Origin of the sequence: Paraburkholderia hiiakae (assembly GCF_904848665.1) — a bacterium.
Lineage (GTDB): Bacteria > Pseudomonadota > Gammaproteobacteria > Burkholderiales > Burkholderiaceae > Paraburkholderia > Paraburkholderia hiiakae.
Window position 1 is genome coordinate 115,343 of sequence record NZ_CAJHCQ010000008.1, and the last position, 114,650, is coordinate 229,992.

Sequence of the window (114,650 nt, forward strand, 5' to 3'; positions counted from 1 at the left end):
GCTGGACGCCGCACCGGACGTCGTCAACACCGGCGTTAGCGAGACGCGGACGATGCTGAAGGCGAGCGCGAGCCTCAGCAGCGCGGTGCAGGCCAGCGGCAATGCCGCCTCGCCGTCCAACGCGTCGGAAATGCGCCCGCTTGTCGCGTCGCCGGTCGGGCTTGCGGCTACGGATGCGAGCGCTGTCCACTACGACTCGGACGCGCACGGCCAGATCACCCTCGGCAGCGCAAGCGGCGGCAACGTCAAGCTCACCGGCCTGCAAGATGCAGCCCTCACGGCCGGCAGCACCGATGCGGCCACGGGTGGCCAACTCTATGTCACAAATCAGCAGGTCGCGAGCCTGAACGCGGCCGTGCAGAACATCAGCACGAGCGGTTCGACGGGCGTGGCGATCAACTCGACGAACGGCATCGCGACCGCTACTGGCGTCCAATCGATCGCCGTGGGCGCTGGCGCGGTAGCCTCGGGCGCGAACTCGACCGCCATCGGCGATTCGTCGAACGCGAAGGCTAACAACTCGGTCGCGCTCGGCGCGAATTCCGTTGCCGATCGCGACAGGAGCGTGTCGGTCGGCGCAGTGGGTTCGGAACGCCAGATCGTCAACGTCGCGGCAGGCACACAGGGCACCGATGCGGTCAACCTGAACCAGTTGAACAATGCGATGACGCAGCAATCGAACGCGGTCAACCAGCAGATCGGCAATCTGCAGAACTCGATCAATACCGTTTCGAAGAACGCCTATTCGGGCGTCGCTGCGGCAATGGCCATGCCTAACCTCACGCCTTCGGGACCGGGTCGCACAGTGGTCGCGGCCGGTGGCGGCTACTACATGGGCGGCAGCGCGGCCGCGGTTGGCGTGACGTATCGCTCGGCCAATATGCACTGGCTCGTCAACGGCGGCGTGTCGCTTACGAGTACCGGCAACATGGCTGCGCGCACACAGGTCGGCTACGAGTTCTAACTCACGTTGGGCTGTCACCGCGCTCACGCGCAGCGCCACATACGAAAAAGCCACGGCCGAGGCCGTGGCTTTCTTTCGTTTACGATCTGCGATGCATCCGAACGTCACCGCATCGCGGCGTCCATCGCCTCATGCGTCAACCACAGTGACTCCGCCAAATCCTGCTCATTGAGATTGAGCCCATCACCGCCACGATCGACGACGATGAAATCGCTTACTTCGTCCAACGCGATCAGCGGATGATGCCAGACGCCCTTCGCATAATTCACGCCTTGCCAGCCACGTGAAACGAAAGCGCGAATCTGCGCGACGTCCAGATCGCCGGCGGGCGCGACCACCACGAGATACGGCTTGTCATTGAGCGGCACGAACGCCTGGCTGCCCAGCGGATGCCGTTCGAGCATCTTCACTTCGAACGGCAACTCGCGCGGCTGCCCGCGAAAGAGATTTACGAGCGTGCGGCCGCCTTCGTCGGTCACGTCCACTTCCGCAAGATCGTGATAGCGGATCGTGGTACCGAGATTAATCGGTATCTGCTTTGCGCCTGCGAGCTCGATCACGTCGCCGAACGGCGCGAACGCCTCGCGCGTGAGCGGCTCGATGGTCAGCGTCGTCCTTGTTTCACTCATGATGGCCTCGTTAGCGAATCACGCGAGCGTGCCCCACAGGCGCACGCGCGAAACGCCGCCATCGGGGAAGATGTTGAAGCGCACGTGCGTAACCGGGCCGAGCGCCGCGAGTTCGCTCTCAAAGTAGTGCTGCTTGTCCATTTGCAGCTTCTGCTCGCCGACCAGCACCGGCCAGAACATGGCCTGGGTCACGAGCGAGCTGTCCGTGCCGCCTACCACGCGCGCGGCCTGGAACGAACAACGGTCGGGGTAGTTGCCCTTGAAATGCGCCGTATCGACTTCGATCTTCTTGATGATGCCAGGCTGCGCAAGCGCGATGATCGCCCAGTCGTTGCCCGGTTCACGGCGGCGGCGCGTTTCCCAGCCGTCGCCCATGTTCACGCCGCGACCCGGCATGAGCAGCGTGGAGGCCGTGCCAAAGTGCTGGTTGTTCGCGCCAACGAGGTACGCGCCGTTTTCCATCGCGGCCAGATCGAACAGTTCGGTGCGGCTCGCGCCCGCCCAGTCCACCTGCGGCTGGCCATACACGCGCAGACGCGCAATGCCGCCATCGGGATAGATATTCACGCGCAGGTGTGTATACGGCCTGTCGCTCGATACTTCCGCGTAGTGGTGGCTATTGCCGTTCAACGAGGTCGAGGGGACGATTTCCGTCCATTGCGTCGCGGCAGTGGGTGCGCCATCGGCCACATACGCGCCCTCCACCGATGCCGCCGGCGGATAGTTGCCAGTGAAATGGCTCGTGTCGATATCGAGGCCCTTGATGACGCCGGGGCGCGCGAGCTTCACGATGCACCAGTCATAGCCCGTCGTGCGCTTGCGGCGCGTTTCCCAGCCGTCCATCCACTTGCCGTGTTCGTCGTACTTGCCTGGAATGAAGACGGCCGGCTCCGGATTGAGCATGCGATCCTTCGGCGCGAAGAAGTCGTCGCTCGCCTCGAGCGCCTGCGCGCCCAGGCGCGGGTCCGCTAGATTCACGAAGCGGCGCGTGAAATCAGGGGCGTTGGGGTCGAGAGTCGGGAGTGCCATCGTTGTCTTCCTTCGTATCTTTTCTGTAGATCAAAACAGCGCTGCGCCCTCTCGCGAAAAGCCAAGGGGCGCATCGCCACGTTACGCGTCGATCAGTTCATCCAACCTGAAGCGCGCAATGCGGTAAATCTGATCGAGGCTCGCGCGCATTTCGTCGGCGCGGCTGTTGTTCACGCGCGCCTCGAAGTTCGCGATGATGCCGTGGCGGTCATAGCCGCGCACAGCAAGAATGAATGGGAATCCGAACTTCTCGCGATACGCGCCGTTGAGCGCGAGGAGCCTCTCGAACTCTTCCTGCGTGCACTGATTCAGGCCCGCGCCGCTTTGCTCGCGCGTGGATTCGGCAGTTAGCTCGCCGCGTACGGCGGCCTTGCCCGCAAGCTCCGGGTGGGCGTTAATCAGCGCAAGCTGCCTGGCCTCGCCCGAGGTTTCCACTGCCTGGGACATGGTGCGATGCAGCGCGTCGATGCTTGCAAACGGGCGCTGCCGCGCGGCCGCTTCGGCCACCCAGGGCGAGTGCTCGAAGATGCCCGAAAGCGCCGCCACGAAGGCGTCGGCCGAGGCTTGATTCAGCTGATCGAGGGTGTAGTGCATTGCCTTCATGCGGCGGCCCCGCGGTGGTCGTTCTGTTGCGGTTGATAGGGATGATGCTCGCGCCAATGGCGCGCGATGTCCACGCGGCGCGTGACCCACACGCGCTCATGCTTTTCGATGTGATCGAGAAAGTGCTGCAGCGCGCGAAAACGCCCAGGGCGCCCGAGCAGGCGGCAGTGCATGCCGATCGAGAGCATCTTCGGCGCTTCGTCGCCCTCTTCGTAGAGCACGTCGAATGCGTCTCGCAAGTAGGTGAAGAAGTGGTCCGCCGTGTTGAAGCCCTGAGGCGACGCGAAACGCATGTCGTTCGTGTCGAGCGTGTAAGGCACGATCAGTTGCGGCACTGTCTTGCCGCCCGTGACTGCCACGTCCATCCAGAAAGGCAGGTCGTCGCCGTAGTAGTCGGAGTCGTAGAGGAAGCCGCCATACTCAGCCACCAGGCGATGCGTGTTCGGGCTGTCGCGGCCCGTGTACCAGCCCAGCGGACGCACGCCCGTCACGCGCTCGATCGCTTCCATACCGAGCTTCATGTGCTCGGCCTCCTTGGCGGGCGACGCGTCCTGGTAATGAATCCAGCGATAGCCGTGGCACGCGATCTCGTGACCCAGCTCGACGAACGCGCGCGCGACTTCGGGATGACGCTCGATCGCCATGCCCACGCCGAACACGGTGAGCGGCAGGCCGCGTTTTTCGAATTCGCGCAGGATGCGCCACACGCCCGCGCGCGAGCCATATTCGTAGATCGACTCCATGCTCATGTGGCGCGCGGGATACGCTGCGGCGCCCACGATTTCGGAGAGGAACTGCTCAGAGCCGGGGTCGCCGTGCAGCACGCAGTTTTCGCCGCCCTCTTCGTAGTTGAGCACGAACTGCACCGCGACGCGCGCTTGGCCGGGCCAGTTGGCCTGCACCGGATGCCGGCCATAACCGATCAGATCGCGGGGATATTGGGGATCGAGTGGCATGCTGGTCGAATCAATCGAATAGAGAGGATGAAACGAAATACCCGCGCAACGGCGAGGCGCCGTGAAGCGGCAGCCGGCGCTGCTTGGCAAGACCTGGCGGACGGTCCGCGCAACCTGCTTACAGGACCGGTTCAGTGTAGCGAAATCACCCGTACGCGCCCATATGCACGCTCAGATAGTACGGGTCAAGCGAGGTGTATGTGGCCGCCTGATCTGCCGGACAGATGGGCGGCCACATCGGCTCGCACGCGTTACGCGTTTACCCGTAGCGCAACGGCCGCACGGGCGGCGGCGTTTCCGTGACGGGAGTGGGATTGCTCGGGCTGAAACGCGCGAAATCGCCGTCGTAACGCTTGGCGAGCGGCCGCGCGAAGTCGCCCCGCTTGGCGGTCGTCAGGCGCAACGCGACGAGCGCCTCCACCCATTTCACGGCGGCCGTCACGCCGTCGATAACGGGTACGCCCAGCGCGTCCTCGACCTGCGCGCACAGACTTGTCATGCCTGCGCAGCCCAGCACGATGGTGTCCGCGCCATCTTCTTCGAGCGCGCGGCGGCACTCTTCGACGATCGCACGGCGCGCGGCCGATCCCGGCTCATCGAGCTCGAGCACGGCCACGTCGATTGCACGTACGTTGCGGCAAAAACGCGTCATGCCATAGCGCTCCGCGAGATGCCAGGCCATTGCGCGAGTGCGCGAAAGCGTCGTCACCACCGAGAAGCCAGGCGCGAGCACGCTCGCCGCATGCATCGCGGCTTCCGCGATGCCCACGACAGGCCCGCGAGCCAGCTCGCGGGCCGCGTAAAGGCCCGGGTCGCCAAAGCATGCGATCACGTAGCCGTCGAAGCCTTCGCGCTCGCCCGCCTCCACTTCGGCGAGCAGGCCAGGTGTGGCGAGCGCCTCGTCGTAATAGCCTTCGATCGACGGCGGCCCCATCGTCGGGCTCACCGCCACGACCTCCGTGCCCGGTGCGATCACGGCACGCGCGCACTGCTCCATCGCGGCGGTCATCCGCTGCGTGGTGTTCGGATTGATCAATTTGATGCGCATTTCAATTCCTTCGTCGATGCCTGGTTTTGCATGCCGCTCATGCCTTTGCGCGAGCGCGTTCGCCCATCGTGAGCGCGCGATAGAACAACGCGCTGAGCGCGGCGCCAATGAACCACGAGAAGTTCGCGGCACCGCTGAGCGTCGGCACCATCACGCAGAGCACCGCGATCACCGCCGCAGGCAGCAAGGCCGACACCGCACGCCAGTTCACGCCGTTGCGATACCAGTACGCTCCCTTCGGCGACACTGTGTAGAGATCATCCACGGCAAGACGTCCACGCTTCACGAGATAGAAGTCGATGATCAGGACACCATACAAAGGTCCGATGAAGGCGCCGAGTACGTCGAGCGTGTAGTGAATCACGGCCGGGTTGTTGAACAGATTCCACGGCGTGATGAAAATCGAGGCCACGGCGGCGAGCATGCCACCCGCACGCCAGCTGATGAGCCGCGGCGCTACATTGGAAAAGTCGAACGCGGGCGAAACGAAGTTCGCAACGATGTTGATGCCGATGGTCGCAATCGTGAACGTGAGTGCGCCGAGAATCACAGCGGTTGGGTGATCGATGCGGCCGACCGTTTCGACGGGATCGGTAATCAGTTCTCCGAACACAGGAAGCGTTGCCGACGTCGTGATGACCGTGACGAGCGAGAATGCGAGGAAGTTGACCGGCAGACCCCAGAAGTTGCCCTTGTGAACGCTCTTGAGCGACTTGCCATAGCGCGAGAAGTCACCGAAATTGAGCATCGGCCCCGAGAAATACGACACCACGAGCGAGATTGCCGTGATCATCACGGGAATCACTTCGGCACCGTGATACTTCACGCCGCCGAGATTCAGGCCGATGTTGTGCCAGCCCGCGCGATACACCATGTAGCCCGCGAGCGCGAACATCACGACATAAACCGCCGGCCCCGCGAAGTCGATGAACTTCTTGATGGTCTCCATGCCGTTCCAGAACACGAGGGCCTGGAGCACCCAGAGCGTCATGAAGCCGGCCCAGCCGATTGCGGAAAGCCCGAGCATGCCGTGCTTGTGCACGTCGGCATAAGGCATGAGTTGTGGAACGAACTTGAGCACGACGATCACGAGCGCGCTCGAAGCGAGATAGGTCTGGATGCCGTACCACGCCACGGCGATGAGGCCGCGAATCACAGCCGGAATATTGGCGCCGAGCACGCCGAAGGTGCCACGACAGGCCACCGGGTACGGCACGCCGTGACGCTGGCTGGGCCGTGCGATCAGGTTGCAGAGCACGTTGACGATGGAGATGCCGACGATCAGCGCTACGAGCACTTGCCAGCTCGTGAGGCCAAGCGCGAAGAGGCTCCCCGCGAACACATAGCCGCCGACGCTATGCACGTCGGACATCCAGAAAGCGAAGATGTTGTACGCGCCCCAGGTCTGCTCCTTGAGCGGCGCGAGGTCATGGTTGTAGAGCCGCTCGCTGTAGCCGGCCGGCAAGCGCAGGTTTTCTGCGGACTCGCTGCTTTCACCGGATTCGAAGTTGGGCACTGCCGGACTGCCAGGTGACGCGCTGAACTGAGCCATGATCCGCTCCTTGGATGGATATGCCGACGGAAAAAAGACGCCTGAACGCCTCGAAACGCGTGCGTACCGCCGCTGGACGCGGCCGCCGCGATATCCCCGAATGGTCGGGCCCGCGCAGGCACTGCACCGGTCGCCGCTTGCGGGCGCCCTGTAACGCTGTGCCTGTATGAGCCGTACGCATGCACTGCATGCGCCCCACTCCATCCTTTTCAGCCGCGGCGGCCACCGTTCGTCGTGAGCCGCCGCGCTTTACTGCAATCCATTACTGCAATCCGTTTCAGTGCCGCCTCAGAAGCGGGTCAACGTGCGAGCGAAGTCGCCTCGCGAGCGCTGAACACTTCCTGCAAATCGACCGAAGCGCCCGCCGGCCGGTCGAGCATCCTCAGCTCGACACCCTGCAAATGGCGCACCATGAGGTCGACTGCTTCTTTCTCGTTTCCGGCCTCGAGCGCCACGAGAATCGCCTCGTGGTCGTCGAACGAACACGGGCTGCGTCCCGGCGATTCGTAGAGCGCTGAGATCAATGTCGAACGCGCCACGAGTCCGTTGAGGCAATCGCACAGCACCGTATTGCCGGTGAGCGTGGCGAGCGACGTATGAAACTCGCCCGAAAGCCTGATCCACGTCGGGAAGTCGCGCCCTTCAAAAGCCTTGCGCTCGCGCCGGATCGTCTCGCCGATGCTTTTCAGTCGACGGTTGCCGTGCTGCGCGCTGCAGATTCGCCCCACCACTGCCAACTCGATGATCCGTCGCATTTCAAACACCTCGTGCACTTCCTGCAGCGTCGGGCTTGCGACGAACGCACCACGATTGGGCTCCAGATCCACGAGATGGTCCTTCGCGAGCTGCGCAAGCGCCTGACGGATCGGGCCGCGCTTCACGCCGAATACTTCGCACAACTGTGCTTCAGTCAACTTCGCGCCTGGCGGCAGCCGGTGCTCGAGAATCGCCGCGCGGATTCGGGCGGCGATTGCTTCGGGCTTCATGCCGGTTGCTTCGGCGTCGATATCGGTCTTTCGCATGGCTTAGGTCTCTATGTTGGGTATCCTAGGTTGGACATAAATATTGTCAACAATTTTTTGGGAGAACCTGGGGAAGATCCCCACGAGTGCGCTAGCGCTCACATGCCTCTTCTCGGTGAAATGCGCTTTATTTCGGGGAATTCAGCACCTGCATGGTGATTCTCCGCCCCAATTCGGTCACATTTTTTGTCAACAATCCAGAGAGGAAGCGGTGAAGTGAACATGGTCTGGCGCTGCCCGGACTTGGCCGTTAGTTGCATAAGACTCCATAAAAAAAGCGCCCGAGAGCGCTTCTGTGTTAGTGCGGAATCAACCCAGATACGGGTAGCCGCTCACGGTCAGCTCGAATCCATGTGCGGTGGTGTTCAGTTGCGCCGGCGCGCCCATCGGCAACGTGACCATATCCGGAATATGGCCGAACGGCAGGCCCGTCACCACCGGAATGCCAACCACGGAGCGCACCTGCTCAACCATTTCACGCAGATCGTAGCCGTTGTCGTAATCGAACTGCTTGTGGCCCGTGAAGTCGCCCAGCACCAGTGCTTGCTGGCGCGCAAGAATGCCAGTCAGGTGCAACTGATAAATCATGCGCTCGATGCGGAACGGCTGCTCGTTCACGTCTTCGACGAACAGGATGCCACCCTCGACAGGCGGCAGATAAGGCGTGCCGATCAACGAAGTGAGCACCGCCAGATTGCCGCCCCAGAGCGTGCCCGAAACATTCGTCGATTGCGCCTGTTGCGCGTTCACCTTGAGCGTGTAGCTCGGTTTTGAAAGCGTGTCCCAGAAGTGATGCATCGTGAAGCTGCTAAGACTTTCGGCGCCGAAGTCGCTGCAGAGCATCGGGCCGCCGAACGTCGTGAGCCCGGCGCGTGCGAGCAGCGCGAGCTGAATGGCGGTGAAATCGCTATGCCCCACGAACGCAATGGGTTGGTCCTTCAAGCGCCGCTGCAGTCCGTCGTAATCGAGACCGTGCAGGATGCGCACCGCGCCGTAGCCCCCGCGCACGGCGAGCACGATGTCCGGCAAGTCGCGCGACGGATCGGCGAGGCGGTTCAGTTCGGCCGCGCGCTGGCCATCCGTGCCGGCAAAGCGCTGATAGCGCCGCTCGGTCGCCTGCAGGCCGTCGACGTGATGGCCCTGCGCCCGCAACCGCGCAAGCGCACGGTGCACCGCTTCCGGATCGTGCGGATAACCAGACGGTGCGATCAGTTCGATGGTGCGATGAATGGTCATGTCGAATTCGATTCAACCGTGAGATTCAGCTCGCGGGTTCGTTCGGACCGGCTACGCCGGTTTCTCCCTGCGCTTGCTCGGCCTGTGCCCGGGCCGCACGGCGCGCTTCCCGGCTTGCGCGGCGCCGGTCGGCGAAGAACGCGCGCAACGCCTCGCCGCACTCGTCGGCCAGCACACCGCCGGACACGCTTGTATGGTGATTCAACTGCTCGTTGGCAAAGGCATCGACCACGCTGCCACATGCGCCGGTTTTCGGATCATGCGCGCCGAACACCACACGTGCGATACGCGCGTGCATGATCGCGCCGGCGCACATCAGGCACGGTTCAAGGGTCACATAGAGTTCGCAGCCGGGCAAGCGGTAGTTACCCAGCGCGTGCGCGCCCGCGCGCAACGCCGCCATTTCCGCGTGCGCGGAGGGATCGTGCGCGCCGATCGGGTGATTGAAGCCCGAGGCAATCACTTCGTCACCGCGCACGAGCACCGCGCCCACGGGCACTTCGCCGGCGGCGCGTGCCTCTTCGGCCGCGGCCTGCGCGAGACGCATGAAATGCTGATCGCGCTCGGAGACGGGATTGGGTTGGGAAGCCGGCTGTGAAGCGGGCTGTGAAGCGGTTTGTGAATCGGCCGCGGACGCCGTCATGAGCGGATCGGCGGGAGCCGATCCGGCATCCAGACTGGCAGCCGGGTGCGACTCTTCGCGTTCGCCGCCAGGGGCGTGTGGCTGGACGGGAGAGCCCGTCACGCCGCCCCCGCCGAGAGCGCCGGGTGGCCGGGCTCGCCGGCTGCACGCTCGGACAGACGCTCCGCAATGCGGCGGCGATATTCGTGCGGCACGACCATCGGGCCGCCTCGCAAGGATTCGAGCGCCATGTCGAGCGCAAGCATGCGCGCGCGCAGACGGCATTGCGCGGCCTTGTCGCCCACGGTGGCGAGGTCGTCATCGAGGTCGCGCAAGGCTCGCAGCTGTTCGACTGCGGGCGGCACAAACCCCGCGTTCTTCAGGATGCGGTGGGCTATGCGCACTTCTTCGGGCACGAGCAAGTCGTCGTCAAGCGCCTGTGGCGCACCGGCGCCGGGCAGGTCGTCGAGGTCACCGCGCGCGGCTGCGGCGGCAATCCGTTGTTCGACGAGGGCATCAAGCAATTTCATCAGCAATCCACTACGTTGCGGCCCACGCATTCTATCAGGGTAAGACCTGGAAGACCGGGTGCGGCTGGCAAGTGTGTCATCGACTCCTTACAGCTTGACAGACCGGGGGTTTGATGCGGAATGAATAGGCGCGGACGACGAAACCTGGAATCGTCTGATGGCGGGCTGCGACGACCGAGGCGTATGGTTAAGCGCTTAGCCCCGCCATGACGTCCTTTTAGCCGCCCTCCTTTTCGCCCTCGATGATGAAACAACACGTCCGCCCCAAACGACCCGCCATGCGCCGACTTCGCCTCACCGCCCTCTGCCTCCTGGTCACCGCCAGCCTTTCAGGCTGCGGCGTGTTCTGCGGGGCGGCAGGCGGCAGCGGCGGCGGCATGGCCGGTGGATGCGGCACCGGCATGCGATTCTGACGCTCAGATGCGAAAACGCCGCTGGAGCGCCCGGCTTGTACCGGCACCCCAGCGGCGTTAAAAGGATTTCCGGGCGATCTGCCCTGCCCTCAGTCCTTCATCACCTTGCCGACCGCGTCGACCACAACGCTCACGTTCTTCTCGTTCAGGCCGGCCACGCACATGCGGCCCGAGCGCAGGATATACACGCCGAGTTCTTCCTTCAGGCGCTCGACCTGCTTCTCGCTCAAGCCCGTGTACGTGAACATGCCGCGCTGCTTCACGTAGCGCGTAAGCGCCGCTTCGCTCGCGTGCGCACGCAGGCCGTCGTGAATCGCCACGCGCATGCGCGCAATGCGTTCGCACATCGCCGCCAGCTCCTGCTCCCACGACGCCTTCAGTTCCGGCGTACTCAGCACGCGCGTGACGATCTTCGCGCCGTGAGTCGGCGGATTGCTGTAGTTCGCGCGCACCGAACCCGTGAGCTGACCGAGCACACGGTCGGCGGCCGCCGCGTCTTCGCAGATCACGTGCAGGCCGCCGCAACGCTCACCGTAGAGCGAAAAGTTCTTCGAGAACGAATTCGCCACCAGCGCCGGCACACCGCGGCGCGAGAGTTCGCGCACCGCGAACGCGTCGTCCTCGAGGCCCGCGCCGAAGCCCTGATACGCCATATCGACGAACGGCAGCAGGTCGCGTTTTTGCAGCACGTCGATCAGTCGCTCCCACTGCGCGCGATCCAGATCGACGCCCGTTGGGTTATGGCAGCACGCGTGCAGCAGCACGACGCTCTTCGCCGGCAGCGCGTCGATGGCCGAGAGCATCGCCTCGAACTTCAGGCCACCCGTCACCTCGTCGTAGTACGGGTACGTGTTCACCGTGAACCCCGCACGCTCGAAGATAAAGCGGTGGTTCTCCCAAGTCGGGTCGCTCACCCACACCTGGCTGGTCGCAAAGTAGCGCTTGATGAAATCGGCGCCGACCTTGAGCGCGCCCGAGCCGCCCAGCGTCTGCACGGTCGCGATGCGGCCGGCCGCACGCGACGGGCACTCAGCGCCGAACACCAGTGCCTGCACGGCGTCACGATACTGCGCGAAACCCGCCATCGGCAGATACGGCTTCGGACCCGGCTCCTCGAGAATTGCCGCCTCGGCCGCGTGAACGGCCTTCATGACAGGCAGACGGCCTTCGTCGTCGAAGTAGATGCCAATGCTCAGATTGACCTTGTTCTGACGCGGGTCCTTTTGGAAGTTCTCGTTGAGCGAGAGGATCGGGTCGCCGGGGTAGGCATCGATGTGTTCGAACATGCTGTTTAACTCTCTGGACGAAATTCGGGACGAATATCAGCGCTTACGGAGCCGGCACGCCACGTTGCAGCGCCGGCGCCGACTTGCGGCACCACAGGCGGTAGGCGAGCCCAAGCACGCCCAGCCAGACCGGAATGAGGTACACGGAAATCCGCAGATCCGGAATCAGATACATTACAACGAGAATACCGCCGAGGAACGCGAGACACACGTAATTCGTGAGCGGATAGCCGAGGCTGCGGAACGTGGTTGTCTGGCCGGCACGCGCCTTCTCGCGGCGGAATTTCAGGTGAATCAGGCTGATCATCGCCCAGTTGATGATCAGCGCGGACACCACGAGGCCCATCAGCAGTTCGAACGCCTTGCCCGGCATGAAGTAGTTGATGATCACACAAGCAGCCGTAACGAACGCCGATACGCCGAGCGCCGCCAGCGGAATGCCGCGCCGGCTGACCTTGAGCAGCGCCTTCGGCGCATTGCCCTGCTGCGCGAGGCCGAACAGCATGCGGCTGTTGCAGTACACGCCGCTGTTGTAGACGGAGAGTGCGGCGGTCAGCACGACGACGTTGAGCACGTTGGCCACGAGGTCGCTGTTCATCGCGTGGAAGATCAGCACGAAGGGGCTGCCGCCAGCCACGACCTTCTGCCACGGATAGAGCGAAAGCAGCACGCCGAGCGCGCCGATGTAGAAAATCAGGATGCGGTAGATCACCTGATTCGTCGCGCGCGGAATGCTATGCGAGGGATCATCGGCCTCTGCTGCGGTGATACCGACAAGCTCCAGTCCGCCGAACGAGAACATCACGACGGCCATGGCCATGACGAGACCCGAAACCCCGTGCGGGAAGAAACCGCCATTGCGCCAGAGGTTCGAGACGCTTGCCTCAGGACCCGCCGAGCCCGAAAACAGCAGCCAGCCGCCGAAGGCGATCATGCCGACGATCGCGAGCACCTTGATGATCGCGAACCAGAATTCGAGTTCGCCGTACGACTTGACGCTCGTGAGGTTGATGCCGTTGATCACGACGAAGAACACGAGCGCCGAGAGCCATGTTGGCAGCGTCGGCCACCAATAGTGCATGTAGATGCCGACCGCCGAAAGCTCGGCCATGCTCACGAGCACGTAGAGCACCCAGTAGTTCCAGCCGGAGAGAAAGCCGGCGAACGGGCCGAAATACTTGTCGGCGAAATAGCTGAACGAACCAGCGACGGGCTCGTCCACGACCATCTCACCCAATTGCCGCATGATGAAGAACGCAATGATCCCGGCAATGCCGTAGCCGAGCAGCACCGAAGGGCCGGCGGTCTGAATCGTCTGCGCAATGCCGAGGAACAGGCCCGTGCCGATCGCCCCGCCCAGCGCAATGAGCTGGATGTGGCGATTCTTGAGGCCGCGTTTTAGCTGGCCGCTATTTTCACGCATGTCGTTTGAAACCATGTCTCTTTCTGTCTCCGGCTTATCTGCGCGGGGCCCGGACATCTGGGTAGGATGCCGGCTCCGCTCCACGAAATAAAATTGCGCGCGCAACCTTCTGCGTTGGCGCGCTGCCAGGCGCGGCGGTATTGGCCGCCAGCCCGATCGGGTGCGCCCAGTGTATAGTTGGCGCGGAAAAATATGATTTCATCTCGTACGCAGGCAAACCCTGATTGATACAATTCCCTCTCGCGTCAAACCCATCTCACGCAAGATAAATGCAAAATCTCGCGCTCGACACGATTGACATGCGGCTGCTTGCCGCACTGCAGGAACACGGCCGCGCCTCGAACCTCGAACTCGCGGCCGCGATCAAGCTCTCGCCCGCGCAGACGCTGCGCCGTCACCGGCGGCTCGAGGAACTCGGCGTGATCCGGCGTTACGAGACGCGCCTCGACGCGCAGGCGCTGGGCTTCGGCGTGGTCGCCTTCATTCAGGTGACGATGGAACGCGGGCACATGCGTGAGCTCGTGAAGTTCAAGGAGCTCGTCGCGACGTTGCCGCAGGTGCAGGAGTGCTACTCCGTGACGGGCGATATCGACTACGTGCTGAAGGTGGTGGCGCGCGATCTCAAGGCGCTATCCGAATTCCTGCTCGATACGCTGATGCGCGCGCCCGGCGTGAACAGCGTGCAGTCGATCGTCTGTCTCGATGAACTCAAGGGGACAAGTGCGATGCCGCTGGAAGCCTGAGACAAACGCGCGGCAGGTCCGTCTGGCGGGGTCTTTCGGCGAAAACGCAATTTTATCTCATCACCGCTATTTTGGCGGCGGCGCAGGACCGGCTGATGAAATAGTCTTGCTAAAAGCCCCATCGTGCTCTAAAAAACAGGCTAGTTAGCATGTCTCCCGGCCGCCCTGGACACTGCAGCGGACGGCTTCACAAGCGCGAGCGCGACAGTCCATGAGTCTTCTTGAGCTCAGAGGCGTTTCCAGGCACTTCGGCGCCATTCAAGCGCTGACCGACATGACGCTGAGCCTGGAACCGGGCCAGGTGATCGGACTGATGGGTGACAACGGGGCTGGAAAATCGACGCTGGTGAAGGTCATCGCCGGCAACTTCCCGCCCTCCCATGGCGAAGTTCTCATCGACGGCAAGCCCGTTCATTTCAGCCGGCCTGTGGACGCCCGCGCAAAGGGCATCGAGGTCGTGTATCAGGATCTCGCCCTCTGTGACAACCTCACGGCGGCGGCCAATGTCTTTCTCGGACGCGAGCCGCGCATCGGCATATGGCCCTTTCGCGTGCTCGATCACGCGGCCATGTATCGGCGCGCCGCCGAGCTTTTCAAGGAACTGAAGTCCGAAACGCGCCCGCGCGATCTCGTCCGGCAGATGTCGGGCGGCCAGCGGCAGGCCGTGGCGATTGCACGCACGCGTCTTTCTGAGGCGCGGCTCGTGATCATGGACGAACCCACCGCTGCGATCAGCGTGCGTCAGGTGGCGCAGGTGCTCGACCTCATCAAACGCCTGTCTGAGCACGGCATTGCCGTCATTCTCATCAGTCACCGCATGCCAGACGTTTTCGAGGTCGCCCAGCGCGTAGTTGTCATGCGGCGCGGGCGCAAGGTGGCGGACAAGCAGATCGCCGCGTCTTCGCCGGAGGAAGTCACCGGCCTTATCACCGGAGCCATCGCCGCCGCCTGAAGCCGACTCGCGCGACTGCGTTGCATGGGGCCGCACTAAGCGCTAAAGCGCTAAGTGCGGCCGACAGGAGACCCGAAATTGAACGATGCGCCGCAAAGGCCAAACCCGATGCCGACACTGCTTGACGATCCCCAGTCCGCGAAGACCCACACCCGCTGGAGTGGACTGCTCGCGAGCCAGGTGTTCTGGGTCGTGCTCGCGACGCTCGTTGCCTGCGTCCTGCTTTCGTTCGTCACATCGACGTTCGCCACGCAGCAGAATCTCTTCAACGTTACGCGCAACTTCGCCTTCGTCGCGATCGTCGCGCTGGGGATGATGGCCATTATCGTCACGGGCGGCATCGACATTTCGGTCGGCTCGACGATTGCGTTAAGCGGCATCGTGCTTGCCGTCACCATGAACGCGGGCTACCCGATCTGGGCCGGCATTGGCCTCGGGCTGCTCACCGCGGGGCTGGTCGGCCTCGTGAACGGCCTGCTCATCGCGTATCTCGACATGCAGCCTTTCGTCGTGACGCTAGGGATGCTGAGCGTGGGCCGCAGCCTCGCGCTCGTGATCTCCGGCAGCCGGACCATCTTCGAATTCGGACCCGACGGACACAAGCTCCTCGTGCTCGGCGGCGGCAAGACGCTCGGCGTGGCCAATCCCGTCTGGTTCCTGATCGTCCTCGGCGTCCTGTTCTGGTTCGCCTTCGCCTTCACGCGCTGGGGCCGCTACGTGTTCGCGGTCGGCGGCAACCGTCATGCGGCGAATCTCACCGGCGTGCCGGTGCGGCGCGTGATCTGTTCGGTCTACGTGTTAGGCGGCCTGATGGCCGGCATCGCGGCCATTCTGGAAGTGGGCTGGCTCGGCGCGGTGACCACAGGGCTTGGCACCGGCGACGAACTGCGTGTGATTGCCGCCACGGTGATCGGCGGTACCAATCTCGCGGGCGGCGTGGGCAGCGCCTTCGGCACGATAGTCGGCGCCGCGCTCATCGAAGTGATCCGCAACAGCCTGATCCTGCTCGGCGTCGACTCGTTCTGGCAAGGAACGGTCGTGGGCGGCTTCATCATCATCGCCGTGTTGTTCAACCGGCTCGGCGGCGAGCGGCAAGGAGACTGAACGGATTCAGGGAGGCGCGGCCGGACTGCACGCGGAACCGCCGGACGCCAGCCATAACGAGAAACGCGACGAGAAATGCGACAAGCAACGCAAGGTTCCGCAGGAAGCCCAAAGCACGGGCGCGGGCTTTCCTTCCGATGACGAAGACTGTACGAGACACGCGCGCCGTACAACCGGCGCCGAACAGGAGGAAACCATGAAGAAGGCGTGGAAGTATCTTGCTGCGATCGGAGGGCTCGCCATGCTGGCCTCTTCCGCCTACGCAGCCGACAAGACCCTCGCGCTGGTCGTGAAGGGCCTCGACAATCCGTACTTCGACCTCATGCACCAGGGCTGCGACCGGGCGAACAAGGAGCTCAGCAAACAGGGTTACACCTGCTACTACACCGGGCCCGCGACAGCCGCGGACGAAAGCGCCGAAGTGCAGATCGTCGACGACCTGCTGACCAAGGGCGTCGCGGCGATCGCGATCTCACCGTCGAACGCGCCGGCCATTGCCGAAGTGATCCGCCGCCGCAACGCGAAGATCCCGATCATCACCGCAGACGCCGATCTGCTGCCGAAGGACCAGTCGCTGCGCAAGGCGTATGTGGGCACCGACAACTACGAGCTGGGCGTGAAGCTCGGCGAGCAGTTGAAAACGCTGATGCCCAAGGGCGGCAACATCTGCCTCGTGATGGGCAACCCCGCGGCCGAGAACATCAACCAGCGTGCCCAGGGCACGCGCGACGTGCTCTCGGGCAAGAAAGGCATCAAGAAGCTGGCCGGCGAAAACAATTGGCATGAAATCAGCGCCTGCCCACTCTACGTGAACGACGACGCCGCGAAAGCGAACCAGATGATGCAGGACACCCTAACCGCGAACGCCAACACGCTCCAGGCGTTCGTGTTCGAGGGCGGCTGGCCGCTCTTCGCACCCGAGGCGTATTCGCAGGTCGTCGCGCCGATCATGGACAGGATCAACAGCGGCCAGTTCGTGATCGTTTCAGCCGATACGCTCGGGCCTGAGCTGCAGGCCCTCAAGGACCACAAGGTCAACGCGCTGGTTGGACAACGGCCTGAGGAAATGGGCTATCAGGCGGCGATGGTGATGCGCGACCTGGCGGAAGGGAAGACGGTGAAGCCTATCGTTCACACGGGCCTCGACGTTTGCACGTGGAAGAACGCGGATACGTGTCTCAAGCACTGAGTGCGTAATCCTGTGCAAGCCGAGGCTCGGATACCTCGGCTTGCGTTGCGTGGGTTCGCCTGGCCTTGCGCAGCCGCGAGCCTGGACCTTGTACGGCACGCGAATGCCGGGAGGCCTCCGTGTTGCATGACATCAGCGGCAGAGAACCAGCCGCCAATTGACGCCTCGTCGGCACCGACAGTCCTCACCAAAAGCAAAAAACCCGCGCCGGCTCAAAGTGCCGAACGCGGGTTTTTGGATCGCCAGCAGGCTAGCGGGAGACTGTCACTCCCACTCGATCGTCGCAGGCGGTTTCCCCGAAATGTCATACACGACACGGTTGATGCCGCGCACCTCATTGATGATGCGGTTCGACACATGACCCAGCAGTTCGTGCGGCAGGTGCGCCCAGTGCGCCGTCATGAAGTCGAGTGTCTGCACCGCGCGCAGCGCGACGACGTACTCGTAGGTTCGGCCATCGCCCATCACGCCCACGCTCTTCACCGGCAGGAACACAGCGAACGCCTGGCTCGTGAGCTCGTACCACGACTTGCCGGTTTCCTTGTCGATCGTGTCACGCAGCGTCTCTATGAAGATCGCATCTGCACGGCGCAGCAGATCCGCAAAATCGCGCTTCACTTCGCCGAGAATGCGCACACCGAGGCCCGGGCCCGGGAACGGATGGCGATACACCATTTCGTGCGGCAGGCCGAGCTTCACGCCCAGTTCGCGCACTTCGTCCTTGAAGAGTTCACGCAGCGGTTCGAGCAGCTTGAGGTTGAGCGTTTCCGGCAGACCGCCCACGTTGTGGTGGCTCTTGATCGTGTGCGCGGCCTTCTTGCCCTTGCCAGCCGACTCGATGACGTCCGGATAGATCGTGCCTTGCGCGAGCCACTTGGCGTCGGTGAGCTTGCCCGCCTCGGTCTGGAACACTTCGACGAACTCCGCGCCGATGATCTTGCGCTTCGCTTCCGGGTCGGTCACGCCTGCGAGCTTCGACATGAACGCTCCGCTCGCGTCGACATGGATCACCTTCACCCCGAGGTTGTCGGCGAACATCGACATCACCTGCTCGGCTTCGTTCAGGCGCAGGAGGCCGTGATCGACGAACACGCAGGTCAGCTGGTCGCCAATCGCGCGGTGCAGCAGCGCTGCCGCCACCGACGAATCCACGCCGCCCGAGAGGCCGAGAATCACGTGTTCGTTGCCCACCTGCTTGCGGATCGTTTCGACGGCTTCGTCGATGTAGTGGCCCATCTCCCAGTCGGCCTTGGCGCCGCAGATGCCGAGCACGAAGCGCTCGAGCATCGCGCGGCCCTGCACCGTGTGCGTGACTTCCGGGTGCCATTGCAGGCCGTAGAAGTGGCGCGCTTCGTCGGCCATTGCCGCGATCGGGCACGATTCCGTCGAGGCCATCAGCTGGAAGCCCTGCGGCATTTCCGTGACCTTGTCGCCGTGGCTCATCCACACCTTGAGCATGCCGTGGCCTTCGCTCGTGCGGAAGTCTTCGATGCCTTCGAGGAAGCTCGTGTGGTTACGCGCGCGCACTTCGGCGTAGCCGAATTCGCGCAGGTGGCCGCCGTCGACCTTGCCGCCGAGCTGCTCGGCCATGGTCTGCATGCCGTAGCAGATGCCGAGCACCGGCACGCCCAGTTCGAACACGGCTTGAGGCGCGCGCGGCGTGTCGGTGTCGGTGACCGAGTTGGGGCCGCCCGAGAGGATGATGCCCTTCGGTGCGAATTCGCGCACGAACGCGTCGTCCACATCGTACGGATGGATTTCCGAATAAACATGGGCTTCGCGCACGCGGCGCGCGATGAGCTGGGTGACTTGCGAGCCGAAGTCGAGAATCAGGATTTTGTCGTGCATGGCTGCGGACGAGACCTAAAAAAAGAACGGATACGGAAAGCCGCGCGACATTGCAAACGCGCGCAGCGTGAATTCATCGGGACCAAGGCAGCGCACTACGGCGGAACCGGGTAGCACAAATTCGGGTGTGCTTCGGGCGCTGCTTTGGACGCATTGAGTCTGGTGTTTCGGAGGCCGGATCTGAGCGCGGCCTCAGCCACGCAGCGGCGGCCTCGGTGCGTCGGCCGCTTCGTCGCGAGCCGTCTGGCGAGCCTCTTGAGCTTGCGCCGTGCTGGCGGGCGGCGGCATGACCGTCGATGGACGAGGCGTAACTGGCGGAACGGCTGCGGGCGTCACGGTCGGGACTTCCACGACGGGTTCGACCGGCGCTGCCGGCCGTTTCGCCTCACGCGCACCGCCCCACGCCATCGTTCTCAGAAAGCCCGGCTTCGCGTACGTCACCGGCTCGTCGCGACGTTCGGGCCGCGCCCTCTCCGCCTTACGCTGCTGCGCGGAGCTGCCGCTCGCCTGCCCTTTCTGGCGCTTGCGCACCGCGCCCGCGAGCCGGGCACCACCAAGACCGAGGATGATCAGCCACACGCCAACCGCACCGGCCACCAATTGGCCAAAACCTGTGAGCCGTGGTGCATGCAGCCCGATCAGCCAGACCAGCATCAGCACGCCTGCAATCCAGTTGACGTGCCCCACGGTGCGGCCCACGGGCACGGTCATTTCCCCGTGGAAGGCCGCGCGCAGAGCTAGCCACGCGAAGCCCAACAGCACCACACCAAACGCCTGCCCAACGAGTGCCGGCTGCGTTTGCACCAGTTGCAACGCGTCGTAGACCAGGGTCCAGGGCGTGAGAACGAACAGCACGCCGAACCCTAGCAACGTCAACGCATCGACAATCAGCAGCACGCGCAGCAGCGGCTTCATCGGGATTTAGTCCACGTGATAGTTGGGCGCTTCCTTCGTGATCTGCACGTCGTGCACGTGCGATTCGTTCAGGCCGGCGCCAGTAATCTGCACAAACTCCGCCTTCGCATGCAAGTCGTCGATCGTACGGCAACCGCAGTAGCCCATCGAGGCGCGCACGCCACCGATCAGCTGGAACAGGATTGCGTTGATTGGACCCTTGTAGGCAACGCGGCCTTCGATGCCTTCCGGCACGAGCTTGTCGATATTGGCCGAGTTGTCCTGGAAGTAGCGGTCCGCGGCGCCGTCCTTCATCGCGCCGACCGAGCCCATGCCGCGGTACGACTTGTACTGGCGGCCCTGATACAGGAACACGTCGCCCGGCGACTCTTCGGTACCCGCGAACATGCTGCCCATCATCACAGCGTTCGCGCCGGCTGCCAGCGCCTTCGAAACGTCACCCGAGTAGCGCACGCCGCCGTCGGCGATGCACGGCACGCCCGTACCCTTGAGCGCTTCCGAGACATTGGAAATCGCGCTGATCTGCGGCACGCCCACGCCTGCCACGATACGCGTCGTGCAGATCGAGCCTGGGCCGATACCGACCTTCACGCCGTCCGCACCGTACTCGACGAGCGCACGTGCCGCGTCGGCCGTGGCGATATTGCCGCCGATCACTTCGACGTGCGGGAAATTCTTCTTGACCCAGCGAACGCGCTCGAGCACGCCCTTGCTGTGGCCGTGCGCCGTATCGACCACGATCACGTCGACACCAGCCTGCACCAGCAGCTCGACGCGCTCTTCGTTGTCCGGACCCACGCCGACGGCCGCGCCTGCGCGCAGCTTGCCGTGCTCGTCCTTACAGGCGGCCGGGTGCTCGGTCTGCTTGGTGATGTCCTTGACGGTCATGAGACCACGCAGTTCGAACGAATCGTTCACGACCAGCACGCGCTCGAGGCGGTGGCTGTGCATGAGCTCCTTGGCTTCGTTGAGCGGCGTGCCTTCCTTGACGGTCACGAGGCGTTCGCGCGGCGTCATGATCGAGCGCACCGGCTCGTCCAGACGCGTTTCGAAACGCAGGTCGCGGTTCGTGACGATACCGACGAGTTGCGCGCCTTCGACGACCGGGAAGCCCGAAATGCCATGCTGCTGCGAGAGCGCGATGACGTCGGCGACCTTCATTTGCGGCGGAATCGTGATCGGATCGCGTACCACGCCCGACTCGAAGCGCTTCACCTTCGCGACCTCGCGCGCCTGCTCGGCCGGCGTGAGGTTCTTGTGGACGATCCCCACACCGCCCTGCTGCGCCATGGCGATTGCCAGACGGCCTTCCGTGACGGTATCCATAGCGGCCGACACGAGCGGAATGTTCAGGGAGATATTGCGGGTCAGCCGGGTCTTCAGGCTGGTGTCGCGCGGGAGAACGTCGGAGAAGGCGGGGACGAGGAGCACGTCATCGAACGTGAGTGCTTTCTGGATCAGACGCATGGCAAATCCTATAGGCGCAAAAGCAGATTATACGCGATAGCGCCCTGGAAATCATCAGCGCTAACAGTAGCTTAGCGCCGTTTTCGGGAATATTTCCACGCTCCGGCTCCGCCGATGCACGCGGTGCGGGCGCGCCACGCCTCCGACCCGAATATCGGGCACACGGTGCAGGATTGAACAAGACGGCCACGCACGCCTCCAGTTAAGCTTCGGGCCATTCTGTTAAAGCGGCCCGATTGGGTCACCCGAAGTTTCTGGAGGCAATACAAATGCAGCGTGGTGTGTTGTACGGCGTGCTCGCCGGCGCGTTATGGGGAACGGTGTTCGTCGTACCCCGGCAACTGGCGGAATTTTCGCCACTGCTCCTGAGCGCAGGCCGCTACGTCATGTATGGGCTTGTCTCGCTCGCCGCGCTCCTGCCCATGCTGCGCCGAGTCTGGCCGCGCATAACGCGCGCCGATCTCGTCGCGCTCGTGAAGCTCGCGCTCGTAGGCAACGTGCTTTACTACCTCTTTCTCGCGAGCGCGATTCATTTGGTGGGCATCGCGCCGGCCTCGCTGATCGTCGGCGTGCTGCCCGTCACGGTCACGCTCCTCGGCCGCCGCGACCATGGCGCCGTCCCGCTTTCACGTCTCGCATGGCCGCTCGCAATGATCGCGGCCGGCATCGTCTGCATCAACGTGGACGTGTTCACCGCCGCTGGCGACGCGGGCGGTGCAAGCATCCTCACGCGCGTTGCCGGCATCGGCTGCGCCGTCGGCGCGCTCGTGTGCTGGACCTGGTTCGCGGTCGAGAACGCCCGGTATCTGCAGCGCAACGCGCACTTCAGCGGCAACGAGTGGTCCGTACTGTGGGGCGTGGTCACGGGCGCGCTCGGCGCGCTGCTCTGGCTCGGCATTCTCATCGTGCCGTCGCATTGGGTGCAGGAAACCGTCGCCGCCGGCCGCTGGACTACGTTCTGGCAGCTGAATCTGGTGCTCGCGATCGGCGCCTCGTGGCTCGGCAACGGTCTGTGGAACGCCGCCGCCAAGCGCCTGCCGCTCACGCTCTCGGGTCAGATGATCGCATTCGAAACGCTGTTCGCCCTGCTCTACGGCTTTATCTATGATCACCGGCTGCCGCGCGGACTGGAAGTCGCGGCCGTCGTGCTGCTGGTGGCGGGCGTGAGCTGGTCGGTACGCCAGCACTCGGGCGGCCCCGAAGATACCGCGCATGGTGACGGCATCGTGCCGGACGGGGATCTGCCAGGAATCGGCAACGAAAGCCGCCTCGCGCACTCCAATGCCGACGCGAAGCGAAGCGGTCGCACTACCACCGCCTGAGCGCGATGCCCCAAAAGGCCGAATGGGCGAGACAGCGCTAGCTGTCTCGCCCATTGCATTTGTGCGGCAACCCCGTGGCGAGCGGCTCGAACCCTAGCGAGAATCCTTGGGCAGCCACTTGCGCCCTTCGATCGAGCCTTCCTTGCGGGTCTTGTCGACGCGGCGCTGACGCGCCATCTTCGGGTCGACGATCAGCGGCCGATAGATCTCCACGCGGTCATGGTCGGCGAGCACGGTGTCGAGCGGCTTGAGCTTGCCGTACACGCCCACCTTGAGCTTCGCCAGATCGATCTCGGGATGACGCGCGAGGATGTCGCTCGCGTCTATGGCCTGCTGTACGGTCGCGCCAGGCGGCAGCTCAATGCTGATGAGCGTCTGCGCATCCGGCAGCGCGTAGCAAACGTCGATGGAAAGATTCGCGCTCATGGCTTGCCGTAGCGCTGATCGGCGCGCTTTACAAAGGAGTCGACGAAGGTGTTCGCGATGTGATGGAACACCGGCCCGATGAGTTTTTCGAGAATGATGTTTGAAAACTCGTAATGCAGCGCAAACTCGATCTTGCAGGCGTCGGCGCGCAGCGGCGTAAAGCGCCAGTAGCCCGTGAACTTGCGGAACGGGCCGTCGGCGAATTCCATGTCGATGCGCTCGGGCCGCTTTTGCGAGTTGCGCGTGGCAAAGTGTTGCTTGATGCCCTTGAAGTTGATGTCGATCTTCGCCTCCATGCCGTTTTCGTCCTGACGGCGAATCTCGATGCCGCCGCACCACGGCAGGAAATTGGGGTAGTCGGCGACGTCAGTGACGAGGTCGAACATCTGCTCCGCCGAATGGCGAATCAGCACGGTTTTCTGGACATCCGCCATAAATTGCGCAATGCGTGGCTAGGGTGAAAGCGCCACGGGCTTTCGGCAGCCCGCTTTGCTAAAATCGCAATTTTAAACGAGTTGGGCCAATCCCATTTTCCTATGAGCATCATCGACAACAGAAAAGCGTTCTTCGATTACTTCATCGAAGAGCGTCACGAGGCCGGGCTCGTGCTGGAAGGATGGGAAGTCAAGGCCATGCGCGCCGGGCGAGCCAACATCAAGGAAAGCTACGTCATGATCAAGGATGGCGAGTTGTACCTGATCGGCACGCACATCAGCCCGCTGCCCGAGGCCTCGACGCACATCCAGCCCGATCCCACCCGCATCCGCAAGCTGCTGCTGAAACGCGAAGAAATCGACAAACTGATCGGCAAGGTCGAGCAGCGCGGCTTCACGCTCGTGCCGCTTAACTTCCATTACAAGGGCGGCCGCGTGAAGTGCGAGATCGGCCTCGCCAAGGGCAAGAAGCTGCACGACAAGCGCGAAACCGAGAAGAAGCGCGACTGGGAGCGAGAAAAGGCGCGCTTGATGCGCTCGCCCACCTGATTCTTCCGGAATCGTTCAGATGGAGAACGGGCCGCTCACGCGGCCCGTTGTCATTTTCGGCGGCCTGGGCGCTTATGCACCCTTCGCCCCGGCGCCACTGATCTGCCCCTCTCGCAACCCCGACCGGTTCACGATCGTGAGCGCCGAAGCGATCATCGTGCTCAGATCGCTCATATTGCCCGGCACGATCAGCGTATTGCCCTGCTTCGCGAGATTGGCGAAAGCATTCACGTACTGTTCGGCCACCTTCAGGTTGACGGCATCCATACCGCCCTGCGCCTGGATCGAGTTGCCGACCTTCTGAATGGCCTGCGCGTTCGCCTCGGCCACGGCGAGAATGGCGGCCGCCTGACCCTGCGCCTGGTTGATGGCCGCCTGGCGCTCGCCTTCCGACTTCTGGATCGCCGCCTCGCGCGCCCCTGCCGCCAGGTTGATCTGCTCCTGCTTGCGGCCTTCCGAGGCCGCGATGAGCGCGCGCTTTTCCCGCTCGGCAGTGATCTGCGCCTGCATGGCGTGCAAGATTTCCTTCGGCGGCGTCAGGTCCTTGATCTCGTAGCGCAACACTTTCACGCCCCAGTTCGAGGCGGCTTCGTCGAGCGACGAAACGACGCTATGGTTGATGAAGTCGCGTTCCTCGAAGGTCTTGTCGAGTTCGAGCTTGCCGATGACGGAGCGCAGCGTGGTCTGCGAAAGCTGTGTAATTGCGAACACGAAATTGCTCGACCCGTACGATGCCTTCATCGGATCGGTCACCTGGAAGTACAGCACGCCATCCACCTGAAGCTGTGTGTTGTCGCGCGTGATGCAAACCTGGCTCGGCACCTCGAGCGGAATCTCCTTGAGCACGTGCTTGTAGGCCACGCGATCCACGAACGGCAGCACGATCGTCAACCCAGGCGTGAGCGTGGCATGGTAGCGCCCAAGCCGTTCGAGCACCCAGGCATGCTGCTGCGGCACGATCTTGATGGTCTGCGCGATCAGCACGATGACGATCACGAGCAGAATCAGGCCGACGACTGGGACTTGCATACGGGACCTCCGTTCGCTTCTGTGTGGTTTGTTGGTGTGGTGATTGAATGCGGCCAGTCACGCGTGGCGCGCGCTGTCGCGAGCGCTGCCGGGGGCAGTCGATTCGCGCCGCTCGCGCTTCGCCGCGACAACCAGGCAACTCCCGCGCACCGCCGTGATTTCATAGAGCGGCGCATCTTCGGGCTCACCAGGTGCGAGTTCGACGTCCCACTCGGCGCCGCGATACATCGTGCGCGCGCGGCCGTCGCGCCACGCGGCGACGGCGAGTGTTGCGCCAATATCGAGGTTCACGCCCGGATCGGTCGAAGCGTCGGTCATGCGCCGACGGCGGCCGAAGCGCGAGCGCCGCAGCGTGACGACGCCCGCGAGCCCAACCACCGCCGCGACAATCAGCTGCACGTCGAGCTGCGCGCCAAGCTCATAGCTGAGCGCACCGGCGAGAAAGCCGAGCGCGATCATCAAGAGGTAGAAGGTGCCCGTCATCAGCTCCGCGACGATGAGCACGCCGGCAGCAATCCACCAGAACAAACCATGCGGACCCACGACGACCTCCCAAAGTAAAACACCCCGGATAGACCGGGGTGTTATAGCACGAAGCTGACACTTTTTTCCGAAGCGTGTAACGCCGCTCGGGAAGCCGCCTCAAGCTGCACATACGCCGAGGATTCACACCCTCGGCACCACGCTTACTTCGACTGCGACTTCGCCAGCTGCTGCCACGTCTCGATAACCGAGTCCGGGTTCAGCGAGATCGAAGCGATACCTTCTTCCGCGAGCCACTGGGCGAAGTCCGGATGGTCGGACGGGCCCTGACCGCAGATGCCGACGTACTTGTTCAGACGGCGGCAGGTTTCGATCGCGCGCTTGAGCATGAACTTCACGGCCGGATCGCGCTCGTCGAAGTCGACGGCAAGCAGTTCCATGCCCGAGTCCCGGTCGAGGCCGAGCGTAAGCTGCGTGAGGTCGTTCGAGCCGATCGAGAAGCCGTCGAAGTACTGCAGGAACTCTTCAGCAAGAATCGCGTTCGACGGCACTTCGCACATCATGATGAGCTTGAGATCGTTCACGCCGCGCTTGAGGCCGAACTTCTCGAGCAGACCCACCACGCGCTCAGCTTGCTTGAGCGTGCGCACGAACGGCACCATGATCTCGACGTTCGCGAGACCCATCTCTTCACGCACGCGCTTGAGCGCCACGCACTCCATTTCGAACGCCTGCGCGAAGTCCTCGGCGATGTAACGCGACGCGCCGCGGAAGCCCAGCATCGGGTTTTCTTCGTCCGGCTCGTAGCGCGAACCACCGATCAACTTCTTGTACTCGTTCGACTTGAAGTCGGACAGACGCACGATGACGGGCTTCGGATAGAACGCCGCCGCGATCGTGGCGATGCCTTCCGTCAGCTTGTCGACGTAGAACGCGCGCGGCGATGCATGGCCGCGTGCAACGCTTTCCACGGCCTTCTTCAGGTCCGCGTCGACATTCGGGTACTCGAGAATCGCCTTCGGGTGCACACCGATGTTGTTGTTGATGATGAACTCGAGACGCGCGAGGCCAACACCTGCATTCGGCAGTTGCGAGAAGTCGAACGCGAGCTGCGGATTGCCGACGTTCATCATGATCTTGACCGGAATGGCCGGCAGCTCGCCACGCTGGACTTCGCTGACTTCGGTTTCGAGCAGACCGTCGTAGATGCGGCCTTCGTCGCCTTCCGCGCACGAAACCGTCACGAGCGCGCCGTCCTTCAGCACGTCGGTTGCGTCGCCGCAGCCCACGACTGCCGGCACGCCCAGCTCACGCGCGATGATCGCCGCGTGGCAGGTACGGCCGCCACGGTTCGTGACGATGGCCGAAGCGCGCTTCATCACCGGCTCCCAGTTCGGGTCGGTCATGTCGGCGACCAGCACGTCGCCCGGCTGCACGCGTTCCATTTCGGACGGATCGTGAATCACCTTCACGCGGCCCGCGCCGATCTTCTGGCCGATTGCGCGGCCCGTTGCGAGAACCTGCGACTGGCCCTTGAGCTTGAAGCGCTGCTCGACCTTACCCGCGGCCTGGCTCTTCACCGTCTCCGGACGCGCCTGGAGAATGAAGATCTTGCCGTCGAGGCCGTCCTTGCCCCACTCGATGTCCATCGGACGCTGGTAATGCTTTTCGATGATGACGGCGTACTTGGCCAGCTCGATCACGTCTTCGTCGGTGATCGAGAAGCGGTTGCGCTGCTCGTGCGAGACGTCGACCGTCTTCACGCGGCCCGGCTCGCCCGGCTGCGTGAATTCCATCTTGATGAGCTTCGAGCCGATCGAGCGGCGGATGATCGGAGCCTTGCCCTGAGCGAGCGTGGTCTTGAAGACGTAGAACTCGTCCGGATTCACGGCGCCCTGCACGACCGTTTCACCGAGGCCGTAGCTCGACGTGATGAACACGGCGTCCTTGAAGCCCGATTCCGTGTCCAGCGTGAACATCACGCCCGCGGCGCCGCGGTCCGAACGAACCATGCGCTGCACGCCGGCCGAAAGTGCGACTTCGGCGTGGGTGAAACCCTTGTGGACACGATAGGAAATAGCGCGGTCGTTGTAGAGCGACGCGAACACGTGCTTGAGGCGATCGAGCACGTCTTCGATGCCCACCACGTTGAGGTAGCTTTCCTGCTGACCGGCAAACGATGCGTCGGGCAAGTCTTCCGCCGTTGCCGACGAACGCACGGCGAACGACAGCTCAGACGGCGAACCGTTCTGGAGCGTCACAAAACCGGCGCGGATGTCCGCTTCGAGCTTCGGCTGCAGCGGCGCGTCGATGATCCATTGACGGATCTCCTTGCCAGCTTCGGCCAGCGCCTTCACGTCGTCGACGTCGAACGTCTCCAGACGAGCAGCGATCCGTTCGGTCAGGTTGTTATGGTTCAGGAAGTCGCGGAAGGCGAGCGCGGTCGTCGCGAAGCCCGTGGGGACACGCACGCCTGCTTCAGCCAACTGGCTGATCATTTCGCCGAGCGAGGCGTTCTTGCCGCCCACGATCTCGACATCGGTCATCCGCAACTGCTCGAAAGGCACTACATACGCCTGATCCTTGGCAACGGTGTTAGTCATACAAGCCCCTAAGTGTGAAAAAAATTCACGATTGCGCAAGTGGGCTCGAACGCGGTCCGCCCATTGGAAGCGGATTCGCGTCTTGCGCAACCTGTTGGAGAAGCAATCGCTCACGTGACACGAGCGAAGTTCCATTTAATGGAAAAGCACGAAGATGCGCGCGATTACATGGAGTTAGACGGAATCGCTGCAAATTGACACCAGAATGCGCCGTGATAGGCGACCGTTTGGCGCGGTTGCACTGCAATTGCTTATCCAACAGGTTGCCGCTATTCTACCGTGCCGACTTCCGAATTTGTGCCAGTCGGCGAGAATTGCCCCTCGGTCCAGCCGGACGGGGCTTTCCGGGCGCCCAAGCCTGTCCCGAGCGGCCCTGCAGCTCACGTACCCAGCCTCAACCGATGCCGCCTACCGTATTCATCGTCTCCGACGGTACCGGGATCACTGCCGAAACTTTCGCGCATTCGATCCTGTCGCAGTTCGATCAGAAATTCCGCCTCGTGCGCGTGCCCTTTGTCGATTCGTCCGAGAAGGCCTACTCGACCGCCGAGAAGATCAACGAAGCCGCCGTGCAGGAAGGCCGCCGCCCGATCGTGTTCACGACGCTCGTGGACAGCAACTCGAACGAGATCGTCAAACGCGCAAATGCGCTCGTGATGGACATGTTCCAGACCTTCGTGGAGCCGCTCGAGCAGGAGCTTGAGCTCAAGTCGAGCCACGCGATGGGTCGCGGCCACCAGAACGCCGACACCGACGAATACAAGAACCGTATCGAGGCGATCAACTTCTCGCTCGCCCACGACGACGGCCAGTCCGACCGCAATCTCGCCGACGCCGACGTAATCCTCGTAGGCGTGTCGCGCAGCGGCAAGACGCCTACGAGCCTTTATCTCGCGATGCAGTACGGCGTGAAGGCCGCGAACTATCCGCTCATTCCCGACGACTTCGAGCGCGGCAAGCTGCCGAATGCGTTGCTTTCGCATCGTACGAAGATCTTCGGTCTCTCGATCGATCCTCAGCGTCTCACCGAGATCCGCAACGAGCGGCGCCCGGGCAGCAAATACGCCGCGCTGGAAAACTGCCGCTATGAAGTGAACGAAGCCGAGGCGATGATGCGCCGCGAAGGCATCAAGTGGCTCTCGTCGACGCACAAGTCGATCGAGGAAATCGCCACCACGATCCTGCAGGAAATCCGCATCGACAAGCCGTCGTATTGAAACAACGGCCTGCCCGAAACTAAAAAGCCCGCGTCACGACGCGGGCTTTTTTATTGCTAGCTGCTCCGAGCGTCAACGCGCGTGCCGCTGCTGCCGGCATTGCTCGAACACACACACAGCCGCCGCCGCTGCGACGTTGAGCGATTCCATTCCGCCCGGCTGCGGAATCGTCACGCGCAGCGCCGCCGCGTCGCGCCATACCTGCGAAACGCCCGCCCCTTCGTTGCCGAACACCCATGCGACCTGGCCCGTGAGATCGGCCTCGTCGATCGCCTGCGCTCCGTGCGAATCGGTGATGACGACCGGCACGCCCAGCATCTCGACGAGCGCTTCGGCATCCACGTTCTCGAACACCTGCAGGACGAAGTGCGCACCCATTGCCGAGCGCAGCACCTTCGACGACCACGCGTAGGCCGTGCCCGGCGTGCAAAAGACTCGGTCGATGCCAGCGGCTGCCGCGCTGCGAAGAATAGAGCCGACGTTGCCGGCGTCCTGCAATCCGTCGAGCACGAGGCAAGTCGATCCGACACGCTCGGGCAACTGGGCTTCCGGCATATCGACGAGCAACAGCAGCCCCACGCCATGCACGACGTTCGAAAGTTGCCCGAAGAGCGCGTCGGGCAGGGAGATCACGCGGCGCTCGTCCACGCGGGCGACGATGGCCTGTGCCTCTTCATGCGTGAGCGCGCCTTCGGTCACCACGCAGTATTCGGGCTGCGAGCCGCCATCGAGCCACGCGCTCGCGAGGTGGAAACCTTCAAGCAAAGCCTGATGACTGCGCCGCTGTTGATGCGTCGAGCCGGCCAGCGCCTTCAGACGCTTGTAGAGCGGATTGTCGCGCGAGGTAATGGCTTTCACGGGCGGGCCTGGCGTGTCAAATGAGGATCGAGAGAAAGAAAAACGGCGGCGCCTGTACTACGCGAAACGGTGCCGGCTCGCGTGCGACGCCGTCAGCGGCGGCTCAAGGCAGTGGCGCGAAGGCGTCGCCTGCTTCGAGGCCGGCGGCGGCGACCGCCGTTGCTGCACCGGCCACGACGATCCCGTGCAACGCGTACGCGTCACGCACGGGCGCGAACGAGCGCCGGTGATGCTCGCACGGACCATGCACGCGCAACGCTTCGAGATGCTGCGGCGTGCCGTAGCCCGCGTGGGCGTCGAAACCGTAATGCGGATGGACCTGGTGCAGATCGACGAGCATGCGGTCGCGCGTGACCTTCGCGATGATCGACGCCGCCGAAATGCTCGGCACGAGCGCGTCGCCGCCAATCACCGCTTCGCTGCGCACTGGCATCACCGGGCAGCGATTGCCATCGATCTTCGCAAGTGTCGGCACGATGCTCAAGCCTTCGACGGCGCGCCGCATCGCCAGCATCGTTGCGTGCAGGATGTTGAGCGTATCGATTTCCTCGACACTCGCCGAGGCGACGCACCACGCGAGCGAGCGTTCGACTATGCGCTCATAGAGCGCTTCGCGCGCTTGCGCCATCAACACCTTCGAATCGTCGAGCCCTCGAATCGGCCGCGCCGGATCGAGAATCACGGCCGCCGCGACCACAGGCCCGGCGAGCGGCCCGCGCCCCGCCTCGTCCACGCCGCAAATCACATCGTCTGGCGACTCGAACAGCAGCCCGGCTTGCCGCGCTGCCTTGCGGCGCGCGGCGAGCTTGAGTGCCGCCTGCGACGGCGGCTTTTTCACGGCCGGCGCTTTCGCGCGCTTGATCGCACCCTCGCTCATGCCCGCCCCTTGCGGCGTTCGACGATGCTCGCGACCACTTCGGCCGCGCGCTCCGCGGTGTTCTGGCGCAGGGTCAGATGCATCTGCGTGAACACCTCGGTCAGCGTGCGCCGGTTTGCCTCGTCCTGCAACTGCGTGAGCGTCGCGTCGGCAAGCGCCTCCGGCGTCGCGAAGTGTTGCAGGATTTCCGGCACGACGAAGCGGCCCGCGAGAATGTTCGGCAGGCCCACGTAAGGCAGATAGGCCTGGCGGCGCATGATCTGCCCCGTGAGCCAGGGCACCTTGTACGAGATGACCATCGGCTTCTTGAGGAGCGCCGCTTCGAGCGTGACGGTGCCGCTTTTCACGAGGATCGCGTCGGCGGCCGTCATGGCGAGCTGCGACTGCCCATCGATGATCGTGAGCGCGAGGCCCTGGTGCGCGTTCGCGAGTTCCTGCAACTGTGCGTGGATAGCGGGCGTCGCCGCCGGCATCACGAAGCGCAGCGCCGGCTCGCGCCGCTGCATGATCTGCATCGCGTCGAAGAAGGTCGGCCCGATCAGGTTGATTTCCGAGCGGCGGCTGCCCGGCAGCACCGCAATCACCGGGCCGCCTTCCGGCAGGCCAAGCGTGCGACGCGCGCCGGTCATGTCCGGTTCGAGCGGAATCTCGTCGGCGAGCGGATGGCCCACATACGAAGCCGCCACCCCAGCCTTCTCAAGGAGCGCCGTTTCGAACGGAAACACGCACAGCATGTGATCCACAGCCTTCTGGATCTTCTTGATGCGACCGCCACGCCACGCCCAGATCGACGGGCAGACGAAATGGATCGTCGGGATGCCCGCGTCGCGCAGCGCGTGCTCCAGACCGAAGTTGAAGTCGGGCGCATCCACGCCGATGAAGGCGTCAGGCGGTTCGGCCAGCAACTGATGCTTGAGCTCGTTGCGGATGCGCAGAATCTCGGGAATGTGCCGCAGCGCCTCGACGTAGCCGCGCACCGAGAGCTTTTCCATCGGCCAGTGCGCATCGAAGCCGGCGGCCATCATGCGCGGGCCGCCAATTCCGTAGTACTGCGTAGTGTCGGGCAAGCGGGCCTTGAGACCCGCAAGGAGCGATGCCGCGAGCAGGTCGCCGGACGGCTCGCCGGCGACCATCGCGAGGCGCAGCGGACGCGTTTGCAGCGCCATCGATCAGCGAATGATGCCGCGTTGCGACTGCTCGACGAAGTCGAGCAGCGCCTTCACGTGCACGTCGCCATCGCCGCCCGCCTGCGCGAGATCGGCGAGCTGCACCTTCGCCTCTTCGAGCGAGAGCCCGTTCTTGTAGAGCGTGCGATACGCCGAGCGCAGCGCGGAAATCGCGTCGGGCGAGAAGCCGCGGCGGCGCAGACCTTCGACGTTGATGCCGTGCGGCACCGCCTTGTTCCCGGCGGCAATCACGAACGGCGGCACGTCCTGCACGAGCGCCGACGCGCCGCCGACCATCGAATGCGTGCCAATGCGCACGAACTGGTGCACGCCGGTCATGCCGCCGACGATCGCGTGGTCGTCGACGATCACGTGGCCCGCGAGCTGCGCGTTGCTCGACATGATGACGTTGTTGCCCAGACGGCAGTCGTGACCCACGTGCACATAGGCCATGATCCAGTTGTCGTCGCCGATGATCGTGACGCCGGTGTCCTGCACCGTGCCCGTATGCAGCGTCGTGAACTCGCGGATGGTGTTGCGGTTGCCGATCACGAGCCTCGTGGGTTCGCCCCTGTACTTCATATCCTGCGGACGGCCGCCGATCGACGCGTAGTGGCCGATCGTGTTGTCCTCGCCAATCGACGTGTGGCCTTCCAGCACGCTATGCGAGCCGACCTGCGTGCGCGCACCGATGGTGACGTTCGCACCGATGACCGCGAACGGCCCGATTTCGACCGATTCGTCGATCTGCGCGCCCGACTCGACGACCGCGGTGGGATGGATCCTGCTCATTCGTCCTCGCTCTCCGATTCTGTTTCCGTGCGGCGGCGCCTCGAGGTCAAGGCGCGCCGCGGCGGCGCTTCTTATTGCGCCGCGTCCATTTTCTTGACGGTGCACATGAGTTCCGCCTCGCAGGCCACGGAGCCTTCCACTTCGGCTACCGCCTTGAACTTCCAGATGCCGCGCATGTAGCGCTCGAACGTCACGTTGAGGATGAGCTGGTCGCCCGGTTCGACCACGCGCTTGAAGCGCGCGCCGTCGATGCCTACGAAGTAGTACAGCGTATTCTCGAAGTCCTGCTCCTCCTCCGAGAACGTGAGCAGCGCGGCGGTTTGCGCCAGCGCTTCGAGAATCATCACGCCGGGCATTACCGGACGCTGCGGGAAGTGCCCCGTGAAAAAGGGCTCGTTGACCGTCACGTTCTTCAACGCCTTGATACTCTTGTGCGGCTCCAGCTCGATGACCCGGTCCACCATCAGGAACGGATAGCGGTGCGGCAACAGCGTGAGAATCTTGTGGATGTCGAAGTTGAGTTTTTCGATGTTCATGGTGGTTCTGCTCACGCAGGAATTGCGCGTGTGACTTTCGATTTCGATATTCGAGGCGCTTGACCAAACACGCCCGCGCTGACGCGAAGTATGCGCCACGCCCGAGCTCCCGTGCATGGGTATTGCCCCGGGCGGGTAGCCCCGGGCGGGTTGCCCCAGGTGGGTACCTTCGGTCATCTGCGACGCAAAACGGCGCGCCGCTCCCGCGACACGCCGCCCGCTACCTCGATACTGCTTTCTTATTCGCCCTGCGGCTTCTGGGCAACCGCCGCCTCGAGCGCCTTGATACGGTCGCGCAGCTTGTCGATGTTACGCAACAGCGCGGCGCTCTTGTTCCAGTCGGCGTGATCGACCGCCGGGAAAGCGCTCGTGTAGATGCCAGCCTTCGGCAACGACTTCGAGACGCCCGACTTTGCCGTGACGATCACGTAGTCGCCCAGCGTGACGTGCCCCGCAATGCCCACCGCGCCGCCGATCATGCAATGGCGCCCGATCGTCGTGCTGCCCGCAATGCCGGCGCAGCCCGCGATGACCGTGTACGCGCCGATCTTGCAGTTGTGGCCGATCTGCACGAGGTTATCGATCTTCACGCATTCTTCGATGATCGTATCGGCCATCGCCCCGCGGTCGATCGTGGTGTTCGCGCCGATCTCGACGTCGGGCCCGATGGCCACGCCGCCCACCTGCGGAATCTTGACCCAGCTCCCCGTGCGCGCGTCACCCTCGCCCGTGAAATCGGGGGCGAAACCAAAGCCGTCCGAGCCGATCACGGCGCCGGCATGCACAATGGCGCGTACGCCAAGTTTGCAGCTGTGGTAGACGGTCACGCCCGGATACAGGTGCGAGCCCTCGCCCACCTGGGTGCCGCGGCCGATGAAGACGTTCGCATCGAGCCGCACGTTTTCGCCGATCACGGCGCCCGCTTCGATCGTGACGTTCGGGCCGATCACCGCGCTCGCGGCGACCTGCGCCTTCGCGTCGACGTGGGCGCTGGCGTGGATGCCCGGCTGCGCCTTCGGCGCGGCGAGGTCGATATACGCCTGCGCGACACGCGCGAAGTAAGCATACGGATTCGGTGTGACGATGAAGTTGCGCCCCTCGCGCGATGCGAGCTTTTCGAGGTCGCCTGGGCTGATGAGCACAGCGCCCGCGCGGGTCGTCTCGACCTGCGCGAGATATTTCGGATTGGCGAGGAACGCGAGCTGTTGCGGACCCGCCTGGTCGAGCGGCGCCAGCGAACTGACGCGTTGCGTCGCATCGCCCACCACCTCGCCGCCGAACCGCCCGACAATGTCCTCAAGCGTAAATGCCATGCGCGTGCTGCTCCTGCCTTAGTTGCTTTTAGTTGCCTTAGTTGCTGCTGCTACCACTACCAGTGCTGTTCGCTGCGAGCGCCTTCAGCACCTGGTCGGTGATGTCGATGCGTGGGCTCACGTACACCGCTTCCTGGACGATCAGGTCGTAATGCTGCTGCTCGGCGATCTGCTTGATCACCTTGTTCGCGCGGTCGAGCACCGCCGCCAGTTCTTCATTGCGGCGCTGGTTCAGGTCTTCGCGGAATTCGCGCTGCTTGCGCTGGAAGTCGCTGTCGAGCGCGGAAAGGTCGCGCTGCTTCTGTGCGCGATCGGTCGGCGACATTGACGGGCCGTTCTTGTCGAGCGAATCGGACATCGACTTCAGGCGTTGCGCCATGTCCTGCAGATCCTTGTCGCGCTTGGCGAACTCAGCTTCGAGCTTGGTCTGCGCGGCTTTTGCGGGAGCGGATTCGCGCAGGATGCGATCGGAATTTACCGCCGCGATCCTTGCTTCCTGCGCCTGCGCCACACCCATGCCAAAACCGAGGAGCGCCAGCGACACGGTAATCGCCCCGATCGTCCGTCTGGAAAACATACCCGTTAGCAAAGTCATCCTCTCGTTTCCTGGATTCCGGCGCTGCGCGCAGCGCGCGCAACAAACGCCGGGCAAAACATACGTCAGAATGCCGTCCCGATCTGGAACTGGAACTTCTGGTACTGGTCGCCTTCGTGTTTGACGAGCGGGAAGCCAAGGCTCAGCTTGAGCGGGCCGATCGGCGAAATCCACGCGAGACCGAAACCGTAGCTGTAACGCAGGCCGTTCGCGCCAATGCTGGTATTACCTTCCTCGCCCCAGACGTTACCACCATCAACGAACGTGAATACACGCAGCGTGCGGTCATAGCCCGTGCCCGGCAGCGGGAATGTCAGCTCGATATTGCCGACGAGCATCTTCGAACCACCAATCGGGTCGTTCGTGGTCTTGTCGCGCGGACCGAGCGAACTCGGCTCGTAGCCACGCACCGAACCGATACCGCCCGCGTAGTAATTCTTGAAGATCGGGTACGGCTTGCCGCCGAGGCCGTTGCCATAGCCGCCCTGGAAGTTCAGACCGAGCACGAAGCCTCGCGCGAACGAGTAATAGTACTGGGCCTGGATATCGGCCTTGTAGTACTGCGTGGCGCCCGCCGGCGTGCCGTATTCGGCGTTCGCCTGCGTGAAGTAGCCCTTGCTCGGCACGAGCGCGCTGTCACGCGCGTCGCGCGACCAGCCAACCGTGAGCGGCACGTTGTTCGACACGCGTCCGAACTCGTTCACGTAGTCGATGTAGCTCTGCGGCGTGGCCGAGTCGACGTCGAGCGTGTCCTGCTCGAAGCCCGCGCCGAAGTAGACCGTGTCGACTTCCGAGAACGGAATGCCGAACTTCAGGTCGCCGCCCATGGTGATGATGCGGAAGCTGGAATCGGTCGAGTAGTACAGCGGCTGGTACGTACGGTAGTAGACGTCGGTAATGCGCTTGATACCGTCCACCGTGAAGTACGGGTCCACCTGCGTGAGGGCCAGCGTGCGGTACGTCTTCGCGGTGTTCACGTTCAGCGAGAGCGACGTGCCCGAACCGAACACGTTGTCCTGCGACACGCCCGCCGACAGCACCACCTTGTCCGTGGACGAGAAGCCCGCACCCAGCGTAATCGCGCCGGTCGGCTTTTCGGCAACCTTCACGTTCACGTCGACCTGGTCGGCCGTGCCTTCCACGGGCACTGTCGTCACGTCGACGTCGGTGAAGTAGCCCAGACGGTTGATGCGGTCCTTCGAAAGCGCGAGGCGGTTCGAATCGAACCACGAGCTTTCGAGCTGGCGCATTTCGCGGCGCACGACTTCGTCGCGGGTGCGCGTGTTGCCCACCACATTGATGCGGCGCACGTACACACGGCGGCTCGGATCGACCTGCAGCGTGAGGTTGACCGTGTGATTCGCCTGATCGATCTGCGGCAGCGCGTTGACGGTCGCGAATGCGTAGCCGTATTCGCCGAGCTTGTCGACGATGGCCTTGGTCGTGGCCTGCAGCTTCTCGGCCGAGAAGGTATCGCCCGGCTTGATCTTGATGAGTTTCTTGAGCTCGGCCTCGCGGTCGAGCAGGTTGCCCGACAGCTGGATGCCCGACACCTTGTACGGCTCACCTTCGTGAATGCCGATGGTGAGGTACATGTCCTTCTTGTCGGGCGAGATCGAGACCTGCGTCGAGTCAATGTTGAACTCGAGGTAGCCGTGATTCAGGTAGTACGACCGCACGTTCTCGAGGTCGCCCGTGAGCTTTTCCTTCGAGTAGAGGTCGTTCTTCGTGTACCACGAGAACCAGTTCGGCGTGGACAGCTGCATCTCCGCGAGGAGCGTGCCGCTGCTGTACGTCTTGTTGCCGATGAAGTTGATCTGGCGGATCTTCGCGCTCGGACCTTCGACCACCGAGAACAGCAGGCCAACGCGATTACGGTCGATCGGCGTGACCGTGGTCGTGACCTCGGCGGCGTAGAAGCCGCGCGTGAGGTACTGGCGCTTGAGCTCCTGCTCGGCCTTGTCGACGAGCGCCTTGTCGTAGTAGCGGCCTTGCGATAGGCCAACCGCACGCAGCGCCTTGGTGAGGTTGTCCTTGTCGAATTCCTTGATGCCCGCGAAGTCGATCGTGCCGATGGCCGGACGCTCCTGCACCTGCACCACCACTACGCCGCCTTCGGTGGCGATCTTCACGTCGTTGAAGAAGCCCGTCGCATAGAGTGCGCGGATGGCCTCGGACGCCTTGTCGTCGGTGAACGTGTCGCCCTGCTTGATCGGCAAGTAGGCGAACACCGTGCCCGGCTCGACGCGTTGCAGCCCTTCGATGCGGATGTCCTGAACCACGAAAGGCGTCGTTGCTGCGTGGGCAACGAGTCCATGTGCGGCGATTGCCGCGGCCGCAACCGTTTTTGGAACCAAGCGATGAGGTCTAAACAACGTGCTTCCCCAATTATGTATAGCTGCATCAGATCAGGCGGCCCGCCCACGGACGCCGCCAGACATCTTTAAAAATGGATTAACCGAGCCAGATCGTTGAACAACGCGATCGCCGACAGTGCGACGATGCAGGCAAGTCCCGCGCGCTGCAGTACGAGCTGCCAGCGGTCCGAGACGGCTTTGCCCGTTACGGCTTCAACCGCATAATATAACAGATGCCCCCCGTCCAATACCGGAATTGGGAGCAGATTCAATACACCGAGGCTGATGCTCACGAGGGCGAGGAACGACAGGAACGCGGAAGGACCCAGTCTTGCGCTCTTGCCGGCATAGTCAGCAATCGTCACCGGGCCTGACAGATTTTTCAGCGAAGCTTCGCCCGTGATCATGCGGCCGAACATCCGCAGCGAATACACCGCGATATCCCACGTGCGATACGCACCGAGCCGCACGCTCTCGATCGGTCCGTAGCGCACGTCCACGGAAGGCGCCTGTGCCGAGAGCGCAGCGCCGATTCGCCCCGCTTGCTCACCCGTTTGCGCGTCGCGCTGCAGCGTCGGCGTGACGGTGAGCGTGAGCGTCTGCTGCGTGTTCTGGGCAGCGTCGCCGCGCGCGAGCGTGAGCCGCACGGGCTTGCCCGCATGCGCCTTCACATAGGCGATGAAAGTGCTTGCGCTGTCCACGGGCCGGCCGTCGACGGCGCGCAATTGATCTCCCGCTTGCAGCCCGGCATGTTGCGCCGCACTCCCCGCCTCCACGGCCGCCACCTTGAGCGTGTTGCCGCCCGCCTCGAGTCCGAGCTTCGACATGAAGTCGTCGTCGAGATCCTTGCTGGTCAGTTGGGAGAGATCGAGCGGGAAATCGTAGGTGCCCTCGCCGTCACGCGCGGCAAGGACGACATGACCCTGATCGAACGCCGTGCCGAGCAGTTTCCAGCGCAGGTCCGACCACGAACGCACGGGCTCGGTGCGGCTGCCATTTGCATCGCTCACCGAAAGAATTGTTTCGCCGCCCTGGAAGCCCGCCCGAGCCGCCGCCGACTGCGCGGGCGGCGCCGCGACTATGGCCTTCTGCTCGGTCACGCCGCTCGCGTATACCACCGCGAAGAGCACGACAGCCAGCACAAAATTGGCGATCGGCCCAGCAGCGACGATTGCAATGCGCTTGCCGACCGACTGGCGGTTGAACGCGTGTGGCAAATCGCTCGCGGGAATCTGCTCGGGCGACTCGCGCTCGTCGAGCATCTTCACGTAGCCGCCGAGCGGCAGCGCCGCGATGGTCCACTCGGTGCCGCTCTTCTTGCTGACCCACTGGACGAGCGGCCGGCCAAAGCCGATCGAGAAACGCAGGACCTTCACGCCGCACAGGCGCGCAACGCTGTAGTGACCGTATTCGTGCACGACGACCAGCACGCCGATCGCCACGACGAATGCGACCAGTTCGGTAAGCAGGTTCATGAGCGCCTCCTGGGCGGGAAGCAGCGCACCGGTGCGGCAGCGGCCCCGAGGTCAGGCTCGCGTGCCTGAGGGGCCGCAAGGGCCCTTCCGCAAGCCCCTCGCTGACCTGTCAGGCTGGCACCGGCAAGCTGTCGATGATGGTGTGAGCCGCACGGCGGGCTGCCGCGTCGGCTTCGAGCACGACTTCGAGACTCGACGCGGTGCGGTTCTCGAGCGCGTTGAGCACGGCATCCACCGTCTGGGCGATGGCCATGAAGCCGATGCGTCGGTTCAAAAATGCTTCCACGGCGACTTCGTTCGCCGCGTTGAGCGCCGTGCTCGCCACGCCGCCGGCGGACAATGCCTGCATGGCGAGCGCAAGACACGGAAAGCGCTCGTAGTCGGGCTTTTCGAACGTGAGCGTCGCGATTTGCGCGAGATCCAGTTGTGCAACGCCGGAATCGACACGCTCCGGGTACGCGAGTGCATGTGCGATCGGCGTGCGCATGTCGGGGTTGCCTAGTTGCGCGAGCACCGAACCGTCGGCGTACGAGACCATCGAATGAATCACGCTCTGCGGGTGGATCAGCACGTCAATGCGCTCGCCCGGCAGGTCGAACAGGTAATGTGCCTCGATCACTTCGAGGCCCTTGTTCATCATCGTGGCCGAGTCGACGGAAATCTTGCGGCCCATGGACCAGTTCGGATGCTTGCAGGCCTCGTCGGGCGTCACGTTCACGAGCGTCGAGGGCTCGCGCGTGCGGAACGGGCCGCCCGAGGCGGTCAGGATGATCTTCGTGACGCCGTCGCGCTGCGCGTTTTCGCGCGGAAAGCACTGGAACACGGCATTGTGCTCGCTGTCGAGCGGCAGCAGCACGGCGCCGCTGTCGCACACGGCGTCGATGAAGATGTCACCCGACATCACGAGCGCTTCCTTGTTGGCGAGCAGGATCTGCTTGCCAGCCTTCGCCGCTGCGAGCGTAGGCGCAAGACCTGCCGCGCCGACGATGGCAGCGACCACCGTGTCGCAGCCGTCGCTCTTCGAGACTTCGACGAGCGCCTGCGGCCCGTAGGTGACGACGGTCTTCGAGCCGGCCTCGCGCAGCTTGCGCTCGACCTGTGCGGCGGTATCGGCGTCGCCGACCACGGCCACTTCGGGCGTGAAGCGCAGACATTGTTCGACGAGTTTCTCGCCGTTGCGATGCGCGGTGAGCGCATAGACCGAGAAGCGTTGCGGATGACGCGCGACGACGTCGAGCGTGCTATCTCCAATCGAGCCAGTGGAACCGAGCAGTGTGAGTCGTTTTTGCATATTCAAATCTCTAGCCGGGCGCCATTAGCCGAGCAGCAGCATGGCAAGCGGCAGCACGGGCAGCAGCGCGTCGATGCGGTCGAGGACTCCGCCGTGGCCCGGCAGAAGGCCACTCGAATCCTTCACGCCAGCCTGGCGCTTCATCATCGACTCGAACAGATCGCCGATCACGCTGAACGCGACCAGCACGGTAAGTACGAAAAGCGCACGTCCAAGCCCGATCTGGGCGGCGAGCGCGGAATACAGCGTGGGTTCGAACGCGTGCAGCGCGATCGCCGCGCCGGACACGACCATCACAGCGGCCCAGCCGCCCACGGCGCCCTCCCAGGTCTTGCCGGGGCTGATCGAAGGCGCGAGCTTATGCTTTCCGAATGCCTTACCTGCAAAGTATGCGCCGATATCGGCCAGCCAGACCACGAGCAGCAGGGACAGAACGAACGCCACGCCCGCCATGCGCGCCGCAACGAGGGCGTGCCAGCAGGCCGCGAAAACGACGAGCCCCGCGGCGAGCAGGAAAGCGCGCCACGCGCCCGCGGCGAGCACCGGCTTGCGCAGCAGCACGTAAGGGCCGGCGATGATCCAGAACACGCCCGCCGCCTGAAAGAGCGGCCGGGGCGCCGGCAGGCGCGTGCTGAGCGCCACGACGGCCGCCGCGATCACGGCATAGACGATCGAGCCGGCCACGCCTGCCTTCAGGAGGCGCGCCCACTCCCACGCGGCAAACACGACCACGACGCCGATCAGCGCGCCGAACGCCGCCACAGGCGCGAACAGCGTGATCGGCAGGAAGACTGCCAGCAGGACGAGCGCCGTAATGACGCGGGTCTTTAGCATGAAAGCGAATCGGCGTTCTGGGCGACGACCTGCGCGCTCGTGCGGCCGAAGCGGCGCTCGCGCTCGGCATACGACGCAATGGCGCGGCTGAGCGCTTCGGCGTCGAAATCTGGCCAGAACGTGTCGGTGAAATAGAACTCGGCGTAGGCGAGTTGCCACAGCAGGAAGTTGCTCACCCGCTGCTCCCCGCCCGTGCGGATGAAGAGGTCCGGTTCGGGCGCGTAAGCCATCGCCAGATGCTGGGACAGCGCGTCTTCGGTGACGGGGACCGGCTGGCCCGTGGCCGCGGCCTCCTCAACCAGCTTGCGCGTGGCCTGGAGGATGTCCCAGCGGCCGCCGTAGTTCGCGGCGATCGTGAGCGTGAGACGGGTGTTGCGTGCGGTCTTGGTTTCCGCACGGCGAATCAGGTCCTGAATGCGCTCGTTGAACATCGACAGGTCGCCGACCACGCGCAGGCGTATGCCATTCGCGTGCAGGCGCGCCACTTCGCGCTCGAGCGCGGTGACGAAAAGACGCATAAGGAACGAGACTTCGTCGGTCGGCCGGCGCCAGTTCTCGGAACTGAAGGCGAAGAGCGTGACGTATTCGACGCCGCGCTCCACGCACGATTCGACGACCGAACGCACGGCATCGACGCCGCGCGTGTGGCCTGCTACGCGCGGCAGACGACGCTGCGTTGCCCAACGGCCATTGCCGTCCATGATGATCGCGATGTGGCGCGGCACGGCCGCCACGTCGGGCACGCGAACGGTTGAGCTGGTATAGGTCATGGCCGTCGGACTATAACTGCGATGAAAAAGGGAAACCGCCGGAAATCTGGCGAATCTGGGAGCTCTAAGGCCTCAGACCGTCATGATCTCGGCTTCCTTCGTCTGCACGAGCTTGTCGATCTCGGCCACGAAGCGGTCAGTCAGCTTCTGGACTTCGTCGCTGCCACGGCGCTCGTCGTCTTCGGAAATTTCCTTGTCCTTTACGAGCTTCTTGAGCTGTTCGTTGGCGTCGCGACGCAGGTTACGCACGGCTACCTTCGCCGTTTCACCTTCGTTCTTGACGACCTTCGTGAGCTCCCTGCGGCGCTCTTCGGTGAGCGCGGGCATCGGCACGCGAATCAGGTCGCCGTGCGTGGCCGGGTTCAGGCCGAGATCCGACTCGCGGATCGCCTTTTCGATCACCGGCACCATTTTCTTTTCCCACGCCTGAACGCCGATCGTGCGTGCGTCGACGAGCGTGAGGTTGGCGACTTGCGAGATAGGCACGGGCGAGCCGTAGTAGTCGACCTGGATGTGGTCGAGCAGACCGGTATGGGCACGGCCCGTGCGGATTTTCGCCAGATCGCTCTTGAACGAGTCGATCGAGCGCTGCATTTTCTGCTCGGCGCCCTTCTTGATGTCAGCCACAGCCATTTTGATACCTCCGAACCTTCATAACGGAACAGGCCCGCCGGCGCGCTGATGGGCGGCGCGGCCCGTGTTCGAACCTCTCGTGAGACGAGAGTTTACACGTGGACGAGCGTCCCTTCGTCTTCACCCAGAACGATGCGCTTGAGTGCACCCGGCTTGACGATGGAAAAAACCCGGATCGGCAGCTTCTGGTCGCGGCACAGCGCGAACGCGGTGGCGTCCATCACCTGCAGGTTGCGGCCAATTGCCTCATCGAAGCTGATCGTCGAGTAGCGCGTGGCGGTGGGGTCCTTCTTCGGGTCGGCCGAGTAGACGCCGTCGACCTTGGTGGCCTTCAGCACGACTTCGGCACCGACTTCCGAGCCGCGCAGCGCAGCAGCCGTGTCGGTGGTGAAGAACGGGTTGCCCGTGCCCGCGGCGAAGATCACGACCTTGCCTTCTTCGAGCTGGCGGATCGCGCGGGGGCGGATGTACGGTTCGACGACCTGGTCCATGCGCAATGCCGACTGCACGCGCGCCTCGATACCCGCATGACGCATGGCGTCCTGCAGCGCGAGCGCGTTCATCATCGTGGCGAGCATGCCCATGTAGTCGGCCGTTGCGCGGTCCATACCGGCTGCACCGCCCGCGACGCCGCGGAAAATGTTGCCGCCGCCGATCACGACTGCGAGCTGGGTGCCGAGACGCACGACCTCGGCCACGTCCGCCACCATACGTTCGATCGTGGCGCGATTGATGCCGAAGGCATCATCGCCCATCAGGGCTTCGCCGGAAAGTTTGAGCAGGACGCGTTTATAGGCGGGTGTGGGCATGGAGGTATCCAGGATCGCGCGCAAAGGGCAATAACTTGAAACTGTAGGGGTGAAATACGGCTTCGGGCAAGCGCCGCCAGAAATAGCGAAGATTTCCGACGCCGCGCACGGCGGGGGACTACCATGCGCGTGGTCGCTACGCTGCCCGCCACGACGGATTGCTCCGCCACGGCTTACAACTCAACAAACTGCGATGCTGCAATAACTGCGGTGCCGCCCGCCGCGTAACACGCGGCGGGCGGCCTTACTGTCCTTATTGCTGCTTTGCAGCAGCAACTTGCGCGGCCACTTCGGCAGCGAAATCGTCCTGGCGCTTCTCGATGCCTTCGCCCACCACGAAGAGTGCGAACTTTTGCACCGTCGTGCCAGCAGCCTTGAGCATCTGCTCGATCGTCTGCTTGTCGTTCTTAACGAACGGCTGGTTCAGGAGCGAGACTTCCTTCAGGTACTTCTGGACCGAACCTTCGACCATCTTCGCGACGATCTCAGCCGGCTTGCCCGACTCGGCAGCCTTCTGCTCGGCGATGCTGCGCTCCTTGGCGATCAGGTCGGCCGGAACGTCGTCCGACGACAGCGAGACCGGCTTCATCGCGGCGATGTGCATCGCGACGTCCTTGCCCACTTGCTCGTCTGCGCCCGTGTACTCGACCAGCACGCCGATACGCGTACCGTGCAGGTATGCAGCCAGCTTGTTGGCGGTTTCGAAACGCGCGAAACGGCGGATCGAGAGGTTTTCGCCGATCTTGCCGACCAGCGCGAGGCGCACTGCGTCGACCGTCGAGCCGTCCAGCGGCAGCGCCGAGAGAGCCGCAACGTCAGCCGGGTTTTGCGTGGCGACCAGTTCGGCGATCTTCTTCGAGAAGCCGATGAAGTCGTCGTTCTTCGAGACGAAGTCGGTTTCGCAGTTCAGTTCGACGATCGCACCGTCGTTGCCGCCGATGAACGAAGCGATCACGCCTTCAGCCGTCACGCGCGAAGCGGCCTTGCTGGCCTTGTTGCCGAGCTTCACGCGCAGCAGTTCTTCAGCGCGCGCCAGGTCGCCGTCGGCTTCCGTCAGCGCCTTCTTGCATTCCATCATCGGCGCGTCGGTCTTCGCGCGCAGTTCTGCCACCATGCTTGCGGTAATTGCCGCCATCATTCGCTCCTTGAGTCTGTCTGGTACACGCCGCCCGCCTTTCGACGCGGCCGGCAGAAATTCGTTTCCGTTTCCGCCTGCGGTGAAACGCTTTTTTACAGCTGCTTCTACAGGGCTACGGTGCCGCTCATATGAAGCGGCGACGAAAGTCGCGGCTTAAAAAAAAGGGGCCTATGGAAAGCCCCCTTTTCTTGCCGGACACGGGGCAGCTTACGCCTCCGAATTGACCTCGACGAACTCGTCGTCGCCGTCGTTGCCGCGCGCGGCCACAACCACGTCGTTGACCGCGTTCGCACGGCCTTCGAGGATCGCGTCAGCCACGCCTTGCGTGTAGAGCGCAACGGCCTTGCTCGCGTCGTCGTTGCCCGGGATCACGTAATCGATGCCTTCCGGCGAGTGGTTCGTATCGACCACGGCGATCACGGGGATGCCCAGCTTGTTCGCTTCCGTCACGGCAATCTTGTGGTAGCCGACGTCGACCACGAAAATTGCGTCCGGAATGCCGCCCATGTCCTTCACGCCGCCGATCGACTTTTGCAGCTTGGCGATTTCGCGTTCGAACAGGAGGGCTTCCTTCTTGCTCATCTTCTCGAGCTCACCCGCTTCCACGGCTGTTTCCATGTCCTTCAGGCGCTTGATCGAAACCTTCAGCGTCTTGAAGTTGGTCAGCATGCCGCCGAGCCAGCGCGCGTTCACGAACGGCATACCAGCGCGGTTTGCCTCTTCAGCGATCGTGTCACGCGATTGACGCTTCGTGCCCACGAACAGGATCGTGCCGCGGTTCGATGCCAGTTGACGCACGTACTTCAGCGCGTCGTTGTACATCGGCAGCGTCTTTTCGAGGTTGATGATGTGAATCTTGTTGCGATGGCCGAAAATGAAGGGGGCCATCTTCGGGTTCCAGAAGCGCGTTTGGTGACCGAAATGGACACCGGCTTCCAGCATTTGGCGCATGGTAACTGCCATGTTTCAATTCTCCGCTAGGGTTTGGGTCTGAAGCCGGCTGCCGTATCGGTGCGCCCCCCGTTTCCGGAGATCGACGCGTCCGACACCCTCGGTGCGCCGGCTTGCGAGTGTGCTGCCTGAAGAAGATGCTTCCGAATGTTCTTCGCGCACCCGCCAAAATACGTCCTTGGCAAAGCGCTCCGCGGCAACGGCGGATTCAGCCGCTCCCGGCAAAATTTCGAAGATGAATTCGAAAGATATGGAAGCGACTTAGCCGAAGAGTATAGCACGCAAACCGCCCCTTACTCAAGACAGCTATTACCCGCGGAATAGTGGCCGCGGGCGCGCCCGCGCCTTTTCAAAAGTCAGCGACCGCCCGCATTAGGTGCGATAATTGAATATTCGACTGCATTTTCGGGCGCATACCATGGCCATTTCGATCAAGAACGAACAAGACATCGCGCAAATGCGCGTCGCCTGCCGGCTGGCGAGCGAGGTGCTCGATTACATCACGCCGTTCGTCACCGCTGGCGTGACGACGGGCGAACTCGATCGCCTGTGCCACGAATACATGACCAATGTGCAGGGCACGGTGCCCGCGCCGCTGAACTATCAGCCGCCCGGCTATCCGCCCTACCCGAAGGCGATCTGCACTTCCGTGAACGACGTGATCTGTCACGGTATTCCGGGCGACAAGGCGCTGAAGAACGGCGACGCGCTCAATATCGACATCACCGTCATCAAGGAAGGCTATTTTGGCGACACGAGCCGCATGTTCATCGTCGGCGAAGGCTCGATCCTCGCCAGGCGCCTCGTGCAGACCACGTATGAATGCATGTGGCTCGGCATCGACCAGGTGCGCCCAGGCGGCCATCTGGGCGACATCGGCCATGCCATCCAGCGCTACGCCGAAAGCCAGGGCTACAGCGTGGTGCGCGAATACTGCGGCCACGGCATCGGCACGGTGTTCCACGAAGACCCGCAGGTGCTGCACTACGGCCGCCCCGGCACGGGCATCGAACTCGTACCCGGCATGATCTTCACCGTCGAGCCGATGATCAACGCCGGCCGCCGCGACATCCGCACCATGCCGGACCAATGGACCGTCAAGACGAAAGACCGTAGCCTGTCCGCGCAGTGGGAGCACACGGTGCTCGTGACCGAAACGGGCTACGAGGTCCTGACGGTCTCGGCGGGTACGCCCGCCAAGCCGGCTATCGTCGCGCAGATGGCGGGCACGACGGCCTGACTGCCGTAAAAAGGTGCCGGGAAGCGCTTCGTGGCGCGATCCGGCGCAAAATGGACGTGCACGTAGAAAGCGTCCTGCGCCTCGGGCCGGTATGCCCAACGCGAGCGAGGCGCTGCACCCGGTCGCCGCCCGGCGCCAGCAGCACGATGGGGCAGCCTGCAAAGCAAACGACGCACTAGCCGACGAACCAACGCGGCCAGCCGCAAGCGCGAGGCCAGCCGCGCGCACGACCGGCCGCCCGCCCAACCACGCCAGACACGACCCGAGCCCATGAGCTTTCCCGCTGTCGCCGTTCCCGATACGTCGTCGCTGAAATCCGACTACAAGGCCGCCAAGGCCCAGTTGCTCGAGCGTTTCAAGACTGCGACCAATGTCGATTCGCTGATGCGCACCCTTGCCGGCACCACCGACGACACCTTGCGCAGCGCCTGGAACCTGTGCGAGTTGCCGGCCACGCTGGCGCTCGTGGCCGTGGGCGGTTTCGGGCGCGGCGAGCTCGCGCCCTGGTCCGACGTCGACATCCTCGTCCTGCTGCCGGACGCCGAGACGCTCACGCTGCTCGAAGAACGCATCGAGCGGTTCATCGGCCTCGCGTGGGATCTCGGACTCGATATCGGCAGCAGCGTGCGCAGCGTCTCGCAATGCCTCGAAGAAGCCGCCAACGACGTCACCGTGCGTACGTCGCTCCTCGAGGCGCGCCGCATCACGGGCAGCGCGACACTCTTCGACGACTTCGCGCAGCGTTATCGCGACGCCATGGACCCGCGCGCGTTCTTCCAGGCGAAAGTGCTCGAAATGCGCCAGCGCCATGCGCGTTTCCAGGACACGCCCTACTCGCTCGAACCTAACGTCAAGGAAAGCCCCGGCGGCCTGCGCGACCTGCAGCTGATCCTCTGGATCACCGAAGCCGCCGCCTTCGGCAGCAGCTGGAAGGAACTGGACCAGCGCGGTCTGATCACCGGGCGCGAGGCGCGCGAACTACGCCGCAACGAGGCGTTTCTCAAGGCGCTGCGCGCGCGCCTGCACGTGATCGCGGGGCGGCGCCAGGACATCCTCGTGTTCGACCTGCAGACGGCGGTGGCCGAAAGCTTCGGCTACAAGGCAAGCAGCGCGCGACGGGCGAGCGAGCAACTCATGCGCCGCTACTACTGGGCCGCGAAGGCGGTCACGCAGCTTTCCACTATCCTGATCCAGAACATCGAGGCGCAGCTCTTTCCGAGCACGAGCGGCATCACGCGCACGCTCTCCGAGCACTTCGTCGAGAAGCAGGGGATGCTGGAAATCGTCAGCGACGACGTGTTCGAACGCGAGCCGCACGCGATTCTCGAAGCGTTCCTGCTCTACGAGCAGGTGCCCGGCGTGAAGGGCCTGTCGGCGCGCACCCTGCGCGCGCTCTACAACGCGCGCGAGACCATGGACCAGCGCTGGCGCCGCGACCCGGAGAACCGCCGGCTCTTCATGGAGATCCTCAAGCAGCCGGCTGGCATCACGCACGCCATGCGGCTCATGAACCAGACGAGCGTGCTCGGACGCTATCTGTTGAATTTCCGCCGCATCGTCGGGCAAATGCAGCACGACCTCTATCACGTCTACACGGTCGACCAGCACATCCTGATGGTGCTGCGCAACATGCGCCGCTTCGCCGTGGCCGAGCATGCGCACGAGTATCCGTTCTGCAGCCAGCTCATCGCCAACTTCGAGCGCCCTTGGGTGCTCTACGTCGCGGCGCTGTTCCACGACATCGCCAAGGGCCGCGGCGGCGACCACTCGCAGCTCGGCATGGCCGACGCGCGGCGCTTTTGCCGCGAGCACGACATTACGGGCGACGACGCGGACCTGGTCGTCTGGCTCGTCCAGCAGCACCTGACGATGAGCCAGGTCGCCCAGAAGCAGGACATCACCGACCCCGAAGTCGTGAAACGCTTCGCCGAACTCGTCGGCACGGAGCGGCGTCTTTCGGCGCTCTACCTGCTGACGGTCGCCGACATTCGCGGCACGAGCCCGAAGGTCTGGAACAACTGGAAGGGCAAGCTGCTCGAAGACCTCTACCGCTCGACGCTCGCCGTGCTCGGCGGCGCCAAGCCCGACGCGCACTCGGAACTCAAGACGCGCCAGGAGTTGGCGCTCGCGCTGCTACGCCTCGAGACAGTGCCGGAGCACGCGCACCGCGCGCTCTGGGACAAGCTCGATGTGGGCTATTTCCTGCGCCACGACGCCGCCGACATCGCCTGGCAAACGCGCGTGCTTTACCGCCACGTCGAAGCGCCGGAGCCGGTCGTGCGCGCGCGCCCGTCGCCGATCGGCGAGGCGCTGCAGGTGCTCGTCTACGCGCAGGATCGTCCCGATCTCTTCGCGACGATGTGCGCGTACTTCGACCGCAGCGGACTTTCCGTGCTCGACGCGCGCGTGAGCACCACGCGCCACGGCTATGCGCTCGATAACTTCATCGTCGCCCACACCGAGGGCGACGTGCACTATCGCGATATCGCGAATCTCGTCGAACAGGAACTCGCGGCGCGCCTGAAGGCGACGGGCAATGCGCTGCCGGAGCCGTCGAAGGGCCGGCTCTCACGCCTGTCGCGCACCTTCCCGGTGACGCCGCGCGTCGACCTGCGGGCCGACGAGCGCGGCCAATACTACATCCTGTCCGTGTCGGCGAACGACCGGCCGGGCCTCCTCTATTCCATCGCGCGCGTGCTCGCGGAGCATCATGTCGGCGTCCATGCGGCGCGGATCAATACGCTCGGCGAACGTGTGGAAGACGTGTTTCTGCTCGACGGATCGGGACTTTCCGACAACCGCCAGCAGATTCACGTCGAAACCGAACTGCTGCGCGCGATCGCAGTGTGAATGACCCAAGCGAAATACCCAGATCCATGCGAGCCAAACTGACAGCCAAACATCCGCGCCCGACCACACCGGAACGCGCCCCCGTCCGCCGCGGCAGCACGACCGCGCGTAAGCCGGTGCGGCCGGCGGAGGTTCGGCCGACGGACGCTCGTCCGGCGTCGGCTGCGAAGCCATCGGCGGGAAAGCCTGCGCGCACCTCCGCCGACCGCACTACGCCTCGCGCCGGCGATACGCGCCCGGCACGGCCAGCCATGGCGCGTGAGCGCGACGGTTCGAGCCGTCCAGCGCGACCTGCTCGCGAAGGCGGCTTCGGCGACGAGCGCCGCCCCGCCCGTCGCTCCGGCGATGAGGCGCGTGGATTGGCTCGCGGCCGTGACGAAAGCGGCGAGCGTCGCTTCGCGCCCCGCCCTCAAGGCGACGATCGCCGTCCACCGCGTGGTCGTGACGAAGGGGGTGCACGTCCCTTCGCGCGCCGTGCCGAAGGTGATGACCGCCGCCCGCCGCGTAGCCGCGAAGAGGGTGGTGCACGTCCTTTTGCGCGGCGCACCGAAAGTGATGACCGTCGCCCGCCTCGCAGCCGTGAGGAAGGTGGCGAGCGTCGCTTCGAGCGACGCACCGAAGGCGACGATCGCCGGCCGCCGCGCAGCCGCGAAGAAGGGGGTGCACGACCCTACGCGCGTCGCGCCGAAGGTGATGACCGTCGCCCGCCTCGCAGCCGTGAGGAAGGTGGCGAACGTCGCTTCGAGCGACGCACCGAAGGTGACGATCGTCGCCCGCCGCGCAGCCGCGAAGAAGGTGGTGCACGTCCATTCGCCCGCCGCACCGAAGGTGATGACCGTCGCCCGCCGCGTGGTCGTGAGGAAGGTGGTCCACGTCCATTCGCCCGCCGCGCCGAAGGTGATGACCGCCGCCCGCCTCGCAGCCGTGAGGAAGGTGGCGAGCGTCGCTTCGAACGACGCACCGAAGGCGACGATCGCCGCCCGCCGCGCAGCCGCGAAGAAGGGGGTGCACGTCCCTTCGCGCGTCGCGCCGAAGGTGATGACCGTCGGCCGCCTCGCAGCCGTGAGGAAGGTGGCGAGCGTCGCTTCGAACGACGCACCGAAGGCGATAACCGTCGCCCCCCGCGCAGTGGCGCAGAAGGCAGCGAGGGACGCTTCGCCCGCCGCACGGATAGTGACGACCGCCGCCCCGCACGCGAGCGCGACGAGGGAACGGAGCGTCGTTTCGCTCGCCCGGTGAAATCCACCTCGCGCGATGACCGTGAAAGCGCCGCGCCGCGCGCACGCCGCAGTGCCGAAGAAAGCGGTGGCGCCCACAAGACGGCCCGCCCCGCCAAATCGGCCGAGAAGCCCCCGCGGCGTACCGCCGACGCCGAATCCGCACCGCGCCGCACACCGCGCGAGGAAGTCGACGGCGAGAACACCCTGCGCCTGTCCAAGCGCATGTCCGAGCTGGGCCTGTGCTCGCGCCGTGAAGCCGACGAGTGGATCGAAAAAGGCTGGGTCTATGTGGACGGTGAAGTCGTCGACACGCTCGGCGCGAAGGTCACACCGAATCAGCGCATCGAGGTCGATCCGGCCGCGCTCGCCGCGCAGGCGCGCCAGGTGACGATCCTGCTACACAAGCCCGTGGGCTATGTGTCGGGCCAGGCCGAGGACGGCTACGAGCCCGCCGCCGTGCTCATCACCGGCGAGAATCATTGGGACGGCGACCATTCGGGGATCCGTTTTTCGGCCACGCATCTGCGCACGCTCGCGCCGGCTGGCCGGCTCGACATCGACTCGACCGGCCTGCTCGTGCTGACCCAGGACGGCCGCGTGGCCAAGCAGTTGATCGGCGAGAGCTCGGACATCGACAAGGAATACCTCGTCCGCGTCACCTACAACGATATCGAGACCGAAATCGATCAGCACTTCCCGGCCGAGTTGCTCGCGCAACTGCGCCACGGCCTGTCGCTCGACGACGTGCCGCTCAAGCCCGCGCAGGTGAGCTGGCAAAACGGCGAGCAGTTGCGTTTCGTGCTGCGCGAAGGCAAGAAGCGCCAGATCCGCCGCATGTGCGAACTGGTCGGCCTCAAGGTCGTGGGCCTCAAGCGCGTGCGCATGGGCCGCGTGCTGCTCGGCGCGCTGCCGCAAGGCCAATGGCGTTATCTGGCCGCTGACGAAGCGTTCTAACGCCGCAGCAGCGCCAAACGCCGCGTTGCATGAAAAACGGGAGCCATCTGGCTCCCGTTTTTCATGCTGCTTTGATCTTCAGTCGTCGCTGTTCGGGTCGAGTTCCGGAAACAGAACCTCGGTAAAGCCGAACTTCGAGAAGTCGGTAATGCGCATGGGGTACAGCTTGCCGATCAGGTGGTCGCATTCGTGCTGGACAACCCGTGCGTGAAAGCCCTCCGCCACACGCTCGATGGGCGTGCCGTACTGATCGAAGCCGTCATAGCGGATCATCGAATAGCGGCTCACGGCGCCACGCATGCCCGGCACCGAAAGACAACCCTCCCAGCCCTCTTCCATGTCGTGTGACAGAGGATGGATGACCGGGTTGATGAGCACGGTTTGCGGCACAGCCGGCGCTTCGGGATAGCGCTCGTTCTGCTCGAAACCGAAGATCACCACCTGCAAGTCGACGCCGATCTGCGGGGCGGCCAAGCCCGCGCCGTTCGCCGCGTGCATGGTGTCGAACATATCGGCTATGAGTTCGTGCAGTTCGGGCGTATCGAAGTGATCGACGGGCCTGGCAATGCTGAGCAGGCGCGGATCGCCCATTCTGAGAATTTCGCGAATCATGTCGTTTGCCCCTCCAGGAGCTTGCGCATTCCTTCTTCGTCGAGCACCGGCACACCGAGTTCCTCGGCTTTTGCGAGCTTGCTGCCCGCATCGGCGCCCGCCACCACATAATCGGTCTTCTTCGAGACCGAGCCGGCCACCTTCGCGCCGGCCGCCTCCAGCATCTCCTTCGCCTCGTCGCGCGAGAGCGTGGGCAGCGTGCCCGTGAGCACCACCGTCTTGCCGGCCAGCACGCCCACCGGCGCCTTCGGCGCGGGCGGACCTTCCGCCCATGTTACTTTGCCCGGCGCGCGCAGTTGCTCGATTACCGTGCGGTTATGCTCTTCCGCAAAAAATTCGTGAATTGCGAGCGCGACGATGGGACCCACATCGTTCACTTCGAGCAGTTCTTCGACCGACGCGCTCATGATCGGATCGAGCGAGCCGAAATGTTTGGCGAGATCCTTGGCCGTCGACTCGCCCACGTGCCGAATGCCGAGAGCGTAGATGAAGCGCGCAAGCGACGTGGATTTGGCCTTTTCGAGCGAGTCGAGCAGGTTTTGCGCCGATTTGTCGGCCATGCGATCGAGCTGCGCAAGCGCGCCGAAGCCGAGACTGAAAAGATCGGCGGGCGTGCGCACGAGGTTCTGGTCGACCAGCTGGTCGATGATCTTCTCGCCCAGTCCGTCGATATCGAGCGCACGGCGCTGGGCGAAGTGCCAGAGCGCCTGTTTGCGTTGCGCCGGACAGAAGAGACCGCCCGTGCAGCGAGCGATCGCCTCGTCGGGCAGACGCTCGATGCGCGATCCACAGACCGGACATTCGGTCGGCATCACGAACTCGTGGGCGTCGGCCGGACGGCGGTCCATGAGCGCACTGACCACCTCGGGAATTACGTCGCCGGCGCGCCGCACAATCACCGTATCGCCGATGCGGATGTCCTTGCGGCGCACTTCGTCTTCGTTGTGGAGCGTGGCATTGGTCACCGTCGCGCCGCCGACGAACACCGGTTCGAGCCGCGCAACCGGCGTAATCGCGCCTGTACGGCCCACCTGTACGTCGATGGCCAGCAGCTTCGTCAGTGCTTCCTGGGCCGGAAACTTGTGCGCGAGCGCGAAACGCGGCGCGCGCGAAACGAAGCCGAGCGCGTCCTGCTCTTCGCGGCGGTTCACCTTGTAAACCACGCCGTCGATGTCGTACGGCAGGCCATCGCGCTTCTCGCCAACGGTGCGGAAGAATTCGAGCAGACCTTGCGCGCCCTTCACGACCGCACGCTCGGAATTGACCGGCAAGCCCATTTCCGCGTACCAGTCGAGCAGTTCGCTATGGGTGGCCGGCATCGGCTCGCCCTCGAGCACACCAATGCCGTAAGCGAAAAACGAGAGCGGCCGCTGCGCGGTGATCTTCGGATCGAGCTGACGCAGGCTGCCCGCCGCCGCGTTGCGCGGGTTCGCAAATTCCTTGTGACCGGCGTCGCGCTGACGCTGGTTCATGCGCTCGAAGTCGCGGCGGAACATCAGCACCTCGCCGCGCACGTCGAGCACCTTCGGCACGCGCTTGCCCTTCAGGCGCAGTGGCAGCGAGCGGATCGTGCGCACGTTCTCCGTGACGTTTTCGCCGGTCGCGCCGTCGCCGCGCGTTGACGCCTGGACAAACACGCCGTCGACATAGCGCAGCGAGATGGCGAGGCCGTCGAACTTGAGTTCAGCAGCATATTCGACCGCGCCGACTTCGGCGCCCGCGATCTTGCCGAGCGCATCGGCCACGCGCTTGTCGAACGCAACGATATCCTCGTCGGCAAAGCCGTTGTTGAGCGAAAGCATCGGCACGTCGTGCACCACGGGCTCGAAGCCCCCGGCGACCTCTCCGCCCACGCGCTGAGTGGGCGAATCGGGCGTGATGAGATCGGGATGCGCGGCCTCGATCTGCTGAAGTTCGCCGAACAGCTTGTCGTATTCCGCGTCGGGCAGCTCCGGCTGGTCGAGCACGTAGTAGGCGTGATTGGCACGCTCGAGTTCGGCGCGCAACCACACCGCGCGCTGCGCAGCGGTGGCTTCTTCGGGAGGACGGGCGGGGGTACGGACCATGCCTTGGGCGACTCGCTGTTGGAAGTGATTTCGGACGTCAGATTATCTCAGGAAGCGGCGCGTGTCGCATCGGCTGAACGGCCAACTTCGGGCCATCTTCGTGCGCCGCCGAACGGCCCTCCCAAGGTCCTGGCCGAATGGCTAACGCTGCGTCCGTAGCATTGACGCCCGGGTGGTGCAATGCGAACTTGAATGCACCGCAACACGCGTGCCGGTAACGGCGATCAAACACCCATGACCGAACGCCTGGACCTGCGGGCGCCGACCGCGCCGTGCCGCCCGCGCACAAAAAAAGCGCGGCGCCCTTACGGCGCCGCGCCTTGTCTATTGGCGGGTGGCAGGCCTTCTGCGTTACTGGCTGAACAGTCGCCGAGTGGCCGGCGAGCCGGCCGGAATGCCGGCCTGCTCCAGCTTCGCGTAGAGCGTCATGAGCTGCTTGTCGATCGACTGCAGCACGGACTCCGGCAGCGGCCGGCGCTGGTCGTCGACCACGCGCCCGCCAATGCGCTCGGCGAGCGACTTCGCGTAGTCGCACATGAGGCGGAAAGGCAGGATGTCTTCGTCGGCCACGGGCACGTCGAGGATCAGCGTAATCAACTCGCCGCCCTTGTACGTGAGGTCGTCGCGCAGGAAATTGGTGTCGCCGAACTGCAGCATGAACACGGGACTCTGCTTCGCGTCGAGCTTCACGAAGCGCGTGCCGTCGCGCGAAAGCAGGAGACCGTCCTGCGCGGCCACGGCCTGCACGTAGTTTGCCGACCACGGCGCGCCGTCCGACATCACGTTGATGGAAAGCTGCGCATCGCATTGCGCCGCGAAGCCGTCCAGTTCGCGCGCCATCGCGACCGTTTCCATCATGTCCGGAAACTCGGGCGCAGCGTCGAGCGCGTCGGCAAACTGCTGCACGCCGGTCACGAATTCCGAGAACTCGAGTTCGTTGAGCGGACCGTTGCGGTTCGCGAGTTGCGCAGCTGCACGCAACTCCTCGTAGCGCACGCCGCTTTGCAGCAGTTCCCAGCCATCGCCCCCTTCGGGTTTGCCTTCGATGTGCACCGGCTTGCTGCCCGCACGGCGCAACCGCTGCGCAAACGGAATCACCCGCTCGCCCGCTACCGTTGCGCCGAGCCGAATCGGCACGATGCAGTCGATGCGCCGGTCGACTACGGCCGGCGGCGCCGAAGAGATCGTCGTGGCGGCCGGCATGACCGGCTCGATACGCTCGGCTTCGTCGTCGTCCTTCGCGGATTCCGGGGCAACCGCGCTTGCGGCCGGAGTGCTCTCGCCGCGCTCCTGCGTAGCCGCTTCGTCCTCCGGAAAGCCGTTAGGTGTCGTTGTTTCCGCCTGGATGTCGGCCGGCGTGTCGAGTGGCGCCACGGTCCCGAAACCCGGCTCCACGCGCTCGGCTTCCGAGCCGGCCGCAAGCGAAGGCTCACGGCGCGACGGTGCGTGCGCCGGTTCGATGAACGGGCTTTGCTCCTGGAACTCGTCGCGCTGCGGCGCCTCGACTGCCTCTTCCGGCATTGGGCGCGGCATGCGCCGGCGCACCCTCGCCCCTTGCCACGCGTTGTACACCACCACGCCCCCGACTACCACGGCGCCCGCGCCGATCAACCCGAGAGTCAACTCGTCCATGCATGCTCCATCAGCAATTCTTATTCGACGGCGCGCGCATTGTGCGCGCCGTTTCTCTGGCAAGCGCATTGCGCGCGGCGGCTGCCTTGACGTCGGCGCCGCCGGCAACGCAACGCGCGCCGCCCGTTAGACCGTATAAATCGATTAGACCGTATTCTGGGCGAAACCCGCCGCCGTTTCCATGTCGACCGCGACGATGCGCGAAACGCCCTGCTCCTGCATCGTCACGCCAATGAGCTGCTGCGCCATCTCCATGGCGATCTTGTTGTGCGAAATGAACAGGAACTGTGTTTTGTCCGACATCGCGCGAACAAGGTTCGCGAATCGCTCGGTGTTCGCGTCGTCGAGCGGCGCGTCCACTTCGTCGAGCAGACAGAACGGCGCCGGGTTGAGCTGGAACATCGCGAACACGAGGGCCGTGGCCGTGAGCGCTTTCTCGCCGCCCGAAAGCAGGTGGATCGTCGAATTCTTCTTGCCGGGCGGCTGCGCCATCACTTGCACGCCCGCGTCGAGAATTTCGTCGCCAGTCATGATGAGCTTCGCCTGGCCGCCACCGAAGAGGCGCGGGAACAGCTCGCCGAAATGACGGTTCACTTCGTCGAAAGTGCCCTGAAGCAGCGTGCGCGTTTCCTGGTCGATCTTGCGGATCGCGTCTTCGAGCGTCTCGATCGCACTCGTGAGGTCGGTGGACTGGGCGTCGAGGAAGGTCTTGCGCTCCTTCGCCGCGGCCAACTCGTCGAGTGCCGCCATATTGACGGGCCCGAGCGCGGCGATCGCGTTATTGATGCGTGTGACTTCGCCTTGCAGGTACGACGGCTTCATATCAGCCGTGAGCTTTTCCTGCAGCGCGGCCTCGTCTACGCCAGCCGCCTGAAGCTGCTCGACAAACTGCTCGCCATTCAGGCGGGCCGCCTGTTCCTTCAACTGAAGCTCGGTGATACGGTCGCGCAGCGGCTGCAGCGCGCGTTCAGCGGCAAGGCGCGTTTCGTCGGCGGCACGCAGCTTCGCGGTCAAGTCGTCGAGTTCGGCGCGCGCAGCGCGCAGCGTGTCTTCCTTCTGCGCACGGATTTCCAGCGCGTCCTGCAGGCCCGTGTGCGCGGTCTGCTCGTTGATCGTTTCCAGCTCGGCGCGCGCGTCTTCGAGCGAGGCGGCCACGCGTTCGCTCTGATCGTGCGCGACCTGAATGTTGCGCCTCAGCTCTTCGATGCGGTTCGCCATGTTGCGCGCCGCAAAGCGCGCGTCTGCGGCCGCGCGTTCGAGATCGCGCGCCTGGTTGCGCGCCGCGCCGAGTTCCTCGTCGAGCGCTTCGAACGCGAGTTGGTTGTCCTCGAAGCGAGCTTGCAGTTCGGCGAGTTCGGCGTCGTGGCGTTCGAAGTTCGCTTCCGACTCCGCCCGCAGCGCGCGCTGCTCTTCGATCTGTGTACGAATCTCGTCCAGTTCTTCACGGATCTGCGTGCTGCGCGCCGTGTAGCGCTCATGCGCCTGCGTGAGCTTCAGCACATCCATCTGCAGTGCGTGCACGCGCTGGGTCGCGCGCTCGGCTTGCTGGCGCACGTCCGTGAGTACCTGCGCGGCCTGCGTATGCGCGGCTTCCGCGCGCACGACAGCGGTGCGCGCCTCATCGGCGAGCAATGCTTGAGCACGCACCTGGCGCTCGAGATTCTCGATCTCCTGCTGACGCGCGAGCATGCCAGCCTGCTCGGTGTCGGCGGCGTACAGCTGCACGCCCACGCGCGTCACCACGTGACCGGCTTTTACGACGAACGCGCAGCTGCCTGGCAGCTGCGTGCGCTGGGCAAGCGCCTCGGCAAGATCGTTGGCAACGTAGGTCGAGCCAAGCCATTCGGTGAGCACCGCGCGCAAGCCCGCGTCGTCGATACGCACGAGCGAAAGCAGCGGCGTGAGGCCCGCGGGCGCGGCGCTTGCCTGACCCGCGACAGGCGGCGAATAGAACGCGAGCTTCGCAGGCGGTGCGTCGCTCGCGAATGCCTTCACCCAGTCGAGGTTCGACACTTCGAGCGCGGCGAGCCGCTCACGCAGCACGGCTTCGAGCGCCGTCTCCCAGCCCGCTTCGACGTGCAGCTTCTTCCAGAGCCGCGGCAATGCGCCCAGTTCATGACGCTCGAGCCACGGCTGGATCTTGCCTTCCGTTTGCACGTTTTCCTGCAACTGCTTGAGTGCGGCGAGGCGGGCTTCGAACTGGTGGATCTGCGCGTTTTCAGCCTGCACGCGTTCATGCGCGGCACGGCGCTCCGCGTCGAGGCGCGGCACCGTTTCCTGCGCATCCGCGAGACGCGCCTGCGCCTCGTGAAGCACTTCCTCCTGCTCGGCCAGCTGCATGCGCAGCTCTTGGAGCTGGGCTTCGTCCGGCGCGTCGAGTCCGCCTTCCTCCGACTTCAGCCGCTCATGGCGTTGCTGAAGCTGCTGGAGCATCTGGTCGGCGTTGCGCTGGTGCGCGGCTTCGAGCTTGATGGCCTGCTCGGTGCGCGCGATGCCCGCGCGCTCGTCGTTCAGTTGCGTCTGTGCGTCGCGCCAGCGGTTTTCGAGCGCGGGCAGCGCTTCCTGCTTTGCCGCCGCATCGTCCTCCGCGAGCGCCGCCTTTTCCTCGGCGATCGCCAGTTGCTCCTCGGCGTCTTCGATGTCGTCCTGCGCCTTCTGCGCCTGAACTTGCCACTGCTCGCGCTGCGCGGTGAGCGCGGCGATCTGCGCCTGCGCGCGGTTGCGCGACTCGACGATGAACTTGATCTCGGCTTCGAGACGGCTCACTTCGGCGTTCGCTTCATAGAGCGCGCCTTGCGCGCCCTGCATGGCGTCGCTTGCCGAGTAGTGGGTCACGCGCAGCGTTTCGAGCTGCGCTTCCACCTCGCGCAGCTGCGCGGTATGCCGCTCAAGGTCGATCTGCGCCTGCTCGATCGCGCGTTGCTGGCGTTGCTGTTCGCCCGCCGCCTCGTTCTTGCGCAAGAGCCACAGAAGGCGCTGCTTTTCCTCGCCTTCGGACTGCAGATCGCGGAATTTCGTGGCGACGACTGCCTGGCCCTCGAGCTTTTCGAGGTTGTTGGACAGTTCGCGCACGATGTCCTCGACGCGCGTGAGGTTTTCGCGCGTGTCGTGCAGGCGGTTCTCGGTCTCGCGGCGGCGTTCCTTGTATTTCGAAACGCCCGCGGCCTCTTCGAGGAACACGCGCAGCTCTTCGGGCTTTGCCTCGATGATCCGCGCAATCATGCCCTGCCCTATGATCGCGTACGCGCGCGGGCCGAGGCCCGTGCCGAGGAAGATGTCCTGGATATCGCGCCGGCGCGCCGGCAGGTTGTTGATGTAGTAGCTCGAAGTGCCGTCACGCGTGAGCACGCGCTTCACGGCGATCTCGGCATACTGACCCCACTGCCCGGCGGCCCGGCCGTCCGCGTTGTCGAACACCAGTTCGACGCTCGCGCGGCTGCCCGGCTTGCGCGCGGTGGAACCGTTGAAGATGACGTCCTGCATCGACTCGCCACGCAGCTCGGATGCCCGGGATTCACCCAGCACCCAGCGCACCGCGTCGATGATGTTGGATTTCCCACAGCCGTTCGGCCCGACCACCCCGACGAGTTGGCCCGGAACCTGGAAATGCGTGGGATCGACGAATGATTTGAAGCCAGCGAGTTTAATCGAGGTCAGACGCACGGCGATATCGCTGTTTGAATAGTGGTGAACGGGACCGCCCGTGCCGTGCGTCGCTTGCCGCCGCGAATCCGGTATCGATCGCACGGCGGCGCAGTGCGCACAAGGCAGGCGCCACGGCTCGCCGCACGAACGCGCATGCGCGCGAGCGGTCGGCGGGAATCAGCGGCAATCATACCATCGCACGCGCGCCATTCCGCGCGCGGGAAGGCCCTGGACCCGAGCCGCCGCCTGCGCCCCCATCGCGGTTGCCGCCGCCGTTGCCATCATCGCCGCCGGGGTCGCTGCCGTCGGCGTCGTCCGCGTCATCGGTGCGGCTGGCGTCGGCGTGGGTCATGACGCTCGCGTCGGCGCCCACGTGTGCGCCGCGCTTGCGCGCGTCCTGCGCGCGGTGCACCCAGCTCGACAGCAGGGAAGCGAGCACGATACACGCGCCGCCCGCCCATTCGCGCGGGCCCGGGGTCTCGCCCGCGAAGAGCCACGACGTGAGCGCCGTCACGACGATTTCGAACAGCATGATGATCGAGGCGCGGTTCGCCGGCACGCGGGCAAGCCCGTACTGAACGAGCATGTTGTTGGTGCCGAGCACGATGCCGAGCGCGAGCACCAGTAGCACGACGCGCGCGAGATGCTCGCCTGCCGGTGCGGCCGACATCGGCTCGAAGCAGGAGGTCAGCGCGCCGAAGAGCGCGGCGCCCGCGAAGATCGTTGCGGTGCGCATCTCCGGCTTCATGTGCGGAAGCACGCGGCTCGTCTTCACGACGAGCACGTTACTCATCGCGAAACCCATGCCGCCAATGAGACCCGCCCATTCGGCGGCGTTGGCGGGCAGCGGCACGCCGAGCTGCGGCGACCACAGCATCAGCACCGCACCGAGGAGCGACAGCGCCGCGAGCGCACCTCCCGCCCAGTTCAGGCGCTCGTGCAGGATGAAGTGCGCGAAGATCGCTGTCCAGGCCGGGGTCAGATAGAAGAGCAGCAGGACGCGCATCACTTCGCCGTGGATCGCGCCCCACACGAAACCCACGTTGGTCACGCCCGCGGCAAGCCCGAGCATCGGCAGGACCCAGTGCCAGCGCACGGTCGCGAGCGAGCGCCAGCGCAGCGCGAGGACGAAGAGGCAGCCGGCTGCACTCGTCGCAGCGCTGGATGCCGTGCCGGTGAGTCCGGCGGCCGCCAGCATGCGCAGCGGATACCAGACAAAACCCCATACGGACGCGCCAATCATGATGGCGAGCGTTGGCCACGCGGCGCGCAAGCCCGTGCTCTGGCTCATTGCTTGTGCTTCCCTCGACCCGGCCCCGGCCGCGCATTCGCAGCACCGGCTTCGTTGTTCGAAACGCGATTCGAAAATTCCATGCTTTTCCTTTGTCTTGTCGTCCGGCGAGCACCGGCTGCGCCAAGGCGGGATCTGGCCGGCGCCCGCGGCAGCAACGGCGCCACGCTATAATCAAAGGCTTGCAGCTCCAAGGCCGCGCCGCCGTGTTTTCGCCGAGCCCAGCGCAACTGGCTCGCCGGCCCGCAGTGGCCGCCCCAATCCTGCGCGCCACGCCATCCGTCTTTCGCCCACGCCTGTCCGACGCCCAAGTGAATCCGCTACTCGACACCCTTCAGTCCTATCCCTTCGAAAAGCTGCGCATACTCTTCAAGGACGTCACGCCGAACGCCGGCCTGCGCCATATCAGCTTCGGGATCGGCGAGCCGAAACACCCCACTCCTGCGCTGATCCGCGACGCCATCGTGGCATCGCTCGATGGCCTCTCGTCGTACCCGGCCACAGCGGGCACGCCCGCGCTGCGCGAGTCGATTGCGAACTGGGTGAAAGCGCGCTACGGGCTGCCGGCCATCGACGCAGCCACGGAAATCCTGCCGGTCTCTGGCTCGCGCGAAGCGCTGTTCGCGCTGGCGCAGGCCGTGATCGACCCGACAGCGGGCGTGAAAGACCCGGCGAAGCGGGCGATCGTACTCTGCCCGAACCCTTTCTACCAGATCTACGAAGGCGCCGCGCTGCTGGGCGGCGGCGAGCCGTACTTCGTGAACAGCGATCCGACCCGCAACTTCGCCTGCGACTATTCGCAGGTTCCCGAAGAAGTCTGGGCGCGCACGCAGCTGCTGTACGTGTGCTCGCCGGGCAATCCCACGGGCGCCGTGATCACGCTCGACGACTGGCGCGAGCTGTTCGCGCTTTCCGATCGCTACGGCTTCGTGATCGCCTCGGACGAGTGCTACTCGGAAATCTATTTCGACGAAGCGAATCCGCCGCTCGGCGGTCTCGAGGCCGCGCACAAGCTGGGCCGCGGCTTCGAGCGTCTCGTCATGTTGTCGAGCCTTTCCAAGCGGTCGAACGCGCCGGGCATGCGCTCGGGCTTCGTGGCCGGGGACGCCGCCATCCTCAAGCAGTTCCTGCTGTACCGCACCTATCACGGCTCGGCGATGTCGCCGGTCTGGCAGTCCGCCAGCATCGCGGCCTGGGGCGACGAGGCGCACGTGCGCGAAAACCGCGCGAAATACGTGACGAAGTTCTCGACCGTCACGCCCATGCTCGCCGACGTGCTCGACGTGAAATTGCCCGACGCCGCGTTCTACCTCTGGGCCAACGTCGCGCGCACCGGCCTGACCGACACCGCGTTCGCCCAGCGTCTCTACGCCGACTATAATGTGACGGTTCTGCCCGGCTCGTTCCTCGCGCGCGAGGCGCATGGCGCGAATCCGGGTAAAGACTTCGTCCGCATGGCGCTCGTCGCCGACGTCGAGGAGTGCATCGAGGGCGCGCAGCGCATCGTCGAGTTCTGCCGCTCGCTCAAACCGTAAAGCCTTTCTCGTGCGCGCCGGGGTCCTGCACCTCGCTGCGCGCAACACCGCTTTCAACCATCAATCTCACGAAATCACCACCATGTCGCAACAACTTCAGCAGATCATCGACACCGCCTGGGAAAACCGCGCCGATTTTTCGCCCAGGTCGGCCCCGAACGACGTGCGCGAAGCCGTCGCCCACGTCATTTCCGAGCTGGACCGTGGCGCGCTGCGCTGCGCCGAGAAGAAGGACGGCGACTGGGTCGTCAACCAGTGGGTGAAGAAGGCCGTGCTGCTGTCGTTCCGCCTGGAAGACAACGCGCCGATGCCCGCGGGCGGCTACAGCCAGTTCTACGACAAGGTGCCCTCGAAGTTCGCCAACTACACGGCTGAAGACTTCGCCGCGGGCGGATTCCGCGTGGTGCCGCCGGCTATCGCGCGCCGCGGTTCGTTCATCGCGAAAAACGTCGTGCTGATGCCGTCGTACACCAACATCGGCGCGTACGTCGATGAAGGCACGATGGTCGACACGTGGGCCACGGTTGGTTCGTGCGCGCAGATCGGCAAGAACGTGCACCTCTCGGGTGGCGTGGGCATCGGCGGCGTGCTGGAGCCGCTGCAGGCCAACCCGGTCATCATCGAAGACAACTGCTTCATCGGCGCGCGCTCGGAAGTCGTGGAAGGCGTGATCGTCGAAGAGAACTCGGTGATCTCGATGGGCGTGTATCTCGGCCAGTCGACCAAGATTTACGACCGGGAAACCGGCGAAGTGTCGTATGGCCGTATTCCGGCGGGCTCGGTCGTGGTCGCGGGCAACCTGCCCTCGAAGGACGGCTCGCACAGCCTCTACTGCGCCGTGATCGTCAAGAAGGTCGACGCGAAGACGCGCGCCAAGGTCGGCCTGAACGAGCTGCTGCGAGGCGACTGATGGCGAAGTCTGCCAAGACCGTTGTCTACGGCATTCCGAACTGCGACACCGTGAAGAAGGCCCGCGTGTGGCTCGAAGAGCACGGCGTCGAGTTCGAGTTTCACGACTTCAAGAAGGCGGGCGTCTCGAATGCGCTCGTCCAGGACTGGCTCAAGGACGTGTCGCTCGATCAGCTCATCAACAAGCGCGGCACGACCTGGCGCGGCCTTTCGGACGTGCACAAGGCCGAAGCCGACACGACCGCCGGCGCGATTGCGCTGATGATCCACAAGCCGTCGATCATCAAGCGGCCCGTGGTCGTGGTGAACGGCCGCGTGAAGACGCTCGGCTTTTCCGCCGACCAGTATGCGGAGCTCTTCGCTTGAGCGCCGTGTGAGACCGGTGCGCCTGGTCTGCTCCATGGCACTCGAGCGCGCACGGTCATGACAAGTTGTTGCCGGCCCCTGCTCCATCAGCGGCGCCGGCATTTTTATTGAAAGTGGTCTTTTTATGTCCGCCACCCTCGCCCTTACCGAAGCCCTGATCGCGCGCGCGTCCGTCACGCCCGACGACCAGCACTGCCAGCGCATCATGACCGAACGCCTCAGCGCGCTCGGCTTCGCGTGCGAAACGATCGAATCCAACGGCGTGACGAACCTGTGGGCCGTCAAGCGCGGCACCGCGGGCGCGCAAGGCCCGCTGCTCGCCTTCGCGGGCCACACCGACGTCGTGCCGACCGGCCCCATCGAACAATGGAGCTCGCCGCCGTTCCAGCCCTCGCACCGCGACGGCGTTCTCTACGGCCGTGGCGCCGCCGACATGAAGACCTCGCTCGCGGCCTTCGTGGTGGCAAGCGAAGAGTTCGTGGCGATGCATCCGCAGCATCGTGGCGCCATCGCGTTCCTCATCACGAGCGACGAGGAAGGCCCGGCTACCGACGGCACCGTGAAGGTCGTCGAGGCGCTAGAGGCGCGCGGTGAGAAGATGGATTACTGCATCGTGGGCGAACCCACTTCGACCCATACGCTCGGCGACTGTGTGAAGAACGGCCGCCGCGGCTCGATGTCGGGCAAGCTCGTCGTGAAGGGCGTGCAGGGGCATATCGCCTATCCGCATCTCGCGAAGAACCCGGTGCATCTGCTGGCCCCCGCGCTCGCCGAACTCGTCGCCGAAAAGTGGGACGACGGCAACGAATACTTCCCGCCCACCACGTGGCAGGTGTCGAACATGCACAGCGGCACGGGCGCGAGCAACGTGATTCCGGGCCACGCCGACGTGATGTTCAACTTCCGCTTCTCCACCGCGAGCACGGTGGAAGGCCTGCAAAAGCGCGTGCACGCCATCCTCGACAAGCACGGCCTCGAATATGACCTGCACTGGAGCGTGAGCGGCCTGCCCTTCCTCACGCCGCGCGGCGCACTCTCGAACGCGCTCGCAAAAGCGATCCACGACGAAACCGGCGTCACCACCGAACTCTCGACCACGGGCGGCACGTCCGATGGCCGCTTCATCGCGCGCATGTGCGAGCAGGTGGTGGAGTTCGGGCCGCCCAACGCCAGCATCCACAAGATCGATGAGCATATCGAAGTGAAATTCATCGATCCGCTCAAGAACGTATATCGCCGCGTGCTCGAACAGCTGATCGCCTGACCGGCCAACCAAACACGCTCTGGAGTCCAGAACATGACCCATCCGCTAGCCGCTACCTTTGCCACTGTTCGCGACCTGCTGCGCTACGGTGTCTCGCGCTTTTCGGCCGCACAACTGGCCTTCGGCCACGGCTCGAGCAACGCCTACGACGAAGCCGCGTACCTGGTTCTGCACACGCTGCACTTGCCGCTCGACCTGCTCGACCCGTTTCTCGACGCGCGCCTCACGACCGAGGAAATCGACAAGGTGCTCGGCGTGATCGAGCGCCGCGCAACCGACCGCGTGCCCGCCGCCTACATCACGCAGGAAGCGTGGATGCACGGCCTGCGCTTCTACGTGGATGAGCGCGTCATCGTGCCGCGCTCGTTCATCGGCGAGCTGCTCGCAGACGGCCTGCAGCCCTACGTGGAAGATCCCGAGCAGGTCAGCGCGGTGCTGGAACTGTGCACCGGCTCGGCCAGCCTCGCGATTCTCGCGGCGCACGCGTTTCCGAACGCCGACATCGACGCCGTCGATCTCTCCGCGCCCGCGCTCGAAGTGGCGAAGCGCAACGTGCACGAACACGATCTCGACGAGCGCATTGCCCTCTTCGAAGGCGACCTGTACGCGCCGCTGCCCGAGCGCCGCTACGACGTGATCATCACGAACCCGCCGTACGTGAATGCCGACTCGATGCAGGCGTTGCCGCCCGAGTATCGCCACGAGCCGGAAATGGCGCTCGCGGGTGGCGCGGACGGCATGGACATCGTGCGCCGCATCGTCAAGGACGCACGCAACTGGCTCACCGATAACGGCGTGCTGGTGGTCGAGATCGGCAACGAGCGCGAGAACGTGGAAGCGGCGTTCGGCGGCCTGGACATCGTCTGGCTCTCGACGAGCGCCGGCGACGATCAAGTCTTCCTGATTCAGGCCTGCGACTTGCCGGTCTGACCGATCTGCGCGAACGAGCCGCGGCGTCCGTGCGCCGTGTCTCGCTGCGTGCAGGACTGGGACGATAGCCGTCGTCGCAGCGGGTTCGGTAAGATTGAGCCCTCCGGCCGTGCGCTTCCCCGCGCGGGCCGGCCCTGCGTCCAGCTGAAGGAGCGTCCCACGCATCTATGCGATTCGACTGGTCACACCTCGGCACGCTGCTCGCGATCATCCATCTGCTTGGGCTGATCGCGGCGTGCCACGCGATCCTCAACACGCGCACCTCACAGGGCGCGATTGCCTGGGCCGTCTCGCTCGCGACGATGCCCTATCTCACGCTCGTCCCGTATCTCTTTCTCGGCCGCAGCAAGTTCGCGGGCTATGCCGACGCGAGGCGCCTGCGCAACGAAACATTGCGCTCACACGCTCACGCGCCGGATTGGGACAAGCTCGTATCCGCGGGCGAATGGCCAGCCGACGAACTGGGCGTACGCGTGATCCGCACGTTCGCGCGCCTGGGCGGCATGCCGCTCGTGCCGGGCAATGCCGTGCGCACACTCGTGAATGGCGAAGCGACGTTCTCCGCCATCTTCGATGCAATCGAACGCGCCGAGCACTACGTGATCGTGCAGTTCTTCATCGTGCGCGCCGACGCGCTCGGCGACATGCTGAAGGACGTGCTGCTCGACTGCAGGAAACGCGGCGTGCGCGCGTACTTGCTGTACGACAGCATCGGCTCGTTCGACCTGCCCGCCAGCTACGTGCACGAGTTGCAGGACGGTGGCGTGGAAGTGCACCCGTTCTCCACGAAGCGCCACTTCGTCAACCGCTTCCAGCTCAACTTCCGTAACCACCGCAAGATCGTCGTAGTGGACGGCCAGCACGCGTTCGTGGGCGGCCACAACGTGGGCGTCGAATACCTGGGCGCGAATGCGCGCCTCTCGCCCTGGCGCGATACGCATATCGAACTGCGCGGACCGGCGGTCGCCAACGTGCAGTTCGCCTTCACCGAAGACTGGTATTGGGCCACCCAGCAGCTCCCCGGCTGCGAGCCGCCCACCGTCGTGCCGCGCGACGGCGACGACATGTACTGCCTCGTCTTGCCCACGGGTCCGGCCGACCGCCAGGAGACCTGCTCGCTCTTCTTCGTCGAGGCGATCAACGCCGCGAAGAAACGCCTGTGGATCACCACGCCCTACCTCGTGCCCGACGAAGCCGTGTTCTCGGCGCTGCGCCTCGCGGCGCTGCGCGGCGTGGACGTGCGCATCATGATCCCGAGCCGGCGCGACCATTACGTGGTGTTCGAAGCGTCAATGCTGTACGCCTTCGATGCGGTGCGCGCGGGCATCCGCATCTTCCGCTACAAGCCGGGCTTTTTGCACCAGAAAGTCGTGCTGATCGACGACGTGGCTGCGGCCATCGGCAGCGCGAATCTCGACAACCGGTCGTTTCGCCTGAACTTCGAGATCATGGTGCTGACGGTGCATCGCGGCTTCGCGGCCGAAGTCGAAGCGATGCTGCTGCGCGACTTCGAAGAGACCTTCGAGATCGACCGCAGCGAGTACCGCGACGCGCCCGCGTGGCGCAAGATCACGATGCACCTCGCGCGGCTCTTCGCGCCGATTCTGTAACGCGCGCCTTTTCCGCCGGCCGACGCTCAGAGCTGCTTTTCGATGTCCGCTGCGATCGCCTCAGGCTTCGTCACGGGCGCGTAGCGCTTCACCACGCCGCCGTCGCGGTCGACCAGAAACTTCGTGAAGTTCCACTTGATGCCTTCGAGCCCGAGGAGCCCCGGCGCCTCGCCCGTGAGCCAGCGATACAGTGGGTGTGCGTTCGCCCCGTTCACGTCGATCTTCTCGAACATCGGAAACGTGACGCCGTAGTTCTTCTCGCAGAAGCTGCCGATCTGCGCGGCGTCGCCGGGCTCCTGCTTGCCGAACTGGTTGCACGGAAAGCCGAGCACCGCGAGCCCGCGCGCGGCGTACTGGTCGTAGAGCTTTTGCAGGCCCGCGTACTGCGGCGTGAATCCGCACTCGCTCGCGGTGTTGACGATCAGGAGCACCTTGCCCGTATAGCGCTCGAGGCTCACCGGCTCGCCGCCGCCGAGCGGTTGCGCCGAAAACGAATAGATCGATGTCATCTGGCTCTCCCGTGGAAAAGCGCCAGTCTACGTGAGAAAGCATGCAATTAGCACTCGACCAAACGGCTAGCCGTTCGGCCAATGCCGGCCGGAGCGCGCCCAGGCTGCGCGCCCCGGTCTAAAATAGCGCTTTCTTTCGTTTTCTTCCTGCCGGCGCCGTCGTGATCCGCTTCAACCAATTCAGTCTTGCACGCGGCACCAAGCCGCTTTTCGAACAGACCTCGTTCACGCTGAACCCCGGCGAAAAGGTCGGTCTCATCGGCGCGAACGGCGCGGGCAAATCGACCCTGTTCGCCGTGCTGCGTGGCGAACTGCACGCGGACGCCGGCGACTTCTCGCTGCCGCCGTCCTGGCGCATCGCGCACGTCGCGCAGGAAACCCCGGCGGTCGAGCGCACCGCGCTCGACTACGCGCTCGACGGCGACGCCGCGCTGCGCGAAATCGAGGCCCGCATCGCCGCAGCTTCGGCCGCGCACGACGGCGCAGCCGAAGCCGAAGCGCACGGCGCTTTCGCCGACGCCGACGGCTACACGGCCCCCGCGCGCGCCGAAGCGCTGCTGCTCGGCCTCGGCTTCACGCTCGAGCAAACGCGCCAGCCCGTGACGAGCTTCTCGGGCGGCTGGCGCATGCGTCTGAACCTCGCGCAGGCGCTCATGTGCCGCTCCGACCTGCTGCTGCTCGACGAGCCCACGAACCACCTGGATCTGGACGCGATCGTCTGGCTCGAAGACTGGCTGCATCGCTATCCCGGCACGCTCGTCGTGATTTCGCACGACCGCGAATTCCTCGATTCGATCTGCGATGTCACACTGCACCTGGAAAACCAGCAGATCAAGCGTTACGGCGGCAATTACTCGCAGTTCGAGATCTTGCGCGCGCAACAATTGGCGCTCCAGCAGAGCGCGTACGAAAAGCAGCAGCGAACCGTCGCGCACCTGCAAAGCTTCATCGACCGCTTCAAGGCCAAGGCCACCAAGGCGCGCCAGGCGCAAAGCCGTGTGAAGGCACTGGAAAAGATGGAGCTGATCGCGCCCGCGCACGCGAGTTCGCCGTTCACATTCGAGTTCCGCACGCCCGACTCCGCCCCCAACCCCATGCTCGTGATGGAAGATGTGCGCTGCGGCTATCGGGCCGAAGACGGCAGCGAAACGCCCATCGTCGAACGCGTCACGCTCTCGATCCAGAACGGCCAGCGTATCGGCCTGCTCGGCGCGAACGGCCAGGGCAAGTCCACGCTTATCAAGACGCTCGCGGGCACGCTCACAGCGCTTTCCGGCGAACTGCGCACGGGCAAGGGCCTGCAGATCGGCTACTTCGCGCAGCATCAGCTCGAAACGCTGCGCCCCGACGACTCGCCGCTCCAGCATCTCGCGCGCCTCGCGCCCGACACACGCGAGCAGGAACTGCGCGACTTCCTCGGCGGCTTCAACTTCCCGGGCGAGATGGCCACTGCGTCCATCGCACCCTTCTCGGGCGGCGAGAAGGCGCGCCTCGCGCTCGCGCTCATCATCTGGCAAAAGCCCAACCTCCTGCTGCTCGACGAGCCGACCAACCACCTCGACCTCGAAACTCGCCATGCGCTCACCATGGCGCTCGCACAGTTCGAAGGCACTCTGATCCTCGTGTCGCACGACCGGCATTTGCTGCGCGCCACGACCGATCAATTCATGCTGGTGGCGAAGCATCGTCTGCAACCGTTCGACGGCGACCTCGACGACTACCGCGACTGGCTGCTCCAGCATGCGGCCGAGCAACGCGCGGCGCTCAAGGAAGCCGCTTCCGGCACGGCGGATGCGGCAAATGGCGCCAATACTGGCGACAGCGTCAATCGCAAGGAACAGCGGCGCCAGGAAGCGGAGCAGCGCCAGAAGGTTGCCCACCTGAAGAAGCCGTTACAGGCGAAAATCGGCAAGATCGAAAAGGAAATGGATGCGCTCAACACCGAAAAGAGCACGCTCGACGCGTTCGTCGCCGACCCGGCGAGCTACGAGCCGGAGCAGAAGAGCCGCTTGACCGAGGCGATTCGCCGCCAGGCCGAGGTTGCCTCGCGCCTCGAAACGCTCGAAGCCGAATGGCTCGATGCGCACGAGGAACTCGAGCAGATCGGCTAGCGCAGCTTATAGTGGCCGCTGCGGTGGCCACTGCGTCACCATCGCGGCGCTAGCCGCGCTTTTCGCCAAGAATATTCGCCAGGGAGCCACGAGTGTCGTCACCCGCCGCATTGCAGGGCCTTCGCGTACTGGATCTGACCCGCCTCCTGCCCGGGCCCGTAGCCACCTTGCGGCTCGCGGAAATGGGCGCCGATGTCCTGAAGATCGAACCGCCCGGCGCGGGCGACGCGGCGCGCGTGATGATGCAAAGCGCAGTGGACGAAGTGGCCGCGCGCCCCGGTGCGTTCTATCGCCTCGTCAACCGCGGCAAGCGCGAAACCCGCGTCGATTTGAAGACTGAGAGCGGCCGATCGGTGTTGTTCGCGCTCGCGCGTGACGCCGACGTGCTGGTCGAAAGTTTCCGGCCCGGGGTGATGGACCGCCTCGGCGTAGGCTACGAGACATTGCGCAAGGTCAATCCGAAACTCGTCTACTGCGCGATCACGGGCTACGGCTCGACCGGCCCGTTCGCCGGCCATCCGGGCCATGACATCAACTATGTCGCCTATTCGGGAGTACTAGACCAACTGGCCTCGCGCGACGGCACGCCGGTGCTGCCCAATTTTCAGATCGCCGACCTGCTCGGCGGCGCGCTCAGCGCGGTCACACAGATTCTCGCGGCGCTCTGGCATGTGGCACGTGGCGGCGAGGGCCGTTTCGTCGACGTTTCGATGGCGCACGCGAGCTACGCGCACAACGTGATCGCCCAGGTCGCGCTAGCCAACGACGACGCCGCGGCGCTGCAGCCAGGCGGCGGCCTGCTCAACGGCGGTGTGCCCTGCTACAACCTCTATCGCACTCAGGACGGGCGGTGGCTCGCGGTCGGCGCGCTCGAATTGAAGTTCTGGCAGACGCTATGCCAGGCCATTGGCCGCGACGACTGGGCCGAGCGGCACTGGAGTCTTGGCCAGGCAATTGGTGGCGCGGATGCCGCCGCGCTCACGCGCGAACTGGCGGCCATCATCGAGTCGGAGTCGTTGCAGACCTGGATCGACCGTCTGGAGGCAATCGACACCTGTGTTTCGCCAGTCCTCACGCCAGGCGAGGCTTCGCGCCATCCCCTCTTCAATGCCGAAGTGCTGCAAGCCATGATGGACGAAATGTCCGCCCGGCAGACGCAGCAGGCCGCGCCCGGTATGCAGGCTGCGCCTTTTCAGCCAGGCGGTGAGCCGCAAGGCGCGCATTCCTTCCAATCCGCCCGGCCGGTCCAACCCACCCAACCCGGCCAGGGTGCCGACACCTCGGGCGCGCCTGGCGGGAAAAAGCCCTTCACCTACGGTCCTTGGGGCTAGCCCCCCGCGGCGCACGCCACACCATGCGTGAGCACAATGCAAAATGGGCGCCTCGCAGCGCCCATTTTTTCGTTTAGCGTCGTGGCAGCGTTTGCCGCGGCAACCGCTCGTCGTCGTACATCACGTACTTGCGGCCTTCCACGTGATGCGCAATGGTGCTGCGCACCTCGGCCGCCGTCACGTCTTCCGCCACGACGCGGCGCGAAATGCGCCCGTCGCCATCGATCCACTCGACGATGCGGCACGTGCTGCCCCAGGGTTGCATGAGCGGCTCGGAAACCCGGCAGCCGCGCACGACGATCGAACGACCGTCGAAGGACGTATCAGTCTGTTTCAAGTCGCTATCCTTTCCGTTCGACACGGTTGAACATCGCGCCAAGGATAGGGAAAACGACGTGCGAAATGGTTACAGTCGAAACCAGGGTTGTTACTAATCATTACGCGACAGTACAAGCCCTCGGCGCCCGCGCGGCATGGTTATTCCAGTTCGCGTACCCGATCGATCGCTTCCTCGAGACGCTCCACGGCAATCACCTGTAAACCTTCGATCGGTTGTTTCGGCGCATTGGCGCGGGGAATCAGGGCGCATGAAAAACCGAGCTTCGCGGCTTCCTTCAGGCGATCCTGGCCGCGCGGCGAGGGCCGGATCTCGCCCGCGAGACCGACTTCGCCAAAAACGATCAGACCCTTGGGCAACGCCTTGTTACGCATCGAAGAGTGAATGGCGAGCAGCACGGCGAGATCCGCGGCCGGCTCCGTGATTTTCACCCCGCCCACGGCATTGAGAAAAACGTCCTGGTCAAAGCACGCGATGCCGGCATGGCGATGTAGCACCGCCAGCAGCATCGCAAGCCGGTTTTGTTCGAGGCCGACGGCGAGGCGCCGCGGATTCGGCACGTGCGCCGTGTCGACGAGCGCCTGCACCTCGACGAGCAGTGGCCGAGAGCCTTCCTGGGTCACGAGCACGCAGGAACCCGGCACGCTCTGCTCGTGCTGCGAGAGAAAGAGCGCCGAGGGATTCGCCACGCCGCGCAGGCCTTTCTCGGTCATCGCGAACACGCCCAGTTCGTTGACCGCACCGAAGCGGTTCTTGAACGCGCGCACGAGACGGAACGACGAATGCGTGTCGCCTTCGAAATACAGGACGGTGTCGACGATATGCTCAAGCACCCGCGGCCCCGCGAGGTTGCCCTCCTTCGTCACGTGACCGACCATGATGATCGCCGTGCCCGACTGCTTCGCGATACGTGTGAGCTGCGCCGCGCACTCTCGCACCTGCGCGACAGAGCCCGGCGCGGAAGTCAGCGCCTCGGAGTAGATCGTCTGGATCGAGTCGATGACCGCGACGTCGGGCTTTTCAGCCTCGATCGTCGCCTGGATCTTTTCGAGCTGGATCTCGGCGAGCAGTTGCAGCTCGCTCGCCATGGAGCCGGGATCGAGCAGCGCCAATCGTTGCGCGCGCAACGCAATCTGCGCAGCCGATTCTTCGCCGCTTATGTATAGCGCGCGACGCTCCGCCGCGATCTGCGCAAGCGACTGCAGCAACAGCGTCGACTTGCCGATGCCCGGATCGCCGCCGATCAGCACCACGCCGCCCGCTACGAGTCCGCCGCCCAGCACGCGGTCGAACTCGCCCACGCCGGTCGTGAAGCGCGGTACGTCGGACGCCTCGATATCGGCGAGACGCCGCACCGGCGCGCTCTTCGCGAGCGACTGGAAGCGGTGACTGCTCGCCGATTCGGCAACGCCTTCCACCAGCGTGTTCCACGCGCCGCACGCGGGGCACTGGCCTTGCCACTTGGGCGCCTGGCCGCCGCATTCGGTACACGTATACAGTGTCTTGACCTTCGCCATGCTCTTTGCCATGGCGTTATTCGGCCCGCACCGGCACGCGCGGCGCAACGGCGCACATCAGCTCGTAGCCGATCGTGCCACAGGCTTTCGCGACGTCGTCGATCGGCAGGTTGTTGCCCCACAGTTCCACGCGCGCGCCCACGCCCGCGCTGTGCACAGGCGTGAGATCGACAGTGAGCATGTCCATGGAGACGCGGCCCACGACATGCGTGAGCACGCCGTCGACGATCACGGGCGTGCCTTCGGGCGCGACGCGCGGATAGCCGTCTGCATAACCGCACGCCACCACGCCGATGCGCATGGGCTTGCGCGCCGTGAAGATCGAGCCGTAGCCGACGGTCTGCCCTTCGGCGACGTGCTGCGTGGCGATGAGTTCGGACGCGAGCGTCATGGCCGGCTGCAGGCCCACACCTTCGAGCGCCGAGGAGAAGCCCGAAGGCGAAGCGCCATAGAGAATGATGCCGGGGCGCACCCAGTCGAAGTGCGTCGAAGGATGCCAGAGCGTGGCGGCCGAATTGGCGAGGCTGCGCGTACCCGCAATGCCTTGCGCGCCACGCTCGAACGTTGCCATCTGCTCGCTCACGCCGCGCGGCGTATCGGCGTCCGCGAAATGCGTCATCAGCGTGATCTGGCCGATGCCGGCACAGGCACGCGCGCGCTCCCACGCGGCACGGTATTTCTCGGGCGTATAGCCGAGCCGGTTCATGCCGCTATTCATCTTGAGCTGAACGTTGACCGGCTTCGAGAGACGCGCCATTTCGAGCATGCGCATCTGCTCGTCGCTGTGCACGACGGTCGTGAGGCTGTAGCGGTCGATCACGTCGATGTCGGTGGGCCGGAAAAAACCTTCGAGTAGCAGAATCGGACCCGCCCAGCCGAGCTCGCGCAGCTTGACGGCCTCCTCGAGATCGAGCAGGCCGAAACCGTCTGTTGCGCGCAGGCCGGGAAACGCGCGCGCAAGTCCATGCCCGTAGGCGTTGGCCTTCACCACGGCCCAGATTTTTGACTTTGGCGCGTACTTGCGGACGACGGCGAGGTTATTGGCGAGAGCGGCGGTGTGGATCGTTGCTGAGAGGGGGCGCGGCATGAGATTTTTTCGCAAAGACGCTTTCGAATCAGGAGCTTACAGGGTGTTTTCAGCGCCCAGCAGGCCCGCCTGATGGGCGCTCAAGGATTGTGCTAGTCCGAATGCATCTATTTTCATGATATAAAGCCCTGCGCACAACCCATTTCGAACGTAATAAGCCCGGATGCCTCCCACCCGTCCGGGGCGGACGGACCGCAGCGAGGAAAGCATCGCATCAGATGAAAAAAGGCTTTTACACCATCATGGCCGCGCAGTTTTTTTCGTCGTTGGCCGACAATGCGCTCCTGATCGCTGCGATTGCACTGCTGAAAGATCTCCACGCTCCGAACTGGATGACGCCGCTGCTCAAGCTGTTCTTCGTCCTCTCCTACGTCGTTCTTGCCGCCTTCGTCGGCGCCTTTGCAGATTCCCGCCCCAAGGGCCGCGTGATGTTCATCACGAACACGATCAAGGTCGTGGGCTGCGCCATGATGCTGGCAGGCACCCACCCCTTGTTCGCCTATGGCGTAGTGGGTTTCGGCGCGGCGGCTTATTCGCCCGCCAAATACGGCATTCTGACCGAGCTGTTGCCGCCTGAGCGCCTCGTCGCCGCCAATGGCTGGATCGAAGGCACGACAGTCGGCTCGATCATTCTCGGCACCGTGCTCGGCGGCGCGTTGATCAGCCCCCACATCGCCTCGCATGTGCTGCGCCATACGCCCGCCGCGATCAGCACGCCCGCCGAGGCCGCGATGGTCGTCATCATGGTGATTTACGTGATCGCCGCCCTCTTCAATCTGCGCATCCCAGACACCGGCGCGCGCTACCCGCGCCAGCAGCACGGTGTCATCCGCCTCATCAGCGATTTCGCCGACTGCTTCAACACGCTATGGGGGGACAAGCTCGGCCAGATCTCGCTCGCGGTCACGACGCTCTTCTGGGGCGCAGGCGCGACGCTGCAATTCATCGTGCTCAAATGGGCTGAAGTCTCGCTCGGCATGTCGCTCTCGGAAGGCGCGGTGCTCCAGGCCGTGGTGGCCGTGGGCGTGGCGGCCGGCGCCATGATCGCAGCCGCGCGCGTGCCGCTCAAGAAGTCGCTCTCGGTGCTGCCGGTCGGCATCATCATGGGTCTTGCCGTCATGCTCATGGCGTTCTACACGCGCCATCTCTTTCCGCCGCATTGGGGCCTGCATATCGGCCATTTCCGCGTTCCCGGCTACCTGATTTTTGCGTACATCTTCCTCATGGTCGTGGGCGGCCTCTCGGGCTTCTTCGTCGTGCCGATGAACGCGCTGCTCCAGCATCGCGGCCACGTGCTGCTCTCTGCCGGCCACTCCATCGCCGTGCAGAACTTCAACGAGAATCTTTCGGTGCTCGTGATGCTGTGCCTGTATGCCGTGCTCGTCTGGCTCGACGTGCCGGTGACCATCGTGATCGTGCTGTTCGGCACGTTCGTCTGCCTGATGATGTGGCTCGTGATGCGCCGCCACCAGGCGAATCAGCGCTCGTTCGACTCAGTCGCCCTGATCGGCGAAAATCACAGGCATTGATGGGCGTGCGTGATCTGGTGTAATCCGGCCACCGCGTCCGCCGAACCGAATTTTCCCTGCACACGCGCGGCGACACGCCGCGCGCGACGCGCATCTGATGCTGCCATGACTTCACCGATTTTCAACGTTCTCACGATCGCCGGCTCCGACTCGGGCGGCGGTGCGGGCATTCAGGCCGACCTCAAGACGTTCTCCGCGCTCGGCGCGTACGGCGCGAGCGTCATTACGGCGCTCACCGCACAGAACACACGCGGCGTCACCGCGATCCACGCGCCCGACGCGGGTTTCGTCACCGCGCAGCTCGATGCCGTGTTCGACGACATCCGCATCGACGCCGTGAAGATCGGCATGCTCGCCAACGCCGAAATCGTGCGCGCCGTCGCCGATGCGCTGCGACGGCACAAGCCGACGCGCGTCGTGCTCGACACCGTGATGATCTCGAAGAGCAATCACGCGCTGCTCGCGCGCGAAGCGGTGGCCGCGCTGCGCGAGGAGCTTCTGCCTCTCGCGGGCGTCGTCACGCCGAATCTGCCGGAAGCCGCGGCGCTGCTCGGTGTGGCGCCTGCTGTCGACGAAGCCGCGATGGTCGAGCAAGGCGAAGCGCTGCGCGCACTCGGTGCGCAGGCGGTGCTGATGAAAGGCGGCCATCTGGGCAGCGATGACAGCCCCGACTGGCTCATCGAGGCCGGTGGCACGCTGCGCCTGGGCGGCCCGCGCGTGCCGGTGACGAATACGCATGGCACCGGCTGCACACTCTCTTCCGCGATTGCCGCACTGTGGCCGCAGCACGGCGCGCTCGCACCGGCCGTTGGCGAAGCCAAGCAGTATCTAACGGCGGCGCTGGAGGCCAGTGCGCGGCTCGACGTCGGTCATGGCGTCGGGCCGGTGCATCACTTCTGGCGCTGGTGGTAAGCGTACCTTCGCGCGCTGGTTGACATGCAACTCATTGACGTGAAAATGCCGCGGCGCGCGCGGGCCAGTCGTCGGGAACGATGAAGCCGCGCGACATTTCACGGTAGCCGCCTGCGCTGTCGGCAGTGAATGCCGCGACCAGGACAGGGTCATCTGGTCGGGCTAGCGCGATGACCAACTCGTTGGGCTCAACGGGCGGCGCGACGGCTGTGCCTGCGTTTGCTTGCGCGGCGCCCGGTGCGGCCGCCAGCCTGCGTGGCGCGAGCCACGCGAGCCTCGGCAACACGCTCCAGCCATCGGCCGCCTGTTGCTGCGCGAACGTCGGCCACTCCGAACGCGTCACCCACCAGCCGCGCCCATGATCTGCGGCTAGCTCGGGGGCGTCCTCCACCCGCGACGGCGCCGCCTCTCCCGCCCGGTAGAAAAGCCAGCCCTTCACGAACATTTGCGCGAGCCACTGCCCTTCGTAACCGAGCGAGGCGAATTCTTCGCGTGCGCTCAAACGCAGTTGACGGTCGCGCAGATGTGTCAGCTTCAGATCGAAGCGATCGCGCAAGTTCGGCCCGACGAATTCGGCAAGCGAGGCGCGTGACTCATCGCCAGGTCCTGCGTGCAGATAGCACTTCACCGCGAGTTCCCAATGCAGGCGCTCTCCGGCGCGCGTCTGCACAAGAAAATCGCACTCGCCGAGGGTGAGCCCAGCACGCCGCAACGGCACATTCTGCGCGATGAGTTGGGCCGCAGGTCCATTCGCGAGAAACCATCCCAGCAGATTTTCGGCATAGCGCCCAAGGCGATGCGTCGGCGCGGCCATGAGCGCTTCGTGCAGCCTCGCCGGATCGCGATCGAGTTGCGCGAGCCAGTCGCGCGCGGCGCGAGCTTCCTGCGCATTGGCGCACCATTGCGCGAGCGGTGCGAGTGGTGGTTGCGCACGCAACAGATCGGCGCTGAAGAGCAGCCACGCGAGATCGCGCACGGCCGGATCGGCAACGCGATCGATTACGTCGTGGTCCGCGCAAGTGCCGGGCACGCTCTCCGACGCGGCATCATCTCGCGGCCCGCCGTCGCCCGGGGCACCACTCGCACCGGATACGTCCGCGGGCCGCGCGGCGTTCATCGCTCGCCGCCGGACGCCGCGCGCCAGGTGTCGCGTGCGAGGCAGAGGTCGGCCCATGCCTTCCCCTTGTCATGCAGGCTGCGCAGCAGATACGCGGGGTGATAGGTGACGATGACGGGCACGCCCTCGTACTCGTGGACACGTCCGCGTAGCGACGCGATGCTGCCGTCGGTCTTGAGCAGGCTCTGCGCCGCGAAACGCCCGAGCGCGACAATGATCTTCGGCTTCACCAGCGCCACCTGACGCTGCAGATACGGCTCGCAGCGCGCGACCTCGTCGGGCTCCGGATTGCGGTTGCCAGGCGGGCGGCACTTGATCACGTTCGCGATATAGACGTTCTCACCGCGCGCGAGCGAGAGCGCGCGCAGCATGTTGTCGAGCAGCTTGCCCGCCTGGCCGACGAAGGGCTCGCCCTGACGGTCCTCGTTCTCGCCGGGTGCCTCGCCGATCAGCATCCAGTCGGCCTCGCGATCGCCCACGCCGAACACGGTGTTGGTGCGTTTCTCGCACAGACCGCAGCGCGTGCACGAGGCGACGCGTTCGGCGAGCGCGTCCCAATCGAGCGTCGCGACGTCGCTGCGGGGTGCGCCGCTCGTCGACGCCGGCTCGGCGTCGTGTGGCAGAACCGGCTGGGCCACCGAGTCGAACCACGCGAAATCGTCATCGGTAAGCGGCGGCGGTTCGTCGGCTAGATGCGGCGCGGGCTTCGAGGGCGCTGCGGCGCGCGCAACGGGTTGCGGTGGCCGCTGGGGCTGCGATAGCTCCGGGGCGGCCGGTTGTGCTTCGGCAGGCTGCGGCGCGGCGACGGGACGCGCCGCTTCCACCACCGGCGTAACGGCTTCCGCGCGCGTCACTGCGGGCGACGGCGCAACGGCCTCATCGTCACGAGACGCTTCGAGCGGTGCACCACCCCGCGTTCCTTTGCGCACCCAGCGCGGCGCGAGCCCAAGCTCCTCCAGCGCGATCTCATCGAGCGGCATCAGCGCCCTCCCCTGCAAAAGAAAAACGCATCACGAGTGCGTCCTCGCGGCTGTGATGTCTGGCCGGATAGTAGTTCTTGCGACGGCCGATCGTGATGAAACCGAACTGTTCGTACAGCCGGATCGCCCGATGATTCGAAGGCCGGACTTCGAGCAGCAAGCCTTCGAGGCCTTGCGAGCGCGCAATGCGTACCGCCTCGCGCAGCATCGTGAGCCCCGCGCCCGCGCCCTGCGCCTGAGGCGCGACGCAAAGATTCAGCAGATGCATCTCATCGACCACGGGCATCAGCACGCAATAGCCGATCAGCGTGCCGGTGACGTGGCGCATGCACAGGCCGTAATAGCCATTGCGCAGCGAGTCTTCGAAGTTGCCGCGCGACCACGGAAACTCATACGCCGAGCGCTCGATGATCGCGACTTCGTCCAGGTCGCTTTCGGTCATCGGCGACAAGTAGCGGTCGGTCATGAGCACGCCACTCATTTCGCGCCCTCACCGCCTTCGCCCGCTGCGCCCGCAACACGTTGAGCGGCGGCCTTCGCGGCAAGGCGTTCGGCCGTGGTCTGCGCGACCTTGTTGCGCACGTATTCGGGCGCGGCCTGGTCGGCGGGTTGCGTGCGGCCCGCGCGATACGCACGCAACGCCGCGTGCGCAAGCGGCAACGCGTGCGGGAGCGCCTCGGCGTCGATCGTGCGCGCGGCGGCAGCGGCCGTGAGGCGAGCGCCGAAAGCGGCGGCGGCGTTGCCCGCTAGTGTGAACGGCGCGTCGGGTGCGGCGATGTGCTCCGGCGAGTCGAGCGAAGCGGCCTGCAACGTGCGCCAGTCGCCGGCTGCGGCGTCCCATTCGAAATCGGCCCAGTAGGCCTCGTCCATGCGCGCGTCGAGCGCGGCCAGCACGCGGGTCACCGCGGGATCGCGCAGCCGCGCGCTCTCCGCACACACGAGCAACGTGCCCACCGCCACCACCGGAATATCGAGGCCGAACGCGAGCCCCTGAGCCACTCCCGTTGCCGTACGCAGCCCAGTGAAGGAGCCCGGACCCGCGCCGAACGCAATCGCGTCGCAGTCGGCGAGCGTGAGGCCGGCTTCGTCGAACAATTCGCCAATGGCCGGGAGGAGCCGGGTGCTGGAGACGGCGCCCGTGGCCTCGTGGCGCACCCAGACGCTGACTTCCGAGAGCGATCCGGACGCGGTCTCGCCGCTGGTAGAGGGAGAACGATCTGCGCCGCCGGGGGCGACGCGAAGCAGCGCGACCGAGCAATATTCGGTCGAAGTATCGAGGGCAAGCAGCACGGTTTCGGTCATGAGCGCTATTGTAATGCCCCGTCTCCCGTGCGGGCCCACGGCTCTCGCCATGTGGCGGTTGCGCGTGCGTCTTGACGTGTTCTGGTTCATCCGCGCCCGGCACGAGTGGAGGAATCGCTCCAGCTTTTCCGGGGTTTGCGCTGCTACCATCGGCGCGCTGACCTGAACCAATACGCGGAGGAAACAACGATGAGTGACGTGAACACGCAGTTCGCCCAAGCCCAGCAAGACGTGCAGCAACTGCCGGAACGCCCCGGCAATCTGACGCTGCTGCGCCTCTACGCACTCTTCAAGCAGGCCACCGAAGGCGACGTGCACGGCGACAAGCCTGGCTTCACCGACATCGTCGGCAAGTACAAGTACGAAGCGTGGGCCGCGCTGCAAGGCACGGCACAAGAGACCGCCAGGCAGCAATACGTCGAACTCGTCGAATCGCTTAAGAGCGGCGCCACGAGCTGACCTGGCCCTCTCCTTAGAAACGCCCGGCACACGCCAGGCAAACGAGGTGCGTGACGACGCGGGCAAGCCGGCCTGCTGCGTCACACCGCCGCGCCCGTGCCTTCGCGTTGCGTCGCTCTGGCGCGCCGCAACAAAACGAGATATACTGCGTGCTGCGTTGCGCTCCGGTCGCTCGTTCGATCAGCACAACGCCTCGTAGCGTTAAGCTCCAATCCAGTTTAGAACCTGTCCCCCCCTGCTTGGCCCTGCTTTCGGGCCGTCAAGTATCAGGCTGGCGACTGGCCAATCCCGGCCAAAGTCGCACCCAAAACAGCTTCTAACGAAAAATCCGCCATTGTGGGCGGATTGCCCCCGTTTTTCGATTTGTTCGCAAAATCCGACGACTTGGGTATGCCGATTGGCGCCGACGTTCTATTTCCTGTGTAACAAGGATTTTCATGACTTCGAGCAATACCCAAAGCCCCCTGGACGCAATCGCCGATCAGGCCCTCGGTCTCTCCGCTGCCGCCGACGCTTCCGCTGAAGCCCCCGCGCAGGCTGCCGAGGCAGTCGAGGCCAATGACGGTTCGGCATTCGCGTCGCTCGGTCTGTCGCCGGAGATCGTCTCCGGGCTGATCGCAGCGGGCTACAAGGCCCCGACGCCCGTGCAGGAACGCGCCATTCCTGCCGCCATCGCCGGCCGCGACCTGCTGGTCTCCAGCCCGACCGGTTCGGGCAAGACCGCAGCGTTCATGCTGCCCGCCATCGAGCGCTTCGCGCAGATCCAGAAGACCCTGGCAGCCCAGCCGCGCGAGCCGCGCCCGCAAGGCGCCCAAGGCCAGCAAGCCGATCGTCGCCAGCGCCGTCCGCAACCGGTTGCGCGCCCCGGCCTCCTCGTCCTCACGCCCACGCGTGAGCTCGCGATGCAGGTAACCACGGCCGCTTCGACGTACGGCAAGCACCTGCGCCGTCTGCGCACCGTGAGCATTCTCGGCGGCGTGGCATACGGCCAGCAGCTGATGCTGCTCGCGAAGAACCCCGAGATTCTCGTGGCGACGCCTGGCCGTCTGCTCGATCACCTCGAGCGCGGCCGCATCGACCTGTCCGAACTCAAGATGCTCGTGCTCGACGAAGCCGACCGCATGCTCGACATGGGCTTCATCGACGACATCGACACGATCGTTGCCGCTACGCCGGAAACCCGTCAGACGATGCTGTTCTCGGCAACGCTCGACGGAAAGATCGCTTCGATCACCGGCCGCCTGTTGAAGGACCCGGAGCGTATCGAGATCGTGCGCAAGCTCGAGGCGAGCTCGAACATCGCGCAAACCGTGCACTACGTGGACGACCGCGATCACAAGGATCGTCTGCTCGACCACCTGCTGCGCGACGAAAGCCTCGACCAGGCCGTGGTGTTCACCGCCACGAAGATGGACGCCGACCAGCTCGCCGGCAAGCTTGCCGACGCAGGCTTCGAAAGCGCCGCGCTGCATGGCGACCTGCCGCAAGGCGCGCGTAACCGCACGATCCGTGCGCTGCGCGAGCGCCGCGTGCGCGTGCTCGTCGCGACCGACGTCGCGGCGCGTGGTATCGACATCCCCGGCATCACGCACGTGTTCAACTACGATCTGCCGAAGTTCGCCGAAGACTACGTGCACCGTATTGGCCGTACTGGCCGTGCGGGCCGCTCGGGTGTGGCGGTGAGCCTCGTGCATCACGCCGAGCAAGGCGCGCTCAAGCGCATCGAGCGTTTCGTGCGCTCGCCGCTGCCTGTGAACGTCGTGGAAGGTTTCGAGCCGCGCAAAGCGGCGCCGGCCAACCGTGGCTTCGGCGGCCGCGGTCGTCCGGGCGGTGGCAATGGCGGCGGCCGTCGCTTCGGTAACGGTAACAGCAACGGCAACGGCAAGCCGGGTGGCTACGGCGCCCGTGGCGGCAATGGTGGCAACGGTGGCGGCGATCGCAACGGCAACAGCTGGGGCAATAAGCCGGAAGGCTCGCGCGGCGGCTATGGCGCCCGCGAAGGCGGCTTCGGTTCGCGTGAAGGCGGCCTTGGCGGCGGCTCGCGCGGCGGCGAAGGCAACCGCGGCGGCTTCGGCCAGCAACGCGAAGGCTACGGCCGCTCGCGCGAAGGCGGTGGCGGTTACGGCGCGCGCCGTAACGACGGCCCGCGTGGCGCACGTCGCGACAGCTAAATAGTCAACAAGCGGCGCACGGCGCGGCCTTCGAGCCGCCCCGCCGCCGCAGCAAAAGACTCAGGACCGGTGCTTAGGCACCGGTCTTTTTTTATCCCCGCGCAAATTTCACGATATGAAAAATTTTTTTGCTTCGTAAAAAATCGTGCTGCGTGGCACAAAGGGTCCTATTGCAAGATGAAAAACAGCATTTCACATCACAAAACTAATTCATTAACTCGATGATTTTATTAAAATAAAAAAGCTCAAAAAAGCTCATCAGCTGGCTGTTGCCGGTTGATCGATTTGCCTAGACTCTTATATAAGAGTTCGCAAAACGAAACGCCCAAAGCCAGAAGCCGCCGTCTTCGTTTCGTGAGATTCAGCGGTTCAGCAGTTCCGTTCCAGCGATCCCACTTATCAGGCAAATGAAGGAGCACACCATGTCGACTCGTCAACAGCAAGCCCGGCAACTCCAACAACAATGGGAAACCGATCCGCGCTGGAAGGGCATCAAGCGGAACTACACCGCTGAAGACGTGGTGCGCCTGCGCGGTTCGATCCAGCCCGAGCACACGCTCGCGAAGCACGGCGCCGAAAAGCTCTGGCAAGGCGTGAACACCGAGCCATTCATCAACGCACTGGGCGCGCTCACGGGCAACCAGGCCATGCAGCAAGTGAAGGCCGGGCTCAAGGCAATCTATCTCTCGGGCTGGCAGGTCGCAGGCGACGCCAACCTCGCCGGCGAAATGTACCCGGACCAGTCGCTCTACCCGGCCAATTCGGTGCCACAGGTCGTCAAGCGCATCAACAACACACTCACGCGCGCCGACCAGATCCAGTGGTCCGAAGGCAAGAACCCCGGCGACGAAGGCTATACCGACTTCTTCCAGCCGATCGTGGCCGACGCTGAAGCCGGCTTCGGCGGCGTCCTGAACGCGTTCGAACTGATGAAGGCGATGATCGAAGCGGGCGCAGCAGGCGTGCACTTCGAAGACCAGCTCGCCTCGGTAAAGAAGTGCGGCCACATGGGCGGCAAGGTGCTCGTGCCGACGCGCGAAAACATCGCCAAGCTCACGGCCGCGCGTTTGGCCGCCGACGTCTGCGGCGTGCCGACCGTGTTGCTCGCCCGCACCGACGCGGAAGCCGCCGACCTCGTGACGTCCGACATCGACGACAACGACAAGCCGTTCCTCACCGGCGAGCGCACCGTGGAAGGCTTCTTCCGCACGAAGAACGGCCTCGAGCAGGCCATCTCGCGCGGTCTCGCTTACGCCCCGTACGCCGACATGATCTGGTGCGAAACGGGCAAGCCGGATCTCGAGTTCGCGAAGAAGTTCGCCGAAGCGATCCACAAGCAATTCCCGGGCAAGCTGCTCTCGTACAACTGTTCACCGTCGTTCAACTGGAAAAAGAACCTCGACGACGCAACGATCGCCAGGTTCCAGCGCGAACTGGGTGCGATGGGCTACAAGTTCCAGTTCATCACGCTTGCGGGCTTCCACTCGCTCAACTACTCGATGTTCAACCTCGCGCACGGCTATGCGCGCCAGAACATGAGCGCGTTCGTCGAACTCCAGCAGGCCGAGTTCGCCGCCGCCGAGAAGGGCTTCACTGCTGTAAAGCACCAGCGCGAAGTGGGCACGGGCTACTTCGACGCTGTGACGCAGACGGTCGAGCGCGACGCCTCGACCACAGCGCTGCACGGTTCGACGGAAGACGAGCAGTTCTTCGACAAGAAGGTGGCATAAGACCACCGGCAGCAACGGCAGTAACGGCGGCGCAAGCCGCCGCGCTCGATCAGGCAGCCGGCACGCGTACCTTGGCGGGGCGCGCCGGCCGCCCACCGGCGCGGCCCGGGCGCATGCCGCAAGCCGTTTCAGGGAGGAAGCCGTAGAAGACACAGGCCGCGCGTGCTGGACAGAATCCGGCCCGTGGCTCGCCCAGCCAACGCACCGGGCGAGCATGGCCTTGTGTTTCATCGCGAGTCCGCGAGAACGCGCCCGCCCCGATCGGCGCCTGCAATCCACCGCACCAGGCTAGCGATACACGATCACCGGAATCTTCGTATGGGTGAGCACGCGCTGCGTCTCGCTGCCGATCAGCAGGCTGCCGAGTCCGCGACGCCCGTGCGAGGCCATGAAAATCACGTCGCAGCCGCCGGATTCGGCGGCTTCGATGATGCCGAGATACGGCGACGCATGCACGCTCGTGCGGCTGTCGCAGATCACGCCCGCGTTGCGCGCCGCCGCCTCGATTTCGTCCAGATGCACCCGCGCCTCTCGCTCACTGCGCGTCTGGAAATCGCCGGGCGGCTCGATCACTACGTCGGCGTACGGCGAATACGGATATTGCGGCAGGCACGCGTAGGCCGTGACGCGCGCGCCCACTGTGCGTGCGAGGTCGATCGCGCCGTCGATCGCCTTCTTCGACAGCGCCGAACCGTCGGTCGGAACGAGGATGTGCTTGAACATGGCGCGCTCAGTGGTCTAGCGGATTACGGGCAAGTCAAGGGAGAGACCCAAGGCCCTCAGGTCGATTGTAGTGCGCGAATAATCGGCGCAAGCCGTGCGTGCGGGTCAATCCGGATATCGGAAACACGCACTGCGGCCCCTATCCCCAGTAACCGGGTTGACCGTAGGTATGCTTGAGATAGTCGAGAAAGAGGCGCACGCGCAGCGGCAAATGACGGCGTTGCGGAAACACGGCATGGATGCCGATGGGCGGCGCGGCGAACGCGTCGAGCACGGTCACGAGCCGGCCCGCCGCGATGTCCTCGCCGACTTCCCACCACGAGCGCCACGCAAGACCGTGGCCCGCGAGACACCACTCATGCAGCACCGCGCCGTCCGAGCATTCCATCGTGCCCGCCACGCGGATCGACACGACTTTGCCTTCCTGCTGAAACGCCCAGCCGCGCTGCTGGTTCAAGCTCGCGCCGAAGGCGAGGCAGTTGTGGCGCGCGAGGTCGGCCGGCGTTTCGGGCTCGCCGCGGCGCGAGAGATACGCGGGCGCCGCCACGCACACGCGCCGGTTTTCGCCGAGCTTGAGCGACACGAGCGACGAATCGGGCAATTCGCCCAGTCGCACGGCGCAGTCGAAGCCTTCGTTCACGAGATCGACGAGCCGATCCGAAAGATCGAGCGCGATGCTCACGTCCGGATGCGCGACCGTGAAATCGGGTACGAGCGGCGCGACGTGCCGCCGCCCAAAGCCCGCCGGCGCGGACACGCGCAGGTGCCCGCTCGCTTTCACGCCACCCTCGGACACGCTCGCCTCAGCGTTCTGCATGTCGTGAATGATGCGCTGGCAGTCCTCGAGGAACGCCGAGCCTTCGAACGTGAGCGTGATGCGCCGCGTGGTGCGCACGAGCAGCTTCACGCCGAGGCGCTCCTCGAGCGCATCGATGCGCCGGCCGATGATGGCGGGCGCCACGCCCTCGGCCTGGGCGGCGGCGGAAAGGCTGCCCTTGGCCGCCACGGTGACGAAGGTTTCGATCTGTTTGAAGCGGTCCATCGGTGGTCAGGGAGCGCACTCGGCGACAGAAACAGTGGAAAGGAGAGATCAGGCCGACAGATTAGGTGGGTAAAAGTAAAAGATCAAGTGATCAATCCCGCCTTTTTCAGTGATACGACTCATGAATACAATCGACCTCGACCTCTGAAGACGGAGTGCAAGGCTATGTCGGCCACAACGACACCATCGACAACACGGTTTCCCAAGGCAGTGATCTTCGACGCGTACGGCACGCTCTTCGACGTGCATTCGGTCGTCGCTGCCGCCGAGCAGATGTTCCCCGGCCAGGGCGAGGCGCTCTCGCAGCTCTGGCGCCTCAAACAGATCGAGTACACGCAGCTGCGCACCCTCTCCGACCCGGCAGGCGCCCGCTACCGTCCGTTCTGGGACATCACGCTCGACGCGCTGCGTTACGCCGCGCGCCGCCTGAACCTGCCGCTCACCGGCGCGGGCGAAAAGCGTCTCATGGACGAATACGCCTGCCTCTCGGCCTTCCCCGACGTGCTGCCCGTGCTGCGCCGCCTGCGCCAGATGCACGAAGGACGCGAAGACCGCACGCGCATGGGCCTTGCGATCCTCTCGAACGGCAACCCGCAGATGCTCGACATCGCGGTGAAGAGCGCCGGCATGAGCGGCCTCTTCGATCACGTGCTATCGGTCGATGCCGTGCGCGCCTACAAGCCGGCCGCCGCCGCGTATTCGCTTGGCACCACCGCTTTCGACGCCGCGCCGCGCGACATGGTGTTCGTGTCGTCGAACGGCTGGGACGCCGCGGGCGCCGGCTGGTTCGGCTACACCACGTTCTGGATCAACCGCCAGCGACTGCCCGCCGAAGAGCTCGGCGTAGCGCCGCATGGCACTGGCGGCGGCATGGCGGAACTCGCCGCTTTTCTCGAAACCGCTGCGCCCGACAGGCAAAGCCGCCCTCGCCCCAGCCCGGGCGCGTGACGGACAAGCCACTCGACGCAGCCACAACAACCACACATTCACAATCTGACCGACCAAGGAGCAAGCAAATGGCGAACACGTTGCAACTGCCGCAAGGCATGCAGATCACGGCTGAAATCCAGCCCGGCTTCGAAACGATCCTCACGCCCGAAGCGCTCGAACTCGTCGCGAAGCTGCATCGCGCGTTCGAGCCGCGCCGCCAGGAACTGCTGAAGGCACGCGGCGAGCGCACCAAGCGCCTCGACGCCGGCGAGCGCCCCGACTTTCTTGCCGACACGAAATCGATCCGCGAAGGCGACTGGAAGATCGCAACGCTGCCGAAGGATCTCGAATGCCGCCGCGTGGAAATCACGGGCCCGGTCGAACGCAAGATGATCATCAACGCGCTGAACTCGGGCGCGGACTCGTACATGACCGACTTCGAGGACTCGAACTCGCCGAACTGGGAAAACCAGATCGTCGGCCAGCTCAACCTCAAGGACGCCGTGCGCCGCACGATCTCGCTGGAACAGAACGGCAAGACCTACCAGCTCAACGACAAGACCGCCACGCTGATCGTGCGTCCGCGCGGCTGGCACCTCGACGAAAAGCACGTGACGGTGGACGGTCAGCGTGTCTCGGGCGGCGTCTTCGACTTCGCGCTCTATCTCTTCCACAACGCGAAGGACCTGATTTCGCGCGGCAGCGGCCCGTACTTCTATCTGCCGAAGATGGAAAGCCATCTCGAAGCACGCCTGTGGAACGATATCTTCGTCGCGGCGCAGGAAGGCGTGGGCATCCCGCGCGGCACGATCCGCGCGACGGTGCTGGTCGAGACGATCCTCGCCGCGTTCGAGATGGACGAAATCCTCTATGAACTGCGCGAGCACAGCTCGGGCCTCAACGCGGGCCGCTGGGACTACATCTTCTCGGCAATCAAGAAGTTCAAGAACGACAAGGACTTCTGCCTCGCCGACCGCTCGCAGATCACGATGACGGTGCCGTTCATGCGCGCCTACGCGCTCGAACTGCTCAAGACCTGCCACAAGCGCAACGCACCGGCTATCGGCGGCATGAGCGCGCTCATCCCGATCAAGAACGACGCTGCCGCCAACGACAAGGCCATGGGCGGCGTGCGTTCGGACAAGGCGCGCGACGCCACCGATGGCTACGACGGCGGCTGGGTCGCGCACCCGGGCCTGGTGCCCATCGCGATGGAAGAGTTCGTGAAGGTGCTCGGTGACAAGCCGAACCAGATCAGCAAGCAACGCCCCGATGTGAACGTCGCGGGCAAGGACCTGCTCGACTTCCGTCCGGAAGCGCCGATCACCGAAACGGGCCTGCGCAACAACATCAACGTGGGCATCCACTATCTCGGTTCGTGGCTCGCGGGCAATGGCTGCGTGCCGATCCACAACCTGATGGAAGACGCCGCGACGGCTGAAATCTCGCGCTCGCAGGTGTGGCAGTGGATCCGCTCGCCCAAGGGCAAGCTCGAGGACGGCCGCAAGGTCACGGCCGAACTCGTGCGCGAACTGATCCCGCAGGAGCTGGACAAGGTGAAGGCGTCGGTGGGCGGCGACACGAAGCCGTACGAGCGCGCCGCGCAGATCTTCGAACAGATGTCGACGTCGGAAAACTTCGTCGAGTTCCTGACGCTGCCGCTGTACGAAGAGATCTGATCGTTCCGCATCTCTAACGAATAGCCGATGGAAAAGGCCCGGCGGATGCGAATCCGCCGGGCCTTCGTGTTTTCATGCGCCGCGCTCGCAGGAAGCGCCGCGCGTCTACCGATCAGCGCGCACGCCGATGCGCGACCCAGTCGCCGCCTGCGATCTCGGGGCGTCCTGCAATGGCGGCACACGCGACCGGATAGTAGAGGCAAGCGATACGTTCGCCCTGCACCTCGATATCCACTTCCTTCGAAACGAAGAGACCATCGACGCCCGGATAAACCTGCTCGATTTCGTCGAGCACGGCGAGGAGCGCGTCGTCGATTTCGTAGACGTCGCCGACGACCGTCGATGGCGCATCCGACGCTTCGGCCACCATCCCTGGATAGGTACCGAAGTCGAAGAGCCGACCGGCAAGCGTGGTGAGACCGAGGTGACGCGGGCGCGCGATCGCGTGGCGATCCGCCGCGACGTTGATGTCGTTGATCTCGCCCGCGCGCAGCGTGCCGTAGACGAACACATATTTCATGGCTTTGCTCTCCTTCAAGGCGGCTCGCCTCACACGAGCACGCTATCGATTCGTCCGCATTATGCCCGGCCATAAATGCGTGCTGCCCAAGCCGCTGCGCGCGAGGCGTCTACAATGGGTGCGCCAGATCCGGCAACCCCATCGGCAAACCCGTCACCCAACCCGCCGCCACCGTGCCCGTCATGACCGAGGATCCGCCCAACTCTGCGGCCAACACCACAAGCAACCAGGTGCCGCCGCGCGCCGAACTCATCGACATCCCGCCCGAGTTCGCGCCTACGCCCACGCATCCTATCCGGGTGCGCTCGCGGCCCATGCCGGCCGGCGTGTGCATCGCGCAGCACACGCACGCTTGGGCGCAGCTCGCCTACTCGTCGCGCGGTGTGCTGCGCATGGCGACACCCGGCACGACGTGGATGGTGCCGCCCTCGCGGGCGATCTGGGTGCCCCCTCACGTCACGCACGAGGTGGCGATCGTCGAGGACGCATTCCTGCGCACGCTCTATGTAGACGAGTCGGTGATTCCGCCCGGCCTCGACGCGTGCCGCGTGGTCGAAGTCTCAGGCCTGCTGCGCGAGACGATCGCCGCGCTCGACGAGCGGGGCATTGCGACGGCGCGCGAGCGCCTGCTGGGCGCGCTGGCGCTCGACGAGATCACGCGCTCGGCGCCGCTGCCGCTCGCTGTGCCGATGCCCGAGGAAAAACGCCTGCGCGCGCTGTGCGAGGCGCTGATCGCCGACCCGGCGGGACCGGGCTCGCTCGAATACTGGGCCGCACACGTCGGAGCGAGTACGCGCACGATCGCGCGGCTCTTTCGTCAGGAACTCGGGGTGAGCTTTTCGCAGTGGCGCCAGCAGGCGATTCTCGCTCGCGCGATTCCGCTGCTCAATCAGGGACGCCCGATGGCCGTCGTGGCGCAGGAACTCGGCTACCAGAGCCAGAGCGCATTTTCGGCGATGTTTCGCCGCGCGTTCGGCGAGAGCCCTCGCGCCTTCATCGCGCGCGGCACGGGCGATCGCGACGAGCATGAACCTGAAGACTCCGTGGCCGCCGGGCGCGACGACAATCGTGACAACAGCGTGCGTTGAACCGGATGGCAGTTGCGTTCAGACAAGCCGCGTCATATGGCGAATCGAGCCAAGCCGCGCAAGCCTCGGACCCGCCACGCGATAACCCATGCGCAGATAAAGACGCGCCGCCGGGTTATCGACGAACACGCGAAGTTGCAGTTCGCGCAGGCCACGCTCGCGGGCCCATTGGTGCGAGATGTCGAGCAAGAACGTGCCGGCGCCATTGCCGCGATAGCCTTGGGCGATCTGCACGTCGCGAATGTGCAGCGAGTCGCCTTCTTGCGTCACGCGCAGCACGCCGATCGCCTCGCCGTCGAGTTCGAGGACGAAATTCTCCGACTCGCGATAGCTCGCCAGAAAGAGATCGCCGCGCCAGACGAGGTGATGCCGCAGATAGTAGCCACCCATGTTGTTGCGCGTGAGCGTCTCCGCGAACTCGAAATCGTCCATGGTGGCACGGCGCAACTGAAACGGCGACGGAATGTCGTTGGGTGCGAACATGACGGCAAACGGGGGAAACGAAGTTTCGACAACGCTACGATAACGCGCGGCCGCCGGCAATCGCAGATTGTCCGTACGGCAAAATGAAATGGCGCGTAGGGAAAGGATGGGACGGAAGTAGGAGAAAGGTCTGCGGAAAAAGAAAAAGCCCGTTGGACGTATCCAACGGGCTTCGTTCTGGCGGAGCGGACGGGACTCGAACCCGCGACCCCCGGCGTGACAGGCCGGTATTCTAACCAACTGAACTACCGCTCCAGCTTGCTGCGCAACCTGCGGGCATCGGTTGATTCCCGCTGGCGGCGTCGCCACACTACGCTTTGGCGCCGCATTTTGATTTGGCGTCCCCTAGGGGATTCGAACCCCTGTACTCACCGTGAAAGGGTGATGTCCTAGGCCTCTAGACGAAGGGGACAACACAGGCATAAGCCTTGAAACCACTTTAGAACTACTGCCGTTCGCAACTACCGAACGGCTTTGAATCTGGCGGAGCGGACGGGACTCGAACCCGCGACCCCCGGCGTGACAGGCCGGTATTCTAACCGACTGAACTACCGCTCCAGCTTGCTGCTCAACCTGCGGGCGTCGGTCGATTCCCGCTGGCGGCGTCGCCACACTACGCTTTGGCGCCGCATTTTAATTTGGCGTCCCCTAGGGGATTCGAACCCCTGTACTCACCGTGAAAGGGTGATGTCCTAGGCCTCTAGACGAAGGGGACAACACGGGCTTGCGCCTGTAATCGTCACTTTAACTAAAAAGCCCGCTCACAGTTTCTGAACGGGCTCGATCTGGCGGAGCGGACGGGACTCGAACCCGCGACCCCCGGCGTGACAGGCCGGTATTCTAACCAACTGAACTACCGCTCCAATTCGACACAGTCAGATGGATGTCGATTGATTTCCACCTGATGCCTCGCCAATCTCATCGACGACGCTCATGTCTGGCGTCCCCTAGGGGATTCGAACCCCTGTACTCACCGTGAAAGGGTGATGTCCTAGGCCTCTAGACGAAGGGGACATGATCTTTTCAGATAATGCCGTTACCACACGCTACTGCGTACTACGCGTTCTGTTGGTGGAGGTAAGCGGGATCGAACCGCTGACCTCTTGCATGCCATGCAAGCGCTCTCCCAGCTGAGCTATACCCCCTTGCAGAACAGAAGCGAGATTTTAAACATCAATTTCGCTTTCGTCAAGAGCTTTTGAATCGTTTTTTGAAGCGCTTCGAGGTTTCGTTGAAACATCGTTGCCCGATTCTGCGGCTCTTTGCGTGAGATTTGCTGCTCATTTACCGCTCATTTGCAACTCTCTCGCGCTCCGTATTCAACGGAGCCCGAATACTACAAGAACTGCCGCGCGGGCGCTAGGGTCAAGGCGAAAAATTCTTCAAAAAATTTACTTTGCAGCCGAAATGCCCTTCTCGATACGGTTCACCACCGCATCGCGGCCGAACAACACGAGCACCGCATCGACCGACGGCGTATGCGTCGTACCCGCCACAAGCAAACGGGCCGGCATCGCTAGTTGCGGCATCTTGAGCTTGTGCGTGGCAAGCGTTGCCTTGAGCGCGGCCGAGACGCCCTCCTTCGTCCACTCAGCGCCCTTGAGCGCCGCGGCGAGGTCGGCGAGCGCGGGCCGCACCGCTTCCGTGATGTGCTGCGCAAGTGCTTCGGCTTCTGGCTGCGGCTCGCGGTAGAACATCATCGCGCTCTCGGCGATCTCCTTGATCGTGTTCGCACGGTCCTTGAAGAGCGCGACCACGCCTTCGAGCGGCGGACCCTTGGCAAGTGCGGCCTCGTCCACGCCGAGCGCGGCGAAGAACGACTTCGAGAGCTCGGCGAGCCGCGCATTGTCCACTTCCTTCAGGTAGTGGTTGTTGAGCCAGTTGAGCTTGTTGTGGTCGTACTGCGCGGGCGACTTGCCCAGATGCTCGAGGTCGAACCAATCGACGAACTGCTCGCACGTGAACACTTCGGCGTCGCCGTGCGACCAGCCCAGACGCGCGAGATAGTTGAGCACCGCTTCCGGCAGATAGCCTGCGTCGCGATAGCCCATCACGCTCATCGCGCCGTGGCGCTTGCTCATCTTCTCGCCCTGCTCGTTGAGCACGGTAGGCAAGTGCGCATAGACCGGCGGCTCGCCGCCGAGCGCGCGCAGGATGTTGATCTGGCGCGGCGTGTTGTTCACGTGGTCGTCGCCGCGAATCACATGCGTGATCTTCATGTCGAGGTCGTCCACGACCACGCAGAAGTTGTAGGTCGGCGTGCCGTCCGGGCGGGCGATCACGAGGTCGTCGAGCTCTTCGTTCGAGATCTCCACGCGGCCCTTGACGGCGTCGTCCCATGCCACCACGCCCGTGAGCGGGTTACGGAAGCGCAGCACCGGCTGCACGCCCTCCGGCGGCGTGGGCAGCACCTTGCCCGGCTCCGGGCGCCACGTGCCGTCGTAGCGCGGCTTCTCGCCGGCGGCGCGCTGGCGCTCGCGCAGCGCATCGAGCTCCTCGGTGGACATGTAGCACGGGTACACGAGACCCTGCTCCTGCATCTCCTTGAGCACTTCGCGATACCGGTCCATGCGCTGCATCTGGTAGAACGGGCCTTCGTCGAAATTCAGGCCGAGCCATTCCATGCCTTCGAGGATCGCATCGACCGATTCCGACGTCGAACGCTCGAGGTCGGTGTCTTCGATCCGCAGCACGAAGACGCCCTTGTTGTGGCGCGCGAACGCCCACGGGTACAGCGCGGAACGGATGTTGCCGAGATGGATGAAGCCGGTCGGGCTCGGCGCGAAGCGGGTACGGACGACAGAGGTAGTCATGGGCGATTACTCGAGAACGATGCGAGGACGATGCCATCCGGGGCGCGGCGCTGGCGGTAAAAGCAGCCACGGCGGCGGACGGCCAGGGTTCGCGGCGCAGTCAGCCCGCGCGGCGGGCGCGGGAGCGCCTGGGCGCACAAGCTCGCGCGCGAACGGGAATCCGGAAAATTAGAGACCGGATTATACCCGCCATGCACCGCTTCGGCCTGGGGCGAGGCCCGGCGTACATCTGCATGTGCCGCGCGTAGCTCACGCGAATATACGCGCGCTCGCAAACCGGCAGGCGCATTGTCATCTACCGACACATCGCGTTACATGCACGCCTGCTAAACCGGCCGCGCTTTGCCTTATGATGTCGGCGCGCCGCCACCACGCTGCGGCGTCGCGCGCGCAAACACCGATACTCAGCCGCCCGCGCGAGCAGACCGGGGTACCGCGTCGTTACTGCTAGAACACGAACGCGGACCGCATGGAGAACCTTTTTGAAGCAGTCATCGCCCTCGTTGAGCCGCCGCCACTTTTCGCTTGCGGCCGCCTCCACCGTCCTTGCCGCCTGCACGACCGCGGGCACCCAGACCGCCAGCGTCCCGCCGCCCGTCACCACCGCGCCACCACCGCCCGTCGCCAAGCCGACGAGGACGATTCGCGTGGGCCTCGCGCTCGGCGGCGGCGCGGCGCGCGGCTTCGCGCATATCGGCGTGATCAAGGCGCTCGAGGCGCGTAACGTGCAGATCGACTTCGTGGCCGGCACGAGCGCGGGCTCGGTCGTCGCGGCGCTTTACGCCTCGGGCATGAACGGTTTCGCACTCAACAAGCTCGCACTGACGATGGACGAAGCCTCGATCAGCGACTGGGCGATGCCGTTTCGCACGCGCGGACTCTTGCAGGGTGTGGCGCTCCAGACCTATCTGAACACCACGCTGCACGACCGCCCCATCGAAAAGATGGCGAAGCCGCTTGGTGTCGTCGCAACTGACCTGCGCACGGGGCAGCCCATCCTGTTCCAGCGTGGGAACACGGGTATTGCCGTGCGCGCGTCGTGCAGCATTCCATCGATTTTTGAGCCGGTGAAGATCGCGGGCCACGAATACGTGGATGGCGGCCTCGTGAGCCCGGTGCCTGCCTCGTTCGCACGCAAGATGGGCGCCGATTTCGTAATCGCCGTCGATATCTCGGCTCGCCCGGAAACAGCCGCGACGCTCAGCCAGTTCGATGTGTTGATGCAGACCTTTACGATCATGGGCCAGACGATCAAGACCTACGAACTCGACAAGTACGCCGACGTCGTGATCCGCCCGAACCTCAACGCGATGTCAAGCAGCGACTTCACGCAGCGCAACGCGGCTATTCTCGCGGGCGAGGAAGCGGCTGCGCGCATCATGCCGGAACTCGAGCGCAAACTCGCCGCGGCGCGCCTGACGGCCTGATCGCTGGACCTGAGCGCCCCTGCAGCGGCCGCACAAACACAAAAAGCCTGCTTCGCGAGAAGCAGGCTTTTTGTGCTACAGGTGAGCTACAAAACCCCGATCAGTTACCGCCGTTGGCGTCGAACTGTGCGCTCACGCGCTTGAGGCTTTGCTGCTGGTCCGGCGTGAACGAAGTCTCGATGCGGCGTGCGCCCGTGAAGCGCTTTTCCCAATAGCCGTCGTCGAGGTCGTCAACGCGGATCGTGCTGCCGGTGGACGGCGAATGCACGAACTTGTTGTCGCCAATATAGATACCGACGTGCGAGAACGTGCGGCGCATCGTATTGAAGAACACGAGGTCGCCCGGCTTCAGGTTGCTCATGCTGACCTTCTCGCCCACGCGGCTCATTTCTTCGGCGCGACGCGGCAGCGACATGCCGAGCGTGTCCTGGAACACGTAGCGCACGAAGCCGCTGCAATCGAGGCCGGAGTCAGGCGAGTTGCCGCCCCAGCGGTAGCGCACGCCAATCATGTTGAGTGCGCCGACAACGACGTCGCCGGCTTTGCCGGCCATACCGGAAAGGAACGCCTTGGCGCCGCCTTCGGTCGGGGCCGGAGCCGCTGCCGGGGTCGCCTGGTTGGCATTCTGGAGTGCGTTCTGGATTGCGGGGATGGACTGCGGATTCGCCGTGTTGCTCGGCGAAAATGAGGCATTCTGGTTAAAGCTGCTTACTTCATCGGCGAACGCGCCGGGAGCTGCGGCCATCAGTACGCCGATGAACATCCCGGCGACGACGCGCGTGCAAGCCTGGGTCAGGTATCGGTGCTGCATTGGTCGGTAGAAATTGCCCGTAAATCAGGGAGTTAGTAGAAAAGTTTGGACGATACTAGCCAGTAAGTATTTGTGTGTCAAAACAAATAGAAAAATTCAATCGCGACATTCACTTCATTGGTGAATTTCACCGAAATTCACCCTAAAGTTCCGCCAAAGCCTAGCGATCAAATGCGGCTTTCAACAATTTTCGGGTGTAAGGATGGGCGGGTCTATCGAAGATATTCGAGACTTCGCCGGACTCGACGATCGCCCCGTTCTGCATCACCACGACCCGGTGCGCCATTGCGCCGATCACCTCCAGGTCGTGGCTGATGAACACGTAACCCAGGTTGTACTTGCGTTGCAAATCCGTCAACAATCTCAACACCTGTTGTTGGATCGATACGTCGAGCGCGCTGGTCGGTTCGTCGAGCACGATTACGCGCGGCTCAAGTACCAGCGTGCGCGCGATGGCAATACGCTGGCGCTGGCCGCCCGAAAACTCGTGCGGATATCGTTGCAAAACGGTGCGATCGAGGCCCACTTCGCGCAGCACGCCGACCACGCGCTTACGCCGCTCCTCGCTGGAAAGGTCGGGCCGATGCAGCGCGAGCCCCTCCCCCACGATGCGCTCGATGGTCTGGCGCGGAGAAAGCGAACTGAACGGATCCTGAAAGACAACCTGTAGATGCGAGCGCAACGAAAGCCTCTCGCGCCCCTGATAGCTCGCGATCGGCCGCCCCTGGAACTCGACGACACCGGCCGCCGTTCGTTGCAACCCCAACATCGCCATCGCCAGCGTCGTCTTGCCCGACCCGGACTCGCCGACGATGCCGAGCGTTTCACCCTGGCGCACCGCGATGTTCGCGTCGTTCACGGCGCGATAGCGCCCTTTCTGCCACCAGCCGCGAAAACCCGGCAGCCTGGTTGCGAAGTCGACCATCACGTCTTTCGCCTGCAACAGAACCGGCGCGATCGGCAGCACGGGAAGCACGTGGCGCTCGGGCCGGCTCGCGATGAGCCGCTGCGTGTACGGGTGTTGCGGTGCCTCGAAGATTTGCTCGATGCTGCCCGATTCAACGAGTCTGCCCTTCTCCATCACGGCCACGCGCTGCGCGAAGCGGCGCACGAGGTTCAGGTCGTGCGTGATGAGCAGCACCGACATGCCGCGGCGCGCTGCCTCCTCGCGCTGCAATTCGAGTAGCAGATCGACGATCTGGCCGCGGATCGTCACGTCGAGCGCTGTGGTCGGCTCGTCGGCGAGCAAAAGGCGCGGACGGCACGCGAGCGCCATCGCGATCATCACGCGCTGGCGCTGGCCGCCCGAGAGCTGATGCGGATAGCTGGACACGCGCCGCCGCGCTTCGGCAATGCCCGTGCGCTCGAGCAAACCCACCGCCTGCTCGTAGGCCGCTTTCTTCGACACGCCGTCGTGCAGCACGATGGTTTCCGCGATCTGCTCGCCGATCGTGTAGAGCGGATTGAGCGCCGACATCGGCTCCTGGAAGATCATTGCGACGTCGCTGCCGCGCAGGCCGCGCATCGCGCGCTCACTTTTCGCGAGCAGATCGTCGCCGTCGAGCCGGATCGTTCCGCTGATCTGCGCATCTTGCAGGAGCCGCAGAACCGCCAGTGCGGTCACGGTCTTGCCCGAACCCGATTCGCCGACGAGCGCCACGCGCTCGCCGCGCCCGATCGCGAGCGTGACGTCGTCGACGGCGAGCGTCTCGTTAAAGCGCACGCTCAACTGTTCGATCGAGAGGAGCGGCGCGGCGATGTCCTGAGGCACGGCGCTCACTGGTTGCCTCCGGCCTTCATGGCGTCGGAAATGCGCGTGTCGAGCGCGTTGCGCAGCGCGTCGCCGATGAACGTCAGGAGCAGCAACGTCGCGACGAGCACACCGAAGGTCGAGAGCGCGATCCACCACGCGTCGAGATTGCGCTTGCCCTGCGCGAGCAATTCGCCCAGGCTCGGCGTGGGCGCGGGGACGCCCAGGCCCAGAAAGTCGAGGCTCGTGAGCGCGAGAATCGCGCCGCTCATGCGAAACGGCAGGAACGTGATGACGGGCGTGAGGCTATTGGGCAGCACGTGATGCCAGATGATCTGCCAGTTCGAGAGGCCCATCGCGCGCGCGGCGAGCACATAGTCCTGGTTGCGGTTGCGCAGGAATTCGGCGCGCACGTAATCCGACAGACCGATCCAGCCGAACAGCGAAAGCAGCACGATTAGCAGGACGAAGCCGGGCTCGAAGATCGCCGCGAAAATGATGAGCAGATAAAGCTCCGGCAGCGAACTCCAGATCTCGATGAGACGCTGCCCGATGATATCCACCTTGCCGCCGAAGTACCCCTGCACCGCGCCTGCCAGCACGCCGAGCAGCGTACCGATGAAGGTCAGCACCAGCGCGAACTCCACCGACACGCGAAACCCGTACAGCAATCGCGCAAACAGGTCGCGGCCGCTTTCGTCGGTGCCGAGCCAGTTCTGGCGCGACGGCGGCGCGGGGTTCGGCACTTTCGCGAAGTAGTTGAGCGTGTCGTAGTAATACGGGTTCGGTGGATAGATCGCGAAGTTGCCGGGCGCGTCGAATCGGTGGCGAATATACGGATCGAGATAGTCGGCAGGCGTGGGGAAATCGCCACCGAACGCAGTCTCGGGATAGTCCTTGAATAGCGGGAAATACAAGTGCCCTTCATAGCGCACGACGATCGGCTTGTCGTTGCACCAGAGCGGGCCGGCAAGACTCGCCGCGAACGCGACGAGAAACACGATCAGGCTCCAGTAGCCAAGGCGCTGCTGCTTGAAGCGCAGCCACACGCGGCGTGCGGGCGTGGGCGATTTGAAGGCGCGCACGCTCTCGGTGCGAAGTTCGGGCTCGGCGCCAGCGCGGACTCGGTTCAACTCAGCGCTCCAGTTGTTCGAATTGGATGCGGGGATCGACCCACACGTAGCACAGATCGGAAATCAGTTTGGTTAGCAGTCCGATCAACGTGAAGAGGTACAGCGTACCGAGCACGACCGGATAGTCACGCCGCACGACGGATTCGTATGAAAGCAGCCCGAGTCCGTCGAGCGAGAAAAGCGTTTCGATCAGCAGACTGCCGGTGAAGAACGCGCCGATGAATGCCGCCGGGAACCCCACGACGAGCGGCAGCAACGCGTTGCGAAACACGTGCTTCCAGAGCACGGTGCGTTCCGAGAGGCCCTTGGCGCGCGCTGTCAACACGTATTGGCGGCGGATCTCTTCAAGAAAGGCGTTCTTGGTCAGCATGGTCGTGACGGCAAAGCTGCCCACCACCGAGGCCGTCACGGGCAGCGTGATGTGCCAGAGATAGTCGAGAATCTTGCCGCCGAGCGAGAGCGTGTCCCAGTTATCGGAGGTGAGATTGCGCAGCGGGAAGAGCTGCAGGAACGAGCCGCCGCCAAACAGCACGAGCAGCAGCACGCCCAGCACGAAGCCCGGAATCGCGTAACCGACGAGCACGACGAGGCTCGTCACGAGATCGAAGCGCGAGCCGTTGCGCACCGCCTTCGCGATGCCCAACGGCACCGATATCAGATAAGTGAGAAAGAACGTCCAGAGGCCAATGCTGATCGAAACCGGCAGCTTGGAAACGATGAGCGACCAGACGCTCTGGTGATGGAAATAGCTCTGCCCGAGATCGAAGCGCGCGAAGCGACCGAGCATCAGGAAATAGCGCTGCAGCGGCGGCTTGTCGAAGCCGTAGAGCTGCTTGAGCTGCGCGATCTGCTGCGCGTCCACGCCCGAATGCGCACGCATGCCAAACGGCATGCCCTGCTCCGCACCGCGCCGCAACTCGCGCACCGCCTGCTCGACGGGGCCGCCCGGCACGAACTGGATCACGCCGAAGGTCAGCGTGAGTACGCCGAACAACGTCGGGATCATCAGCAGCAGGCGTTTGACGATGTAGCTCCACATGATTCGTTGCTTCCGTCGTGTCCGTTGTTAATGACCGGCCGCTTGCGGCCCGGGCTGGGGCCGGGGTTGTGACTTCAGCCACCACGTCGAGATGATCCAGTCGTTCGCGCCATAGTACAGCGGCAATTTCGCCGGATACGCCAGCGTGTTCTTGAACGCCACACGGTGCGTCGCGCTGTACCACTGCGGCACCACATAGTAGCCGTGCATCAGCAACCGGTCGAGCGCATGCGTGGCGTCGAGCAATTGCTGAAGCGTTTGCGCCTGCGTGAGCGCCTTGAGGATCGCATCGACGGCGGGGGACTTCAGACCCAGCAGATTGCCCGAGCCCGGCTCGTCGGCGGCCTTGCTGCCGAAACGGTCGATCTGTTCCGCGCCGGGCACCTGGACGTCGGGAAACTTGATGGTCGTCATGTCGAAGTCGAAGGCGTCGAGCCGCTTCTGGTAGAGCGCGAAATCGACCGAGCGATAGTTCACCTGGATGCCAAGCCGCCTGAGCGCCTGCGTGTACTGCGCCATGATCGGCGCCCACTGCGCCGAAGCGCTCGTATCGTCGAGCACTTCGAACGTAAACGGCTCGCCCTTCGCGTTGCGCAGCGCGCCGTCGCGGTAGGTCCAGCCGGCGTCGGCCAGAAGCGCGCGCGCCTTGAGCAGATTCGCGCGCAGCGACCCCGGCGGCGGCGTAACGGGCTGCGAAGGCGGCGGCCCGAACACGGCGGGATCGAGCGACTTGCGCCACGGCTCGAGCAATGCAAGCTCGCCTGGCGACGGCAAGCCCTTGGCCTGCAGCTGCGTATTCGCGAACCAGCTGTCGATGCGACGGTACTGGCTATAGAACAGCATGCGGTTGAGCCACTGGAAGTCGAGCGCGAGGTCGAGCGCGCGGCGCACGCGCACATCCTGGAACACGGGCTTGCGCAGATTCATGACGAAGCCCTGCATGCCGGTGCCATTGTGCTGCGGGAATTCGCGCTTGATGAGCTCGCCGCTGTCGAAGCGCTTGCCGACATCGCGCCGCACCCAATTGCGGGCCACGTATTCGACGAGCGCGTCGTACTCGCCCGCCTTGAAGGCCTCGAGGCGTGCCACGTCATCGGAATAGAGCTTGTAGGTAATGCGCTCGAAGTTGTTGGTGCCCACGCGCACCGGCAGGTCCCGGCCCCAGTAGCTGGGGTCGAGTTTGTAGGTGATCGTGCGGCCGTTCGAGTAGCGGTCGATCACATACGGGCCGCTGCCGATCGGCTGCTCGAACGCGAGTTGATCGAAGGCGATGCGGCCACCGTCCGGGCGCAAACCCCACTTGTGCGAGAACACAGGCATGCCGCCCGCAATGAGCGGCAGTTCGCGGTTGTTGCTGCGGAACTCGAAGCGAATCGTCGCGGGATCGACCACCACCGCGCGCGTGATCTCGCTGAAATACGCCTGCATGGACGGCGCGGCCTGGCGGCTCTTCAAGGTATCGAGCGAAAACTTCACGTCTTCAGCCGTCACCGGGTCGCCATTCGAAAAACGCGCCTTCGGATTGAGGTGAAATGTCACCGAAAGCGCGTCGGGCGCGATGCGGATATCGTCTGCGAGTAGACCGTAGGCGGACGCCACTTCGTCGAGGCTCCCCGTCGTGAGGCTCTCGAACAGCATGCCGAGGCCCGGCGCCGGATTGCCGCGCAGCGTGAACGGGTTGAACTTGTCGAAGCTCGTGAGGCGGTCGGGATTGGCGAGGACGAGCGTGCCGCCCTTGGGCGCATCCGGATTCACGTAGTCGAAGTGCGCGAATCCTTGCGGATATCTGGGCTCGCCATACTGCGCGATGGCGTAGACAGCATGCGCGGACGGCATGGCCATCAGCCCGAATGCGAGCGCCAGACACATGGCCACCAGCCTCTTCGCAGGCGCGAGGCGTGCCCCAGGAACGGTTGCCCCAAGCGCGCCGTGCGCCGTCCTGCCTCGCGTTCCTGTCGTCATAGATCGGTAATTGTCCGGGCTGCCTTGTCAGTTGTGAGAGAATTCTACCCAAACCACGCGGCGCCCCCCCTACAGGCGCCGGGCGCAATGACCTGATTTAGGAGAATTCATGGGCTTCCTCGCTGGCAAACGTATTCTGTTGACCGGCCTGCTGTCGAACCGTTCGATCGCGTACGGCATCGCGCAGGCATGCAAGCGCGAAGGCGCGGAACTGGCGTTCACGTACGTTGGCGACCGCTTCAAGGACCGCATCACCGAGTTCGCACGAGAATTCGGCAGCGACCTCGTGTTCCCCTGCGATGTGGCCGACGACGCGCAAATCGAAGCGCTCTTCACCGACCTCAAGCAGCACTGGGACACGCTCGACGGCCTCGTCCACTCGATCGGCTTCGCGCCGCGCGAAGCGATCGCGGGCGACTTTCTCGATGGCATGACCCGCGAGAACTTCCGCATCGCACACGATATTTCGGCGTACAGCTTCCCGGCGCTCGCCAAGGCCGCCAAGCCGATGCTCGCCCAGAACGCTTCGCTGCTGACGCTGACCTATCTCGGCGCCGAACGCGCCATCCCGAACTACAACACCATGGGTGTCGCGAAGGCCGCACTCGAAGCGAGCGTGCGTTATCTCGCGGTGGCGCTCGGCGCGCAAGGCGTGCGCGTGAACGGCATCTCCGCTGGCCCGATCAAGACGCTTGCGGCAAGCGGTATCAAGGGCTTTGGCAAGATTCTCGACTTCGTCGCGCAAAACGCCCCGCTGCAACGTAACGTGACCATCGAACAGGTCGGCAATTCTGCCGCGTTCCTGCTCTCCGATCTGGCCGCCGGCGTGACCGCCGAGATCATGCACGTCGACTCGGGCTTCAACGCCGTGGTTGGCGGAATGGCCGGACTCGAGTAAGCCTGCCTTCGCCGTTGTACGCGCCTCGTTGCGCGTGCAACGGCAGACAAGCAAAAGCCGCCCAGTGGGCGGCTTTTCTTTTGGCGCGACGCCTAGCGTGTGTCACGCGCGTCACGCCTGCAACCAGCCTCGCGGCTTAGTGCCAGTGTCCCGGAGGAGGACCGCCGTGGTCCCAATGCCCACGGCCCGGACCACCATAGCCACCATGATGGCGATACCAGTCGTCACGCGCCCAGTAGCGGCGGCCGTCCCAGTAACGATCGCCGTGCCAGCCGATCACGATGGCCGGCGGCACCGCATAGACGGGAGCCGGCTGATAGACGACCGGCGGCGGCGGCGGCGCGTAGACCGGTTGCGGAGCGACATAAACCGGGGCCGGAATACCGATGTTGACACCAACGCTCACGCCAGCCATAGCAGCGCTCGATGCGCCGATAGCTACGCCCCCGAGCAGCACTGCAACAACACGTGGGAACTTCATGGACTCACCTTTCGGGTTTGATGTTTTGTTGAAACCAATATAACGCACGGCCTTGGCCGGCGTATTTCAAACTTGTAATAACTGATGCACAAACCTGGCCTGCGTTCGATGTCGTTACGTCTCGTTACACCCGCGCCAAGTCTTGCGGCGCGCAACGCAAACCGAATGCGCGGACGAGGCGCGTGCATCTAGCGACCCGCTTTTGCCGTGAGCATGAGCGACGCGGCGAACTATGGCGCAGCGGAGGATATCACCGCTGGCGCTAAAGCGTGCGGGCGTCAGCAGGACCTTGGGGCCATGGGTCCGGCATCTACACGACAAACTTCATTTCATTCGCATTACGAACTACTTTCCGCTCGTCCCACTCTCTCACGAAGCGTTGCGCAAGTAGTCGGTGTGGAACCCCATATCGCAGATCGGCTCAACAATAGTCTCTCAGCGCGTATCCATCGCATTCCTGATCAAATAGACCGGAAAATCACACATCAACAATGGCGCAGTCAGGACGGCGGAAAGAGGCAACAAACGCGCCGTTCGGCCACCGGCTTTTCACGTGCCTGGAGCCAAAAAACAAAAACCCCGCAAGCCGAGACTTGCGGGGTTTCGCCGCCATTACTGGCGGAGACGGAGGGATTCGAACCCTCGATCCAGGTTTTGGCCCAGATGCTCCCTTAGCAGGGGAGTGCCTTCGACCTCTCGGCCACGTCTCCCGAAAACTTCGTTCGCGCCAGGGAGGCAGCGCAACGAAGCCAAGATAATAGCGGGTTAGCGCCTTCCGGTCAATTCATACGACGCTTTTTTGCGAAGTTTTTTCTGCAAGCGCACAACGAACGTCGTGCGCGGCATCTCGAATCAGAATCAATCGGAAAAACCGCGTCACATCCGCGTCATACAATGCAAACGCAGCGCGATTTACGCGTGCTCGAGGTCGAACACCTTGTGCAGCGCGCGGACCGCCAGCTCCATGTACTTCTCGTCGATCAGCACCGAGATCTTGATTTCCGAGGTCGAGATCATCTGGATGTTGATGCCCTCTTCCGAGAGCGTGCGGAACATCTTGCTCGCCACGCCCACGTGCGAGCGCATGCCCACGCCGACCACCGACACCTTCGACACCTTCGGATCGCCCAGCACCTGCTCGGCGTTCACGTGACCCTTCACCTGGTCGTTGAGGACATCCATGGCGCGCTGATAGTCGCCGCGGGGCACCGTGAACGTGAAGTCCGTCTTGCCGGCCACGCTCTGGTTCTGGATGATCATGTCGACGTCGATGTTCGCGTCCGCCACCGGGCCGAGGATCTGATACGCGATGCCCGGCTTGTCGGGCACGCCCATCACGGCGATGCGGGCCTCGTCGCGCTGGAACGCGATACCCGAGATGACTGCTTTTTCCATGGTCTCGTCTTCTTCAAAAGTAATCAGGGTGCCCGAGGACATTTCCTCGTCGAGGTTCATCATCGGGTCGGTCAGGCTGGAGAGCACACGCGTCTTCACCTGATACTTGCCCGCGAACTCCACCGAGCGGATCTGCAGCACTTTCGAGCCGAGGCTGGCCATTTCCAGCATCTCTTCGAACGTAATGCGATCGAGACGGCGTGCGTCGTCGACCACACGCGGGTCGGTCGTGTAGACGCCGTCGACGTCCGTATAGATCAGGCATTCGTCGGCCTTCAGCGCGGCTGCGACTGCGACCGCCGAAGTGTCCGAGCCGCCGCGGCCGAGCGTAGTGATATGGCCTTCCGGGTCGATGCCCTGGAAGCCCGTGATCACGACCACCTTGCCGTCGTCGAGGTCGCTCAGCACGCGCTCGCCGTCGATGTCGTTGATGCGCGCCTTGGTGAACGAGCTGTCGGTTTTGACCGGCACTTGCCAGCCGGTGTAGCTGATGGCGTCGACGCCTGCTTCCTGCAGAGCGATCGAGAGGAGACCGACGCTCACCTGCTCACCGGTCGACGCAATCATGTCGAGCTCGCGCGGGCTGGGCTGCGGCGAAATTTCTTTCGCGAGACCGAGCAGACGGTTGGTTTCGCCGGACATCGCCGAGGGCACGACGACCATCTTGTGGCCGGCCTTGTGCCATTTGGCGACGCGCTTGGCGACGTTCTTGATGCGCTCGACCGAGCCCATCGAGGTGCCGCCGTATTTGTGTACGATGAGTGCCATTGTCGTTCTGAACTGGAGATGTTACCGCGCTGGCGCACCGAAGGACTGGGCCGCCCGGACGCTTATGGCCATGGCGGCGGCTTCAGCGCGTGCAGCACGCGCGGGTTTTGCCCTCAGGGGCGCGAAGGCCGGCGCATCGTATCCACATCGTGTCGATACGTATCGATGCGCGCTTGTGCCTTCCTGTGCCTTGCACTTGCGCCCTGCCCGCATGCCGCTACGACGTCCCTGCAATCGTCGGATACCGCTCGAAGGAAAAATCGCGCCTTCACGGCACACGCCGCTTTTGACGGCGTCCGTGAACGCGAAAAAGCGGGCTGGACAAACGACTTACACTACCCGATTGACGTCAAAATTACAAGACGGGACAAGCTTGTGGAGGGCGAAAAAGGCTTGCGCGGCAAGGATTTGCGGGGGAACGATCGCAATTCCACCGGTCGGTTCGGCGGCAACTGCGTGGCAACTGCGCGGCGACCGCGAGAGCGACTTCAAGCGACGAGTAAATCTTCGCGCCATTCGATGCGACGCCAGGCCGCGCCTGTCTCGCTTTGCGCCGCGCCGAACGCCGAACGGCTCACACCAATATGGGGCACGAACAGCAGTGTCTCGCCCACGAAGAGCAGCGGCACGTCGCGCTCCCATGCGGGCACGCCGCGCGTCTGGAACAGGTTCTTGAGCGTGCGGCTCACGTTCGCGGCCTCGTCGCGCAAACGCTCGCCGCCGCTACGCTCCCGCGCGATGAGCGGCGCGCTCGCGAGCACGTGCTCGGGAACGGCGTCGGCATCGTCGGGGGCGGCAGGCGCGAAAACGTAGGTCCCACGCCATGATGGCAGGCGCCAGATTTCCTCGCCGCGCCAGTTCAACGACACAGGCGCGCGCGAATGAGGAACGCCCTCGCCTGCGCGTTCTTCGCGCGCACGCATGGCCTCCCACGAGACGATGCCGCGATACGAGCGCAAGCGGTGTCCCGCGTGATCGACGCGCAATGCGTGAGCGTTCAGGTCTCCGCGCGCAACCTCGCGCAACTGCCGCAACATATCCGCAAGCCGCGCTGCCGATGCCGCCGGCAGGCCAAGCGAGCGCATCCAGTAGCGCAGCAAATTGAGCGCGCGCGGGTCGTCGAGCGCGAGCAGCGCGGTGTGTGAAAGTGCGCTCGCGTCGTCGAGTCCAACGTTGCGTAAATCGATCCGCGCAAGATCGTCGAGCAGACGCTGCGAAGAAGCCGCATGCGCCGCAGTGCGCGCGAGCGCGTCGCGATAACCGGGGAAATGGGCCGATAGCGCCGGCATCACGTCGTGACGCAAGGCGTTTCGTGCGTAGCGCGTGTCGTCGTTCGACTCGTCCTCGATCCAGTGCAGGCCGTGCGCGCGCGCATAACGCTCCAGTTGCGTGCGCAACAGAGCGAGCAGTGGCCGCACGCGCGCCGCGCCATTCACGCTCGCGCGTGCAGGCGCCATCGCCGCGAGCCCAGCGAGCCCCGCGCCGCGCAGCAACTGCAGCAGCACCGTTTCCGCCTGATCGTCCGCATGTTGCGCGAGCCAAAGCGCCTGCACGCCATGCGCCGCGCACATCGCGTCGAGCGCGCGGTAGCGGGCGTCGCGGGCGGCCGCCTCGACGCCGGCCGCGTCGTCGCGTGCCAACTCGACACGCCTCGCATCGAACGTCACACCGTAAGCGCGCGCGGTCGCCTCGCAATGGCCGAGCCATGCGTCGGCGTTCGGGCTCAGTCCGTGATGCACATGCAGCGCGACGACACGTGCAGCCCCGGCTGCGCGCACCGCGGCATCGAGCAGCACGGACGAGTCGAGCCCGCCGCTATACGCGATCGCGATGCGTGCGTCGTTGGGAAGCGCGGAAAGCACAACGCCGAGCGCATCGAGAACGATGCGCCCGGCGTCGGATTCGGGAAGGTCGGTCACGGCACGACCGCAGACGTCGAGGAGCGTTGACGTCGCGCGCCTTACGCGCCCGGCGTCGTTTCCTTGTACTTGCCGTAGGCCATCAGGCGCTCGAAACGGCGCTGCTTCAGGTCGGCAATGCTCATGCCCTGGAACTGGCGCAGCGAGTCGGCAAGCGCGCGGCGCAGCAGCGCAGCCATGCCCTTCGGGTCGCGATGCGCGCCGCCAAGCGGCTCGTTCACAATCTTGTCGATGAGGCCCAGCGCCTTCAGACGGTGCGCCGTGAGGCCCAGCGCTTCAGCGGCTTCAGGTGCCTTCGCAGCGCTCTTCCAGAGAATCGACGCGCAACCTTCAGGCGAAATCACCGAATAGGTCGAGAACTGCAGCATCATGACCGTGTCGGCAACGGCGACAGCGAGCGCGCCGCCCGAACCGCCTTCGCCGATGATCGTCGTGATGATCGGTGTCTTGAGTTCGGCCATCACGTAGAGATTGCGGCCGATCGCTTCCGACTGGCCACGCTCTTCCGCGCCGATGCCAGGGTACGCGCCCGGCGTGTCGACGAACGTGAAGATGGGCAGACCGAACTTCTCGGCGAGGCGCATCAAGCGCTCGGCCTTGCGATAGCCTTCCGGGCGCGGCATGCCGAAGTTACGCGCGGCGCGCTCCTTCGTGTCACGGCCCTTCTGATGACCGATCACCATGCAGGCCTGGCCATTGAAGCGCGCGAGGCCGCCGACGACAGAAAGGTCGTCCGCGAACGAGCGGTCGCCATGGAGTTCGTGAAAATCGGTGAAAAGTTCGTGCACGTAATCGAGCGTGTACGGACGCTGCGGATGACGCGCGATCTGCGAAACCTGCCACGGGCTCAGGTTCGCATAGAGGTCCTTCGTGAGTTGCTGGCTCTTCTTCGACAGCCGCTCGATTTCTTCCGAAATATCGACGGCCGAATCGTCCTGAACGAAGCGCAGTTCTTCGATCTTCGCTTCCAGTTCAGCGATCGGCTGTTCGAAATCCAGAAACGTGGTCTTCATGTGTGGGAATCCTTCACTTTGCGGCAGCGCGTATTCTAACCGCGCCAGCCCGCGCCGAAATCGGCTCAGAACTATCGATTTCTTAGATCGATAGGATTTTTCTCAGTAATTAACGGCTGGCTCAGGCCTCACGACGGCTCGAGGCTGCGCCACATATACCAGGTCGCGACAGTGCGCCACGGCTCCCAGTTGGCCGCGACTTCGCGCGCTTCGCTGCGCGTGACCGGCTCGCCACTGAAATAGTTGACGCTAATCGCGCGGATCAGACCGAGATCGTCGAGCGGCAGCACATTCGGACGCGCGAGATTGAAGATCAGGAACATCTCGGCGGTCCAGCGGCCAATGCCGCGAATCGCCGTGAGTTCCGCGATCACGTCCTCGTCGTCCATCGATGTCCACTTGCCGACATGCAGCGCGCCCGAAACGAAATGCTGCGCGAGATCGAGAATATATTCCGTCTTGCGCTTCGAGAGCCCGCACGCGGCAAGCTTTTCGTGACCGAGCTTCAGGAACTGCTGCGGTACGAGCTTCGGGCACGCGGCTTCCACGCGCTGCCAGAGCGCTTGCGCCGCCGCCGTCGAAATCTGCTGGCCGACCACCGAACGCGCGAGCGTGACGAACGGATCGTCGCGGCTCAGCAAATGGACTGGGCCGAACTTCGGAATCAGCTTCTTGAGAATACGGTCGCGCTTGACGAGGTCTGCGCAGGCCTTGTCCCAATAGTCGGGACGCTGCACTTCGAATTCGAGATCGCCGAGCGCATTCGCCGCCGGCTCCACGGCTTCGAGCGCCGCCGGACCATTGGAGAGCGCGGCCTCGATCGCCGCGCCGTCGAGCGCCTCGTGCGATGCCGACGCGCCATTTGCCTTCCCACGCGCCGTCTTCGTAGCCGGCTTTGTCGCTGCCTTGCCGCCCGCGCCATTGAGCGCGCGCTTTGCACCTGCGGGAGCGCCCGCAGTTCCGCCCGTTAGCGACGCAGACCGCCTGGTCTGCGTCTTCGTGGCCGTTGCCATCCTGCCTCCTGCCTCGCGAATCGATCAGTGGAAACTGGACAGCCCGCTTACACGCGGCGCCACTCGGTCAACCCGCCCGGTTTGTCTTCGAGCGCGACACCGGCTTCGAGCAGTTCGGCCCGAATCCGGTCCGCCTCCGCATACTGCTTCGCCTGCTTGGCCGCAGTGCGCGCCGCGATCTTCGCTTCGATCGCTGCTACGTCGAGCGCGCCAGCATCTTGCGCGCCCGCAGCCTGTTGCAGGAACACGCGCGGCTCGCGCACGAGCAGCCCGATCACGCGTGCGAGGCGCTGCAACTGACGCGCGAGCACTGCATCGCGCGTGCGGTTCACCTCGCTCGCGAGTTCGAACAGCGCGGCGATCGCCACCGGCGTGTTGAAGTCGTCGTTCATTGCCGCACGAAAACGCTGTGCGTACGGCTCATTCCAGTCAAGCTCGCCCGCGTCGGGCGTCACGTCCTTCAACGCCGTATATAGACGCGTGAGCGCGTTGCGCGCGTCGTCGAGATGCACGTCGCTGTAATTCAGCGGCGAGCGGTAATGCGCGCGCGCCATGAAGAAGCGCACCACTTCCGCATCGTACTTCGCCAGCACTTCGCGGATCGTGAAGAAGTTGCCGAGCGACTTCGACATCTTCTCGTTGTCGATATTCACGAAGCCGTTATGCATCCACGTATTGACGAACGTCTTGCCGGTCGCGCCTTCGCTCTGTGCAATCTCGTTCTCGTGGTGCGGAAACTGCAGGTCCATGCCACCGCCATGAATGTCGAAGTGCTCGCCGAGCAGCGTGCAGCCCATGGCCGAGCATTCGATATGCCAGCCCGGACGTCCGCGCCCGTACTTCGAGTCCCAGCTCGTGTCGGCCGGCTCTTGCGGTTTTGCCTGTTTCCACAGCACGAAGTCAAGCGGATCCTGCTTGGCATCGTTCGTCGCCACACGTTCGCCCGCGCGCAGGTCCTCGATCGATTTGCCGGAGAGCGCGCCATAGTTCGCGAACTTGCGCACCGCGTAGTTCACGTCGCCGTCCGCGCCCTGGTACGCGTAGCCGTTGCGCTCGAGCTTGCCGATCATGTCGAGCATCTGCGGGATGTACTGCGTCGCGCGCGGCTCATGATCGGGACGCTCGATGCCGAGCGCGTCCGCGTCTTCATGCAGCGCTGCGATGAAACGGTCGGTGAGTTGCTTGATCGTCTCGCCGTTTTCCACCGCGCGACGAATGATCTTGTCATCGATATCGGTAATGTTGCGCACGTAGGTCACGTTGTAGCCGAGCGCGCGCAGCCAGCGTTGCACGATATCGAACACCACCATCACACGCGCATGCCCGACGTGACAATAGTCGTACACCGTCATCCCGCAGACGTACATACGCACGACGCCGGGCTCGAGTGGCACGAAATTTTGCTTGTCACGCGCGAGCGTGTTGTAGATACGCAGTGATTCCATAAAGGCGATGGATACGTGGGTCGAAAGAAATCCGCGGCGGCGCCGACCGCAGCCAGCGGGTGATGGCCCGCATTGCTCAGGCTGCTGTCTGTCGGCGTCCGGACTGCAAACAGGTTGCTATCTCAGCGGAGACGACCACGAGTGGCGTTGGAAAGCCCGGCGACTCGCGCAAGCGCCCGTAATGCGAACATAACGCGAACAAACGGGCGAGGGACAAAGCGCGCGACGAAAACGCACAGACCTTTTGTTAGAATGGCTCGGAGTATAACACCGCGACCTCACCCTATGAAACCTTCCAGCGGCCGCGCGCCCCGTGCTGCGACCCTTGCCGCGTCGGCTCTCTCGAGCGTCGCGATCGTGCTGTGCAGCGTGAGCATCGCGCATGCCGCGCCCCCCGCGACGTCCGACGCCACACCAGGCGCCGACGCGGCGATCAGCCAGCAGGACTGGGCTGGAGCGCTCAGCCAGCTCGACGCGCGCATCAAGACGAACCCGCGCGACGTGCAGGCGAAGTTCAAGCGCGCGACGATTCTCGCGCGCCTGAACCGTGACGACGACGCGATCGAGGCGTTCACCGAACTCACGCAGCTCTACCCCGAATTGCCCGAGCCTTACAACAATCTCGCTGCGCTTTACGCTAAGCATGGCCGTTACGACGAGGCGCGCGTCGCACTCGAAACGGCCGTGAAGGCAAACCCTTCGTACAGTCTCGCGTGGGAAAATCTCGGCGATCTGTACCTGCGTCTGGCCGATGCGTCGTACCGCCGCGCACAAGCGCTCGGCCACACGAGCGGCGCGACGTCGCAGCGCCTGGCTGACATCGCGAAGGTCATCTCGCCGCCGCCCGCTTCGAAGAAAGCGAACGCCGCAGCGGCAGCGTCAGAGGCCGCGTCGGCCGCGAGCCCGTCGGCGCTTGTGCCCGCGTTCACCAACCCCGCGTACCAGTTCGGCGGCCCGACGGGGTCGCTGGCGTTGCCGCCTTACGCGGCGCCGTCGAACTAACACGTGGCGCGCAGCCTTGCGCGCCACAACACGTTTTTCCCGCACTTCCGAGGATATTCATGAAATGGTTGATGTTGGCGCTCGGCAGCGCCGCCCTGATCGCGAACGCACCCGCCTTTGCGCAAAACGGCCAGCCGGCCGCCGCGCATCCGCAAGTGCTCTTCAAGACCAGTGAAGGCGACATTCGCGTCGAACTCTATCCGGAGAAAGCGCCGAAGACCGTCGACAATTTCCTGCAGTACGTGAAGGCTGGCCAGTACAACGGCACGATCTTTCATCGCGTGATTCGCGGCTTCATGATCCAGGGCGGCGGCTACACGCAAAGCTTCGTCGAGAAGCCCACGCGCGCGCCTGTCGCACTTGAAAGCAAGAACGGCCTGAAGAACCTCACGGGCACGATCGCGATGGCGCGCACGAGCGACCCGAATTCGGCCACCGCGCAATTCTTCATCAACACCGTCGACAATGCCGGCCTCGACTATCCGAACCCGGACGGCAACGGCTACGCCGTGTTCGGCAAGGTCACGCAGGGCATGGACGTCGTGAAGAAGATCGAAGCGGCGCCCACCACCTCGCGCGGCCCGATGGCCGACGTGCCGCAAAAGGAAATCGTGATCGAGTCGGCTACCGTCGTCGGCAAGTAAAACGCCGGCAACACGCCAGGCCATCATCGACTAACCGGGCGGCAACGCCGCCTTCACCCGTCGCACGTCGCGGCGCCGGCACACGCGTTGGGCAACACGCCCCGCCTCTTGCCGATGCAGCGACGTTCATTCCCCCAGCCACAGGCAAAGGATCCCATCATGGTCGAACTGCACACGAACCACGGCGTCATCAAGCTCGAACTGAACGCCGAGAAGGCCCCGAAGACGGTCGCCAACTTCCTCAACTATGTGAAGAGCGGCCACTATGACGGCACGGTGTTTCACCGCGTCATCGACGGGTTCATGATTCAGGGCGGCGGCTTCGACGCCGCCATGAAGCAAAAGCCCACCGAAGCGTCGATCGAAAACGAAGCGAACAACGGCCTGAAGAACGAGCGCGGCTCGATCGCCATGGCTCGCACCAACGACCCGCACTCGGCATCGGCACAGTTCTTCATCAACGTGGCCGACAACGACTTCCTGAACCACTCGTCGCCGACGCCGCAAGGCTGGGGCTACGCCGTGTTCGGCAAGGTCGTGGAAGGCCTCGAAGTGGTCGACAAGATCAAGAAGGTCAAGACGGGCTCGAAGGGCTTCCATCAGGACGTGCCGGTCGACGACGTCGTGATCGAGAAGGCTGTCGTCGTCGAATAAGTCTCATACCACTCTCACGCACCCCCTTCATCGATGCTGCAGGAAAAGGCTTTACGACACGCTGCCGCGGGCGTGCCCGGCGAGGGCAAGCGCCCGCACGCGGCTCGCCCGTTCCTGTTCATTTCCGATGTGCATCTGAATGAACGGATTCCGCGTACGGTCGCCGCGTTCGAGCGCTTCATCCGGGTCACGGCCGATCAGGCCGACTCGGTGTTCATACTCGGCGACCTCTTCGAATACTGGATCGGTGACGACATGCTCACCGATCCCTTCCCCGCGCGCATGGCTGCGCTGATGCATACGCTCTCCGAGCGCGGCATCGCGCTCTACATCATGCACGGCAACCGCGACTTTCTGATGGGCAAGCGCTTCATGAAAGCCGCGGGCGCGATCTGGCTGCCCGACCCCATCGCGATCACCGCGTTCGGCACGCGTCTCGCACTCGCGCACGGCGACGCGATGTGCACCGACGATCACGGCTATCAGCTCTTTCGCAAGCTTGCGCGCAACCGGCTCGTGCAATTGCTCTTTCTCGCGTGGCCGTTTCGCTGGCGGCGTGCGATCGCCGAGCGCGCGCGCCGCGCGAGCGAGAGCAAGCGCAGCGGGCCGCGCCTGCCGAAGTACGACGTCACGGCAAAAGGCGTGACGGCGCTCTTCAAGCGCGCGCGTGCGAACACCATCGTGCATGGTCACACGCACAGGCCGGCGCGCCACCAGGAGCCTGGCGGCACGCGTTGGGTCTTGCCCGACTGGGATCTCGATCACGGCAAGCCACGCGGAGGCTATCTGCGCGTGGATGCCGAAGGGTTCAGG

Annotated in this window: 99 protein-coding genes and 8 tRNA genes (2 of these 107 running past the window's edge); 34 read left to right on the forward strand and 73 right to left on the reverse strand. The window is 64.4% G+C overall.

Translation table 11 applies throughout. The features are described 5' to 3' along the window. Positions 1-964, forward strand: partial view of a YadA family autotransporter adhesin gene (locus JMY28_RS17165; protein ID WP_236596903.1) — the 3' portion only. The gene continues 821 nt to the left of window position 1, outside the view; 964 of the gene's 1,785 nt are visible here — the last part of the coding sequence; its start codon lies off the left edge, out of view; the stop codon is at positions 962-964. Between the two features lie 104 nt (positions 965-1,068). Here the strand turns inward: JMY28_RS17165 and JMY28_RS17170 are convergent, their stop codons facing one another. The 12 genes from JMY28_RS17170 to JMY28_RS17225 all read right to left on the reverse strand — a co-directional run bounded on the left by JMY28_RS17170 (position 1,069) and on the right by JMY28_RS17225 (position 13,313). Continuing rightward, the gene (locus JMY28_RS17170; RefSeq protein WP_201697122.1) at positions 1,069-1,593 is read right to left on the reverse strand and encodes an ureidoglycolate lyase; all 525 of its coding nucleotides are present in this window, start codon (positions 1,591-1,593) and stop codon (positions 1,069-1,071) included. A gap of 18 nt (positions 1,594-1,611) precedes the next feature. After that, a complete protein-coding gene (gene alc / locus JMY28_RS17175) occupies positions 1,612-2,622 on the reverse strand; it encodes an allantoicase (RefSeq protein WP_201697123.1) in 1,011 nt (336 codons plus the stop codon). Between the two features lie 81 nt (positions 2,623-2,703). Continuing rightward, positions 2,704-3,225 (reverse strand): 2-oxo-4-hydroxy-4-carboxy-5-ureidoimidazoline decarboxylase, encoded by a 522-nt coding sequence (gene uraD / locus JMY28_RS17180; RefSeq protein ID WP_201697124.1) that lies wholly within the window; start codon positions 3,223-3,225, stop codon positions 2,704-2,706. Further along, a complete protein-coding gene (gene puuE / locus JMY28_RS17185; protein ID WP_201697125.1) occupies positions 3,222-4,181 on the reverse strand; it encodes an allantoinase PuuE in 960 nt (319 codons plus the stop codon). The genes uraD and puuE overlap by 4 nt, the downstream gene beginning before the upstream one ends. A gap of 259 nt (positions 4,182-4,440) precedes the next feature. Next, on the reverse strand, positions 4,441-5,229 hold the full coding sequence (locus JMY28_RS17190; protein ID WP_201697126.1) for an aspartate/glutamate racemase family protein: 789 nt from the start codon (positions 5,227-5,229) through the stop codon (positions 4,441-4,443). Between the two features lie 37 nt (positions 5,230-5,266). Then, complete coding sequence (locus JMY28_RS17195) at positions 5,267-6,781, reverse strand: NCS1 family nucleobase:cation symporter-1 (protein ID WP_201697127.1); 1,515 nt, start codon at positions 6,779-6,781, stop codon at positions 5,267-5,269. 299 nt (positions 6,782-7,080) lie between these two features. Next, positions 7,081-7,803 carry a GntR family transcriptional regulator gene (locus JMY28_RS17200; protein WP_201697128.1) on the reverse strand — a complete coding sequence of 241 codons (723 nt, stop codon included), beginning with the start codon at positions 7,801-7,803 and terminating at the stop codon, positions 7,081-7,083. Positions 7,804-8,112: 309 nt separating this feature from the next. Then, entirely contained in the window at positions 8,113-9,039 is a 927-nt protein-coding gene (ldcA, locus tag JMY28_RS17205) for a muramoyltetrapeptide carboxypeptidase (RefSeq protein WP_201697129.1), read from the reverse strand. 25 nt (positions 9,040-9,064) lie between these two features. After that, positions 9,065-9,682, reverse strand: a complete 618-nt coding sequence (gene tadA, locus JMY28_RS17210) for a tRNA adenosine(34) deaminase TadA (protein ID WP_201697282.1) — start codon at positions 9,680-9,682, stop codon at positions 9,065-9,067. Positions 9,683-9,780: 98 nt separating this feature from the next. After that, positions 9,781-10,191 (reverse strand): DnaJ family domain-containing protein, encoded by a 411-nt coding sequence (locus JMY28_RS17215; protein ID WP_201697130.1) that lies wholly within the window; start codon positions 10,189-10,191, stop codon positions 9,781-9,783. 502 nt (positions 10,192-10,693) lie between these two features. Next, positions 10,694-11,890 carry an amino acid aminotransferase gene (locus JMY28_RS17220; RefSeq protein ID WP_201697131.1) on the reverse strand — a complete coding sequence of 399 codons (1,197 nt, stop codon included), beginning with the start codon at positions 11,888-11,890 and terminating at the stop codon, positions 10,694-10,696. Positions 11,891-11,933: 43 nt separating this feature from the next. Then, a complete protein-coding gene (locus JMY28_RS17225) occupies positions 11,934-13,313 on the reverse strand; it encodes an amino acid permease (protein ID WP_407945515.1) in 1,380 nt (459 codons plus the stop codon). 269 nt (positions 13,314-13,582) lie between these two features. On the opposite strand from JMY28_RS17225, the gene JMY28_RS17230 reads away from it, so the two are divergent. From JMY28_RS17230 to JMY28_RS17245, 4 genes are all read left to right on the forward strand, one after another. Beyond that, complete coding sequence (locus tag JMY28_RS17230; RefSeq protein WP_133186690.1) at positions 13,583-14,056, forward strand: Lrp/AsnC family transcriptional regulator; 474 nt, start codon at positions 13,583-13,585, stop codon at positions 14,054-14,056. Between the two features lie 211 nt (positions 14,057-14,267). Next, positions 14,268-15,008, forward strand: coding sequence for an ATP-binding cassette domain-containing protein (locus JMY28_RS17235; RefSeq protein WP_201697133.1), 741 nt, complete (start codon positions 14,268-14,270; stop codon positions 15,006-15,008). A 108-nt stretch (positions 15,009-15,116) separates the two neighbouring features. Beyond that, entirely contained in the window at positions 15,117-16,112 is a 996-nt protein-coding gene (locus JMY28_RS17240; RefSeq protein WP_201697134.1) for an ABC transporter permease, read from the forward strand. Between the two features lie 196 nt (positions 16,113-16,308). Continuing rightward, entirely contained in the window at positions 16,309-17,301 is a 993-nt protein-coding gene (locus tag JMY28_RS17245; RefSeq protein ID WP_236596904.1) for a sugar-binding protein, read from the forward strand. Positions 17,302-17,565: 264 nt separating this feature from the next. Here the strand turns inward: JMY28_RS17245 and guaA are convergent, their stop codons facing one another. The 3 genes from guaA to guaB all read right to left on the reverse strand — a co-directional run bounded on the left by guaA (position 17,566) and on the right by guaB (position 21,531). Further along, positions 17,566-19,149, reverse strand: coding sequence for a glutamine-hydrolyzing GMP synthase (gene guaA / locus JMY28_RS17250; RefSeq protein ID WP_201697135.1), 1,584 nt, complete (start codon positions 19,147-19,149; stop codon positions 17,566-17,568). A 192-nt stretch (positions 19,150-19,341) separates the two neighbouring features. Then, positions 19,342-20,064 (reverse strand): hypothetical protein, encoded by a 723-nt coding sequence (locus JMY28_RS17255; protein ID WP_201697136.1) that lies wholly within the window; start codon positions 20,062-20,064, stop codon positions 19,342-19,344. Between the two features lie 6 nt (positions 20,065-20,070). Beyond that, entirely contained in the window at positions 20,071-21,531 is a 1,461-nt protein-coding gene (gene guaB / locus JMY28_RS17260; RefSeq protein WP_201697137.1) for an IMP dehydrogenase, read from the reverse strand. A 269-nt stretch (positions 21,532-21,800) separates the two neighbouring features. Here guaB and JMY28_RS17265 point away from each other — a divergent pair, with 269 nt between their 5' ends. Next, a complete protein-coding gene (locus JMY28_RS17265) occupies positions 21,801-22,853 on the forward strand; it encodes a DMT family transporter (RefSeq protein ID WP_201697138.1) in 1,053 nt (350 codons plus the stop codon). Positions 22,854-22,946: 93 nt separating this feature from the next. Here JMY28_RS17265 and JMY28_RS17270 read toward each other — a convergent pair whose 3' ends face one another. Then, positions 22,947-23,279 carry an RnfH family protein gene (locus tag JMY28_RS17270; protein ID WP_201697139.1) on the reverse strand — a complete coding sequence of 111 codons (333 nt, stop codon included), beginning with the start codon at positions 23,277-23,279 and terminating at the stop codon, positions 22,947-22,949. Beyond that, positions 23,276-23,713 carry a type II toxin-antitoxin system RatA family toxin gene (locus JMY28_RS17275; protein WP_201697140.1) on the reverse strand — a complete coding sequence of 146 codons (438 nt, stop codon included), beginning with the start codon at positions 23,711-23,713 and terminating at the stop codon, positions 23,276-23,278. Before JMY28_RS17275 ends, JMY28_RS17270 begins: the two co-directional genes overlap by 4 nt. A 102-nt stretch (positions 23,714-23,815) precedes the next feature. Between JMY28_RS17275 and smpB the strand changes: the two genes are divergently transcribed. Beyond that, positions 23,816-24,262, forward strand: coding sequence for an SsrA-binding protein SmpB (smpB, locus tag JMY28_RS17280; protein ID WP_028204044.1), 447 nt, complete (start codon positions 23,816-23,818; stop codon positions 24,260-24,262). Between the two features lie 72 nt (positions 24,263-24,334). On the opposite strand, the gene JMY28_RS17285 is transcribed toward smpB, so the two are convergent. From JMY28_RS17285 to ppsA, 3 genes are all read right to left on the reverse strand, one after another. Beyond that, the gene (locus tag JMY28_RS17285; protein WP_201697141.1) at positions 24,335-25,291 is read right to left on the reverse strand and encodes an SPFH domain-containing protein; all 957 of its coding nucleotides are present in this window, start codon (positions 25,289-25,291) and stop codon (positions 24,335-24,337) included. Positions 25,292-25,348: 57 nt separating this feature from the next. After that, positions 25,349-25,834 carry an NfeD family protein gene (locus JMY28_RS17290; protein WP_201697142.1) on the reverse strand — a complete coding sequence of 162 codons (486 nt, stop codon included), beginning with the start codon at positions 25,832-25,834 and terminating at the stop codon, positions 25,349-25,351. A 143-nt stretch (positions 25,835-25,977) separates the two neighbouring features. Beyond that, on the reverse strand, positions 25,978-28,377 hold the full coding sequence (gene ppsA / locus JMY28_RS17295) for a phosphoenolpyruvate synthase (RefSeq protein ID WP_201697143.1): 2,400 nt from the start codon (positions 28,375-28,377) through the stop codon (positions 25,978-25,980). 401 nt (positions 28,378-28,778) lie between these two features. Between ppsA and ppsR the strand changes: the two genes are divergently transcribed. Then, positions 28,779-29,594 (forward strand): posphoenolpyruvate synthetase regulatory kinase/phosphorylase PpsR, encoded by an 816-nt coding sequence (ppsR, locus tag JMY28_RS17300; protein WP_028204047.1) that lies wholly within the window; start codon positions 28,779-28,781, stop codon positions 29,592-29,594. A 72-nt stretch (positions 29,595-29,666) separates the two neighbouring features. On the opposite strand, the gene JMY28_RS17305 is transcribed toward ppsR, so the two are convergent. From JMY28_RS17305 to rpsB, 16 genes are all read right to left on the reverse strand, one after another. Next, positions 29,667-30,452 (reverse strand): TrmH family RNA methyltransferase, encoded by a 786-nt coding sequence (locus JMY28_RS17305; protein WP_201697144.1) that lies wholly within the window; start codon positions 30,450-30,452, stop codon positions 29,667-29,669. A gap of 103 nt (positions 30,453-30,555) precedes the next feature. After that, the gene (rnhB, locus tag JMY28_RS17310; protein ID WP_201697145.1) at positions 30,556-31,329 is read right to left on the reverse strand and encodes a ribonuclease HII; all 774 of its coding nucleotides are present in this window, start codon (positions 31,327-31,329) and stop codon (positions 30,556-30,558) included. After that, positions 31,326-32,495, reverse strand: coding sequence for a lipid-A-disaccharide synthase (lpxB, locus tag JMY28_RS17315; RefSeq protein ID WP_201697146.1), 1,170 nt, complete (start codon positions 32,493-32,495; stop codon positions 31,326-31,328). Before lpxB ends, rnhB begins: the two co-directional genes overlap by 4 nt. A gap of 3 nt (positions 32,496-32,498) precedes the next feature. Further along, entirely contained in the window at positions 32,499-33,287 is a 789-nt protein-coding gene (gene lpxA / locus JMY28_RS17320) for an acyl-ACP--UDP-N-acetylglucosamine O-acyltransferase (RefSeq protein ID WP_201697147.1), read from the reverse strand. A gap of 71 nt (positions 33,288-33,358) precedes the next feature. Further along, entirely contained in the window at positions 33,359-33,823 is a 465-nt protein-coding gene (gene fabZ / locus JMY28_RS17325) for a 3-hydroxyacyl-ACP dehydratase FabZ (RefSeq protein ID WP_028204052.1), read from the reverse strand. A gap of 239 nt (positions 33,824-34,062) precedes the next feature. Beyond that, a complete protein-coding gene (gene lpxD, locus JMY28_RS17330) occupies positions 34,063-35,136 on the reverse strand; it encodes a UDP-3-O-(3-hydroxymyristoyl)glucosamine N-acyltransferase (RefSeq protein ID WP_201697148.1) in 1,074 nt (357 codons plus the stop codon). Positions 35,137-35,173: 37 nt separating this feature from the next. Continuing rightward, entirely contained in the window at positions 35,174-35,725 is a 552-nt protein-coding gene (locus JMY28_RS17335) for an OmpH family outer membrane protein (RefSeq protein ID WP_201697284.1), read from the reverse strand. Between the two features lie 71 nt (positions 35,726-35,796). After that, entirely contained in the window at positions 35,797-38,106 is a 2,310-nt protein-coding gene (gene bamA / locus JMY28_RS17340) for an outer membrane protein assembly factor BamA (protein WP_201697149.1), read from the reverse strand. A 68-nt stretch (positions 38,107-38,174) separates the two neighbouring features. Further along, positions 38,175-39,563 carry an RIP metalloprotease RseP gene (gene rseP / locus JMY28_RS17345; RefSeq protein ID WP_201697150.1) on the reverse strand — a complete coding sequence of 463 codons (1,389 nt, stop codon included), beginning with the start codon at positions 39,561-39,563 and terminating at the stop codon, positions 38,175-38,177. Between the two features lie 109 nt (positions 39,564-39,672). Next, complete coding sequence (locus tag JMY28_RS17350) at positions 39,673-40,854, reverse strand: 1-deoxy-D-xylulose-5-phosphate reductoisomerase (RefSeq protein ID WP_201697151.1); 1,182 nt, start codon at positions 40,852-40,854, stop codon at positions 39,673-39,675. 24 nt (positions 40,855-40,878) lie between these two features. Further along, positions 40,879-41,688: a phosphatidate cytidylyltransferase gene (locus JMY28_RS17355; RefSeq protein ID WP_201697152.1), complete on the reverse strand. Its 810-nt coding sequence runs from the start codon at positions 41,686-41,688 to the stop codon at positions 40,879-40,881. Continuing rightward, positions 41,682-42,458 (reverse strand): polyprenyl diphosphate synthase, encoded by a 777-nt coding sequence (uppS, locus tag JMY28_RS17360; protein WP_201697153.1) that lies wholly within the window; start codon positions 42,456-42,458, stop codon positions 41,682-41,684. Before uppS ends, JMY28_RS17355 begins: the two co-directional genes overlap by 7 nt. A gap of 72 nt (positions 42,459-42,530) precedes the next feature. Further along, on the reverse strand, positions 42,531-43,091 hold the full coding sequence (gene frr / locus JMY28_RS17365) for a ribosome recycling factor (RefSeq protein WP_201697154.1): 561 nt from the start codon (positions 43,089-43,091) through the stop codon (positions 42,531-42,533). A 92-nt stretch (positions 43,092-43,183) separates the two neighbouring features. Then, positions 43,184-43,900: a UMP kinase gene (gene pyrH, locus JMY28_RS17370; RefSeq protein WP_028204061.1), complete on the reverse strand. Its 717-nt coding sequence runs from the start codon at positions 43,898-43,900 to the stop codon at positions 43,184-43,186. Positions 43,901-44,153: 253 nt separating this feature from the next. Next, positions 44,154-45,035, reverse strand: coding sequence for a translation elongation factor Ts (tsf, locus tag JMY28_RS17375; RefSeq protein WP_201697155.1), 882 nt, complete (start codon positions 45,033-45,035; stop codon positions 44,154-44,156). Positions 45,036-45,245: 210 nt separating this feature from the next. Next, entirely contained in the window at positions 45,246-46,001 is a 756-nt protein-coding gene (gene rpsB, locus JMY28_RS17380; RefSeq protein ID WP_201697156.1) for a 30S ribosomal protein S2, read from the reverse strand. Positions 46,002-46,407: 406 nt separating this feature from the next. Here rpsB and map point away from each other — a divergent pair, with 406 nt between their 5' ends. The 4 genes from map to JMY28_RS39435 all read left to right on the forward strand — a co-directional run bounded on the left by map (position 46,408) and on the right by JMY28_RS39435 (position 52,253). Then, positions 46,408-47,229: a type I methionyl aminopeptidase gene (gene map / locus JMY28_RS17385; RefSeq protein WP_201697157.1), complete on the forward strand. Its 822-nt coding sequence runs from the start codon at positions 46,408-46,410 to the stop codon at positions 47,227-47,229. 270 nt (positions 47,230-47,499) lie between these two features. Beyond that, complete coding sequence (locus JMY28_RS17390) at positions 47,500-50,079, forward strand: [protein-PII] uridylyltransferase (RefSeq protein WP_201697158.1); 2,580 nt, start codon at positions 47,500-47,502, stop codon at positions 50,077-50,079. 258 nt (positions 50,080-50,337) lie between these two features. Continuing rightward, positions 50,338-51,318: a hypothetical protein gene (locus JMY28_RS39430; protein WP_328809417.1), complete on the forward strand. Its 981-nt coding sequence runs from the start codon at positions 50,338-50,340 to the stop codon at positions 51,316-51,318. Then, on the forward strand, positions 51,315-52,253 hold the full coding sequence (locus tag JMY28_RS39435; protein WP_328809418.1) for a pseudouridine synthase: 939 nt from the start codon (positions 51,315-51,317) through the stop codon (positions 52,251-52,253). The genes JMY28_RS39430 and JMY28_RS39435 overlap by 4 nt, the downstream gene beginning before the upstream one ends. Before the next feature lie 78 nt (positions 52,254-52,331). Here JMY28_RS39435 and def read toward each other — a convergent pair whose 3' ends face one another. From def to JMY28_RS17420, 5 genes are all read right to left on the reverse strand, one after another. Then, a complete protein-coding gene (gene def, locus JMY28_RS17400) occupies positions 52,332-52,865 on the reverse strand; it encodes a peptide deformylase (RefSeq protein ID WP_158757664.1) in 534 nt (177 codons plus the stop codon). Further along, positions 52,862-54,931, reverse strand: a complete 2,070-nt coding sequence (ligA, locus tag JMY28_RS17405; RefSeq protein WP_201697160.1) for an NAD-dependent DNA ligase LigA — start codon at positions 54,929-54,931, stop codon at positions 52,862-52,864. The genes def and ligA overlap by 4 nt, the downstream gene beginning before the upstream one ends. A gap of 351 nt (positions 54,932-55,282) precedes the next feature. Then, on the reverse strand, positions 55,283-56,563 hold the full coding sequence (locus JMY28_RS17410) for a cell division protein ZipA C-terminal FtsZ-binding domain-containing protein (protein WP_201697161.1): 1,281 nt from the start codon (positions 56,561-56,563) through the stop codon (positions 55,283-55,285). A gap of 144 nt (positions 56,564-56,707) precedes the next feature. Continuing rightward, complete coding sequence (gene smc / locus JMY28_RS17415) at positions 56,708-60,226, reverse strand: chromosome segregation protein SMC (protein WP_201697162.1); 3,519 nt, start codon at positions 60,224-60,226, stop codon at positions 56,708-56,710. Between the two features lie 169 nt (positions 60,227-60,395). Continuing rightward, the gene (locus tag JMY28_RS17420) at positions 60,396-61,499 is read right to left on the reverse strand and encodes a DMT family transporter (protein WP_201697163.1); all 1,104 of its coding nucleotides are present in this window, start codon (positions 61,497-61,499) and stop codon (positions 60,396-60,398) included. A gap of 311 nt (positions 61,500-61,810) precedes the next feature. Between JMY28_RS17420 and dapC the strand changes: the two genes are divergently transcribed. The 6 genes from dapC (at position 61,811) to cls (ending at position 68,113) form a co-directional block, all read left to right on the forward strand. Beyond that, entirely contained in the window at positions 61,811-63,034 is a 1,224-nt protein-coding gene (gene dapC, locus JMY28_RS17425) for a succinyldiaminopimelate transaminase (protein ID WP_201697164.1), read from the forward strand. Positions 63,035-63,116: 82 nt separating this feature from the next. Beyond that, positions 63,117-63,944, forward strand: a complete 828-nt coding sequence (gene dapD / locus JMY28_RS17430) for a 2,3,4,5-tetrahydropyridine-2,6-dicarboxylate N-succinyltransferase (protein ID WP_201697165.1) — start codon at positions 63,117-63,119, stop codon at positions 63,942-63,944. Then, positions 63,944-64,309, forward strand: coding sequence for an ArsC family reductase (locus JMY28_RS17435; protein WP_028204073.1), 366 nt, complete (start codon positions 63,944-63,946; stop codon positions 64,307-64,309). The genes dapD and JMY28_RS17435 overlap by 1 nt, the downstream gene beginning before the upstream one ends. Positions 64,310-64,433: 124 nt before the next feature. Further along, the gene (gene dapE, locus JMY28_RS17440) at positions 64,434-65,573 is read left to right on the forward strand and encodes a succinyl-diaminopimelate desuccinylase (protein ID WP_201697166.1); all 1,140 of its coding nucleotides are present in this window, start codon (positions 64,434-64,436) and stop codon (positions 65,571-65,573) included. Positions 65,574-65,606: 33 nt separating this feature from the next. Further along, positions 65,607-66,503: a 50S ribosomal protein L3 N(5)-glutamine methyltransferase gene (gene prmB, locus JMY28_RS17445; RefSeq protein WP_201697167.1), complete on the forward strand. Its 897-nt coding sequence runs from the start codon at positions 65,607-65,609 to the stop codon at positions 66,501-66,503. Positions 66,504-66,670: 167 nt separating this feature from the next. Then, positions 66,671-68,113, forward strand: a complete 1,443-nt coding sequence (gene cls, locus JMY28_RS17450) for a cardiolipin synthase (RefSeq protein WP_201697168.1) — start codon at positions 66,671-66,673, stop codon at positions 68,111-68,113. Between the two features lie 26 nt (positions 68,114-68,139). Here the strand turns inward: cls and JMY28_RS17455 are convergent, their stop codons facing one another. Next, on the reverse strand, positions 68,140-68,622 hold the full coding sequence (locus JMY28_RS17455) for a glutathione peroxidase (RefSeq protein ID WP_201697169.1): 483 nt from the start codon (positions 68,620-68,622) through the stop codon (positions 68,140-68,142). A gap of 161 nt (positions 68,623-68,783) precedes the next feature. On the opposite strand from JMY28_RS17455, the gene JMY28_RS17460 reads away from it, so the two are divergent. Both JMY28_RS17460 and JMY28_RS17465 read left to right on the forward strand, forming a co-directional pair. Further along, positions 68,784-70,733, forward strand: a complete 1,950-nt coding sequence (locus JMY28_RS17460; protein ID WP_201697170.1) for an ATP-binding cassette domain-containing protein — start codon at positions 68,784-68,786, stop codon at positions 70,731-70,733. Positions 70,734-70,825: 92 nt separating this feature from the next. After that, positions 70,826-72,064, forward strand: coding sequence for a CaiB/BaiF CoA transferase family protein (locus JMY28_RS17465; protein WP_236596905.1), 1,239 nt, complete (start codon positions 70,826-70,828; stop codon positions 72,062-72,064). A 73-nt stretch (positions 72,065-72,137) separates the two neighbouring features. Here the strand turns inward: JMY28_RS17465 and JMY28_RS17470 are convergent, their stop codons facing one another. From JMY28_RS17470 to alr, 3 genes are all read right to left on the reverse strand, one after another. Further along, positions 72,138-72,401, reverse strand: a complete 264-nt coding sequence (locus JMY28_RS17470; RefSeq protein ID WP_201697171.1) for a DUF2866 domain-containing protein — start codon at positions 72,399-72,401, stop codon at positions 72,138-72,140. A 140-nt stretch (positions 72,402-72,541) separates the two neighbouring features. Further along, the gene (gene radA / locus JMY28_RS17475) at positions 72,542-73,918 is read right to left on the reverse strand and encodes a DNA repair protein RadA (protein ID WP_158759070.1); all 1,377 of its coding nucleotides are present in this window, start codon (positions 73,916-73,918) and stop codon (positions 72,542-72,544) included. 16 nt (positions 73,919-73,934) lie between these two features. Then, positions 73,935-75,005 (reverse strand): alanine racemase, encoded by a 1,071-nt coding sequence (gene alr, locus JMY28_RS17480; protein WP_201697172.1) that lies wholly within the window; start codon positions 75,003-75,005, stop codon positions 73,935-73,937. A 218-nt stretch (positions 75,006-75,223) separates the two neighbouring features. On the opposite strand from alr, the gene lplT reads away from it, so the two are divergent. After that, complete coding sequence (gene lplT, locus JMY28_RS17485; RefSeq protein WP_201697173.1) at positions 75,224-76,534, forward strand: lysophospholipid transporter LplT; 1,311 nt, start codon at positions 75,224-75,226, stop codon at positions 76,532-76,534. A gap of 105 nt (positions 76,535-76,639) precedes the next feature. After that, positions 76,640-77,446: a bifunctional hydroxymethylpyrimidine kinase/phosphomethylpyrimidine kinase gene (gene thiD, locus JMY28_RS17490; RefSeq protein ID WP_201697174.1), complete on the forward strand. Its 807-nt coding sequence runs from the start codon at positions 76,640-76,642 to the stop codon at positions 77,444-77,446. Positions 77,447-77,477: 31 nt separating this feature from the next. Here the strand turns inward: thiD and JMY28_RS17495 are convergent, their stop codons facing one another. From JMY28_RS17495 to tsaB, 4 genes are read right to left on the reverse strand one after another with little or no spacing between them, the layout of a single operon-like run. Then, positions 77,478-78,563, reverse strand: a complete 1,086-nt coding sequence (locus JMY28_RS17495; protein ID WP_201697175.1) for a DUF1853 family protein — start codon at positions 78,561-78,563, stop codon at positions 77,478-77,480. Then, positions 78,560-79,543 (reverse strand): uracil-DNA glycosylase, encoded by a 984-nt coding sequence (locus tag JMY28_RS17500; RefSeq protein WP_201697176.1) that lies wholly within the window; start codon positions 79,541-79,543, stop codon positions 78,560-78,562. The genes JMY28_RS17495 and JMY28_RS17500 overlap by 4 nt, the downstream gene beginning before the upstream one ends. After that, positions 79,530-80,024 (reverse strand): ribosomal protein S18-alanine N-acetyltransferase, encoded by a 495-nt coding sequence (rimI, locus tag JMY28_RS17505; protein ID WP_201697177.1) that lies wholly within the window; start codon positions 80,022-80,024, stop codon positions 79,530-79,532. The genes JMY28_RS17500 and rimI overlap by 14 nt, the downstream gene beginning before the upstream one ends. Beyond that, complete coding sequence (tsaB, locus tag JMY28_RS17510) at positions 80,021-80,845, reverse strand: tRNA (adenosine(37)-N6)-threonylcarbamoyltransferase complex dimerization subunit type 1 TsaB (RefSeq protein WP_201697178.1); 825 nt, start codon at positions 80,843-80,845, stop codon at positions 80,021-80,023. The genes rimI and tsaB overlap by 4 nt, the downstream gene beginning before the upstream one ends. 189 nt (positions 80,846-81,034) lie before the next feature. Between tsaB and JMY28_RS17515 the strand changes: the two genes are divergently transcribed. The 3 genes from JMY28_RS17515 (at position 81,035) to aceA (ending at position 85,205) form a co-directional block, all read left to right on the forward strand. Next, positions 81,035-81,304, forward strand: a complete 270-nt coding sequence (locus JMY28_RS17515) for an acyl-CoA-binding protein (protein ID WP_028204087.1) — start codon at positions 81,035-81,037, stop codon at positions 81,302-81,304. A gap of 437 nt (positions 81,305-81,741) precedes the next feature. Further along, on the forward strand, positions 81,742-83,475 hold the full coding sequence (locus JMY28_RS17520) for a DEAD/DEAH box helicase (protein ID WP_201697179.1): 1,734 nt from the start codon (positions 81,742-81,744) through the stop codon (positions 83,473-83,475). A gap of 422 nt (positions 83,476-83,897) precedes the next feature. After that, positions 83,898-85,205, forward strand: coding sequence for an isocitrate lyase (aceA, locus tag JMY28_RS17525; RefSeq protein WP_201697180.1), 1,308 nt, complete (start codon positions 83,898-83,900; stop codon positions 85,203-85,205). Positions 85,206-85,493: 288 nt separating this feature from the next. Here aceA and JMY28_RS17530 read toward each other — a convergent pair whose 3' ends face one another. Further along, complete coding sequence (locus JMY28_RS17530; RefSeq protein WP_201697181.1) at positions 85,494-85,928, reverse strand: universal stress protein; 435 nt, start codon at positions 85,926-85,928, stop codon at positions 85,494-85,496. Positions 85,929-86,067: 139 nt separating this feature from the next. Next, the gene (locus JMY28_RS17535; RefSeq protein ID WP_201697182.1) at positions 86,068-86,970 is read right to left on the reverse strand and encodes a LysR family transcriptional regulator; all 903 of its coding nucleotides are present in this window, start codon (positions 86,968-86,970) and stop codon (positions 86,068-86,070) included. Positions 86,971-87,135: 165 nt separating this feature from the next. Here JMY28_RS17535 and JMY28_RS17540 point away from each other — a divergent pair, with 165 nt between their 5' ends. Together JMY28_RS17540 and aceB are read left to right on the forward strand one after the other, a co-directional pair. Beyond that, positions 87,136-87,918 (forward strand): haloacid dehalogenase type II, encoded by a 783-nt coding sequence (locus tag JMY28_RS17540; RefSeq protein ID WP_201697183.1) that lies wholly within the window; start codon positions 87,136-87,138, stop codon positions 87,916-87,918. Positions 87,919-87,986: 68 nt separating this feature from the next. Then, the gene (gene aceB / locus JMY28_RS17545) at positions 87,987-89,579 is read left to right on the forward strand and encodes a malate synthase A (protein ID WP_201697184.1); all 1,593 of its coding nucleotides are present in this window, start codon (positions 87,987-87,989) and stop codon (positions 89,577-89,579) included. 112 nt (positions 89,580-89,691) lie between these two features. Here aceB and JMY28_RS17550 read toward each other — a convergent pair whose 3' ends face one another. Beyond that, on the reverse strand, positions 89,692-90,099 hold the full coding sequence (locus JMY28_RS17550; protein WP_201697185.1) for a gamma-glutamylcyclotransferase family protein: 408 nt from the start codon (positions 90,097-90,099) through the stop codon (positions 89,692-89,694). A gap of 182 nt (positions 90,100-90,281) precedes the next feature. Between JMY28_RS17550 and JMY28_RS17555 the strand changes: the two genes are divergently transcribed. Beyond that, positions 90,282-91,187: an AraC family transcriptional regulator gene (locus JMY28_RS17555; RefSeq protein ID WP_201697186.1), complete on the forward strand. Its 906-nt coding sequence runs from the start codon at positions 90,282-90,284 to the stop codon at positions 91,185-91,187. Positions 91,188-91,205: 18 nt separating this feature from the next. Here JMY28_RS17555 and JMY28_RS17560 read toward each other — a convergent pair whose 3' ends face one another. From JMY28_RS17560 to gltX, 9 genes are all read right to left on the reverse strand, one after another. After that, a complete protein-coding gene (locus tag JMY28_RS17560; protein WP_201697187.1) occupies positions 91,206-91,670 on the reverse strand; it encodes a GNAT family N-acetyltransferase in 465 nt (154 codons plus the stop codon). A gap of 178 nt (positions 91,671-91,848) precedes the next feature. Further along, a tRNA-Asp gene (locus JMY28_RS17565) sits at positions 91,849-91,925 on the reverse strand. Positions 91,926-92,006: 81 nt separating this feature from the next. Continuing rightward, positions 92,007-92,082: transfer RNA gene (locus JMY28_RS17570), tRNA-Glu, on the reverse strand. Positions 92,083-92,151: 69 nt separating this feature from the next. Next, a tRNA-Asp gene (locus JMY28_RS17575) sits at positions 92,152-92,228 on the reverse strand. Between the two features lie 81 nt (positions 92,229-92,309). Then, positions 92,310-92,385: transfer RNA gene (locus tag JMY28_RS17580), tRNA-Glu, on the reverse strand. Positions 92,386-92,456: 71 nt separating this feature from the next. Then, positions 92,457-92,533, reverse strand: a tRNA-Asp gene (locus JMY28_RS17585). A 75-nt stretch (positions 92,534-92,608) separates the two neighbouring features. Continuing rightward, positions 92,609-92,684, reverse strand: a tRNA-Glu gene (locus JMY28_RS17590). Positions 92,685-92,739: 55 nt separating this feature from the next. Beyond that, positions 92,740-92,815: transfer RNA gene (locus JMY28_RS17595), tRNA-Ala, on the reverse strand. A gap of 246 nt (positions 92,816-93,061) precedes the next feature. Beyond that, entirely contained in the window at positions 93,062-94,483 is a 1,422-nt protein-coding gene (gltX, locus tag JMY28_RS17600; protein ID WP_201697188.1) for a glutamate--tRNA ligase, read from the reverse strand. A 482-nt stretch (positions 94,484-94,965) separates the two neighbouring features. On the opposite strand from gltX, the gene JMY28_RS17605 reads away from it, so the two are divergent. Further along, positions 94,966-95,910: a patatin-like phospholipase family protein gene (locus JMY28_RS17605; protein ID WP_201697189.1), complete on the forward strand. Its 945-nt coding sequence runs from the start codon at positions 94,966-94,968 to the stop codon at positions 95,908-95,910. Between the two features lie 100 nt (positions 95,911-96,010). On the opposite strand, the gene JMY28_RS17610 is transcribed toward JMY28_RS17605, so the two are convergent. The 5 genes from JMY28_RS17610 to JMY28_RS17630 all read right to left on the reverse strand — a co-directional run bounded on the left by JMY28_RS17610 (position 96,011) and on the right by JMY28_RS17630 (position 102,605). After that, positions 96,011-96,721 (reverse strand): C40 family peptidase, encoded by a 711-nt coding sequence (locus JMY28_RS17610; RefSeq protein ID WP_201697190.1) that lies wholly within the window; start codon positions 96,719-96,721, stop codon positions 96,011-96,013. 160 nt (positions 96,722-96,881) lie between these two features. Continuing rightward, positions 96,882-98,501 carry an ABC transporter ATP-binding protein gene (locus JMY28_RS17615; RefSeq protein WP_201697191.1) on the reverse strand — a complete coding sequence of 540 codons (1,620 nt, stop codon included), beginning with the start codon at positions 98,499-98,501 and terminating at the stop codon, positions 96,882-96,884. Continuing rightward, the gene (locus tag JMY28_RS17620; RefSeq protein ID WP_201697192.1) at positions 98,498-99,604 is read right to left on the reverse strand and encodes an ABC transporter permease; all 1,107 of its coding nucleotides are present in this window, start codon (positions 99,602-99,604) and stop codon (positions 98,498-98,500) included. Before JMY28_RS17620 ends, JMY28_RS17615 begins: the two co-directional genes overlap by 4 nt. A gap of 1 nt (position 99,605) precedes the next feature. After that, the gene (locus tag JMY28_RS17625) at positions 99,606-100,643 is read right to left on the reverse strand and encodes a microcin C ABC transporter permease YejB (protein WP_201697193.1); all 1,038 of its coding nucleotides are present in this window, start codon (positions 100,641-100,643) and stop codon (positions 99,606-99,608) included. A 27-nt stretch (positions 100,644-100,670) separates the two neighbouring features. After that, positions 100,671-102,605 carry an extracellular solute-binding protein gene (locus JMY28_RS17630; RefSeq protein WP_201697194.1) on the reverse strand — a complete coding sequence of 645 codons (1,935 nt, stop codon included), beginning with the start codon at positions 102,603-102,605 and terminating at the stop codon, positions 100,671-100,673. 109 nt (positions 102,606-102,714) lie between these two features. Between JMY28_RS17630 and fabI the strand changes: the two genes are divergently transcribed. Beyond that, the gene (fabI, locus tag JMY28_RS17635; protein ID WP_201697195.1) at positions 102,715-103,503 is read left to right on the forward strand and encodes an enoyl-ACP reductase FabI; all 789 of its coding nucleotides are present in this window, start codon (positions 102,715-102,717) and stop codon (positions 103,501-103,503) included. Between the two features lie 136 nt (positions 103,504-103,639). Here the strand turns inward: fabI and JMY28_RS17640 are convergent, their stop codons facing one another. The 7 genes from JMY28_RS17640 to cysS form a co-directional block, all read right to left on the reverse strand. Further along, positions 103,640-103,984: a hypothetical protein gene (locus tag JMY28_RS17640; RefSeq protein ID WP_201697196.1), complete on the reverse strand. Its 345-nt coding sequence runs from the start codon at positions 103,982-103,984 to the stop codon at positions 103,640-103,642. A 616-nt stretch (positions 103,985-104,600) separates the two neighbouring features. Next, positions 104,601-104,694: transfer RNA gene (locus JMY28_RS17645), tRNA-Ser, on the reverse strand. A gap of 202 nt (positions 104,695-104,896) precedes the next feature. After that, entirely contained in the window at positions 104,897-106,147 is a 1,251-nt protein-coding gene (locus JMY28_RS17650) for an aspartate kinase (RefSeq protein WP_201697197.1), read from the reverse strand. 488 nt (positions 106,148-106,635) lie between these two features. Beyond that, positions 106,636-108,066 carry a tRNA lysidine(34) synthetase TilS gene (tilS, locus tag JMY28_RS17655; protein WP_201697198.1) on the reverse strand — a complete coding sequence of 477 codons (1,431 nt, stop codon included), beginning with the start codon at positions 108,064-108,066 and terminating at the stop codon, positions 106,636-106,638. Between the two features lie 41 nt (positions 108,067-108,107). Further along, positions 108,108-109,079: an acetyl-CoA carboxylase carboxyltransferase subunit alpha gene (locus JMY28_RS17660; RefSeq protein WP_201697199.1), complete on the reverse strand. Its 972-nt coding sequence runs from the start codon at positions 109,077-109,079 to the stop codon at positions 108,108-108,110. A gap of 128 nt (positions 109,080-109,207) precedes the next feature. Further along, complete coding sequence (locus tag JMY28_RS17665; RefSeq protein ID WP_201697200.1) at positions 109,208-110,092, reverse strand: DNA-3-methyladenine glycosylase family protein; 885 nt, start codon at positions 110,090-110,092, stop codon at positions 109,208-109,210. A gap of 47 nt (positions 110,093-110,139) precedes the next feature. Next, entirely contained in the window at positions 110,140-111,537 is a 1,398-nt protein-coding gene (gene cysS / locus JMY28_RS17670; RefSeq protein ID WP_201697201.1) for a cysteine--tRNA ligase, read from the reverse strand. A gap of 285 nt (positions 111,538-111,822) precedes the next feature. Here cysS and JMY28_RS17675 point away from each other — a divergent pair, with 285 nt between their 5' ends. The 4 genes from JMY28_RS17675 to JMY28_RS17690 all read left to right on the forward strand — a co-directional run. Continuing rightward, positions 111,823-112,539 carry a tetratricopeptide repeat protein gene (locus JMY28_RS17675; protein WP_201697202.1) on the forward strand — a complete coding sequence of 239 codons (717 nt, stop codon included), beginning with the start codon at positions 111,823-111,825 and terminating at the stop codon, positions 112,537-112,539. Positions 112,540-112,598: 59 nt separating this feature from the next. Further along, a complete protein-coding gene (locus tag JMY28_RS17680) occupies positions 112,599-113,183 on the forward strand; it encodes a peptidylprolyl isomerase (protein WP_158757625.1) in 585 nt (194 codons plus the stop codon). A 159-nt stretch (positions 113,184-113,342) separates the two neighbouring features. Then, positions 113,343-113,837, forward strand: coding sequence for a peptidylprolyl isomerase (locus JMY28_RS17685; protein WP_201697203.1), 495 nt, complete (start codon positions 113,343-113,345; stop codon positions 113,835-113,837). 33 nt (positions 113,838-113,870) lie between these two features. Further along, positions 113,871-114,650, forward strand: partial view of a UDP-2,3-diacylglucosamine diphosphatase gene (locus JMY28_RS17690; RefSeq protein WP_201697204.1) — the 5' portion only. Its footprint extends 18 nt past the window's final position; only the first 780 of its 798 coding nucleotides appear in the window; the start codon lies at positions 113,871-113,873; the stop codon falls past the right edge of the window.

What these genes read in the sequence shown, in the direction of transcription:
- JMY28_RS17170 (WP_201697122.1), bottom strand. Translation starts at nt 1,593, where the DNA reads ATGAGTGAAACAAGGACGACGCTGACCATCGAGCCGCTCACGCGCGAG.
- alc (WP_201697123.1), bottom strand. Translation starts at nt 2,622, where the DNA reads ATGGCACTCCCGACTCTCGACCCCAACGCCCCTGATTTCACGCGCCGC.
- uraD (WP_201697124.1), bottom strand. Translation starts at nt 3,225, where the DNA reads ATGAAGGCAATGCACTACACCCTCGATCAGCTGAATCAAGCCTCGGCC.
- puuE (WP_201697125.1), bottom strand. Translation starts at nt 4,181, where the DNA reads ATGCCACTCGATCCCCAATATCCCCGCGATCTGATCGGTTATGGCCGG.
- JMY28_RS17190 (WP_201697126.1), bottom strand. Translation starts at nt 5,229, where the DNA reads ATGCGCATCAAATTGATCAATCCGAACACCACGCAGCGGATGACCGCC.
- JMY28_RS17195 (WP_201697127.1), bottom strand. Translation starts at nt 6,781, where the DNA reads ATGGCTCAGTTCAGCGCGTCACCTGGCAGTCCGGCAGTGCCCAACTTC.
- JMY28_RS17200 (WP_201697128.1), bottom strand. Translation starts at nt 7,803, where the DNA reads ATGCGAAAGACCGATATCGACGCCGAAGCAACCGGCATGAAGCCCGAA.
- ldcA (WP_201697129.1), bottom strand. Translation starts at nt 9,039, where the DNA reads ATGACCATTCATCGCACCATCGAACTGATCGCACCGTCTGGTTATCCG.
- tadA (WP_201697282.1), bottom strand. Translation starts at nt 9,682, where the DNA reads ATGACGGCGTCCGCGGCCGATTCACAAACCGCTTCACAGCCCGCTTCA.
- JMY28_RS17215 (WP_201697130.1), bottom strand. Translation starts at nt 10,191, where the DNA reads ATGAAATTGCTTGATGCCCTCGTCGAACAACGGATTGCCGCCGCAGCC.
- JMY28_RS17220 (WP_201697131.1), bottom strand. Translation starts at nt 11,890, where the DNA reads ATGTTCGAACACATCGATGCCTACCCCGGCGACCCGATCCTCTCGCTC.
- JMY28_RS17225 (WP_407945515.1), bottom strand. Translation starts at nt 13,313, where the DNA reads ATGCGTGAAAATAGCGGCCAGCTAAAACGCGGCCTCAAGAATCGCCAC.
- JMY28_RS17230 (WP_133186690.1), top strand. Translation starts at nt 13,583, where the DNA reads ATGCAAAATCTCGCGCTCGACACGATTGACATGCGGCTGCTTGCCGCA.
- JMY28_RS17235 (WP_201697133.1), top strand. Translation starts at nt 14,268, where the DNA reads ATGAGTCTTCTTGAGCTCAGAGGCGTTTCCAGGCACTTCGGCGCCATT.
- JMY28_RS17240 (WP_201697134.1), top strand. Translation starts at nt 15,117, where the DNA reads ATGCCGACACTGCTTGACGATCCCCAGTCCGCGAAGACCCACACCCGC.
- JMY28_RS17245 (WP_236596904.1), top strand. Translation starts at nt 16,309, where the DNA reads ATGAAGAAGGCGTGGAAGTATCTTGCTGCGATCGGAGGGCTCGCCATG.
- guaA (WP_201697135.1), bottom strand. Translation starts at nt 19,149, where the DNA reads ATGCACGACAAAATCCTGATTCTCGACTTCGGCTCGCAAGTCACCCAG.
- JMY28_RS17255 (WP_201697136.1), bottom strand. Translation starts at nt 20,064, where the DNA reads ATGAAGCCGCTGCTGCGCGTGCTGCTGATTGTCGATGCGTTGACGTTG.
- guaB (WP_201697137.1), bottom strand. Translation starts at nt 21,531, where the DNA reads ATGCGTCTGATCCAGAAAGCACTCACGTTCGATGACGTGCTCCTCGTC.
- JMY28_RS17265 (WP_201697138.1), top strand. Translation starts at nt 21,801, where the DNA reads ATGCAGCGTGGTGTGTTGTACGGCGTGCTCGCCGGCGCGTTATGGGGA.
- JMY28_RS17270 (WP_201697139.1), bottom strand. Translation starts at nt 23,279, where the DNA reads ATGAGCGCGAATCTTTCCATCGACGTTTGCTACGCGCTGCCGGATGCG.
- JMY28_RS17275 (WP_201697140.1), bottom strand. Translation starts at nt 23,713, where the DNA reads ATGGCGGATGTCCAGAAAACCGTGCTGATTCGCCATTCGGCGGAGCAG.
- smpB (WP_028204044.1), top strand. Translation starts at nt 23,816, where the DNA reads ATGAGCATCATCGACAACAGAAAAGCGTTCTTCGATTACTTCATCGAA.
- JMY28_RS17285 (WP_201697141.1), bottom strand. Translation starts at nt 25,291, where the DNA reads ATGCAAGTCCCAGTCGTCGGCCTGATTCTGCTCGTGATCGTCATCGTG.
- ppsA (WP_201697143.1), bottom strand. Translation starts at nt 28,377, where the DNA reads ATGACTAACACCGTTGCCAAGGATCAGGCGTATGTAGTGCCTTTCGAG.
- ppsR (WP_028204047.1), top strand. Translation starts at nt 28,779, where the DNA reads ATGCCGCCTACCGTATTCATCGTCTCCGACGGTACCGGGATCACTGCC.
- rnhB (WP_201697145.1), bottom strand. Translation starts at nt 31,329, where the DNA reads ATGAGCGAGGGTGCGATCAAGCGCGCGAAAGCGCCGGCCGTGAAAAAG.
- lpxB (WP_201697146.1), bottom strand. Translation starts at nt 32,495, where the DNA reads ATGGCGCTGCAAACGCGTCCGCTGCGCCTCGCGATGGTCGCCGGCGAG.
- lpxA (WP_201697147.1), bottom strand. Translation starts at nt 33,287, where the DNA reads ATGAGCAGGATCCATCCCACCGCGGTCGTCGAGTCGGGCGCGCAGATC.
- fabZ (WP_028204052.1), bottom strand. Translation starts at nt 33,823, where the DNA reads ATGAACATCGAAAAACTCAACTTCGACATCCACAAGATTCTCACGCTG.
- lpxD (WP_201697148.1), bottom strand. Translation starts at nt 35,136, where the DNA reads ATGGCATTTACGCTTGAGGACATTGTCGGGCGGTTCGGCGGCGAGGTG.
- rseP (WP_201697150.1), bottom strand. Translation starts at nt 39,563, where the DNA reads ATGAACCTGCTTACCGAACTGGTCGCATTCGTCGTGGCGATCGGCGTG.
- JMY28_RS17350 (WP_201697151.1), bottom strand. Translation starts at nt 40,854, where the DNA reads ATGCAAAAACGACTCACACTGCTCGGTTCCACTGGCTCGATTGGAGAT.
- JMY28_RS17355 (WP_201697152.1), bottom strand. Translation starts at nt 41,688, where the DNA reads ATGCTAAAGACCCGCGTCATTACGGCGCTCGTCCTGCTGGCAGTCTTC.
- uppS (WP_201697153.1), bottom strand. Translation starts at nt 42,458, where the DNA reads ATGACCTATACCAGCTCAACCGTTCGCGTGCCCGACGTGGCGGCCGTG.
- frr (WP_201697154.1), bottom strand. Translation starts at nt 43,091, where the DNA reads ATGGCTGTGGCTGACATCAAGAAGGGCGCCGAGCAGAAAATGCAGCGC.
- pyrH (WP_028204061.1), bottom strand. Translation starts at nt 43,900, where the DNA reads ATGCCCACACCCGCCTATAAACGCGTCCTGCTCAAACTTTCCGGCGAA.
- tsf (WP_201697155.1), bottom strand. Translation starts at nt 45,035, where the DNA reads ATGGCGGCAATTACCGCAAGCATGGTGGCAGAACTGCGCGCGAAGACC.
- rpsB (WP_201697156.1), bottom strand. Translation starts at nt 46,001, where the DNA reads ATGGCAGTTACCATGCGCCAAATGCTGGAAGCCGGTGTCCATTTCGGT.
- map (WP_201697157.1), top strand. Translation starts at nt 46,408, where the DNA reads ATGGCCATTTCGATCAAGAACGAACAAGACATCGCGCAAATGCGCGTC.
- JMY28_RS17390 (WP_201697158.1), top strand. Translation starts at nt 47,500, where the DNA reads ATGAGCTTTCCCGCTGTCGCCGTTCCCGATACGTCGTCGCTGAAATCC.
- def (WP_158757664.1), bottom strand. Translation starts at nt 52,865, where the DNA reads ATGATTCGCGAAATTCTCAGAATGGGCGATCCGCGCCTGCTCAGCATT.
- ligA (WP_201697160.1), bottom strand. Translation starts at nt 54,931, where the DNA reads ATGGTCCGTACCCCCGCCCGTCCTCCCGAAGAAGCCACCGCTGCGCAG.
- JMY28_RS17410 (WP_201697161.1), bottom strand. Translation starts at nt 56,563, where the DNA reads ATGGACGAGTTGACTCTCGGGTTGATCGGCGCGGGCGCCGTGGTAGTC.
- JMY28_RS17420 (WP_201697163.1), bottom strand. Translation starts at nt 61,499, where the DNA reads ATGAGCCAGAGCACGGGCTTGCGCGCCGCGTGGCCAACGCTCGCCATC.
- dapD (WP_201697165.1), top strand. Translation starts at nt 63,117, where the DNA reads ATGTCGCAACAACTTCAGCAGATCATCGACACCGCCTGGGAAAACCGC.
- JMY28_RS17435 (WP_028204073.1), top strand. Translation starts at nt 63,944, where the DNA reads ATGGCGAAGTCTGCCAAGACCGTTGTCTACGGCATTCCGAACTGCGAC.
- dapE (WP_201697166.1), top strand. Translation starts at nt 64,434, where the DNA reads ATGTCCGCCACCCTCGCCCTTACCGAAGCCCTGATCGCGCGCGCGTCC.
- prmB (WP_201697167.1), top strand. Translation starts at nt 65,607, where the DNA reads ATGACCCATCCGCTAGCCGCTACCTTTGCCACTGTTCGCGACCTGCTG.
- cls (WP_201697168.1), top strand. Translation starts at nt 66,671, where the DNA reads ATGCGATTCGACTGGTCACACCTCGGCACGCTGCTCGCGATCATCCAT.
- JMY28_RS17455 (WP_201697169.1), bottom strand. Translation starts at nt 68,622, where the DNA reads ATGACATCGATCTATTCGTTTTCGGCGCAACCGCTCGGCGGCGGCGAG.
- radA (WP_158759070.1), bottom strand. Translation starts at nt 73,918, where the DNA reads ATGGCGAAGGTCAAGACACTGTATACGTGTACCGAATGCGGCGGCCAG.
- alr (WP_201697172.1), bottom strand. Translation starts at nt 75,005, where the DNA reads ATGCCGCGCCCCCTCTCAGCAACGATCCACACCGCCGCTCTCGCCAAT.
- lplT (WP_201697173.1), top strand. Translation starts at nt 75,224, where the DNA reads ATGAAAAAAGGCTTTTACACCATCATGGCCGCGCAGTTTTTTTCGTCG.
- thiD (WP_201697174.1), top strand. Translation starts at nt 76,640, where the DNA reads ATGACTTCACCGATTTTCAACGTTCTCACGATCGCCGGCTCCGACTCG.
- JMY28_RS17495 (WP_201697175.1), bottom strand. Translation starts at nt 78,563, where the DNA reads ATGAACGCCGCGCGGCCCGCGGACGTATCCGGTGCGAGTGGTGCCCCG.
- JMY28_RS17500 (WP_201697176.1), bottom strand. Translation starts at nt 79,543, where the DNA reads ATGCCGCTCGATGAGATCGCGCTGGAGGAGCTTGGGCTCGCGCCGCGC.
- rimI (WP_201697177.1), bottom strand. Translation starts at nt 80,024, where the DNA reads ATGAGTGGCGTGCTCATGACCGACCGCTACTTGTCGCCGATGACCGAA.
- tsaB (WP_201697178.1), bottom strand. Translation starts at nt 80,845, where the DNA reads ATGACCGAAACCGTGCTGCTTGCCCTCGATACTTCGACCGAATATTGC.
- JMY28_RS17515 (WP_028204087.1), top strand. Translation starts at nt 81,035, where the DNA reads ATGAGTGACGTGAACACGCAGTTCGCCCAAGCCCAGCAAGACGTGCAG.
- JMY28_RS17520 (WP_201697179.1), top strand. Translation starts at nt 81,742, where the DNA reads ATGACTTCGAGCAATACCCAAAGCCCCCTGGACGCAATCGCCGATCAG.
- aceA (WP_201697180.1), top strand. Translation starts at nt 83,898, where the DNA reads ATGTCGACTCGTCAACAGCAAGCCCGGCAACTCCAACAACAATGGGAA.
- JMY28_RS17530 (WP_201697181.1), bottom strand. Translation starts at nt 85,928, where the DNA reads ATGTTCAAGCACATCCTCGTTCCGACCGACGGTTCGGCGCTGTCGAAG.
- JMY28_RS17535 (WP_201697182.1), bottom strand. Translation starts at nt 86,970, where the DNA reads ATGGACCGCTTCAAACAGATCGAAACCTTCGTCACCGTGGCGGCCAAG.
- JMY28_RS17540 (WP_201697183.1), top strand. Translation starts at nt 87,136, where the DNA reads ATGTCGGCCACAACGACACCATCGACAACACGGTTTCCCAAGGCAGTG.
- aceB (WP_201697184.1), top strand. Translation starts at nt 87,987, where the DNA reads ATGGCGAACACGTTGCAACTGCCGCAAGGCATGCAGATCACGGCTGAA.
- JMY28_RS17550 (WP_201697185.1), bottom strand. Translation starts at nt 90,099, where the DNA reads ATGAAATATGTGTTCGTCTACGGCACGCTGCGCGCGGGCGAGATCAAC.
- JMY28_RS17555 (WP_201697186.1), top strand. Translation starts at nt 90,282, where the DNA reads ATGACCGAGGATCCGCCCAACTCTGCGGCCAACACCACAAGCAACCAG.
- JMY28_RS17560 (WP_201697187.1), bottom strand. Translation starts at nt 91,670, where the DNA reads ATGTTCGCACCCAACGACATTCCGTCGCCGTTTCAGTTGCGCCGTGCC.
- gltX (WP_201697188.1), bottom strand. Translation starts at nt 94,483, where the DNA reads ATGACTACCTCTGTCGTCCGTACCCGCTTCGCGCCGAGCCCGACCGGC.
- JMY28_RS17610 (WP_201697190.1), bottom strand. Translation starts at nt 96,721, where the DNA reads ATGCAGCACCGATACCTGACCCAGGCTTGCACGCGCGTCGTCGCCGGG.
- JMY28_RS17625 (WP_201697193.1), bottom strand. Translation starts at nt 100,643, where the DNA reads ATGTGGAGCTACATCGTCAAACGCCTGCTGCTGATGATCCCGACGTTG.
- JMY28_RS17630 (WP_201697194.1), bottom strand. Translation starts at nt 102,605, where the DNA reads ATGACGACAGGAACGCGAGGCAGGACGGCGCACGGCGCGCTTGGGGCA.
- fabI (WP_201697195.1), top strand. Translation starts at nt 102,715, where the DNA reads ATGGGCTTCCTCGCTGGCAAACGTATTCTGTTGACCGGCCTGCTGTCG.
- JMY28_RS17640 (WP_201697196.1), bottom strand. Translation starts at nt 103,984, where the DNA reads ATGAAGTTCCCACGTGTTGTTGCAGTGCTGCTCGGGGGCGTAGCTATC.
- JMY28_RS17650 (WP_201697197.1), bottom strand. Translation starts at nt 106,147, where the DNA reads ATGGCACTCATCGTACACAAATACGGCGGCACCTCGATGGGCTCGGTC.
- JMY28_RS17660 (WP_201697199.1), bottom strand. Translation starts at nt 109,079, where the DNA reads ATGAAGACCACGTTTCTGGATTTCGAACAGCCGATCGCTGAACTGGAA.
- JMY28_RS17665 (WP_201697200.1), bottom strand. Translation starts at nt 110,092, where the DNA reads ATGGCAACGGCCACGAAGACGCAGACCAGGCGGTCTGCGTCGCTAACG.
- cysS (WP_201697201.1), bottom strand. Translation starts at nt 111,537, where the DNA reads ATGGAATCACTGCGTATCTACAACACGCTCGCGCGTGACAAGCAAAAT.
- JMY28_RS17675 (WP_201697202.1), top strand. Translation starts at nt 111,823, where the DNA reads ATGAAACCTTCCAGCGGCCGCGCGCCCCGTGCTGCGACCCTTGCCGCG.
- JMY28_RS17680 (WP_158757625.1), top strand. Translation starts at nt 112,599, where the DNA reads ATGAAATGGTTGATGTTGGCGCTCGGCAGCGCCGCCCTGATCGCGAAC.
- JMY28_RS17685 (WP_201697203.1), top strand. Translation starts at nt 113,343, where the DNA reads ATGGTCGAACTGCACACGAACCACGGCGTCATCAAGCTCGAACTGAAC.